This is a genomic window from Candidatus Niyogibacteria bacterium CG10_big_fil_rev_8_21_14_0_10_46_36, assembly GCA_002772995.1.
Classification (GTDB): domain Bacteria; phylum Patescibacteriota; class Minisyncoccia; order 1-14-0-10-42-19; family 1-14-0-10-42-19; genus 1-14-0-10-46-36.
Window position 1 is genome coordinate 1 of the sequence record PFCO01000005.1, and the last position, 99833, is coordinate 99833.

Sequence of the window (99833 nt, forward strand, 5' to 3'; positions counted from 1 at the left end):
AAGCTGCCTTCCGTAGGAGCGGGGTCAACCTGAAATGAATCATACGGATAATTATAAATATCAACTTCAAAGTTTGCTACCGTGCCGGGAGCGCCATTCGGTATAGAATACGTTGATGTGTTTATGAATATAAGATCCGGGAGGTCATACGATGAAATTCCTCCTCCGCCGCCACCTCCGCCGTCGCCACTACACCCTCCGGGGCACTGGCCTGAAGGAAAGCCCGCCGAACACCCCGAGCTCAACCACACACATCCTAAGTCTTCGGTATCTGACGAATTCTGCCACGAACCGTTCACGCACACCGCAGAATGAGTCGTCTTCGTTACGCATCCCCATTGATCATACCCGTTGCCACCGCACGTATTTGAGTTTTGTGTTTGGCTCTGGTTGGTCACTGTTTGATGGTAATGCGTTGCTGTTTGGCCCTCGAACTCACAACTCCCTGAGTATGCGGTTGCGTCCGCAACGCGAACACCTACCACTCCAAAAAAGATAATGGCAACGACCAAAATCAGGATATACGCCGGTATGTTATTCCGATTCATATGGATTTTGAACGATATGAATAAAAAAAGGAAGCACTGTTTCCCCCGCTAAAGACAAATTGCGCTGCCAAAAATACAGCTGAACAAAATCTCCTTTGTGGATGCTGGTAAAAGGAACAAGCGCATAAAATACTTTTGGGTTTGTTTCCTCTTGCAAGTCTACTGTTACCCGTTTTACTTCGGTATTGGGTGTTACGGGGTCGTCATCATACCGTGGCGTAACGGTCCATATCGGAACCTCCACCTCTCTCTCAGTTGGCATAGTAGAATCTCCGTCTTCGTCAGGATACAGTCCTCTGTTTGTATCCAATACAAAAGTGAATGTTTTAAATTCATAATCAATGTCCTCTACCGTTCCTACAAACATCCGGCTTACTTCTTCGTCAACAAATTCTTCTTTTTCTCGTAAAAGACCGGGGAGATACACCGCGCCCAAAATAAGAACACCCGCGATTACTAAAGCGCCCGCCACGCGCAACACGCGTTTATTGGTCTCTTGCTCTTCTTTTTTTGTGGTAACTCGTGCTGTCATATGCTCTTTTATCTAAAGATATTTGCCAGAGATGCGAACAACAAACCAATGCGGGAAGACGCAAAACGATTCATGCCAGACCCAAGAGCGACTGTTGGATTACTAACAACCACCTCTCCGACTGTTGATGCATTGTGGCTTGTTACCGGAAATCCTACATACACCGTACTGTTCATTGATATGGCAACCGAACCAATTTGCGTCCAGCTCGTTCCGTTTGATGATTTATACGCGGTAAAAGTATCCCCGCTTCGCGTTAAACGAAGCCAGTAGGGGGCTGTCTCTGAACTTCCCGAACCGACAGAACCGCTTGAGCCGTCGGTTGTGGCGCGGTATTGAAGACGAGTGCCGTTTGAGGGAGTGATGATCGTCATTGCGTGCCGAGAACCCGAGCCGAGCGTTTCGCGTATCATAACACCGGCCTTTGCCCATGAATCCGTATTTTGCTGGCTATCAACACGAGCAGTGATAGTGGCATCGCCCGCCCATAGCTGATATACAAAATGGAAATTATCTGATGACCCATAAATATCGCTGCCATCTCCGTTGATAGTAAAAGAGCTCCCCGCGTATGACGCACTGCCGGCCAAGGGATTCCCGATATCAATATTGCTCCATGGATCGGGCAATGTGGATGCGAGCTGAATCCGCAATGAAGATAACTTATCGTTCCAACTTCCCCCTCCTGGGAATGGATCCGCACTAAGACATGATGTGTCCTGTGTTTTTATGATAGCGGAACCTCCAAAGTTATCATTTTCGTACAAAATTGCCTCATACCCTGAAGGGATCTGTAATCCGGAAATGTCGTTATCCAAAACACCTTCTGCCTGAAGCTCAGCAAGCGTGTAATCTCCCACATCAAAACTTGCCGAATATCCGCCATACGAGCAATGCTGGAAAATAGTGACTGGATCTGCGGGTGGCGGGGGCGGAGGCGCAGGAGGAGAAAAATCAGCGATGGGGCTAACTTCAAGCGTAATATCATCAAGCGCCATGTCGCTCGTAGCGCTTGAGCCGGTAATACCCCGAAACCGAAGCCATCCGTTTCCGGTAAGTCCCGAGAGATCAATTGTTTCATTGTTCCACTGATTGCCCTGATTGCCCGATCTGCTCCATAGCGTTGCCCAGCCGCTTCCGGTGTTCACCTGAAACGCCAAACTTCCCATCGCCGAACCGTACATGTGATACCAAAATGTCAGCTTTTCTCCGCTATACGCATCAAAATTAATGCGGGGGCCTTCTAAATAGCTCGTCTTATTGTAATTTGAACTTGATTCGGTATAGGCATAATACCCGGAACCTGTTGTGTGGTCGCCGGCCGGTCCGGTGCTTGATGTCGGCGTACTCCCGGATAAGCGCGTCCATTCAAAGTCATCAGCAGGAAAATTTAACCAATTGCCAAATCCCGAACTAAAATTATCCGAATACACAAGCTGAAATACATCAGGGTCAGACAGGTCGCCGTCCCCCGACCAATCAAATACATACGGCTCCCCTCCATCTTCCACGCTCGCGGTATACGAAACCAAATCGCCATAAGTAAGCGACGCGTCATCAACTGTGCATTGCAGATTTGATAAAGGCAGTATAATGCCCGAGCCAAATTCATTAAAAAGAGTTCCGGCATCAGAACCGGTGAGTGCGACATTCTCATACACGCGCACATCATCAATACGGCCGTTAAAATAATTACCACCCCCGGTAACGCCGAATGAGTCGTCGTTACTTACCCGCCCGATTGCTGCCGGGTCAACATGTGATGAAACCGTTGAATATCCGGTGGATGTAGAATCAACAGGAGATGAGTCACCATTCACATACATATTAAGCGACCCGTTATCAAATGTGACCATGACAAAATACCACGTATTTGTAAAAATCCCTGCTTTTGAGACGGTTGCTTGCGAGCTGCTATTGCGAGTTGCCGCTTCAAGCGTTGAGCCATTCAGACGGATAGAAAATCCGTTTATAGCCCCTCCCTCCTCATAGAGCTCCTGCACGCCCGAGACGGCGGACGCACGAAACCACAAAGATATAGAGATTCTGGTAAATGAATCTTCAAGCTGAATATCATCGATGTTTACATAATCATCGCTTCCATCAAGCAGCAATGAGCCCGCTCCTGCAATTGCAGTGCTATTTCCGGCAGTGGCACCGTTTGTCAGCGCGCCTGTGATGTGGCCCCCCGAACCCGTGTCGCTCCCATCAGTATCAAATGTCCAGTGATGCGTAGGATTGTCCGGAGTGGGGGCTGCAAGCGGACAGTTAGACATGCTGTAGTAGAGCACATTTGAGTTACTGCTCGTGTAGGGCGCTTTATATGACCGCACCGCAAATCCTCTGGTTCCCGAGCCTTGGTAAGTGCTGCTCTGGATAATATTTGTAGTAGAATTTCCTAACCCCGCACTCGGAGTGCAACCACTTCCTGAACAACCAACCCCGCTATAGTCAGTAGCGCCAGAGACAAGAGTATATTCCAGCTCCATCATTTCGGTTGTTCCATTACAAAACTGCCGGGCCGCAAGAAGTACCGGCGGATCGGGCGCAAGAGATGTCGCGGTTATCGTGAGATCATCAACAAATCCGTCTTTCCCCCCGCAAGTGAAACTGCAATTCACAGTCCCCCGAAACCGTACCCGTACTTGGCTTACACTATTTATCTGAATACTAGCGGCTTTCCACACACCTTCTTCGCCGGATACATTGCCGCGGAGTATCCCCATTTGCGTCCAAGAAGAGCCGCCGTTCGTAGAAACATCAAACGCAAGATACTCCCCCGAATTGAAACCAGACTCAATAGCCCAATCAAATGTGATAGTAACATTAGAAACAGACGACAAAACGAAATTTTGGGATGTAAGCATGCTGTCTGATGACGGGTCATCAAAATTTGCGGCATAACTTCCTTCGGTTTTAGATTCGGTTGATGTTTGCCAGTCATTTTGGATGTCTTGGGTCCACGGGCTTAATCCCGACTCAAACCCGGTGTAGTGTACGGTAGTCGGCGTTTGCGCATACGCGCTTGCTGTCACAAAAAAGAAAAACGCTAAGATAACGCCGAGCGCCGTAAAGAAAAAATACTTACGAACTTGAACAAAGCTAGACATATGCATTAGAACTCTTCGTATTCGGGGACATTTACCTGAAGTTTGCATGTACGCGGCGGGTTTGTTCCGTCTTCGAGAATAATGTCGCGCGTACCGTTGTTGAAGCACCGTACAGAAAATGTAAGGCCATCATCGCTTTCAATGCCGGTACAGCGGTCCGGGCTACTTCCGCTGATGTCCCACGAATAATTCCCCTCGTCTCCTCCTGCGCCAGTGAACACCGCGCTATCAGTAGGATTATGGATAAACGCAAGCGTGGGGCTGCAAGAAAGATTTGCGGATACCGGTATTGGATCTACGATAATCGTTGTCCGGTCTTCTGCGGGCAAAGCGCTTCCGTGCTCAATGATAACTTTTGGCATAAATGTTGCCGGGTTTGTTTTGCTTGAGTTGGGATATAAATGTCCGACTGATTGCATGCTGCTCATAATAGCGTCGCATTTTGCGCCGTTCGTATTAGAAACACATGTGCCGGGCGCGGACGAAGGCAATGAACCGCAAGCGCCTGCAGCAGATGCAATGTCAGTCGTAGCGCTATCACAATCCCACCAAAAACTGTAATTGACTCCTTTTGAAGAATCGTATCCGGTGGTAAGCTGTGCGTTCAAATTCACGGACAATAATGGTCCCGGGCCGCGGGAAGGCACTGCGGTAAGGTCAGCATTAATAATCGGAAAGCTCGATATATTCACGCCCGAATCGCACTGCTGATCAACAGTTGCCCCGTTCGAGTCCCGTACCGTCAGAGACGCCGTTTTTGTGCCGACGGTATCATATGTCACCGTCACACTGCTGCCACTTGCTCCTTCAACTTTCTCTCCATGCCATGTATACGTATAGGGCGCAAATCCGCCAGCAACCGATGAGCTCCACAAAACCGAATCCCCAATGAAAGCATTCGCAACGCTCGGACTGCACACAACAGCAAGGTCCCGCACTACGCGGATTTGCATAACAGGAAGATCTTCGGCGTTCGGTTGTAATGTGCCGCTATCAATATATGAAATAGTAGAGAGATTCGTGTTTTTATTAATATCTTGCGGTTGGGATGTCTCGGGAAGCGCAGTGAGTGCACGAAGCGTCATATTGATAGTAACGCTATCCCCACTTCGCAACTCGCCAAGCGGCCAGGTTACCAGCGTATCATCTCCGCTTCTGTCAACAAAATCCGGCGCCGGCACTGCAGAAATAAATTCAAACTCGGGGCGAATTGTTACCTTCGCGCGTACGGATTGCAGTTCACGATCGCGGATCAGCTTTAAAATGTCAGTGTAGAGCGTCGTTAACTGCGAAGCGTCCGGCGCAAAAAAGTACTGGCCGTCTCCGCTCCCGGCATTCGCGGCAACCGCCTGAAGCGTTGCCTCCCCCGATTGGCAAGGAGCGCCCGGCACTTGCTGTTGAAGCGCAGCGCAATCGCTCTGTACTATGTCTTGAATTCCCTCACCAATACCGATAGTAAACACGGTTACATCAGACGGCGTACTTGCCATTATATTGAGAACTGAGGGCGCCATATTTTCTTGGCCGTCGCCCGCAAGAATAATATACTTGCCCACATTATTGCGCGCGCTTGCCATAACACCATTTGCGGCTTGAAGCCCCGAACCCATAGGCGTGTTCCCCCGCGCAGAAAGCGACTGGATTCGATTTGATAACAAATTCGTATCTGCAGTAAGCCCTGAATGCACTATCGCGCCATCAACACCGTTAAAAGTAACGAGGGATGCTCTATCTATGGATGTATCAAGGAGAGAAACAAATGTCGTGAGTGCTTCTTTTGCGCGCGTAAGGCGTGATGGGATATACGAGGGATATCCGTTCTGATCTGTGAGCCCCGTATCCGTCCATCCTGAAAGACACTGATTTTCATGCCATCCCTTGCGTACACTGTATTGCCATGGAGAGGCAATCCCTCCCGTAATACGAAGGAATTGATCTTGATCTCCGCCGCCACCAAATCCTCCTCTTCCGCTTGAGATTGTATTGCTGCATGTGCTTTCATCTTTTTCGTTAACATCATGGCTGGTTGTTCCGTTGCAATCCCTGACACTATCTTCTTCCGTAGCGACAGGGTCAGAAGAACCGACCCAGCTAATAGTGAGATCCGGCGCAGCACTTGCACGAAGATACAATTTCTGCGAGCTTGACGAAGGGCTGCACGAACTTGCATCCTGCAGCGTATGCGCACCTCCATTGCAATCAGTGAGTCCGGAGTTCTCCCATCCGCTCCCCGGAGACGATGCGGACCATTGCGCCTGAATCCCTCCCGGTAAAAATTCATACCAAGTTGCCGCATACGCGTTCAACGCGCCGAAGAATGACATCTTTTGATGTTCGTTTTCATGCTGTGCTGCAGGCGGAGGAGAAGACGGGGGTGGTGTAGTGCCTCCTGGAGGAATTTCGTCAAGGTTGATACGGTACAACTGCAAACAAAAACGGTCTGTGGTGTCGCCGCCCCCAGAGCTTGCGTCCTCTTGCAACCGATGAGTACGCTCCACAACAAGAGACGGATAATTCATTGAATTTGATGTATCCAGCAACAACACAATATCCAAGGGGATTCCCGCTCCGGTAAGAGACACGGGCGATGTCAGTGTCGCGTTAAATGTTTGCCCCTCTGACACAACGAGCGGGTCTACATCGTATGAAAAATTAAAGTATGTTGCCCCCTGCGCAAATCCGTAGTGCCAAAAAGCAAATACCGTGCCTGCTATGACTGCTATGCTAAAAAAGATAAGAACACGCGAACGCATATTATTCATTGTCATCTATATAAAAATTGCTACGCTCTATATCCTGAAAAATTTCTGCTTCTTCGCCCTCCGGCACCCCTCCGGCTTCTGTATCGGCGCGGTCAGGGTGCAATATGATAATATCCGGAGAAAAAGATATATCGTTCAAAAAATTACCAGAAGAAACATACACGGCGTCCCCCTCGTTCGCGTTTAGGAAAAATATATCATTCGTAATGGAGCCAAATTCATCAAAAAGTGATGCCCCCTCCCCCAAAACAACCGTTTTTTGCTGAGTGACATACGTCGTCTCTCCGCGCTGATATCGGAGCGGAATCTCTATCTCCAAAACAAACGAATCATCCTCAGGTGAAATAGAAACAATTCTTCCGGATGCGCTATATATGCCGACCGTCTCAAGCGGAGGCGACTGGGATATGCGCCCCGAAAAATAAAGCCCCGCAATAACGATTGCGGCAATTGCAAACACTATAAACACCCAAAACAGCGGAGACTTCTTTTCCGGTATTGGCGGCAATTGTGATTGTGCTTTTGAAGAAACAGCTGCCTGCTGTCTCTTGAGTGTCGGCTGTTTACCTGGAGGCATAAAAATAAAAAACGAATAAGTAACGGGATACTGTACTCTTTCTATTATATACAAACGCACACCCATTACACAGCGGATTATCCACACCTCTGGAACAAACGGCTCACACCCCGTGTGAGCCGTTTACACGAGGAAATTTATAGCGTTTTCCATATGTCACGAAGCTCCGCAGCTTTCTCGAATTGCAGACTATCTGCGGCTTCGAGCATCTGGCGCTCCAGTTCCTGCTTTACGGCATCTGCCGTTTTTAGCTCTTTGTACATCTCTTTAAGATACATATCAGGAGCTTTTTTCTTTTCTTCCGCCCAAAATGGCTTACGGATGGGCTTAGTGATGGCATGAGGGACAATGCCATGTTTTTTATTATATGCCTCCTGCGCTTCCCTTCTTCGCGCCGTTTCTTGTATTGTAGCTTCCATTGACCGCGTAATCGTATCGCCGTAGAGTATCGCGCGCCCCTTCGGATGGCGCGCCGCCCTTCCCACCGTTTGGATAAGCGATGTTCTGTTACGAAGAAACCCTTCTTTGTCTGCATCAAGCACCAACACAAGCGCCACTTCCGGAAGATCTAATCCTTCGCGTAATAAATTAATGCCAACGAGCACATCAAACTCTCCTTCCCGCAGCCGCTGCAATATTTTTGAGCGCTCAAGTGTTTTTACTTCCGAGTGCAGATATTCCGCGCGTATGTCATGGCTGAGCAAATATTCGGTAATATCTTCAGCTAAACGCTTTGTGAGCGTAACCAACAACACCCGCTCTTTCTGCAACACGCTTTTTTGTATCTCTTTTTTTGCATCTTCTATCTGCGCACGCACAGGACGCACAACAATGTCTGGCTCTAACAGTCCCGTGGGCCGGATAAGCTGTTCCGTTGTCTCTGTGCTTGTTTCTCTTTCGTATGTGCCGGGTGTTGCTGAAACAAAAATAACCTGTCCCACCCTTTCTTCAAATTCCTCAAACCGCAATGGACGGTTATCAAGAGCGGAGGGCAGCCGGAATCCATAATCAACAAGTGTTTGTTTTCTCGATCTATCTCCTTTATACATTCCTCCTATTTGCGGAACTGACATATGCGACTCATCAATAAAAATAACCGTATCATCCGACAGATAATCCAATAATGTATATGGCGGTTCGCCCGCGTTGCGGAAACTTAACTGCCGCGAATAATTTTCAATGCCGTTCACATATCCGGTCTTTTCAAGCATCTCAATATCAAAATTGGTGCGCTGACGCAACCGTTCCGCCTCCAACATCTTTCCTTCTTTTTTTAATTCCTTGAGACGCATTGCGAGCTCCGTCTGGATGTTTGTGATGGCCGTACCCAATGTTTCCTGCTCTGTCACAAAGTGTTTTGCCGGAAAGATTTTTTTCTTTTCTATTGAGACAAATGATTCGTGCCCTATGCCTGTTTTCCCTTCTTGTAGCCGCTCTATTGTATCCCCGAAAAATTCTATTCTCGTGATATGCTCCCCATCCGGAGACATAATATCAACCGTCTCTCCTTTTACTCGGAATGTGCCGTGCCTGCGCTCATAATCATTGCGCTCATACTGAAGAGACGCGAGCTGTCCAAAGAGCGCATCACGAGATATCTTGCCGCCCGCATGAATGTCTATCGAAAGTTTTTCATATGATTCCGGATCGCCAATACCGTATATGCATGAGACCGATGCAACAATAATGACATCACGGCGCGTCAGTGCTGACTGCGTGGAGGCATGCCGGAGCTGATCAATAAATTCATTTATTTTCGCATCCTTCTCTATATATGTATCGGTAACCGGCATATACGCTTCCGGCTGATAATAATCGTAATACGATACAAAATAATGAACGGCATTCCCCGGAAAAAATTCTTTGAATTCCTGATAAAGCTGGGACGCCAATGTCTTGTTGTGTGATATCACAAGCGTGGGACGATTTATACGCGCGATGGTCCACGCCATAGTCGCGGTTTTCCCAGAACCGGTGACTCCAATAAGAGTTTGCCGGTCTACGCCGGCTTCTATATTGCGCACCAGCGAATTAATTGCTTGTGGCTGGTCTCCTGTCGGTTCAAATTGTGAGTGTATCTGAAACATGCAAATAGACAAAACCCTATATATATAGTAAAGTGTCCCTGAATGTATAACCTTTATAATACGAAAGTGCGAGGTATGCAATGAATCCATCTGAACACAATACTGCATTACTTGCGTGGGATTTCTTTCCGCAGGCAACGCTCCGAGATATTAATTACTGGCAAGAAAAACTTCTTGCGAAAAAAATGAAGGATGCCGGCACATGCCAATTCATGCTCTGCACCGAACACATGCCATGCATCAGCTACCAAGACGAGAGCAACATAGACACACAGCTCCGCATAGACCATACGGAATTTTGGCAGTTTGTGCAGCGCAACAGGGTATCAATAGAAAAAAGAAAATTTTCTACAGGCGGCGGCATCACATATCACGGACCCGGCCAGCTTACGCTATATTTTATAGCATCACATAAAGAATTGGGACTTCCGCACCCAAAAGATTTTTCGAATCGCATTTTGCTGGCGCTTGATATGTTTTTCCGGAAATATTGCGGCATGTCTGCCTATACGATACGGGAGCTTTTCGCAAAACGCCACTCTCTTAAGTTTGTGCGTGATGCGCTTGAGGCATTAGGTGTGCGCACAGAGAACGACATCAATACATCGGGCGCCTCAGGATTATGGATTGTCGACAAAGAATACGAGACAATAAAAAAGATAGTATCGTATGGCGGGCGCTGGAAGCCAAAATCGGTCACTATTAGCGACTCTATCGTGCTTTCGGGATTCGGAATAAATATAAACACGGACCTCAGTTATTTTAACAACATCATACAGCCATGCGGGCTCGACATAGAAGTAACATCAATACGCGAAGAAACAGGCCATTGCCTTAGTGCATATGAAACGGCAAAAACACTTTCGCTCCTTATTGCAGACACGCTTGGTATGAAAAACACGCGCGAAGGCAATTTGGAAACATATATCACCTCATGAAACGCGTACAAAAAATAAAATGCCACACATATTTGTGTGGCATTATTTTTTTACGCTATAGAAGAAAGAATATCTTCTTCATCTTCTGCTTCGCACAGCTCCCGCATTGCTCCCATAAACTCAAGAGGCAATCTGCCGTCAACAATGCGGTGGTCAAATCGGAATGTAAGCTGCATGACCCGTTCTCCGTTAAAGGCTTCTATCATCCGGCCGAGCCCCATAATCATGCTGGTAGAACGGATACCGCTTTTTTCTTTCATGCGTGTTGCGGGAATAATCATTGCAGGCTCTTCTCCGCCAAGCGCTCCCGGATTATTGACGGTAAATGTCAGATCTAGAAAGTCCGCACGAGTAAGCCTGTTTTCCTTTGCGCGGATGATGCGGTTCTCAACTTGCCCGGCAAGTTCACGAAACGAATATGTTTCCGCTTTGTGTATCACAGGAACTACGAGCCCATACCCGACATCCACCGCAATGCCTAAGTTTACATGCGGCAGAATGTGTATCTCTTCTTTCTCGGGATCCCAGTAATTGTTAAGCATACTGAATGTCTCCGACGAAAGAAGCCGTGTCGCGTAGTACAGGAAGAAATGATCAAGCCTCAGCCTTAATCCGAAAAGCTTTTCTGAAAAACGGCTATGCCGTTCACGGAATCTCGCAAGGTGCTCAATATGTACGGTGAGAGTGTCTCCGGCATGCGGGACATGTTTCCAGCTGTATTCGAGCATCTTCGCGATAGCTTTCCGTATTTCAGGAGCGGGAATAGTGTATTCGTTTTTCTGCTCCGTATCCGTTTTCTGTTCCTGCTCATAACGCTTTACATCGGCAAGACAAACAGTTCCGTCCGGCCGAGTCCCTCGTACCTGCGAAATATCTATACTGCGTACACGCGCATATGACCGCGCACAAGGAACCGCAAGAACCTTTTCGGGATGCTTTTCATGTTCCGCTGGCTTCGTATCGTGTTCTTTGCCGACAATAACGCGCTCAATATCTTCTTTCATGATACGGCCGCTTGTTCCCGTTCCCTCTACCGCGCAGAGGTCAACATTATGCTCTTCTGCAATCCGTTTTGCAACAGGAGTAACGCGCTGCTTTCCGGCATGGGGCTCAGTTTCAATTTTTTGCGGCATGTCATCTTGCTTCTCACTCGCCATCTCCCCCTCTATCTCAACTTCCGCAAGATGAGGAATGAGAATTTCTCCGAACGGCGTGTCTTCTTTACCGCCGTATTCCCATGTATCACCTTTTTTGTACTCAATAGAGAGCACCGTGCCGTCCGCAGGCGCGACAAGAGGCATATTCTCTTTGTCAGATTCTATTTCGAAAAGAGTATCGCCCTTCTTGAATGCATCTCCTGCTTTTTTCGGTACATCGGATATTTTTACCGAACGGAAATCTTCAACATGGTAAATGCCGGCTCCTTTTAATTCTTTTATCAAAAACCCTACCTTTATGTTCATTGCATATCACCTCACGAAAACTCCATGAGCTCTACAATGCGCTCATGCAGTATCTTTGAACGATGGATGATGCGTTTTACGGTTCGGTTTTTTGCATCCTTTGCTTCGACTTCTTCTTTGTGATACGGGAGCCGCGCCCAGATAAGATTGCTCTCTGTCGGAATAAAGAGGTCGCCTTCCATGCCCGCACACACCAGTCGTGGCCGTGCAAGTAAGCTGTAAAATGTACGGTCGTCCTCTAATACCTGGGTGAGAATCTCTGATCCTATACCGGTCTCTTCGCTTGCTTCATGCATAACAATCAAGCGTCCCGTTTTTATCACTTCCCTGCGAAGTGTTTCCAGATCAAGCGGGCGAAGCGTTAACGGATTTACGACATGAACGCTTATGTTTTTCTTCGCAAGAAATTCTGCTTCATTATTTGCCGCAGATACGCATGCTGCGCCATACGCGATAACCGTAACATCGGTTCCTTCGCGGACTATCTGCGCTTTCCCTATCGGGATAGCATACGGCTCTGACGGAATATCTGAAGAAAATTCCTGAAGATTCGCCGCGGATATCTGCAACAACACCGCAACAGGACTTTCACATGCATACGCCGCACGCATGATACCTACTACCTCACGAGCATTTGCCGGCGCAACAATAATGGTGCCTTTAGTTTCCCATAAGTTCTTCTCAGGCCACTCTTCGTGGTATTGGGCACTCCCGCCGGAACGCACTATCCCGCACGGGTACACCATCACAAAATCCATTTTGAGCTTTTTTTGGTACCACTGCGTTGCCATACATTCAATCGCAGGATCTGCATCATGCCCAAACCACCCGAACTGAAATTCAAGAATCGGCTTAAGACCATACAATCCGAGACCCGCGGCATTCAGTACGCCATCCTCTTCTGAAATCGGCATATTCCATATGCGCTTCGGTCCAAATTTTTTTCCGATGCCTTTTGTAAGGCCGAGAACACCATTTGAGTATACATCTTCGCCAAAATAGACGACGCGATCATCCTCTTTCATGAGCTCTCCTGTAATCCACGCAAACGCCTGATTATATCCCATGTTCTCAGTAGGCATTTCTGCGCTTAGTGGGTACGCCGGAAGGGAGCCCCAATCAATTGCCGGATACCAGCTCCGGTCTTCCTTATCATGCTCAAGCGTAACATGCGGCTCCTCGAGAATACGAGCTGCGCGCGCATGCATATCTTCCTTCTCATGCCCATATATTTCATCGAGTTCATCCGCGCTAACGGATGCCGCCGTTTCGATATAATCACGAAGCATAACGAGCACCGGATCCTTCTCCCACGCCTCATGGAATCGGGCAAGATCCGAAAGCCCTGCAATGCTTTTTGCTCTGCCGAACTCCTCAGCATCAAATGCCCCGTCTTCATATGCTATCTGGTCTTCATTATGTGCGGTCCCCCGATAACTACGCACAACAACAATGGAAGGAATAGCCTGCTGAGCATCGCGTATTGCATGCTCAAATACATTAATCATGCCGGGTATGTCCCAATCATGAATACTATATCCTTTCATATTCCCATATCCGGAAGCGCGGAGATGCAATGCTGCATTGCCATGCTCCTCAATGGCATCCGTGAACAATGAAAACTCATTTGCATTGATAACCTGAATGTGCGGTGAAGGACGAACAACCAAAAGCTCTTTTGTTATGTCGTCCATCCAATGATCGCCATATCGCCCCACTATCTCATCAAGTGAAGCGTATGTATAATTATTTGCCGCAATACGGTTGCGCGTTTCGTGAATAACGCCCTGCTGTTCAGCGCCCTCCCCATGAAAGCTTATGCTAACAGGACGCTTTTTCGGATCAATACCCGCCCATTCGCGACTGGCAATAGCTTCGCCGTACCCGGCCGCAAGACCGACAAGCCTTCCCATATCAGATACCAAGAGGCCAATAATCCGGCATGTAGGACATCCTCTGCTATGCGTATTGCCGTCCCGACCACCGTTACTGTCCGGCTCGCCCGTCTTTTTAGATATATGCGGCATTCTCCCGAAATGGTTCCTAAAGACACCATCAACATGGTTAAGATCGCATACTTCTTTGTTTTTGGACTCGGTATTTACAAAATCTGCCATCACGAACATTTCCCAAAGCGTTCTATGATCGCCGTTCTTTATCGATCCCAAGAAAATGCCCATTTTATGAAGCACAAACATCGGAATAAGCGACACATTCTCCTGCAGAATTCCCAAGAGACACGCGCCATACACATGATCCCGGTTTTTCTTAAGCGTTCCGGAAAGTGCGCGTGAACGACAAGCAAGCGTCCAAAGATCTATCAGGTCCTTTTTCGATATTGTTTTTGATAGAGAGTATTTCGATCCCATTTCTGAAACCTCCTCGTTTGTACATCTTCTGTTGTCAAAAAACCACTCCAAAAGTAACATAAAAATAGTCTATTGACAATGCGCCGGTTTTTGCTATACTCTCCCTTAGGAAATTGCAATATAAGTCATCCTCCATCCTCCTTTAAGGCTGTCTGCGCAAAAACGCAAACAGCAAACCCCCGTCGTGACGAAGTCATGGCGGGGTGTTTTTATTTGTGCTGTTTTGGTGTATGATAACGCCCAGTACAAAAGCACGTTCACAAAGAGAACGAAAAAATGAAAAAATATACTATATCCTTTAAAATAGGCCAATCCCTCAAATTGGGCTTCATCGGTATAGGATTTGTAGGGATTATGCTGTATGCGGGGTATCTTATTTCGTGGTCAGTGGGAAAACTGATATTCAAGATGCTTAAAGTATTCGTATCAATCCACCCGGCACTGCAATCACCATTCGGGTACGCTCTCGGTATTTCTCTCATAATTGTATTTGCGTATGTTGCGGGAGTTATTCTGGAAATCCGGACGGGAAAGGAGGGGGAAGAGCCTCTTAACCAAAAGCTCTCGAACAAAATACCCGGATGCAACCTTCTGTTCGAATTTTTTAAAACTCTCATAAAAAGCATCCACAACATTAAGAATTGCAGGTTTGTACTCGTGAAGACTAAAAAAGAAGTCGGCTGGGAAGATGCTGAATTTATAATGCTTGGCATTTTATATGATGAAGGACAAGCAATTATGCTTCCCGAACGAAAAAAAATAGTACGGCCCGCAACAACTGTTTCCATTCCCCCCAATCCGGTGACAGGGTTTCTTGGATGGCCCCACAGAGATTGCATTCTGCTTTTAAAAACACCGCGCGACGCTATTATTAAAACGATTGTTTCATTCGGTACGATGTGCCCCAAGGATGGCTTCGAAGTAGAAGAGGACCAATCGCAGCTTGATAAATATTTTACGGACAATAATACAGACGAGAAATCAACATCGCATGCTCATACATGCGATTCATAACAAAAAACCGCACACTGTGCGGTTTTATTTTTGGAGTAACAGCTTGCGCGCAACTTCGCGTTCATCCCAGGGAATAAGCACATCTTTCCCGGCAATCCATTGCTCAGAACCCTTGCCGGTAAGAATAACAACATCTCCCGGCTCTGCGTCTTTTACCGCCTCCTGAATTGCCTGCTCGCGATCAAGTATATTCTTTGCCTCTGCTCTCCCTGGCTCCATGCCTTTCTGAATGTCGGCAATAATAGAAGACGGATCTTCATCATACGGATCTTCGTTCGTAAGAATAACTTCATCGCAAAAAGAAGATGCGATTTTCCCAAATTCCGCTCTCTTCCACTTATCCCGTCCGCCCCCCGCAGCTCCTAAAACACAAATAAGCCTCCCATGTTCCGGCTTTACTGTCCGGTATACTTTTTCCAATGCATCCGGAGTATGCGCATAATCAACAATGAGCGTGAACGGCTCCCGTTGTATGCACTCCAAGCGTCCGGGGATAACATTCATTGTTTCAATCCCTCTTTGGATAGCTTTCCACTCTATTCCATACGCACGGGCAAGTGTGATTGCCGCAAGAATATTGTATACATTAAAATCGCCGCGAAGCTGAGATGTTACCTCAATACCCTTGATGACCATGGATATGCCGTCTTTTGTCGCCTCATACGATGTCGGGGTAAGAAGCGCGGAATCTTCTGCGCCAAGATCATCAAGAGATTTTGTGTGCAGCAAAGATTGTATTCTGTTGCCAGGCGCCATGCTTGTTGCGTATGCCCATTTTTCATCCGCATCATATTTCAAAAAATCTTTTGCGTGGCTGTCATCCGCGTTTACAACGATGATTTTTTTCGTTCTCCCTTTCCGTTCCGTTTTTGAAAGATACGCAAACAGAGACTCTTTCGCCCGCTGATAGGCTTCAAGCGAGCCGTGGGACTCAACGTGCTCGGGAAAGAGATTCGTAAACACAAGCCCATCCCAATCAATGCCCCGATGCCGGAATTGACGCATGCCCTCGGAGGTTGCTTCAACAACTACATGCGACACACCATGCGAGCGGGCGGTCCGCAAAAAATGCTGGAGCGCAAAACGACCAGGCATAGTCATTTTTTTTATATTTATTTGCTCTTCACCATTAATAACAATCCGTATGGAAGAGAGCGACGCAGCATTGAGCCCCGCGCTTTCAAAAATGCTTCGTATAAGTTCCACGACAGTTGATTTGCCATTGGTGCCGGTAACGCCAACAATCACCATTTCTTTGGATGGCGAATTAAATGCGAGCGCGGCAACTACGGAAAGTCCGTAGTGGTACCATCGTAATACCTGCGCGGGTAATATGTTCCGCAAAAGAGAAATCATAGGATTAGTGTTTTCTGCCCATGCGCTTGAGCGCTTCTTTGATGCGCCCCTCTGCCCCCTGAATGTCAGAAGGAAGCGCATGAATCGCGTCGCGCGCTTCTTTTACCGAATATCCGAGCGCCTGAAGCGCATGCAAAACGTCCTCGTCCTCCCCCAACTCTTCACCCCCCGACCCTGCGCCAAGTTTATCCCTTAATTCTATGACAACGCGTTGTGCGGTCTTCTTTCCGATGCCCGACACTTTCGTTAAATAATCTATCTGACCTCCGGCGATAGCGCGCTTCAGAGTATCCAACGGCGCAATGCTCAAAATACCCAGTGCTGATTTCGGACCGATGCCCGAAATAGAATTTAATACTTCAAAAAATTCCATCTCTGCAATGGTAGAAAACCCATAAAGTTCAATATCATTTTCCCGCTGGTATAGCGACGTGTATATTTTCGTTTTTTGCCCCAAAGCAGGGGTGTGTTTAAGCGTTTCCGAGCCCACACGCACCCGATATCCGACACCGCCCGCCTCTACCACCACATAGGAAAGAGTTTTTAGCTGAAGAATGCCTTCAATAGAAAAAATCATGTTTTTATTATAGCACCTCCACATGCGCACGCTTCAAGATACGCAAAAGAAGAACTCTTGACTTATCTCTAATAAACGATTATAATAAAGCAAAATTTACATAGCTCCAGAGATCCCCAATAAGGCGATTTTTAGGATACTGTAAGAAAGGAAAGGGCAAGTTAGGCTGTCTAACCCATTCTATCCCTACGCAGATATGGCATTGTAAGCGACTTCCGCTTTTTTGCCGTATCGGGATACCGGTTGGAATCTAACTTGCCCTTTTTGCTAGGGCGTTGAACTTTGAAAAAAAAATATATACATGGAGGAATTATAATGAAAAACCGAGGCACGACATCTACTATGGCGGAACAGAAGCGAACGCGGTACAAAGACCTTCTGTCCAGAAATAAGAAGATAATTATCACGCCCGAAGAAATGAATCGGATAAAATCCGAGGAATGGTTGGGGCAAAAAAGCGCTCTGGGGCAGCTGGAAAGATATCTTTCCATAGAAAGTCCACGCCACAACATCGCAGCAATAGGAGGCCACGGCACCGGACGCATGAAAACAATCCGCGAAGCGCTGAAGAAATACACTCAAACGGAAGCAGCCCTTGAAGATCTCATAGCCCTGCATAACCCCAATGAACCGGAGTGCCCCATCTGTATATGGGTTCCCGCTGGGTTTGGGAAAAAGCTCAGAGAAGCTCTTGGAGAGGTAACGAAAAATCTAAAGGATGCCTTAGCACTCGTAGACATCAATCTTCACAAACACCCAGAAAAGAAGAAGGCAGAAGCGGAATCGCGAATGAAGATGGACAGCTTTGAAAAAAGCTACGAGGAAAGAGTGTACGGCTCCGGCCTTTGCCTGATTATGCGAATGCAGTCGGGCAGGGACGAAAAACGCTATACACCGGAAGCCGACGGAAAAAACGAATACAAAACCGTGCGGGCAACTGCAGGTCCGACTATAAATATCTTCGGGTTTAGTATAGCTAAGCTTGTTACCGCAACAGACCAGAAACAGTACTACATCTTCACCGACCAGCTCGACCAGTACAAGGGAGAGAAGCTGATTGATGCGGAAACTGCGGAAAACATTTACGCGGAGATTATGAACATTGCGGAATGGAGAGATGCTGAATCCGAAAACGAACACAAAGCAGTAGAGTCAAGGAAGGAGGACATACGGAAATCTCTCGAAAACGAGGCGATTAATACATCGTTTGCTCCTCTTGATGCGTTGATATCGGATGAAAAAAACATCTCCCCAGAAACAAAAGCCATTCTTGCTTCATACGAAACAGGCATAAAAAAAATGGCAGGGGAATATGCATCCCTCTTTAGTATACCGATAGCAAAGATAGACCCCATTTCGGGACAAAGCTTTGCTCCAACGATATCACAGCAAGACCCTGAGAAAAAAGAAGAGGTCATGCGGCGCATGCAGGTTAACACACTTGTTGATAACGGCGGAGTAAACACGCGGCCGGTCATCGTAGAAAAGGACATTGACCGGGGAAATATGTTCGGACGCATCCACAGAAAAGCAATGCGGGGCGTATACACATCCGACCATATGTCTCTAAAGGCAGGCTCAATCTTGCGGGCGCATAACGGATTTTTGATTCTCGACTTTGATGATATTATGTCTAACTTCATAAAGTCATATGACGGTGCGGCCACATTCATGCAGCTCTTAGAGTCTCTCAGCGAACAGAAGCTCGAAATAAAAAACTTTGACCCGTACGGACTCGGACCGACACAGGTTCAGACGCCGAAAATCAAGTTCAAGGTGAAGGTAATCCTGCTCCTCGGGTATTACACATACACGGGCCTTGCAGAGAGCGAAACATTCCGTAATGCGTTTAAGGCGCGCGTAGAGTTTGATGTTTCAGCAGAAAATACCAAAGAAACGATAGAACAGTTCATCGCTTTTACGCACAAAATTACGGAGGACGAGGGCCTGCGCCCCGTCTCAGAAGACGGGATGACGGAACTCCTCGGTTTCTCGAAAAGGCTGTGTCATGTCGGCGGGAAGTTTTCTCTCAACTATGGGACACTCGCTGATGTCATACGGGAAGCACATTATGTAAGCGACTCGGATGCAATCACCGGCACTCATATAGAGGAAGCCATTGCGCACAAGAAGAAAAGCTTGATTGCCGAAAAAGAACTTGAGGCAAGAAAGCGCTTGGACATCATCATTCGCACCGACGGAGAGCCGCGCATCGGAGAAATGACTGGGCTTGGGGTGATAAATTTCGGAGGCGTGCGCTTCGGTATTACGAGCCGCGCAACCGCAAATGTATCTCCGGGAACAGGGTCATTCAAGGTGAGCGACGTAGATACTGAAGTAAAACTAGCCGGTCAGATATATCAAAAAGCTATCGGCATAATTTCTTCATATCTAAAATCAAAATTCGGGGAAGGTGCAGAAAAAGTGGATGCGCAGTTCGTTATGGAGCAGTCGTATTCCGGAGTTGACGGCGACAGCGCATCAGCTCTTACCTTCTGCACGCTTATATCCGAACTCGGCCAGATCCCGATACCGCAATGCTTTGCCATCACTGGTTCAATGTCTATGAAAGGAGACATGGAACCTATAGGCGGGGTGAATGAGAAGGTGGAAGGATACTTTGACATCTGCAGAGAACACGGATATCCATGTTCGCATGGCATAATTATCCCCGAGCAGAATGTAAAAGATCTCAGCTTGCGCAAAGATGTTCTGAAAGCGATACAGGAAGATACATTCCACATATATCCAGTCACTAAAATCGAAGAAGCCGTAGAGATATTAATGGGCATTCCGGCAGGAGAAAAGAAAATCCAGAAAAAAATCGGCATTGACGGACCGAAGGTCATCGAATACTACGAAGACCACACCGCATACGGAAAAGTCCAGGAACGGCTCAAAAGCTGGAAAACAAAAAAATAAACATATTCTCATATAGTTTAAAAGGCTCACCTTACCGTGAGCCTTTTTTATTTTCCCCGTACGAACTTTTTGAATGCTTCTCCGCGCTCGCGCGCGTTTTGAAACTGATCAAAGCTTGCACATGCCGGCGAGAAAAGAACAATATCTCCCTCCTTTGCAAAAGTTATTGCTCTCTTAAACGCATCCTCCAGCGTTTTTGTTTTTATAATATTGTTTTTCTTTTTGAATGCACGTGCTATTTCATTTCTGCTCTTGCCAAAAAGGATAATGTTGTTTGTGCGCTTCCCCGCTTCGCGAGCAAATGCTGCAAAGGATGATTTCTTGCTCATGCCTCCTGCGATCAATATGATCTTTTGGTCAAAGCTTTTCAGTGCCGCAATCGTTGAATCGGGCGTTGTTGAATATGAATCGTCATAGAATGCAACTTCCTTTTTTCTTCCAACATATTCCAGACGATGCGGGAGCCCCCGGAAACCGTATATTGCTTTTTGTACATGCACGCGCTGTATGTGTATTTTTTTTGAAATAGCAAGCGCAAGCGCGATGTTCTTCTTGTTGTGTTCGCCGCGAATATGTATGCGCCCTTCATCTACCCAGCGCGGCAATACGCTTCGCATGTTCCTTCCATCAATTTTTGCATGCGCCCGATACCCGAAAAGAGAGAGCTTTGATTTCTTATACCGCAAAAAAGAATCATACCGGTCAAGATGGTCAGGATATATATTAGTGAGCGCAGAAACAAAGAATTGCGGCCTCATCTTTCCCAAACGAAGAAGGTCTAACTGAAAACTCGAAACCTCAAGCACAACAAATGTGCTTTTTTTGATGTGCGGGAGCTGATCCAAAAGTGACACACCAATATTTCCCCCCAAGAACACGTCCTTTTTTGCTTGTTTGAGCATTCGGTAGACAAGCGTCGCCGTAGTCCCCTTTCCTTTTGTGCCGGTGATTGCGATAATCTTCCCCTCACAATGCTTGAGAAAAAGCCCTATCTCACTTTCAACCGGAATGCGTGCCGTCGCTATCTTTTTTATCATGCGAGAACGCAAATCAATTGCAGGGTTTATAATTGCCATATCAAATTCCTGAAAACGAGAAGGATACCCCCCAAATATATAAGAAATGCGGGGGTATCTGTGGAGCTTACGGATTGATTGCTTAAGCTCTTTTTTTGTTTTCGCGTCGCTGATGGTTACTTCCGCGCCGCGGCTCGCAAGAAACCGCGCAGCTCCTATCCCCCCGCCCGATACGCCAAGCCCCAATACAAGAATGCGCTTCCCCTTGTATGTATTCATTACTATTACAGTACTCTCTTTCCAGGCATTGAAAAAGTACGAAAAAAATTGTACTTTATAAAGTATTGCCGCAAAGGAGAGGAAGCGTGCCGGAGTGGTTGAACGGGCCGCTCTCGAAAAGCGGTATGTCCGCAAGGGCATCGGAGGTTCGAATCCTCCCGCTTCCGTTTAATCACAATCATTAAAGAGGATTCGAAAGCCGGAAAAAATTGTCCGTTGGACAATGTTTGAGGCGGGGTCGCGACTTTCGCGAAGCGAAAAGTTGTGACCGCATCCTCCCGCTGCCGCAACCGTATACTCGTGCGCCCATTCTCAATATGCAAATTGACCAGACAACAATATTTATCGCAATAGCAGGTATCACCGTACTTGTTGCCATATGGATTATTTGGATAGAGGTCCGGCTCAAACGGATTTTCCGCGGGCGCAGGACGAAGGATCTAGAGTCTCTCCTTACTGACATAGCAGAAGACATCTCCGCTATCCAAAAACAGCTCCGGGAAGACGGCACCCATATAGCAACGCTTGAGAAAGAACTGGAACAAAGCGCACGCCACGTAGGCATGGTTCGTTTTAACGCATTCAATGAAGCGGGGGGCGACCAAAGCTTTGCAGTTACATTATTAAACGACAAAAAAGACGGTATTGTCATCTCAAGCCTGCACAACAGAGAAACAAACCGGGTGTACGCAAAACCAATAGAGCAAGCGGCATCAGCCTACCATCTTTCCGAAGAAGAGAAAGAAGCAATTAGACGCGCGGTAACGCGCGGATCATGATACAGGAACCAAGAATTATGACCGTATACCGCAGGTAATACGCCGACGCAATATAGTGTGTAATTCTTGGTTCCTGAAACATGATTCAGGATTTTTATTTATATGGAGAACAATACCAACAAACAACATACACGACCCCCCATTATAGTAGTCATGGGGCATATTGATCATGGGAAAACAAAGCTGCTTGATACTATACGCAAGGAAAATGTGATTGATAAAGAATCAGGCGGCATCACCCAGCACATCGGTGCATATGAAGCGGAGGTAGAAACTGCCGCAGGAGAGAAAAAGCATATTACCTTTTTAGACACTCCAGGCCATGGCGCTTTTTCAAACATGCGCCGGCGGGGAGCGCATGTCGCGGACATAGCAATACTCGTTGTTGCAGCAGATGACGGAGTAAAACCGCAAACCCTTGAGGCTCTCGAAGCAATTAAAACAGCCGGCATCCCGTTTGTCGTCGCGATAAACAAAATAGACAAAGCAGGAGCTGACCCAGACCGCGTAAAAAAAGAACTCTCCGAAAAAGAAGTCTTTGTAGAAGACTGGGGAGGGAAAGTACCGGCCATTCCCATATCAGCAAAAGAAGGGACCGGCATCCAGGATCTTCTTGAAATGTTGCTGCTTGTAGCAGAGATTGAAAACCTCACAGCAGATGCAAACGCGCCCGCGGAGGGGGTTATCATAGAATCTCATCTTGAACCGAAGCGTGGAAATACTGCAACGCTTCTCGTAACGAAAGGGATTCTGAAGCACGGGGACTTTGTGATTGCGGGCAACGCATACTCCCCGGTACGCATATTCGAGAATTTTCGGGGGCAACCCATACAGAAAGCGCCTCCCTCAACGCCCGTACGCATTACCGGATTCAATACAATCCCGGAAGTAGGAGTTGAGTTTAAAACCGCCCATACAAAAAAAGAGGCGGAATCAATAATATCAAAACAACCGGAGCAAAAACGATCATCTTCCCCTGCTGTGGCGCCCACCACAGAAACAACCGAGGAGGCGGGACCTCATACTGCCTACCTTGTTGTTAAGGCTGATGCTACCGGCTCACTTGAAGCAATAGAAGGAGAACTAAAAAAATTAGAAAATGAGAATCTCATTATAAAAATAATGAAAAAAGGCGTAGGATCCATCAATGAAGATGATGCAAAAGTTGCCGGGGCAACCATGGGGAGCGCGATCGTCGGGTTTCATGTGCGAGTGGAAAAAGAAGCCATTCCGACTGCAGAACGCTTTGGGGTTGCTATCAAAACATTCACGATTATCTACGAACTGCTTGAGTGGGTGCAAGCGCACATAGAAGAAGCCGCGCCCCAAGAAACAAAAGAAGAGGTGGTGGGAGAAGCGCAAATCCTGAAAATCTTCTCCAACAAAGGCTCAAAGCAGATTGTCGGAGGGAAGGTCATTTCGGGAGTTATCAAAAATAAAAGCAAAATACATATTGTGCGGCGAGATAATGTTATTGCGCAGGGGCGCATAGTTGAATTGCAACATGGAAAGACAGAGGCACAGGAGGTGTCCGAAGGAAATGAATTTGGTATACGCATAGACAGCCCTACCGAAATTGTCCCGAGAGATGTCATTCAATCGCTTGAGGAGCGTACGGGGAAGCGTTCCGTATCCGCATCATAATCCATGAGCTTTCGAAAAGAAAAGCTGGCATCCCTTCTTTCCCGCATCATACCGGAATTTATATTTTCGCATCTTCGTTATGAAGACGCGCGAGTTACTGTCACCCGGATAGACCTTTCTTCGAACTTCCAAAAGGCGGTGATTTTTGTTACGATTGACCCAAAAGACAAATCGGAAGAAGCGCTCAATGAGCTCAAAAAAATCCTCTCTTCATTAAGAAAAGAGGTTGGCAAGAATCTCTCTATGAAGTTTTTGCCGATGTTTGAATTTGAGATTGACGCGGAAGAAGAACACAGGATGCATATTGAAGCGCTTATTGAAAAAATAAAAAAAGAAAAATAACGGCGCAGTGGCGAAGTGGAAACGCTGGAGTCTGTCCCGACGCACTATTATAAATATATAATAATAATGAAGCCGGGGTTCTCAATAATCAAAATTTGTAGTGGCCCGATAGCCAAGTGGTAAGGCATGGGTCTGCAAAACCCTTATACGCGGGTTCGATTCCCGCTCGGGCCTTCAAAAATTTTGATTACCGGAACAAAACTCCCATGCGGGGGTTCGATTCCCCCCTGCGCCCCAGCCGGGCATTATAACGACACGACACATGCCCAGGTGGCGGAACCGGTATACGCAGCGGACTTAAAATCCGTGGCCGAAAGGCCTGTGGGTTCGACTCCCACCCTGGGCATAATTGCTGGTGCGTACATTTTTTGATAAGGTAATATAACTGCCTGGGCAGGTGGCGGAATTGGCAGACGCGCTAGCCTTAGGAGCTGGTGGGAGAAATCCCGTGGGAGTTCAACTCTCCCCCTGCCCACCAAAAATATGCGTTGTTTTGCGGATATCGTTTAGTGGCAGGACACCTCGTTGCCAACGAGGAAGTGCGAGTTCGATTCTCGCTATCCGCACATATTCTATTAATTTTTCTCATCTATTGATACAATAAAAAGATATGAGCGACGAACAAAACGCCGTACCAGTGCCCTCTCCCGAGCAAAACCAGAACATAAAACTAGTTTTGGTGGTGGAAGACGACAAGTTTATGCGGAATCTCCTCGTGAATAAACTGCAAAAAGAGGGCTTTCAAACAGAAGGAGTATCTTCAGGAGAAGAAGCTCTTGAATTCACAAAAACAAAAGCGCCAAGCCTTTTGCTCCTTGATCTTATCCTTCCGAACATAGACGGCTTTGAAGTTGTACAACAATTAAAACAGGACCCCCGTCTTGTAAATATCCCCGTGCTCATCCTTTCGAACCTTGGAGAAAAAAAGGACATTGAAAAAGCGCAAGAATTAGGCGTGTCCGGTTTTCTTATCAAAGCAAACTTTACGCCTTCGGAAATAGTAAAAAAAGTGCAAGAACTCCTCAGCAAAAAATACATATGATACATCTCATATGCGGGCAGAATGCGTTCACCGCGCAGGAGCGCGTCCGTGAACTACAAAAACAATACGCGGCATCCCGCCCCAACTCCTCTATCTCTTCTTTCACAGAAGAGAATTTTTCTGCCGACGCGTTTGAGCACGCACTGAGAAGCACCGGTCTTTTCGGAGAACAGCGTATCGTAATCGCAAAAAACATTCTCTCTTCAGCTGAGGGAAGGCGGGTTTTTTGGGCACTTGCCCCCCTACTGCAAAAAAGTGATGCTGTACTTATTGTGCAAGAGTCCTCGCTCACCACTGATGTAAAAAAGAAGGCAGAAAAACTCCTCACAAAAACCGAGCTGGAAGAATATCCGGATTTCACAAAACAGAAGCTCGTGTCATGGACGCAAACGCAAGCGAAAGAACGGCGCCTCACCCTTACGAAGGAGGAGGCGGGCGCACTCATACGCGCCTGCGGAGAGAATCCCTGGGCTATTATCCATGCGCTCGAGCTCCGCACGCTCGGCATGCAACACGCGTCCACTCTTAAAAAAAATGAAAAAAGTATATTTAAGCTCCTTGATGCCGTAACCGAGAAAAGGCCGCACGAAGCATTTATGCTCTACCACGAAATCCTTGCGGAAGGTGCTTCGATAGGAGACATATTCTGGAAATTATATTGGCAATATAAAAATATCCTTGTTGTATCAGCTTACAAGCATCTTTCTCCGTCAGCTATCGCAGAAAAAACAAAACTGCATCCCTTCGTTATAAAAAAAGCGGGCTGGGCGCTCGAGCGATTCACAAAACAGGAAATCGAATCAACATTTGAGTGGCTCATCACACTCTGGCAAGATGACAAAATAAAAACCCGGGACCTCCCGGGCGAGCTCGAGCTTTTTATGCTGACACTCCGTCCGCATATCTTACGCTCTCGTTTTCTGTAAACGCTTCGTAATACGGGATTTTTTGCGCGATGCAGTGTTTTTTGTAATGATACCCCGCTTTGCCGCTTTATCAAGCGCTTTATATGCTTCCGGCAGAAGCTTGACCGCATCGTCTATCTTTCCCCCGTCAGCTAACACGCGCATTTTTTTGAACACATCCTGAACAACCCGTTTGCGTTTCAGGTTGCGCACATACCGCTTTTTTGACTGTTTTAGGTCTTTTTTTGCTGCTTTTAGTATTGGCATATAGCCTCTAGCCTATATAATTTTACTATATGAGTCAACAGAGAAGCGTTCGCAGACGATTCGGACGGCAATTTTTTACCAAGGACGCAGTAACCGTATCGCAAAGCATACTTGGAGCGTATTTGGTACGGCGCCTTCCGAGCGGTGTCCTGAAAAAAGGCAAAATTGTGGAAGTGGAGGCCTATATCGGTCCCGAAGACCTCGCGTCCCACGCAAAACGAAACAAAAAAACAGAACGCAATAAAGCTGAATTTTATGCAGGGGGACATGTCTATATTTATCTTGTTTATGGCATATATTGGCAGTTTAATATCAGTACAGGGCCAAAAGACCACCCGCAGTGCTTCCTGATACGCGCCATTGAACCGGAAAATAGCGATGACTATAAACACACAAACGGACCGGGAAAGTTATGCGGATATTTTCATCTTGATAAATCACTCTACGGAGAAGATGTAACAACATCAAAACGCATTTGGATTGAAGCAGGAAAAAAAACACCGGCAAAAAATATCGTCGCGTCTGCCCGCATCGGCATTGATTATGCGGGCTCATATTGGGCGAAAAGAAAATTACGATTTTATATAAAGGGAAATAAGGCGATTTCTAAATTATGATATACTATTCCATATGTATACGCTTGTAGGCCTTGGTAATCCGGGCGAACAATACGAGTGCACGCGCCACAACGCAGGGCGCATGGCGGTTATTGCTTTTGCAAAGAAAATGGAACTGGAAGATTGGAAGATAGATAAAAAACGCCAATCGCTTAAAACAGAGGGGGCTCTCAAAAAGGAAAAATTTACCTGTCTCCTGCCCGAAACATTCATGAATAAATCAGGCATTGCGGTAAAAGGAATGTCGGTCAAAATGGCCCGCACCCTTGTCGTGCTCTATGACGACATAGATATTGAACTTGGGCGTTTTAAGATATCGTTCGACAGAGGTTCGGGCGGACACAAGGGGCTTGAATCCATTATGCGGATGATAAAAACGAAAGACTTTGTGCGCGTCCGCATCGGCATTGCTCCGCGCAGAAAACCGGGGCAAAAGCAGATGCCTGCCTTTCTTCTGAAAAAATTCAACGCAAAAGAGCTCGGTAAACTCAAGACAGTGTTTAAAAAAACGAACGAAGCGCTCACAACCATTATTACAGAGGGTCACCAAAAAGCGATGAATACGCATAATTAATATGCGCACTAAAGAATTCCAATATATAATCTGGGAGCATCACAAGAACAACAAGCGCAAAAATAATTTTCCCTGGAGAAAAACGCGGAACCCGTATCACATTCTCATCTCGGAGATAATGCTCCAGCAAACACAAATCCCGCGCGTAATCCCCAAATACAATGAATGGCTCAAAGCATTTCCTACTCTCAAAGCGCTCTCTCGAGCGCCTTTTTCAAAGGTGCTTAGCACTTGGCAAGGACTAGGATACAATCGCCGTGCACGGTTCTTGAAAGATACCGCAACGATTATCCACAAAAAATACAATGAACGCGTTCCTCGCTCTCCCGAAGAACTTGAAACGCTCCCTGGCATCGGTCACTACACAGCGCGTGCAGTCGCCTGTTTTTCATATGGTATATGCGAGCCGTTTTTAGATACAAACATACGACGTGTGTATATTCATTTTTTCGGGGGGAAAAAGAGAAATATCCCGGATGCGTGGGTTATGCGCTATGTACAAAAAACGCAACCAAGCCAACATAAACGCGAATGGTACGGCGCCCTTATGGATTACGGACGCGATGTGCTCGGCGGCACAAAAAATAATCCAAACACAAAGAGTGCGTCATACACAAAACAATCCCCGTTCCGTGGCTCTACGCGCTACATCCGTGCAAAAATAATAGACCATGCGCTTTTACGAAAGAATGGCACAACGCCTGCCTCCATACGAAACGCTCTCTTGAAAGACCCGTATATTAAAAAAGGGGATGTGCTCACACACGCCTCCGCTCTTATCGCATCGCTCAAAAAAGAACGGCTACTCCGTGAAAAAAATAGCCGCTTATACATATACGCTCGTTAGTATCAGACACGCACGGTTCTTGTAGAAAGCTTATTCGCAAACGCAAATAATAATGGAAGCGCGCCTGCCGCAAAAAAGCTTGCGGCAAAAAACACATCCAAAGAAAAGAGATACGCAACAAGCACGCTTATAAATTATTGAGTTCGTTATCAATGTCCTGGAATTCCGAATCAATATCTCCCAAGTCGGTTGCATTGATGTCTGCTTCAATGCTTGTTGTGGTGTCATCTGTGATATCTATAACATCCCCCGCTTCATTTTCTTCTACCATCAATTCGTCCTCCATCATATTATCACCTCCGGGATATGTCAGACCGCCCCTGAAATAAAACCAGGCACCTGCTGCAATCAGGACAAGAGCGAGAATAATGACAATACTAAGAAAGGGTGAAGACTTTTTCTCGCTGCCTCCGCCGGTTCCGCCTGCCATGGGAGGTGTTGGCATGTGTTGCTGTGGTTGCTGTGGTTGCTGTGCTGGCATCTGGTTACCCTGCGGCTGCATATTTGACTGTTGTGATGTATCCATATGTTATCAAATTAATGAATAAATATTACTCTCCATCGTCATTATCATCCGAAGAAGAATCATCGTTGCCGACATTATCAACATTCGGAATAGATGTAAGCGCCTCCCAGGCCTTGCGCACTGCCTCGTGCGCCTCTCTGATGACTTCCTTAAGCGCCTCAAGATCATCCCGAAGCTCCTGCTTTGCGGCCTCTACCGCTTCGCGTAATGTTTCCTCATCGGTAATGTCTACTTCGTATGTCTGAGATGCTTGTTCAAGCACTGCCTCACGGGCGATACGAATTGATTCTTGAGCTGCTGCTATTGCATTATCTACCGCGCCAACATCGTGCCCTGCTTCTTCTGCCCTGTCCGCACGCGAACCTATCTTAACAAGAATATTTTCGAGCCGTTCGAGCACTTTGAGCATGTGATTAGTAATCCGCTCATTAATGGCATTCAAATGCTCATTGATTCGTTCAAGCGACTGTTTCTTGCGCTCATCTTTTATCTCTTCAAGCCGCTCTTTCATCTCTTCACGCTTTTCCTCCATGCGCTGTTTTGCTTCCTCCCGCGCATGCTCAAGCCGATCTTTAAATTCTTCGCGAATCATCTCATTCTTTTCAAGAAACTCCGCCCGTTTTTGAGCAATCGTGTCGCGCGCGTTCATGTTTGCTTCGCGCATTGCGTCTCCCATTTCTTTGCGGTTTTCTTCTGTCTCCTTGCGTATATCTTCCCGCGTTTGCTGAGCGTTTGTTCTTACTTCCTCCTTTCCTTCGTTAAAATCATCCCGAGCATCCTCCCGTTTTTGCTGGAGTTCCTGGAGCACATCAGTGGGCAGCGGCTTTGGCTTTGTCCCATCAACCTGCGTAGGAGATGAGGTGTTGCCGTCAGTGGTTCCCGTCTGCGCAAACGCCCCCCATGAAAAAACAAGAGAGAGAGCGACTACGCCCATAAACGGACCGAGTATTTTTTTTAGTGTCATAAAAATAAGAATTTTGATTATCTTATAATACTTATAGGATACCTGATTTTTCTCTCCTGGAAAAGTGGGGGTGTGAGTTTCTTGAACAGTACGCGGGATTGAGTTACGCTATATCTACCTTGGACAGTCAAGGCAACACAAAAAAACAACGCGTTATTATTGCAGGACTTACCCCCGAATTTTTGGGAAAGCCCGTTTTGTGGTGGAAAAAATCAGAAGAAAAAATCATCCGCAAAAGAAGCGTTAATCCCTACTTCTCGAGAAACACTATTCTTATTGAAAAATATACCGCATGTAAGCAAAGCGAATTGCTACGCGAGCTTGCCGATAGAGGATACCACAAAACAGTAAACACGCTTGCGAAAGGAACATTTCTGCATAAGGGCGCGTCTATCGTTATCTACCCCATTAATCACGAAAAGCCAATCGCAATAGAGTTCGACGGAAATAGAATAGAAGATATCCGAATATATGATGCTATTGATACTGATGAAGAGATCGTATCTCCTACCGCGCAGCATAAAGAATATGATTTTCGGCCTGGAGATTATGTCGTCCACATTGACCACGGAATCGGCACATACAAAAAAACAGAGGATGGATTTTTTGTTGTTGAATATGCGCCCGCACGCAAAGGCGGTGAGCCTGACCGCTTATTTGTTCCACAAGAAGAATCAAAACGGATTTCGCTTTATTTAGGACTCCGCACACCCGCCATCCACCGGCTTGGAACGCCGCTCTGGCGCACCACGAAGAAAAAAGCGAAGGAAGACATTATCGCGTTTGCGCGCTCGCTTGCCGCCCTCTATAAAAAACGCTCCGAAGTGACGCGCGCACCCTATGTACCCGACCCCGCAGAAAAAGAAATATGGGACGCGTTCCCATTTGAAGAGACCCGGGACCAGATAATTGCATTTGAAGAAATTTTTGAAGATCTTGCGCGCGCCCAGCCTATGGAGCGCCTATTAACAGGTGATGTGGGGTTCGGAAAAACAGAAGTCGCTCTTCGTGCGCTCTTGCGCGTACTTGTAAATGGAAAGCAGGCAGCAATCATTGCGCCCACCACCGTTCTTGCCGACCAGCATACCGAACTATTCAAAGAACGGCTTGCCCCTCTCCCTTTCCGCATAGAACGCTTCACACGGCTTGAGCCGGCAAAAAAAATAAAAGAAATTCAAGAAGGAATGAAAAGCGGAACAATAGACCTCGTCATAGGAACGCACAAGCTCTTACAAAAAAATGTATCATTTAAAAACTTGGGGATGCTTTTTATAGATGAGGAGCAGCGCTTTGGCGTACGCCATAAAGAATTTTTAAAAGAAACATACCCCGCAGTAGACACACTAACGCTTTCGGCAACACCCATACCGCGCACGCTCGCCTTTTCGCTTGCGGGCATCCGTCCTTTGTCCCAATTAAAAGAGGCGCCGCGCGGTCGCATGGCACCTCTTAGCCATGTTTTACCGTATTCAAAAGAAATCATCAAGGCGGCGCTCATACAAGAACACAAACGCGGTGGGCAGGTCTATTATCTTGCGAACCGCATCCACCAGATACCAAAAATATTGGAGGTCCTTAAAACACTTGCCCCGCACATGCGACTGGGCGTTATCCATGGGCGCCTCAAAGAATCAGAAATCATACGCGTCATGCGGGACTTTCGCGATAAAAAAACGGACGTGCTCGTATCAACCACCATTATTGAGAACGGTATTGATATAAGCACAGTAAACACGCTTATTGTAGAAGACGCGTCTCTTTTGGGACTTTCCCAAGCCCACCAGCTCCGCGGACGCATCGGCCGGAGCGATATTCAAAGCTATGCGTACTTTTTTTATCCCATCAGAGCTTTGGCGCGCGCTCCGCGTGCTACCTCTACTGGGATAAAACAAGCAGAACGGCGTCTTGCTATATTAGAAGAGCTTTCCTACTTAGGCGCAGGAATGGAAATAGCAAAGCGCGACTTAGAAATGCGCGGCTCGGGCAATATCTTGGGCAAGGAACAATCGGGTGTCGCAAATAAAATAGGATGGAATTTATATTTTGAAATGCTTGGACAAGCCCTTGAGGAAATAAAAAAATAACCCCGCATACACGGGATTATTTTTCTTCTTCTTTTGTGTCTTGTTTCTTGTCTTCCGTTTTCGGTTGGTCGGTTGCTTCATCTCGTGGCTTCGCTCCCTCCCCCAGATACACAAGCGTCATTTTACGCTCATCGGGTTCAAATAATGTTATCTGGAAGGGATAGGTTTTTCCAAGCTCTATTTTTTCTTTCATCGCTTTTTCGTTTTCAAATTCAGAAATATGCACAAGCCCCGAAACGCCTTCTTCTACCGATATGAGCGCCCCGTACTTGTTAAAGCGTATCACAACGCCTTCTACAATATCTCCCTTCTTATATTTATCTTTTACCTCTTGCCACGGATCGGGCAACAGCGCTTTTACAGAAAGTGAGAATTTGCCATCCTTAATACTGATTATTTTCGCTTTTGCCTTGTCTCCTACATGGAACAGCGTATTAGGGTCGTCAACCAATCCCCAATCAAGCTCCGAAATGTGAGCAAGGCCCTCAAGGCCCTCTTCTATCTTTATGAATACGCCGAAGTCAACGATACCGGTCACCTCTCCCTCAACAACATCTCCTATAGTATATTTAGAGATCATTTCTTTTATTTCTTCGGACTCTACCCCCTTTTCAGAAAATATCAGCTTTCCTTCTTTCGGATTTGCGGAAATGACGGTTACCGAAAGGGTTTGACCGATAAGTTTTTTTAATTCATCAAGAATCTTGTCTTTATCTCCCCCCTCAACACGCGGATAGTGCCCCACGCGAAGCTGGGAAGCCGGAAGGAATCCCTGCATGCCCTTCCACTCAAGCACAAGTCCGCCGCTGTTCGCGTCTACCACCTTGAGTGCTAATTGTTTTTTCTCACGCATCAATACCTCCGCATCGCGCCAGACAATTTCCTGTCCGGCTGCCGCAAGAGATAATTCTACAAAGCCTTCATCATTTTCAAGCGCAATAACCTTCGTTGTCACCTTGTCGCCCGGACGGAGATTGCGCACCGTGTCGCGCATATCTACGAATTCACTATAATATACAACCCCTGAGCCAAAGGGACCCAGATCAATAAATAAACGCGCTCCCTCCTTGCCGATAACCGTGCCCTCAACAAGGTCGCCCACTCGAGGCGCCGGGATGGTCACCGTTTTAAAAAGATATTCCATTGGATGCTCCCGTTTGGGGCGTTTCTCGGTTGTCGGTGTATTTGATTGCATGAAAAATATTGTAATGGATATGCCCCGCAATTGCAAGGCGCGCCACACAAAAAGCCGGCGTTATGCCTGCCATTATCCTTCTATTATATATAAGCAATACTAAAGGTTTTCTATATCCTGTTCGCTAAATCGAACGACATCTCCCCGTTTAAGCTCGCCGGCAAGCATTTTCTTTGCAACATATGCCTCAATCCTGTCCGCGATTGCGCGGCGCATGGGACGCGCACCGAATGCCGGATTGTATCCTATTTCAACAACTTTTTTTACCAGAGCATCAGAAATCTCAAGTGAAATGTCTTTTTCCTTTAGCCGCGCCTTAAACTCGCCAAGTAACAAGCGGGCAACTTGCCCTAATTGTTCTCCGCTCAATGGATGGAAAACAACAATGCCGTCAAAGCGGTTTAAGAGCTCCGGGGAAATGATACCTTCACGCTGTATCGTATCCACTACTTCCTTTTTTACTTCCGCAGGGTCTTTGCCTTTCTTGACCAGATCCCAAATGCTTGATGCCCCCGCATTTGATGTAAGTATCATTATTGTTTCACGCATAGAAATGCGGTCGCCTCGCGAATCAGTGAAAAAGCCTTCTTCAAGAATCTGCAAAAAAAGATTCAGCACTTCATGCGATGCTTTTTCTATCTCATCGAATAAATATAATGCAAATGGATTGTCGCGGGCTTCGCGTGAAAGCATGCCTTGCCCGGATGTCTCAAATGATCCAATGAGCTTTTTTATTCCTTCTTCTCCCTGGAATTCCGACATATCAAACCGGATCATCCGGTCTTCGCCCCGGAAATAGACCGATGCGAGGGCTTTCGCGCTTTCTGTTTTTCCCACTCCGGTTGGACCCAAAAAGAGAAATGACCCTATCGGGCGTTTTTGATTCCGGATACCTGCCCGCGCACGGCGCATAGTGTCGGCAATTGTGCGGATCGCTTCTTGTTGGTTGATAATGCGCTCATGCAGCAGGTCTTCAAGATGCAGCAAGATGTCTTTTTCTTTATCTTCGGCGTCTCCAAGAGGAATTTTGAGTTTACGCGAAGCAAACGTGTCTACATCGGCAGACAAAATAATTCCGCTGCCCCTTGTTGCATATGCAGTAAATACCTCATCGGCAAGATTGATTGCTTTTTCGGGCATTGCCCCTGTTTGAATATACCGCCCGGCAATCTTGCTGATACGCGCAAGCGCCTGATACGAAAAAATAATATGCGAATTCCGCTCAATAGCAGGGACTACTTCTTGTAAAATGATTTGGGTTTCTAATTCGTTCGGTTCTTCTATGTCTATTTTGCTGAAGAGCGCCTGCACCTTCCCGTGCGGCTCAAGCACGGCGTGGTACCCGCGAGGATCTGCGAGCGCAATCACCTGAAGCGCTTTTCCGGAAAATGCATGTTCAGTGATACTTACAAGGTCAGAACCGATACGCTCCGCGCTTTCTATCGCGTGCGGAAAATCCTCAAGCACGAGAATGATATTTCCGGCACCTACTGCTTCAGATAATATCCGTATCATACGCTCCTCAAAAGCGCCTTTTGTTTTTGTTCCGGCAATAATGCTGTCTATATCCAAACGGACAATACGCTTATACTCCAGAAACGGCGATACAATTCCCCGGAATATCCGCGTAGCAAGCCCCTCAAGAACTGTTTCCTTCCCGACACCATCTTTACCCACCAGAAGCACATTCGCCTCTCCGCTCTTTGAAAGAATATTCTCAACCGCATCAATAATATGTACGCGCCCCGCACGAACAAGCATATTGCCGTCCGCAGGTATGTCGCGGGAATGCGCATCAAGCGTATAGGTGTACCCGAACCCAAAATCCTTTGCAACGCCCGGAGTGCGCCCGAGCTCTGCTTTCTCCCAAAACGCACGCTTTTGGACACGCATTTTATGGAGCTCTTCAATCCAGGCAAGGGCGCCTGCAAACTCCTCGCGCCCGATTCTCCGTTCAAAAAGAAACGAGCGGAGCCGTTCATCAATATCATAGAGCCCAAGCGCGCAAGACAAGACCCCGAATTGCACCACCTCTCCATCCCCCGTATCTAAGCCCGCCATGCGCCTTACAAATTCGCGCCGCGGGATATACACCTGCCTGAGACTCTCTTTTTGTGAATGGAAAAATGAAGAAAAATCCACAGGCGATACGCCGAGCCTCGCACACGAAGCACCATACACAGCATTCCGATGGAGCATCGTATACGCATCAAACAACGAAAAATCTCCTTTTTCTTTTAATATGCCGAGTTCCGCATAGAGCGCCGCCCCCGAAAGAAGAAGAGCGATGTCGCTATCCTCCTTTTTGCCCACAATGACTGCCCGCGATGATGCAATATAAAAAAACTCAATAAATAAAAAGAAGTAAAAGAACGCCGCTGCAATAAAAAAGAAACCCCACAAGAAGAAGGGATCAAATGAAGAAAAAAACGAGAACAACCCGCCAAGAAATGTATGAGAAAGCGCGCGCAATAAAAACGCTATGCACAAAACAGTTATGGAGCATACATGCAGAAAGAGCCCGAGCCGCAACAAAAACAAGCGGATTGGCGCGCGGACAAATGCATCAACGCGGAGTGTCCGGTATAGCGCTGGAGAATGTGTTTTTATCGTGACCGAATCCATAAAGCGTTACAACAAAAGCAATACGCCGGTAATGAATGTCGCCGGGACCGAAACAGGCGATGTTATAAAATACAAAAATAAAATACACCCGACCACAAAAAGCGCGCACTCGCTCGCTATCGCGGTAAGTAAAAAAACAAACCGGATAACAAATCCCGTAATACGCAAAACGCTGTTAATAATGATGCGCTCGGCAATTTTTTCAGGATCAAACCCGCGCGCACCTGCTTCCTGCATCCTGCGCCATGGCGCAAACATGGTACGGGCAAGTACCGGAACGGAAAAAAAGTGATATACAAACCAGTGATAATTCATCCACGCACGAAAAAACGCTCCCACCCCCTCCCGATACAGCCAATACACATAGGAAAATGTTGCCGGAAGAATATGCATATATATAAATCATATCATTTTAGTGAAATGTTTGGGAAAAGCACGCTTCCACCCCGCCAGAAATCTCATATAGAAAAATTTGAATTAAATTTTTCTATATCTTGCGGAGAGGTTTTTTGCCAATTTTTAAAAGCTAATATCGTTCTCATTGCCAACTTCCAGACTTCTAACGGGGTTCACAAACGCCCCAAAATCGCGTACTATAGATAAATAAAAACATATGATTATTACCTCATACGGCTTATCGTGCTTCAAAATAACCTCGGGCGAGCGCGCTGTCGCGTTTGACCCGCCATCTAAGAAATCGAGCCTCAAAAGCCCTTATTTCCAGACGGATATGGTACTGGTAAGCCACGACCACGATGACCATAACGGCAAAGAGGTGCTCCACGGAAAAAATGACGAAGCGCCTTTTGTTATAGACGGCCCGGGAGAATATGAATATAAAGACATCTCAGTACTCGGCGTTTCCTCTTTCCACGATGACGCTGAAGGAAAAAAGGAAGGAAAAAACACCATGTACCGCATGCGGTTTGAGGACGTCATCTTATTGCACATGGGAGATTTCGGAGAAAAAACACTTCGGAACCAAACAAAAGAAAAACTTGGTGAAATAGATGTCTTATTTCTCCCCATCGGAGGGAAAACGGTTCTAGATGCAGAGAGTGCCGCAAAAATAGCAAACGCAATTGAGCCGCGCATCATTATCCCGATGCATTATGACAATGAGGGACCAAAAAAGAAAAAAGATGCACTCAAAGCGTTCTTTGATGAGATGGGCATAAAAGAAGTCAAACCGGAAACAAAGTTCACATTCAAGAAAAAAGATCTGCCGGTAGACGAGACGAAAATAATAGTATTGGAGCCTGCCTCATCATAATATGCCTTCACGCTCCTTTTTCAGCGCTTTAGAGGCATTGCAGAAAAAGTCTGACAAGGAAAAAGATAAGATAATTTTTATAACGGTATGCGTTGTCATGATTGGAGTGATCGCTATATGGATATCACTCCCCCAAAAAGAAGCCACAGAACAGCAAATGCAAGAGCAACAGGCAGGGCCGTTTCGCGTTCTCTGGCAGGAGATAAAAAACAATACGCCTGAGTTTTAATATATGAAAGAAGAACAAAAACAACCGCAACAAGAACGAGGTATTGCTGACCGCAATATCGTTCAAGAAATGAAGGAATCGTACCTCGACTATGCAATGAGTGTTATTGTCGCGCGCGCGCTTCCTGATGTGCGCGATGGACTCAAGCCCGTTCATCGCCGGATTCTTTACACTATGCACGAGATGGGCTTGTCTGCTTCTTCAAAACACCGTAAATCCGCGGCAATCGTCGGAGATGCGCTCGGAAAATACCACCCACATGGAGACAGCGCGGTGTATGATAGCTTGGCACGCATGGCACAAGACTTTTCTTTGCGGTATCCCCTTGTCGACGGCCAGGGGAACTTTGGTTCTATCGACGGCGATGCGCCGGCAGCCATGCGTTACACCGAAGCGCGCATGACAAAAATAACCGCGGAAATGCTCCGGGATATTGAAAAAGATACGGTTGATTTTACCGACAACTATGACGGAACCCGCAAAGAACCAAAGGTGCTCCCGGCATCAATCCCCCAGCTATTATTGAATGGCTCGCTCGGTATTGCAGTGGGTATGGCGACAAACATCCCTCCTCATAACCTGAGGGAAGTCATCGACGCAACCATTCATCTTATCGAAAAGCCCAAAGCAACCATTGAAGACCTGGGTAATCTGGTCAAAGGCCCTGACTTTCCTACAGGAGGACTTATATTCAATGAACAGGATATTCTCCAGGCGTACGCGACAGGACGCGGCGGCATTGTTACCCGCGGAGAAGCAGAAATTGTAGAAAAAAAGCAGGGACAATTCCAGATTATCGTCACATCAATTCCCTACCAAGTATCAAAAGCTGACCTTATTACAAAGATTGCTGACTTGGTTCGTGACAAAAAAATAGACGGCATCAAAGATGTCCGGGATGAGTCGGACAAAGACGGACTCACGATAGCGATAGACCTCGGACGCGACGCATTCCCGCAAAAAGTATTGAACGCGCTCTATAAGCACACTGATCTCGAAAAAGCATTCCACTTTAATATGGTAGGGCTTGTCGATGGTATTCAGCCCCAGCTCTTATCCCTGAAGTCACTCTTAGAATACTTTATCGCGCACCGGAAAGATGTCGTTGAACGGCGCACGAAATTCGAACTTGCACGCGCGGAAGAACGCGCGCATATCCTTGAAGGGCTCAAAAAAGCGCTTGATCATATTGATGCGATTATACAAACCATCAAAAAATCCCCCGATAAGGATGTGGCGCACGAGCGGCTGATGAAAAAATTCAAACTATCCGACCGCCAAGCAACGGCAATTCTTGAGATGCGCCTCCAAACGCTTGCGGGACTTGAACGCCAGAAAATAGAAGATGAACTCAAAGAAAAACAAAAACTCATCAAGCACTTGCGCGCGCTTTTGAAAGATCCGCAAAAAATGCTCAGCGTCATCAAGGAAGAACTCATCGCTATCAAGGAAAAATATGGCGACGAACGAAAAACAAAGATAGTTACGCACGCGGTAAAGTCATTCTCTGCCGAAGATCTTATTCCAAACAAGGCATCATTCACCATCCTTACCAAGGGCGGCTATATCAAGCGCGTAGACCCGCAAGAGTACCGCGGGCAGAAACGGGGCGGCAAAGGCATATCGGCGATGTCCATGAAAGAAGAGGATATTATTGATACCGTGCTCTCCGGAAATACGCATGATGACCTCTTTTTCTTCACAAACACAGGAAAGGTATATAAGACAAAAGCGTATGAGATTCCGGAAGGAAAGCGTACCACAAAAGGAAAATCTGCGGTGAATTTCCTCGCGCTCACTCCCACTGAATATATAACCTCAATGATCTCCGTTGCCAAAGATGAGAAGCATAAGAACTTTTCCTTACTTATGGTTACGGAAAACGGTATAATAAAGAAAGTAGAGTCTGCGCACTTTGACGATGTACGCCGTTCAGGGATTATCGCTCTTAAACTCCAAAAGAACGACACGCTCCGGTGGGTACGGCTTGCCCAGAAAAATGACCATATCATTCTTGCAACAAGAAAGGGCATCTCGGTCCGCTTCAAAGAGAGCGACGTCCGCCCGATGGGGCGCACCGCAGCAGGAGTGCGCGCAATCCGATTGCACCAGTCCGATGCTTTAGTAGGCGCCGATATTCTGAGTTCGGGAGAAAAAAGCGCATCTCTCTTTGTCATCAGCGAAAAGGGGTACGGCAAAAAAACTCCCGTGCAGGACTACCGGATCCAAAAACGAGGCGGCAGCGGCATCAAAACAATGAACATCACCCCCAAAACAGGTCCCCTCATGGATGCAAAAATTATCACTGAACAAACAGAGCTTGTGGCCATTTCAAAAAAGGGCCAGATCATCCGCACAGAAGTAAAACAAGTTCCTGAACTTGGTCGCTCAACGCAGGGCGTGCGCCTTATGAAACTCGACGCAAACGACTCTATCGCGTCTATAACGTTGTTATAAAAACGCAAAAAGCATGTCCGGGAACGGACTGCCGATATTACCATTCATTCGCATCAGCATTGTGGCCTTTCTTGACCCGAAAGACATTACCAAGCAAGCGAATATCAAAGAAGGAATGATTGTTGCTGACTTCGGAAGCGGCAGCGGATTTCGCACTATCCCGATTGCGCACGCCGTAGGGCGCTCGGGACGGGTATATGCTCTCGACATACAAAAAGAGATGCTTGAAGTCGTGCGAGGGAAGGCAAAAGCGGATCATCTCCTCAATGTATATACGATATGGGCTGATCTTGAGTCCCCCAATGGAAGCACGCTCAAAGATGACTACACGGACCATGTTGTCGTTGCAAATATTCTTTTCCAGGCGGACGATAAGGACGCGGTCGCAAAAGAAGCGTTCCGCATACTCAAATCAAAAGGAACCGCTTCGGTTGTCGAGTGGGACATCAGCGCAGGCGTTCTCGGTCCTCCAAAAGAACAACTGATAGACAAAGCAAAAACAAAGGAGGTATTTACCGCTGCAGGCTTTATCTGGGACAAGGAGTTTTATACAGGAGAGCATCATTACGGGCTTTTATTTAAAAAATCATAGCGCATGAAAAACATTTCCTTTCTGCAACTTGCCGTATTTTTTGTATTCATCACAGCAATTATTATTGCGTTTCTTATTTTTGCAGGCGCCCTTCCTGGCCTGCGCGATACGCGGTTCAAAGACCTCAACTCCCCCATTGAGTTTTGGGGCACACTCCCCCGGCAAGTGATTCTCCCCCTAATCGAAGAATTTAATGACAAGGAAGAAAAAAATGTCGCTATCACCTACACGCAATTCAGCGAAGAAGAATACCTCCCGAAAGTTGTGGGCGCGCTTGCGGCAGGCACGGGGCCCGATATCTGGATACTCCCACAACAAAACTTTATTGAAAATCTTCCGAAAGCGCTCCAGCTAGGGCCGAAGTCATACCCGGAACGGGATTTTCGCGAAACATTTTTTGACGGAGCAGATATATTGCTATGGCCTCCGGGACGGGTTGCCGCCATCCCCTTTGTGTCCGACCAGCTCGTATTGTTCTGGAACAGGGAACTTTTCCGTTCGGCAGGTGTTGCAGATGCACCCAAAAATTGGGCGGGATTTCTAGCCGCATCAGAAACGCTCACGCAAAAAAATTCTTCGGGAACAATTACGCAGGCGGGTGCTGCTCTCGGTCTTTTTGAAAATATCACACACGCAAAAGACATTCTTTCCCTCTTTTTCCTCCAGGTAAAAAACCCTATTACTTTCCTCGCAACGCATGGCTCACAAGACAACTTGCAAGTGGACCTAAAAAGCGCAATAAACGATTCATCTTTTGATACACTCCCGGCAGTTGCAGAGAGCATCCGATTTTTTAACCAATTTGCAGACCCCCGCAAACAGTCATACAGCTGGACGCGCAACATGCCCGAAGCCCAAGACGCATTCGCACAAGGACGCTTGGCAATGTATATTGGGTACGGCTCCGAAATAGAAAAGATACGGAACAAAAATCCGCACTTGGATTTTGACATAGCGGAGATTCCCCAAATATCAACCGGGAGCGCGCATGTCACCTACGGGAAGCTTCAAACGCTCGTTCTTTCCCGGCAAGCCGAATCGCTCCGCCAATCCGCAGGCCTCCTCTTTATCAATTTCCTTGCCCGTCCAGAAAACCAATCTTCTATTGCGGAACGGTTCATGCTTGCACCAACCTCACGCGCAGCACTTTTGGCAGGCAACGATAACCCGCTCCTTGCGACAATCTACCGCTCTGCCGTCAAGAACACATTCTGGCTTGACCCTGACCCCGAAGGAACCTACACGATTATCCGCGACATGGCGGAACAGGCAAAACTCGAAATAAAAAGCATTGAAGACATTATCAATGAAGCACACCTCAAAATGCAGCGGCTTTTAGAAGCCATTGTGTTACCGTAATATAAAAAGATGAAGCGTTTTTTTGTAATTTTTCTTTTCGTTCTCGTCTGCGCCGCCGCATACGGCATTATATTTACAGAACACGCTTTTGCAAAAAGCGTGTATCTTTGCCAAGCCCTTGCTTCCGGCGAATCAAATGTTGCATACACAAATCCACAGACATGCGACGCAAGCTGTTCAATAAGTGCCTGCATTACACACACTGTCTCAGACAGCACGCAATCTGTGTATGTCTGCGATAGCAATCGTTCTATCATTGCCGAAGACGCAGGCGCCTGCGCTCTTCTTTGTAGCGGAAGTGTCACGAACCAATCAAGCTGCACGCGGGCGAATATTTCAACCGCTTCACCTCCGCCATCCTTACCGGAGGGACAACAACCCGGTGATGGAGGGACAGGAGGATCAGCTCCTCAGCCGGGCGGAGCCCCTCCAGCTCCGGTAACTACTGACGGCGGCGGATTTGCCCCGTTTGTGCAATGTGCACTAGGGGATGCGGATCCGACCCAATGCAACCTATGCGAGGCGTTTCGTACAGGATGGCGCGTCGTCCAGTTCCTTTTCTACGCAATCATGCTTCCCCTTGTTGCGATTGCGTTTATTATCGGTGGCATTATTCTCTTGACCGCCGCAGGAAACGAGACGCGCATTACCCGTGGAAAGTCCATTGTATCAAATACATTTATCGGATTTATTATTGCGTTTGCCGCATGGCTCATCATAAGTACTGTTATTGTTAATCTTGCACTAGGTGTAGGCGACATCCAATATTCAGATACGGGAACTACAATTAAATGGTACCAATTCCCTGATTGCACCTCCGGAACTGAAGTCCCGCTGGATCTTTCTTCTTCGGGCGGTGGAGGAAGCACCTCTAATCCTCCCGACAATGATAACGGAAACGGACAGCAGCCACCACCAGGGGGATCAACATGTTCTCCGGTCTCACAAGGTGTTTGCTCAGTAAACAGCCTCCAAAATACCTGCTTTGGAAATAACGCTCAAAATGCTTCTATTATCTGCCAGGCTGAGAGCGCTGGCGTGGCCGCAAAACCGAGCGGGAGTGATGTATGCGAAGGAGACGGAAGCGTTGTATCTTGGGGCTTATTTCAAATTAATATTTCCGCTAATACGATTGGGGGGCTGGATTGCCCCTCTGCATTTGATAGTGCGTACACTGGAAGTAATCACAACTGCAGAGTTGTGAATCGAGATCTCTACAACCAATGTGTGGCGGCGGCTCAAAATGCTTCAAGCAATATTAATAAGGCATGTGAAATTTCAAGAGGCGGCACGAGCTTCAATAGATCCGATGCCTGGCAAAACACGGCGACCGCCTGTAATATCCCGTAATATAATACTATTTATAAAAAGAAGGTCTTAGCGTACAATACGAATACTACATGAAAAAACTCATCATCGCTTTTATTATCATACTCTTGCTCATACTCGGATTTTTTGCGTACCGCACCCTTTTCTCAACACCTCCGGTAGACATTCCGAACCCGCCGGACGGAGACATAGATACTCTATTCCCTATTTCACCTGCAACCCCCACCCCCCCGCTCCCGACCGGAGACAAAATTACAATCACCACACACAAGGGAACCGTAACGACAAATAATTTTTTCAAAATAGCAAGAGACATCGGGTCTGATGTATACTCACTGGCCGAAACGACTTCATACTACATTACATATTACCGTCCGGACAACAGCTTCCAAATAGCTATAGGCTCGCGTCCGGCACAAGCAAGCCGCGCACAGGCAGAAAGCGCATTGGTGAACCTCCTTGGCATAACCGAACAAGAGGCCTGTGGACTGCTTATAAATCTCGCTGTCCCCTTTGATGTGGACCCCGCACTAGCAGGCCACAATTACAATCTCAGCTTCTGTCCGGACGGTATTTCATTTTGACCATGAAAAAAGCCTTCATAACAATAGCAGTTATCAGTATAGTGTGTTTAAGCGCATATTCACTTGCGCATGCGCAAGAAAGCTTCCAGCTCAATCTATATAATCCGCTCGGAAGCATTGATTCGTTCGCCGCCTTGGCGGCATCAATCTTCCGGGCGATTGTTATTATAGCCATCCCGCTTACCGTTATTTTTCTCATCTGGGCAGGCATTCTCTTCGTTACCGCACGCGGGAACGAAACCCAGCTCGCAAAAGCAAAAAAGGTGTTTGTCTGGTCGGTTATCGGCGCTATGGTAATTGTTGCCGCTTGGGTTATCGCAGTCGCCCTTAATAATTCCGTTCAAAATCTATAGATATGCGCATCTCGCTTTTCCACAATAAAAAATCCCTCTCATTGCTCAAATATGCTGCATTTTTTATACTGAATATAGCGCTATTTCACAGAGCATCCGCCCAAAGCGAGATAGATAACCCCGTAGATTCGGGCACTTTTGGAGAGCTCATAACCAAAATTGCTGCCATTATTACCCAGGTGACTCTTCCCTTGGTTATCCTTTTTTTGATACTGGCGGGCGCCATGTTTGTATTCGGACGAGGCAACCCCCAGCAGCTCGCACGGGCAAAAACGATATTTTGGTGGACTGTCATTGGTGCTGCAATTATTGTCGGCGCATGGTTTATAGCAATCGCAATAGATAACTTTGGAAGAGCGCTTTCGGAATAATACACTGCCTTCAGTTCCGCTCATAACGGAATTGAAATCATTGTATTAACAATAAACCGCGGAAGGCGCGTCCCGCCTTCTTTATGAAAAGGTCATTTACATCCATTTAATTTATTTATTACACCATGATACAGACACTCAAAGACACACGCCCGCTTCTTTGGTTTGCGGCACTCGCGGTGCTCATGCTTCCATTCTTAGCGGAAGCACAAACCATTAACACATTGCTTCAGGATATAAGCGACATCTTGAACACGGTTATTCCGATCTTGATGATTTTGGCAACTCTCATCTTCTTGTGGGGTATTATCACCTACATCACTGCAGCAGGAGACGAAGAGAAGCTGAAGAGCGCACGCACATACATCATTTGGGGACTCATCGGACTCTTTGTAATGGTTGCGGTATGGGGACTCGTACAAGTATTGCTGAACACGTTCGGCGTAGGAACACCGGGAACGCCTCTTGGACCTCAACAATAATTCCAACTTTTAAAAACAAAAACCGTCCTCGGGAACGCCGGGGCGGTTTTTGTTTTTGTCCTCTTAAGACAATAGACAACTAATTTTCTAACAGGGTATACTAGAGATATGAAACATCTGGTAAAAATATATACGATTACTTATGCATTTTTCGGTGCTCACACCGCGCTTGCCCAGCAAGGCGACTACACCATAGAAGGACTAGTGAATAAGATAATACAGCTGGTTATCAACCCCCTCATCACCCTTCTCATGGTGGTGGGAACGGTGGTGTTTTTGTGGGGACTCGTCGAATTTCTTATGAGCCCTGATAACGAAGAAAAGCGAAGCACCGGAAAGCGCCACATGATGTGGGGTATCATCGGGCTGTTTTTAATGGCAAGTGCATGGGGCATCGTTTATGTCCTCTGCGACTTTTTTGAGACTTGCAGCCTGATACTTTAACTTTTTTTAGTGTTTTTTACCGTCTGCAGATCGGCCCATGTAAGGCCGATTTTTGTTTCTACGGGAAAATCTATGTCTGTATGTGGATGTATGTTCTCAAGAACGGCGGGAATGAACGCGCTTGCTTCTTCGCTCACCCGCTCGTCAACCTCAAAAAGAAGTTCGTCATGTATCTGCAAAATAAGCTTCGCTTTTCCTTTAAGCGTTTTGTTTTTTTCTATCTCTCGAGACGCTTCGCTCATTGCTTTTTTAATCATGTCAGCCTCGCTCCCCTGTATGGGCGCGTTTATTGCCATACGCTCCGCCTCCCGCTGGATATGAATGACCCGCGAACGGATATCGGGCAAAAAGCGCTTTCGTCCGAACATTGTCTCAACATATCCGTTTTTTCGCGCCTGCTCCTTTACCGTCTCAAAATAGGCAAATAATTTCGGATATTGGCGGAAATAATTATCCAAGAATAACCCCGCTTCGTTCCGCGACACCTCCAGGTTTTGGGAAAGCGCCTGCACCCCCATGCCATACAATATCCCGAAGTTTATCACTTTTGCGCGCCTCCGCATTTCTGCAGTGATGTCTTTTTCGGGAACGGAAAACATTTGTGCGGCTGTTGCGCTATGGATATCCTCGCCCCTGCGAAATACCGCGAGCATTTTTTCTTCTCCCGATAACAATGCAGCTATACGCAGCTGGATCTGGGAATAATCACACGCGAGAAGAACTTTTTGAGGCCCTGCAACAAATGCCCGCCGTATGTGGTCTCCCAAAAGTGAACGCGTAGGAATATTTTGCATATTCGGATCGGATGACGAAAGCCTGCCGGTTACCGTTCCTGTCTGATGAAATACAGAGTGAATCCTCCCGTCGCTTCCGGCAAGCTTCGGCAGAACACTTATGTATGTTGAATGAATCTTTCCTATTTCGCGATACGCCATTATCTTTTCAATAATGGGATGCGCTCCCTTTAATTTTGTGAGTTCAGAAAACCGTGTGGAACGCTGTCCCGTTCCTGTTTTTTTTACGCCCTTTGCCGATATCCCCAGCACATCAAAAAGTATGCGCCCCAGCTCTTTCGGGGAATTGATTAAAAATTTTTCTCCCGCATACGCATGGATTTCCTTTTCTAAAGCAACGAGCTCTGCGCCCGTCTTTTTTTCAAGCTGCTCAAGCGCTGTTTTGTTAATGCATATACCCTCTTTCTCCATGGAAAAGAGCACCGGAACTACGGGCATTTCTATCTCGCGGTATACGCGCAGTAAATCTTTTTCTTCTAATTCAGACACAAGCTCCTCATACAACTCGGGGAGAAGGCCGAGATAGCCTTCTGTGGTCTTTTTTTTGCCCGGACGGAGCGTCTGCGCCACATCTTCTAAAGACGGGTCGGTTTTACGCGGATCTTTCAGCCAAAACAATATCTGGATATCATCGGTAAATGAAAGTGATACGCCACAGCGGTCAAAAACATGCATGAGCGACTTTGCGTCAAACGCTTTTTGGCCTTTTTTCTCTTGCAGCGCAATATATTGTTTTTTGTATTTTGGTATATCTTGCTCCGGCAAGGCAAATATGCGCTTTGCATCAGTAACAACAAACGCCGTTCCGTCATAAAATGCCCAGAAGAGAGACTCCGCGCGCAAAATCTCCTTCCATGATTGAGCGGTGAGGCTGCTTGCCGCAGAAGAGTCTTTGTCTGCTTTTTCCTGAGCGCCGCTCCTCTGAACACGTTCAATGATGCTTGTAAAACCAAGCTTCGAAAGAAACAAAACCCCCTCTTCTGAAATGCCATCCCTGTGTGCGGCTTCTTCCAAAGAAAAAGATACGGGAACATCGCGCTTAATGGTCGCGAGCTCTTTTGAGAATGCAGCACCTTCTGCTTGATCGCACAACAGCCCAATGATGCGGTCTTTAATGCCCGCGGACTTGAGTTTTTCAGGGTTTTTCTTCGCAAGTGACAGTATGTTTTCAAGCGTTCCAAAATGAGAAATCAGAGTTGATGCTGTTTTTTCTCCTATGCCTTTCACACCCGGAATATTGTCTGACGGATCGCCGCGAAGACCCTTAAAATCAACGAGCAATTCGGGAGAAAACCCAAATCGCTCCTCCACCGCTTTTTCGTCATACAGCACGGTATCTTGTATACCCTTTCGCAGCGTGTATACCTGCACGCGCGCGCCATCAACAAGCTGAAGCGCATCAAGATCCCCCGAGGCAATAATAATAGAAAGGTTTTTTGTTTTTTTAACTTTTTGTACGATTGTCCCGATAACATCATCGGCCTCAAATCCGTCTTTGGAGTACGCGGGTATGTGGAACGCGCGCAAAAGATCGCGCGAAATATCAAATTGCGAAACAAGCTCATCGTCTGTTTCCGCGCGGGTCCCCTTGTACGCCTCATACGCTGCGTGCCGGAATGTCGGCGCCTTTACATCATACGCTGCGGCAATATAATCAGGTTTTAATTCCCTGATTATTTTTAATATCATGGTCGCAAAGCCATACAAAGCGCCCGTCGGCTGGCCGTCGGGGGATGTAAACGAAGGAAGCGCATGATACGCCCGGTGCAGTATTGCGTGCGCATCAAGCAAAACGAGTGTTTTTGTTTTATGCATAGTCATGATACTAATGAGACGGAGATGCCGCGCATAGTGCCTTTTTTATGGCGGAACCGTATTTCAAATCTTTGTTTCGGCAAGAATGAGACTATCCGTTCTGGCCACTCAATAAAAATGATGTTTTTGGGATCCGAAAAAATGTTGCCCCACCCCAGAGAAGTGATATCCTTTGCTGACCGCAACCGGTATGCGTCAATATGATGGAGCTGCGTGTGTTTTCTACTCTTCTTTATTGTATACGATTTCAATAAAACAAATGTCGGGCTTTGGATGCCCACACGTATACCAAACCCCAATGCTACTCCCTTCATACATGTAGTTTTTCCGCTTCCCAGATCGCCGGACAAGCCAACTACAAGAGCGCCCTTTGAGGAAAGCGCCTGTATCGCGCGGGCAAATGCTGCTCCAAACCGCTTTGTTTCTTTTTCGCTCTCTGATGTGTAATGAAATAATTGCATAGCGTCTCTTGATACTATACTAGGATGAATAAAAAAAGCTAACGCGGAAAGCGTTAGCGGAATATATCTTAACGATGACGGTTATGGTGGTTGTTCTGGTGGCGATTATTATAATTGCGGTCGTTGTGGCGACGGTCGTGATGACGGTTATGGTGGCGGTTGTGCGAATGAGGCCTTTGAATCTGATAGATGTAGCCAGGCGGATATCCGTGGTGGTAATAACCGCGATAATAGCCGCCGGTCACCACACATGAAGAAAGAAAAAGAGCTATTGCAATCAGAAAAAATACTGTCTTATACATGCCACACCTCCTTTGGTTTTGATTTTGCTTTTCTTACCGTATCACGCCAGAACAAAAAAAGAAAGGCTGGAAGTTTTATAAAAAACTCCAGCCTTTGATTTATCGCCAAATATCGTATATTTCCTGAGCAGTTGCCGCTCCGCCGGAGATCATCTGTCCGCCAACGAATATGGTTTCTAAAATTTTATCCGTTTTAGATCTTCCGTAATTTCCGCCGTAACTTCCATATCCGTTTCTGTATATGTTCCCACTATATGTATTGCGCGTATGGGGATAGATGGCTCGCTCATAGCAATGGCCTCTTATTTCTCCGTACATGCCCTCTATCGGCTGGCAACCCGCAGAAACAACTACCTTTTCCTTCGGTCTGTATGCGATAACGCCAAAGTCATCACCTGCCTGTCCCACTACCGGGAACACGGCAACGGCAATAAATAAAACCATGAGTAACGCTATCAATCTTTTCATTTTTGCCTCCTTGCCCAAACATCCCAGCATACAAAAGGATAGGGCTTTTTGATTTTTTAAAAGAGTTCTCCTAGTTTCAATTTGGATTATATCAAATTTTTATAAAAAAGTCAATAACTAAAACACCTTATTTTAAGCCAAAATAAACGGCTCACACGCCGTGTGAGCCGTTTAACTCCCTATCGCTAGAGAGATGGCGGGGTTACTAAAAACCGGTCTATCACCCGCTCCATTGCAGCAAGCGAAGTGGTAATAATGAGAATCTTCCGGTTAAAAAATCCATATACAAGTATCGTCTGCCCTTGGTCGTTTTGAAGGAACCGGACGTCTTGGTTTTTAATTATCGTATCTTGAAACCGTTCAAATTTGCGCTCAGGCGACCCTTGCGGAAGGAGATTCCGAATCGCTAACGGCTGCTCTTGCTCCCACGCAAGCATGCCTGCAAACGCTTGCTCAAACGATGTCACCGGAATAATAAATACTGGCTTTGCGCCTTCCGGTGTTCCAAATATACCAAGCGTCCACGGCGCGGTCATGCTCACACGGAGCGAAGGAGGCAGCTGAATCCCCAAAAAATCAAACCATTCCCCCGGAGAAAGATACCGTTGCCGGAGCTCATTGAATACGAATACGCCAAGCATCTGCTGTTCGGGTATGCTTCGCAATAATAAATTTTGCCACTCTGGAACAAAGTCAGAAGGCGAATTCCGCACGGTTATCGTCCGTTCATCAAATAACGGATAGACTGGCGCCGGCTTCTCGATGCGCGGCGCTATCTGCATGCCGCCGTTCTGTAAAAAAAGAAATCCGGCAACGCCAATGCCGCCGAGCATCACAATAATGACTAAAATAAAAATAATTTTTTTGTAGTTTGTGCGGGCCTCCGGCGCTTGAACTATCTTTTTCTTGCTCTGCTGTGCTGCCAACGATGTCATAGACACCCCTTTTTCTTTCACAAACCGTTCGGCGTCCGCGCGGAATGTCCGAAGACGCGAAAGCCCTCCCTGATCTTTTTCGGGTTGCTGGGGCAGAGCAGTTTGCTGCTCCGGAGCGGCCCCTTGTTGCCGCGCCCGCCCTTTTAATTGTTGGTTGTCTTGCGAAGAGTCGCGTGGTTCTTGTGGTGAGCCGTTCATGTCATAAAGACAACTTAGCGACGGCGCTTTCTTTGCTCATAGTGCTTGTGATCGTCGGGGTCGTTATTCTCAGGAAAATCAGATTGTTTCATGTCCGGGCGTGCCGCCTTGTGCGACAAGTTAATGCGCCCCTGGTCATCAATATCCTTTACCTTGACCGGGATCATATCCCCAGGCTTTACGATATCGGTTACTTTGCGCACATGCCATGGAGCAAGTTCTGAAATATGCACAAGCCCTTCTTGGCCGGGCGCAATTTCAACCATCGCCCCAAACTCAAAAATGCGCGTCACTTTTCCAACAACTTCCTCGCCGGACTGAAATTCCTTTGTGAGCAGTAAAATCATTTCTTCCGCCTTCTTCCCTCCTTCTTGCGTTGTAGAAGTGATGAATATGCTCCCGTCTTGTTCAATATCAATAGCGGCTCCGGTCTGGTCAATTATCTTATTGATAACCTTCCCCCCCGGACCGATAACATCCTTTATTTTTTCGGGATTAATGGAAAGAATAATGATGCGCGGAGCGTGTTTAGACAGTTCCGCGCGCGGTTCTTTAATCGCGCCCGCAATAACACCAAGGATTTGTGTACGCGCTTTTTTAGCAGCAGCCATCGCGTCTTTTAATATGTCAACCGTTACTCCTTCTACTTTAACATCCATCTGAATGGCCGTTAAGCCGTCTGCGGTTCCCGCGGCTTTAAAATCCATATCACCATGATGATCCTCGGGTCCCTGGATATCGGTAAGCACCTTGTATTCTTTTTCATTTTTCATCATGAGGCCCATGGCAATGCCGGCGACCGGTTTTTTAATAGGGATGCCCGCATCCATCATGGCCAAGGTAGATGCACACACAGACGCCATCGAAGTAGAGCCGTTTGAAGACATAGCCTCCGAAACTATTCGTATCGTATAAGGAAACTCGTTTTGCGGAGGAATAACCGGAATGAGCGCGCGTTCTGCAAGAGCGCCGTGCCCTATTTCGCGCCTCCCGGGAGAGCCCATGCGGCCCACCTCTCCGGTTGAGAACGGCGGAAAGTTATAGTGGTGCATAAACCGCTTTTTTGTTTTTATCTCCATCCCCTCGATGAGCTGCACATCGCTTGGCGCACCAAGCGTTACAAGGGATAAAATATGCGTCTCGCCCCGGTAAAAAATACCCGAACCATGCGTGCGCGGCAACACTCCCACCATTGCTTTCAATTCTCGCACCTCATCAAGCGCACGCTTATCAGGACGCTTGTCTTCCTTGAAAATGTTTTCGTGCACTATTTCGTCAATAAATTCTTCGAATATATCGTCCGCCGCATTCAGCGCATCAGGGTTGTGCTCTTCAACAAAACTCATCCATTCTTTTTTCAGCTCTCCGATCCGGAAATTGCGTGTCGGCTTATCAAAAATATAAACAATGTCGTTTAAGCGTTCCATGAAGTGCTTACGAAACATATCGGATACTTCAGGAACATCGCCGAATAGCGGCACCTCCTTCTTCTCTTTGCCGGTTTTTTCTATAATGTCCCGCTGGAATGCTTCAATCTTTTTCATCTCTGCAAGCGCGTGCGTAAAGGCTTCGGCCATCCGGTCTTCGCTTACTTCATTCGTGCCCGCCTCAATCATGTTTATTTTGCCATCCTTGCCGGACACAATGACATCCATGCTGCCCGCCTCACGTTCCTTGTATGTCGGGTTGGTAATGAATGAGGACACGTTTCCTCCTATGCGCACTGCGGAGACGGGACCCGCCCAAGGAATATCGGATGTTGCGAGCGCGAGAGAAGCTGCGATAACCGCCGGAATATCCGGGTCATTTTCACCGTCAACGGAAAGCGTAGTAACTACAACCTGAATCGCATTTCGTATTTTTTTATTAAAAAGGGGCCGCAGTGTGCGATCTATCAAACGGCCGACAAGTACCGCTTCTTCCGACGGTCTGCCTTCCCGGCGCATAAAGCGCGAGCCCAAAATTGCGCCTGCCGCGTAGAATTTTTCTTCGTAATCAACGGTGAGCGGAAAATACCCGACTGATTCGCGGGGTTCTTCAGACATGGTTGCCGTCGCAAAAACGACCGTTTCGCCGAAGTGGACGGTAACCGACCCGTTAGCGTGCATCGCTAGGTCTGAAAATTCAACAATAAGCTTTCGACCGCCTATTTCGGTCTCAAAAGTTTGTGTAGACATAGAGCAGAAACACCGCTCTCCAGATTTTAGATTAGCTAGACGCCTAGATAATCTACCTATCCAAAGACCGATGCTTTGTTTTATAAATAATAATTATGTGCGCACTTTATAGGCACACTATCATCTTTTTCCTGAGGGCGCAAGAAGAAACTTCTTTGACGAATCAAGATCTATAAAATCGTCAGCAACCTCAATCAGCTGCGCAGAAGTAGAACGCCCGAACGCGATAACTTCGACTTGCCGTCCTTTGTTCTTTAGATACTCAACAAGCGAAACAAAATCTCCGTCACCCGAAACGATGATGATTACATCAACCACCTCAGAAAATCGTATGGCATCCACCACGATACCGACATCCCAGTTTCCCTTTTTCGCGCCACCATAAAACTCCTGCAACTGCCGCTCGCGCATCTCAATACCCATCTTCTCAAGCGCCCCCAAGAATGCCTTTTCCGTTCCCATCTTCGTGGTCACAACATAGGCAACCGCACGCACGAGCTGACGGCCAGCACGCGCGGCTTTTACTACCTCATTAAAATTGACGCGCTTATTATAAAGAGAGCGCGCAGAATGATACAAGTTCTGAACATCAATAAGGATCGCTACCCGCTGATCCTTATGCTTAAATATTTTTTTCCCTGGCATTATTTTTTGAGTCCTACTTTCTTAATAATACTATTATATCGCTTTTGGTCGGTGCGCGATAAATAGTCAATGAGAGCCTTGCGTTTCGCGACCATTTTTAAAAGGCCGCGCCGCGAATGGTTGTCTTTTGCGTGGTTTTTGAGATGGGAAGTAAGCCGCTTAATTTCTTCCGAAAGAATGGCTATCTGCACCTCCGATGAGCCGGTATCCGATTCATGGAGCCTATATTTATCGATTATTCGCTGTTTTTGCTTTACATTAAGCATTATTCGCCCATAATAGCATATTTATCCCCAAAAGGCAATATTTCAGGGGCCTGTTACGGAAAGGGTAAATATTGTGCGACATAAATATGTCGTATAATACAAGCATGGCAAACAATCACTCGTTGCAGGAATTACACAAGCGATTCCTTGAATACATAGAAATAGAACGAGGCCGGTCTCTCAAAACGGTAAGGAATTATGACGCGTACCTCGCGCAATTTTTTCTATTTTCAAAAGCAAAGTTGCCGTCCGACATAACTGATGACCTTGTGCGCCAGTACCGCCTGTTCTTGAACCGCAAAACTGATGCGCGCGGAGGCACGCTCAAGAAAAAAACTCAAAACTATTATCTCATAGCGCTTCGCGGATTTTTAAAGTACCTTGCCCGTCAAAATATAAAATCTCTTCCCGCAGAACGGATAGAACTTGCCAAAACCGGCGACCGGGAGCTCGACCTTATATCAGAAAACGAATTAGGACGCCTGCTTGATGCCATCCCCAAAGACACGGCATTCAAATCCCTCCGTGACCGAGCACTCTTGGAGCTTTTGTTCTCAAGCGGGCTCCGGGTATCCGAGCTCTGCTCTCTCAATCGCGACTCCATTAACACCCAGCGAAATGAATTTTCTATACGGGGGAAAGGAGAACGAGTACGGCTCGCGTTCGTATCCGATGAAGCAAAAACATATCTGGAACGCTACCTCGAATCCCGCAACGATATGAGCGATGCGCTCTTCGTAGGCGGACGGCCAAAAAAAGCGGGGTCGCTTATGGAGGCAACGCGTCTCACTTCCCGCTCTGTAGAACGCATCGTAAAACACTACGCCATTAAGGCGGGCATTTCTAAAAAAGTAACCCCGCATGTACTCCGCCACATGTTTGCAACAAATCTCCTGCAAAACGGAGCGGATCTCCGGTCGGTTCAGCAGATGCTGGGGCACGCGAATGTAACCACAACGCAAATCTACACGCACATCACCAACAAACAACTCCGCGAAGTATATAAAAACTTCCACAAAAGAAAAAAATAACACCTTGGGGCAATGCCCCAAGGTGTTTTTATTTTTGTGTGAACGCTTTTCTTCTTAAAAGCTCGTGTCGCATTTCGCGCTCATCCGGCCACCGCTTTCTAAATTCCGGATCCCAGGAAAAAGACCAGGGACTGTTTAAAAAATAGCTCCCGGAATGCTCAATGATAATCACCCGAAATGTAACGCTCTTTATCAGTATGTCCTCGCCGTTCTTTTCTGTAACAATAAACGCATCCTCAATCCGTTCAAATTCGGCATGAATAAAAACAAGATATGCGTTTTCTTCTGCCGGCACATTGAATATCGGCTTTGCGTCTTCCGCCATATGCTTAGACTCTACTAATGATAGCTTTGCGCTACGCAAAAGATTATAAACACCCACATACCCCTTTGCCTCTTTCGTTGCTGTTATGAAAGCATCGCGATATTGTTTCTTGAATTTTTTAAATTCTGCCTTGGGGTATATGATTTCTTTTTTGTGAAGCTCCCGACGAACCCGCTCGCTATGGTCAAAAAGAAAATCAAAATCATTCTTTTTGATAGCAAAACAAACACGTAAAGCGGCGTCCCCAGCCTCAAGCGATTGAGACATTGGGGGCGATTGTGCATTTTCAGCACCACTGGAACACGAAACAAAAAAGAGAGTGGAAAGCATTATCGCCATTCCAAGAAGTTTCATTGATTTCCTCCTTTTTCTGTGTTTTTAAAAAACTATTTTTTATTATTATTTAGTAGCCATTATACACCAAAAATAATAAAAAATCAACCCCTCTCAGAGTTTAGCGCAAATCCCGAAAAGTCCTTTATTTAGAAGGGGTTTGCAGCCCCCCGCACTTCAAAGTGTACATGACACCCGGTCGAAAGCCCAGTAGAGCCGACATATCCAATAACCTGCCCCTGAACGACGCGCCACCCCGCTCCTACAATAATAGAGCTCAAATGGGAATAAAGCGTCTGCGTTCCATTATTGTGGGCAATGACAATATATTCTCCATACCCCCCATTCCAGCCATACGAGCGCGCAACCATAACATTGCCTGAAGCAGACGCAACAACGGGCTCTCCGCACGATGTCGCAAGGTCAACTGCGTTGTACCCATGAAGACCCTGTGACTTTCTTCCGCCCGAGACAGGGCGCAAATAATACCCCACATATGTCGGGCCCCCTCCCCGCACAATTGATCCTGACGAAGACACCGTCGGGGCATCAATTTCACCATTCGGAATAATAAGCGTCCCGCCCACCTTAAGGTCTACGCCGGAAGCTAAGTCGTTATATGCAAGAATTTCATCAGCGTCTCCTTTGTATTGCTTTGCAATAGAGCTGATAGTGTCTCCCTTCTTAATAGTATATTGCACGCCGGATACCGGAAGGATTAAAAGCGTCTGGCCCCGCTGGATGCTGGTAGCTCTCTTTATGTCATTTGCCCAAATGATAGTATTCACGCTTACATCAAACATTTTTGCAATCTGAGAAAGCGTGTCCCCGTCTCTTACAACATAAATGGATATCGTTGTAGATCTATTCAATTCGTTTGCTATGTCCGCCAAGCTCCCTAAGGGGCCAGAAACAGACAAAAGCGCATTACCGCCTACAACGGCGATTTCCCCTCCCCCTTGTCCCGCTTTCAAATCGGCAACATAGTTATTTGCGAGAAGCGGAATGTTTTGTGCACCGAATTCCGGAGCAATATCAAGCCTCTCATCTGCGACAAAGAGCTTTCCAATAAAAGAGAAAAGGCCCGCATGCACCAACAAAGGAGCAGAAATGAACAGCACGACAAACAGCCCCCCAAAAAATCTTTTGCGCAGCAAAAAAGAAACAATGGTCCGTATAGAGCCTCGACCCGAATGAGTACTTGGAGGGTCTTGGTGTTCTGAGATGGTAGAAATAAGCCAGTTCCTTTTTTATAGCCCCAGCGCATCTCCGTCCTTCATCTTTCGTGTTCCAAACCTGCCTTCCCTAAGATGCCTGTTGCCCCTTATACGGCAAGAAAACCATGAAACCAACTCGCCTGTATAAGAAATTTAAAAGTGACAGAATTATATGTTGTAGAGACACAAAACTACAGAATTATGCCCAAAAACAAAGAAAAAGTAACCATTCGGCCACTCCCAGACAGTATATCATTTCTTCCTCAAAATTCAATTTTGTTATGCACAGCTTTTCCACCCCGCTAGAAGCTCAATGGGAGCATTCCTTTTCACGGCCGAAGCGCTTTAAGCATGACAAACACAGACCCCCTTTTTACACAAAAGAAAAATAGGCATGATTTTTGCTTTACAAAACCTCTCACAGGACACGCCCTCCTTAATACGCATACACTATGACAAAAAATGGTCTATAATAGCCTACAATGAACAACACGCACCACGCAGAGCCGGCTTCTTTCAACCCCGCTCAAAAAGAAGCGGTTCAGCACACAAAAGGGCCTCTATTAATATTGGCGGGAGCCGGTTCGGGTAAAACGCGCGTTCTCACTCATCGGATAGCCCACATCATTCAAAAAGGAACGCCGCCGCACCATGTTCTCGCGGTTACATTTACAAACAAAGCTGCGCAGGAAATGAAAAAGCGGATTCATGCGCTGCTCGGGGCGCCTCCCTCTCCCGCGGGGACGCCATGGATAGGGACATTCCATTCGCTTGGCGGATATATTCTCCGTAACGAATTTCAAAGAACGCGGCTTCCAAAACATTTTTCCATTTTTGACGAAGAAGACTCCCTTTCGCTTATAAAAGAATCCATCAAAGAACTGGCGCTTGACCCGAAACAATTTCAGCCCACGCGCATCCGCGGATTTATTTCCCAAAAAAAGGGGGAGCTGGTAACACATGACATTTTTCGTGAAGAGAGCGGAGAGCATTACTACACGCGGATTATAAGCACCGTCTGGGATCTTTACGAAGAAAAACTTCGGGCACAGAAAGGAGCAGATTTTGACGATCTCCTGCTGCTTCCTGTGGTGCTGTTCCGGGAACACCCGGACATACGAGATGCATACCAAAAAAAATGGTCCTACATCCATATTGACGAGTACCAGGACACGAACCACGCACAATATATTCTTGCCGGCATCCTCGCAAAAAAGCATGGCAATATCTGCGTTGTCGGAGACATAGACCAATGCATTTATTCTTGGCGGGGCGCAGACTTTAGAAACATCCTCGCATTTGAGAATGACTGGCCGGATGGGCGCGTCATTACTTTGGAAGAAAATTACCGCTCCACCCAGATTATTCTGGATGCGGCAAACACGGTGATTGAAAAAAATAAGCACCGAAGACCGAAAAATCTTTTCACCCAAAAACAAGGAGGAGAAAAAATAGTACTTATACCCACGCCATCCGAAAAGGACGAAGCGCGCTACGTCGTTGAATCCATACGCGCCGTACGCGAAAAAGGCCTTCAATTAAGGGAAATTGCGGTTCTCATGCGTACGAATTTCCAATCGCGCATCCTTGAAGAAGCCTTTCTGGAGTCGCGCATCCCCTACCGCCTTACCGGAGTTAAATTCTTTAACCGGAAAGAAATAAAAGACATCCTTGCATATGTCAAAGCATCGCTTAACCGGGATGACCTCGTAAGCGTAAAAAGAATAATAAACGCGCCAACACGGGGTATTGGACCAACTCTCACGCTCAAAATCCTCGGAGGAGTGCCGCTAAAACCGCGCGAAGAAGAAAAAAGAAACGCCTTCGTTGCGCTTCTTGATGAAGTCAAGAAAACAACAACAACGCTCCCCCCGTCAAAGGCATTCAAAACAATATTGAAAAAGACCGGATATATGAATATGTGGGACGAAGAAACTGAAGAGGGCGCCATGCGCATAGCAAACCTCAAAGAACTCGTGAGCCTTGCTACACGATACGATACGCACAACCCAGAAACAGGCATGCATGCGCTCCTTGAGGATGCGGCACTCATGTCAGAACAAGACGCCATACAAGAAGATGAGGACGCGGTACATATTATGACTGTGCATGCCGCAAAGGGCCTCGAATTTGACCAGGTGTTTTTGGTTGGACTTGAAGATGGCTTATTCCCTCACATAGCGCTCGCCGGCGAGAACGAAGAGGAGCGCGGAGAAGAAGAGCGCCGTTTATTTTATGTAGCGCTTACCCGCGCGCGCAAAAAAATTGTTATTTCGTTTTCTCTTGTCCGCACCATATTCGGGGAAAAGCGAGTCAATGCGCCGTCAAGATTTTTATCTGACATTCCGGGGCATCTCGTAGAAAACATTATGGATACGGAGGGCATTATTCATTACGACCTATAATCACACATGAAAAAACTTGGCCAACATTTTCTTACATCAAAAAATATTGCGGAACGCATTGCAGGCGCCGCGGATATATCTTCGCGCGACACCATCCTCGAAATAGGGCCGGGGAAGGGCGCGTTAACGCGCGCGCTCCTGGAAAAAAATCCGAAAAAAATCATTGCTGTAGAAAAAGACACGAGACTTATTCCTGTGCTACAGGCCTTGTTCGGTGACAAAAAAAAATTTTCTGTAATCGAGGGCGATATCCGCGAACTAGTGCAAAAAAATCAGCTCAAAAAACAGCTCGGGACTTCCTATAAAGTGGTGGCGAATATCCCCTACTACCTAACCTCATACCTTATCCGCATATTGCTGGAAAACGGCTTAACAAAGCCAAAATCAATTGTTTTCATGGTACAAAAAGAAGTCGCGTTTCGTATCGCGCAAAAACCCCCTCATATGAATCTTTTGGCGCTTTCCGCGCAAAGCGCAGGAGATGTCCGTGTTGCGTTCACTGTTCCAAAAAAATATTTTTCTCCAAAGCCAAAAGTGGATTCCGCGGTGATAGTGATAGACAACATATCACAAAAGTTTTTTACGCGCGTCGACAAAAAAAAATTTTTTGCCCTTTTGCATGTAGGCTTTTCAAGCAAACGAAAAATGCTTGCGAGCAATCTCATAAAAAAATATTCCATCCCGCGATCCGAGATAGAACATGTGTTCCGCGCATGCGCCATTGACACAAAAGCTCGCGCCGAAAATCTTTCACTCAAAGATTGGAAGTGCATATGTGCAGAGATATAACAATACTGTTTACCCGCACCCGCAAATGCCAGTGTCTTCGTCCCAAATGGCATTCGGCCAAGCAGCACACACTCCATTCAAACACCCGATAGGAACTCCGCCGGCACTGCAATTACAGCATGGTGCGAATGTATTAAAACCGCACACAAGATTGAACGGTGCAAAATCTTTATAACACCCTCCCGTAATTTCCCCAACGCCAAGCCCTCCCGCAATTCCAGCAACAGTCGCTGCCCCTCCGGTAAGATCAAAAATGAGTCCGCACCCCTGAAATATATCACCGCCTGGAGTTTGCGCATGCGCCTCTTGCGCTGAGCTCATAAAACGGAGGTACTCTATAAAACGCATAAGAGAAGCATATGTCTCTTTCTTTTCAAAAAGAGCGCTGCCGTTTTCCAAAGCTTCATATTCAAGAAACGCACGCTCAAGAATGCTTCGTTCCTGCCCAATAAGAAGCGGGAGCTCTCCCTGCAGCGTAGAACGAAACTGTTCCGCTTGAAATAAAGAAATGTGCTGCTTTGATTCCATGTAATCCACCATATGAAGCAACAAAGAAAATATCTCTTGGTCGGTAGAGAAATTTGATCTTTCCGACTCAGACAAAAACCCCTCGCGGATCAGAATATCTTGGAGGGTTGCCAGATATTCTTTGTATTCTGTAGGCCATACAAACGAAAATACCTCCTCATCAGTAAGCGGCCGGAGGTTCTTTTTTTTGCCCTCTTTCTCTAAAACCGGATCTTTTGAAGATTCAGGCTCCTGAAATATGCCCCCCGCATAAGAAGAAAAGCGCACCAACGGGTCAACAAAAGTGGCTCTGAAATCATTGCTATATAAGGAAAATCCGCCCCCTTCCATTCTTTTCTCGGTATCGGACAAGAATCTTTGTGCTTGTTCTCCATCTTGGGGAGTGGGTGTGTTTGGATGCCACAAAAAAAGCAGTGAAAAGGAAATAATAAGAAATAATGCGCCTGTAACAATGCTTTTGATGAATTTTTTATCCATTATGTTCATCATATCTTTCTTTTAAGCCGCCGCCAATCCGCATTCCTGCCGTACACAAGTGGAGGTTTTCCACATAAACCCATTTCCTAAGGGAAATAAGCGTTTTTCGGGTGCTATAATAAAGTAAAGAATAACATAATACATTAAACGGTTTTGGAACCACAATCACATAAAAACGCAATCATTATATTTCTTGCGCTCCTGCTCATTGTGGGAGGGTGGTTTTCTATATTTGAATTAAAAAATACCCAGGAAAAAGTTGCGTACTCTTCTCCGAAAGAAAAAACCGCTGAGAATGATTCCTACATTGGGCAGGATAAGGACGGCGACGGACTTTTAGACTGGGCAGAAGAACTTTTAGGGACGGATCCGGCAAATCCGGATACTGATAATGATGGCACACCGGACGGAGAAGAAATAACGCTCAAGAGAAACCCTCTAAAAGCAGATAACGATGCGCTCTCTCTCCCTGAGAATGATGGAAAAAGTCTTTCCGGCCTAAGTGCTCAAATCGCAGGCGGGATTGCGGGTGAATATTTGCTGCTCAAAGAAAAGGGGGGCGCAAACCAAGAAGAAATTATTAATACGCTCACCGCGCAGATCGTATCGCGCATCAACGCAGCGGGCGCCATTGCCGATGCGTACACAGTAAAAGATATCCGGACTATTGCTTCCAGCCCCGCTGTAACGCACGCATATATAAACGAGGTGGGCAGCATATTGAATGCGCGCTTTGCAAACATAAACACCGGTGAAATTGAATTATTAAATGCCATTATCGAGACTCAGTCATTTGATCGCTTGCAGGAATTTGATACATATGTCCGAGCTTACGAAAATGCAATGCGTGATCTCTTGGCGCTTTCCGCACCCGACTCATTTTCTTCAATGCATATCGCACTTATAAATAATTTTTCCAATCTTTCGCGCATCAACACATCATTTGTGCAGTTTGAAACGGACCCCGCGTCCGCCCTTGTTAATCTCCGTTATTATCAAAGTGAAACAGAACGCTTCAAAATAGTTATAAAAAATATCAATGTTGTACTTGAGCAAGCCGGCGTCTTTTTTGCCGACACAGAAAACGGTTCTGTGGTGGTGGAATATTATAACGAACTTAAAAACAACGGGGCAATTTAATACTATGTCTGCATCTGTTAAAAAAATTATATTAAGCGCACTCATTCTCGGCATAGCCGCTCCTTTGTTCTTTTTTGCGTTACCGCAAAAGACAGAAGCAAGTGTTCCGGTACATGAAACAGCGCTCCTGAAAGAGGGACCATATGACATTGCAGCATACACCATAGCAAAACAGCTTTGGCGTCAGCTTATCCGTGATATTGTCGGATGGATACAAACAGGAAATATTTATGGAGGACCTCTTTTTGTCCAAAACTTTGATGTTTTTTTTCACCAGCTTACACGTGATGGCGTCGCTATATTTATCGATAGCCTTCTTGATCCTATAACCCAAAAAAACATACCGAGCCCCTTTCGTGACATAATCACCGAATCCGCAGTAATTACTCTCAATACATCTTCGGCAAACCTTAAATCAAGTCTAACGGGCATAGTCCCCGATGAAACTGTTTTTTATAAAGACCTTTCCGAGGGAGGAATGATTGGTTTGCGAGAAATTCTCACAACCCCGCAAAGCAGCCTTACAGGCCGCCTTCTTGTAGCGCTTGATGATGCTGACAGGCAAGCAGCCCTGGAAACACAATCAGGCAGCACCGAAATATCTTCATCCGAAGGATTTTGGGGATATGCTGACTGCATAGGATGGATAGAAGACTTCGGCAGCGGAAGGAATGTCTGTCTCGGCCGCAGTGTTAAAACGCCGGGCTCAAACGCTCAGGATCTTTTAGCGTCAGCTCTTGAGTCAGACATAGACACGCTTGAAGTAGCAGACGAACTCCAAGAAATAATTGCGGCAATCCTTGACCGGCTCATGTTCAGCATACTTGACTTCGACCTGTCAGACGCAAGCCTTGATCCGTTTAGCGGCATAGACAGAACGCCTCCAAGTGGAGGTGGAGGAAGTGGCGGAGGCAGCGGGGGCATTACTCCCCCAGCAGGAGGACAGGTGGTTGCAAATCCCGTTTGTCTCACCAACGGAACTCCTGCAATAAACATCACTTGGAGCATAGACACCGCAAATGTGGTAAACACGATTGCTGTTGTTCGTTACTGCACCGGGCAAGCATGCGTCCCCACAACATCAAGCCCTGTTGCGTGTATAAGCCCGACCTCTGCATCTTCATGCGTCCAAGACGGAATTACCTCCGGAGGCACATATACATACAAGGTATTTGTTTATCAAACCCTGCAAGACACAAATAGCCCTCCCCTTACAACAAGTTCAAATGTATTTGCTGCTACAGCATTAACCTGTAATTAATTATGCAATTCCGTCTCTCCAACATTCATTTTTTAAAATCAGCGCTGTTCGCCCTCGTGCTCTGCGGAGTCGCAATCACAGGACTTTTCTTGAGTTACTCGTATGCACACGCACAAGGTCCCATAGGGGGGACTGATCCCGGCCTTGGGATAGAACAAAAGGAATCTACCGATAAAGTAAACGATCTGGGGAAGACGCCTGATTGCGGGATAAGTAATTTTTATAAAGGGAAGTGTATCGCCCGCGGCCTTGCATGGGTAGCTCAAATATTTCTTAATGTTGTAGGATATGTTCTCATTTTTTCCGCGTTCATTTTTGACAAAGTAAAAGACATAGCGCTCAATCCGGATACATATAAAAACATAGATGTTGTTAAAAGAGGCTGGACAATGGTTCGGGATGTTACGAACATATTTTTTATTTTTATACTTCTTGTCATTGCTATCGCCACGATTCTCCGGCGCGAATCGTATGGAGCAAAACAACTCCTCCCCCGCCTCATTCTTGTTGCCCTTTTCATCAACTTTTCTTTTACCATAACGCTATACGCCATTCTTCCCGCAAACTCCCTTGCTAATTATTTCACCACAATTATCAGAACAAACAATAAAGGAAACTCCATAGACTACTATGCCGATTCTACTGAAGAAGTAGCCCAACACTTCATTGATGGCCTTAAGCCCGGCGAACTCGCTACACGATTTGCGAATAGCGACCAAAAAGAAAGATATGAGCTCTTAAATTCGTCCCAAAACCAAATATTGGAAAACAGCGAAAAAGACGACCAGGCAGAACTCAATACAGCGATTTATCTTATCATTACAATAGTTTTTGGTATTGCATTAATTCTTATGGCGGCCTTTGTGCTTTTGGTAGCAGCGCTCCTTTTCCTCATACGCATAGCGATTCTATGGGTCTTAATGATATTTGCTCCATTGGCATTTCTGTTTATGATACTCCCCCGAACACAAAGCATTGCCCGGGAATGGTGGAGCAGACTTATTGACCAAGCACTCTTTCCTGCAGTATTTCTCTTTTTCTTCTTCATTGTTGTATCACTTGGCGCAAGCACATATGTCAAGGACTCTATATTTAAGATTAGCGACGGAGATCAGACCAATTTTGTTGCGTTTGTGGCGTATTATCTTATTCAGGTTATCCTTCTGTACATAAGCTTAATCGTAGCGAGGCGTATGGGCGGGTACGCGGGCAGCACCGCTATCTCTTGGGCGGGATCAGTGCGCAAATTCGCTACGGGTGCAGCTGGAGGTATTGTTGGAGGCGCGGCGGGGTATGCTGCAAGCAGAGTTGCTGAGCGTGAGGTGGCCAGACGTGGAGATGAAGGCATGGCAGAGCTTAAGACGGGCGGTGCATTCTCGCGTCTCCAAGCGCGCACCATAGAAAAATTAGCAGCGCCTCGCGCAAAAGATACCGGGGAGTACGCAAAAAGCATGATGTCTCTTGCCCCGCGTGAATTTATGTCACGCTTCAAGGGCAGTTCTCTCGCACAGCAAAATGAAATGCTGAAGAACGAAGAAGCAATCAAACGCCTTGCAAAAGCGCGCGACGCAGACAGCACAAGCGCCCAAGACAAGGCTCATATAGACTCAATACTTAAACGGCAAAGCTACCAAACGCAAACGAAGTTCTTTAAAGAAGCACCGAAGGCATTTGCTGAAAAACTTGTAAATAACGAGATACGGAAAGATACAAGAGAAGAGGTTCTTAAGACCGCAGACAAGGAAACAATGCAAAAGATAGGAAAAGCAATGGTTGGCATTGATGCCGAAGAAACAAGCGCTTTGTTTGAATCAATGCAAAAAGAAGGGCTGAAGAAACAATCAAAGGACATGGCAAGCGTCTTACCACAATTCTATCAGGAGGCCGGGATGGAAATTGGACAAGCGATACGAAATATTGATTTTGAAAAGGTGGATAAAAAAGTTCTTGAAAGTCTTCACGACACACAAACAAAGAATGGCCCCGTGCTCAACAACCCCTTGGCTCGTTACACAACCCCCGCCCAACGCCAAAAGCTATTAAGCGAATTTACAGAAGCAGGAGAAATCTACTCCAAGGAAATGAAAAGTCTTGGGGACACGAGTAAACAAGTCGCGGCACAAATCAGAAGTGCCGGCGATGCCGCATCCGCAAACAAATTTGAAAATGATAAAGTGTTTGCTGGAGCGCATGGATTACATTCGGAAGACAAAACGCCCTCATATAAATCAACGGACGTAAGCGGAGAAGCAAAATAAAAAATACACACATATGAACATAACGCCTGAAGAAATCCAAAAACGATTCAAAGCGCTCCCCGAAGCGTTGCGGGAAGCGATATTTTCTGCAGAAATTTCAGAAACGCTTCTTGCAATTGGGAAAAAATACAACCTCCCCCTCGACAAGGTGGGCGAGCTTTCAACGGAGACGAGTCTTGTCATGCTCGGCGTCACTCACCCGAATCAGTACATATCAAACTTACAAAAAGTGCTCGGCGTAGAGCGCGATATCGCGCGCAATATCGCCCAAGAAGTAAACGCGCAAATATTTGCAAAAATACGGAGCGAATTAAAAACACTCCACAAGATCACAGAAAACGAAGACGCTCCCGAAAAAGCCGCCGCTTCTAAGCCCCCTGCAATGGAACCAGCCAGAGCTCCGGAGCCGGAAAAAACATCTCCGCCATCCTCCATAAAGCCATTTGGTCACTGGGATCTTCCCCCTGTTCCGCCACCTGCAAAAAAAACATACACCTTCTCTGAACTCCAGAAAAAACAGGAAGAACAAAAACAAACACCGCCGCCCTCAACAACACTTTCAGAGAAACAACCGGCAGTCCCTTCTGTCTTGAAAAAACCATCAGAACAAAGCCTATCTAAGCCTCCTATGCCCTCGCAGATGCCAAAAACGCATATAGAAGAGCCCCGAGACGAGCCGGCTATTCTTCAAAAGCCGGAAGAACACACACCCAAAGCGCCTTCTCCGTTTGAGGCAAAGATACAAGATCCGGTGTTTCATCAACAACCGTCCGAAGTAACAAAAGACGGAAAGAAAGACGCTTCTCCAAATACGACAACGAAGCCATCCGCTCATGATCCATATCGAGAGCCCATACTTCCTGAGGAAGCGTCGTTTAATATCAATCCTCATATCAAGAAAGATGAGTAATGTAACCTTTCATATGTATGCGACGATTCCAAGTGCCACAATTTATTGAGGTAGAAGACAAGCTTTTCGGACCTCTCACGCTAAAACAATTTATCTATATCCTTGGAGGGGTGGCGATTACTTTTATTCTTTGGGTGTCTCTTCCGCTGTTTGTAACAATAATTCTCGGGGTGCCCATTATGGCATTCTCTCTCGGTCTTGCGTTCTATAAAGTGAATGGCGAATCGCTTATTACCATTCTCTCACACGGCATCCAGTATCTTTCCCGCTCCCGCCTGTACATCTGGCGTAAAGAGGAAAAAAAGAGGAAAAAACCAAAAGAAGAAATCCTCCGCAAATCAAAACAAGGACTGGTAACGGTTCCGCGCGGACAAAAAGAAAGCGGACTCTCTAATCTTTCGTGGAGTCTCGATGTGCAAAAGAACTTAAAAGCAGAGCGCAATATCCCGCAGCCGTTTGAGCTGCGCAATAAAAAATAACATGGAAACACCAGCAGTAAAAAAAAGCAGAGCGGCGCAAAACTTTGTCCCACTTCAGGAAATACGGGACGGTATTGCGATTACCAAAGACAAGTCCATGCATGTGGTGCTGATGGCTTCTTCGCTTAACTTTGCGCTCAAGTCCGTGGACGAACAAGATGCGATTATCTCTCAATATCAAAACCTTTTAAATTCGCTTGATTTTTCTATCCAATTTTTTATTCAGTCCCGAAAACTGGATATTGAGCCGTACTTGGACACGCTTCGCGAAGCACTACAGGGCCAATCAAACGAGCTTATAAAAATACAAACCCGGGAATATATTGAATTCGTAAAAAACTTTGTGCAAGCGGCAAACATCGTTTCAAAGACATTCTATGTTGTCGCTTCATATGTCCCCCCTCTCATTAAGACGAAACGGGGCGGAATGTTGGGGCAGTTTGCTGATATATTCAAAAGAAACAAAGAAGACAAAGAGCACTACATTCCGGACGAAGAGTTTGAAGAATACAAAATCCAGCTCTGGCAACGGGTCAATTCTGTAGCAACGGGACTCGGGCGCACTGGTGTGCGCGTCGTCCCGCTAAACACCGAGGAGCTCATTGAGCTTTATTATAGCTTGTTTAATCCGGGAGAGATTGAGCGCGGAGGAACGCCTCACATAGAAACATCATTAGGAGACGGAGAAGTATAGCCTGTCCCGCTAGAAATCTCTCGCAAAGAGCCCCACGAGGACAAAACAAATTACAATATTATTTTATGAGACATTATTATTTTCAAAGAATAAATTTCTAACGGGATATGGTGTTCGGATTTGGAAAAAAGAAAAAAGAAGAAAAGGATGATATCCTTGCAATATTCCCGGAACAAATCTACGAAACGGGCCTTTTGGAATTACGCGACGTTATCGCTCCCTCCGCTCTTGAGATAAGTTCAAATTTCGTTAAATTGGGGGAGAAATTTACACGCACAATCTACGTGTTTTCATACCCGCGCTTTTTATCGGTGAATTGGTTCTCCCCTGTTATCAACCTTGACCGTGTTTTTGATGTAGCGCTTTTCGTTCACCCCATAGATACCGCGGAGGTTTTACGCCAGCTCCAAAAGAAAGTTGCCGAGGTTCAGTCTCAGATTCATATCAGAGAAGAAAAAGGATTTGTGCGCGACCCTGTACTTGATACCGCATACGGCGACCTTGAAACGCTCCGGGATAAATTACAACAAGCGCAAGAACACTTATTCTCTTTCGGTTTATATATAACGCTTTACGCAGATTCCATTGAAGAGCTGAATAAAACGGAATCAGAAGTCCGTTCTCTTTTAGAATCAAAGCTTGTGTATACAAAACCTGCGCTCTTCCGCCAGGAACAGGGGCTTGTTGCGGTTTTCCCATTCGGCTCCGACCAGCTCGAAGTAAACTCGCGCCTGAACTCCTCTCCCCTTTCAAGCATCTTCCCATTCGTGTCTTTTGATCTTACCTCAAATCGCGGCGTACTATATGGTGTAAACCGGCACAACAACAGCTTGGTGCTATTCGACCGATACAGCCTTGAAAACTACAATTCCGTTATCTTTGGAAAGGCTGGCGGAGGAAAAAGTTATGCAACCAAGCTTGAGGTGCTCCGAGCGCTCATGTTTGAGGGGGAGGTTATTGTAATCGACCCTGAACGCGAGTATGAATACCTTGCCGAAACAACCGACGGAAGATATTTTAATATTTCTCTCTCCTCAAACCACCACATTAACCCGTTTGACCTTCCTGTCCCGCAGGAAGACGAATCTACCGCTGAGATATTGCGAGAGCACATCATTAATCTTATCGGGCTTTTTCGTATTATGATGGGGGGATTAAGTCCGCAAGAAGACGCTATTTTAGACCAGGCAATCACCGAAACATACGCCTCGCGCGACATCACCGCAGAATCAGATCTTGCGGGCGTCATTCCTCCGACACTCTCCGACCTTGAGCTCATTCTGGCAAACATGGAAGGAGGCGAATCCCTTGCGATGCGCCTGCGCAAATATACTCAAGGAACATGGGCGGACTTCATCAACAAACCGACAAATGTGGATATCAACAAAAAAATGGTGGTATTTTCCGTCCGAGACATGTCTGACGAACTCCGGCCGGTTGCCATCTATCTTATCGTGCACCATATATGGAATGTCATCCGAAGAAACCTCAAAAAACGCCTTCTCGTAGTGGATGAGGCGTGGTGGATTATGAAAGAAGAAGATGGCGCATCATTCTTATTCGGTATCGCAAAACGGGCGCGTAAGTATTACCTGGGAGTAGCAACTGTAACCCAAGATGTGGGCGATTTTTTGCGCTCTCCTTATGGCATACCCATCATCACCAACTCTTCCATGCAGCTTTTATTGAAACAGTCTCCCGCAACAATAGACCTTGTGCAGGAAACCTTTAACCTTACCGAGGAAGAGAAGTTCCTCCTCTTAGAAGCGGAGGTGGGAGAGGGTATCTTTTTTGCGGGTCTCAAGCATGTCGCAATCAAAATTATTGCGTCTTACACCGAAGACCAAATCATTACATCAGACCCCGCTCAGCTCCTCGCAATCAAAAAAGCGAAGCAAGAATTTAAAAGCACCCAAGGGGAAAGTAACTCATAATCCCTATGGCAGAAGAGAACACCATTGAACAGGCGCGGTCACTTGCTCTTCAAGAAAGGCGCGCAGAACAAAAAAAGGAACAAGAAAAAAAAAGAGAGGTTCAAAAGATAATGCGCCAAATCAACGCTATTAAAGATTCTTTGCCTCCGAAAATAAACCTCACAGAATCAATATCAATGGTCGGATTTGCCTTAATTTCCGATATTGTTGATTGGCTAGTCATTGGCTCAATACCTATCCTGGGTGATATACTAGACATAGTGACATGGATGATCGTAGGTTTCTGGATGTGGTGGCGTAAACTAAAGCGTGCACCTGGAAGCATTGAGGCGGGCATTATAGAATTGATACCGGTTGCTGATATTCTGCCGACATGGACCGCAATAGTTGTTCTTTCTATACTATATAACAATCACAAGCGCGCCCAGGCAGCAGGCGAGATTAAAAAACTGCACGCTCTCCAAAAACAAGCACAAGCCATAGCCGCGTCTTGATACATCTTATCAATGAGCATAAAAAAAACATTTCCTATACTATGTGCGGCACTTTTTCTTTTGTACACAGCCGCAGCCGCCCAGACCACAAAAGAAGGTACCGCCACAATAATACTGAACCCGCTTTCCCCCGGTCCAGATGAAGAGGTCACCGCAGAACTCCGCGGTTTTAGTTTTGATATCAATGCGTCCTTTATTACATGGACAAGAAACGGCAGCATATCGCTTTCAGGGACAGGCTCAAAATCATTCAAGTTCCGCACTGGAGCAATAGGAAAAAAAGAGGTTATAAGTGCAACCGCCCGCACCATTGACGGGAAAGAGATAACCGCAACCACAGAATTTCTTTTGGGTGATGTTGACCTCTTATGGAAAGCAGACACGACAATCCCCCCGGAATATAAAGGGAAAGCGCTTCCAAGCCCATTTTCTTCAATAGCCGTTGTCGCTATTCCTCATTTTTCTTCGGGAGGATTTACGAGCTCCGTGAGCGACCTGGAATTTGAGTGGCTCCTTGACGGAAAACGGGACGAATCCGCGTCTGGCACCGGAAAAAACACTTATCGCTTTACCGCAGGCGCGTCCCCCACAAATCAGGAAATAACGGCCAAAGTAAAAAATAACGAAAAGGATATCTCATTTGAAAAAAGCGTATTCATTCCCGTGCACCAACCAGAAGTATTTTTATACGAGGAGCGCCCCTTAGAAGGACCGTTTATGAATGTCGCCCTATCCCAAAAAACGCTCCACTCAAGTGAAATAAAGGCGTTTCGGGCGGTTCCCTATTTTTTTCCTGAAGAAGATACGCAGTCTCTCTCCTATACGTGGTCCCAAAATGGAGAAGAAAAAAAGACTTCACCTGTTCATATATTCCAATTTTCATCTGAAAAATCGGGACGCCAAACAATAACGCTCGAGGTGCTTATCCAAAATACAAAGCACACCATTCAAAAAGCATTAGCAAAAATTGCCATCAATGTTCAATAAGTGTTTTTATATATTTTTCATAGTGACGTTAATTGTTTTTGCTCAGCCAGCATTTGCTAGAGAGGTGTGGGTTTGCACGACTCCAATTGGGGGAACAACCGTATTTCTTCAACAAGACTTATGCGCAACGCAATGTAACGGTTCATGTGCGCAGTCGACTGTTCCCGACAACAATACAACCATTGAAATTTGTCCTATAGACGGGTCGGCATACCCACCCAACCCTACGAACCCGCTCGAGAGCTGTGCGGCGGCCTGTGGGGCATCGTGCACACAGGCGTCTGTCCCGGGGAGCGCTGGGGGAGCGGACACGCCTACTATTGGGGGGTCTTCTTCATCAAACGATGGCGGCGCGCTTTTTATACAATTTTTAAACTGGCTTTTCCCCGCACTTCTTTCTATCGCAGCGCTCCTCGCGTTTGTGATGATCGTGTTTGCGGGATTTAAGTGGATTGCCGCTGCAGGAAACCCCGCAGCAATAGAGGATGCGAAAGACATGATAATCAAAGCTGTTTTGGGACTTATCCTCGCCTTCATGTCCTGGCTTGTTTTAAACACCATCAATCCTAATCTCGTCGGGGGAGGGCTCCCTGGAGGCGGAGGCTTAAACCCCCCGGAGAACGAACAGCCAAACCCTCCCGGCAACAACCAAGACAACCCCCCTACACCAGGGACGCTTACTGACGAAGAGGCACGAAGCCAGCTTAACGCTGCCGGGATACAGGTAACATCAAGCGGAGGCTGCAGTGACCAACAAAACCCATCCTGCACATCACTTGAAGGCATACCGGCCTCTACCGTACAAAGCCTTATTTCAATTAAACAGCAATGCGGATGCTCCATTACGATAACCGGAGGCACGGAGGTGGGACACCAAACACACGGACCGGGAAAGCCCATAGTTGACCTTTCTTTTAACGAGCCGCTTGCAAGCTATCTGCACGATAATGCGTCATCCCTCGGCATAAGCACCATATGTACTGCGCCACAAGATGCCCAATATCGGCATAATTGCAATTTTAACGAGAGCTCACGCCATCTTCATGTTTCATTTTAATTATGTCTAAACCGCTCGCCATCGGACTCATCATACTTTTTATAGGCATTATTGCTATCGGTATTGTTTTGCTAGCGTCCCAAAACGGCCCGGGAAATGTGCAGGCTCCAGAACCAAACAATCAAGGCTCATCCTTCCCGCAATCACAAACACAAAACCCTCCCCCAACATCAAGCGGCATTCTGCCGTCTGAACGAGATCTGATTAAAATAACAAACGGAGCAATAAGCGGATTTACGCCTGCTACTGCGGGGGTGCGTTTCATAGAAAAAACAACCGGCCATGTATTTGATTCCTCCGCTGACGGACAAACGCAAATAAAAATATCCAACACAACCATCCCTCAAAGTATTGATGCGCTCTGGTCAGAAAATGAAAATTACGCCATTTTGCGCTACCGGGAAAACGAAGAAATAAAAACGGTTTTATCGCAGTTCGGAAACTCAAAAACTGACGGGGTTATTCTTCCCACAGACATCCTTTCTTTTTCATACGCACCGGAGCGTCTTCGTGTGTTTTACACCGTTCCGGGAGACAATGACATCATCGGCATAGCGGCAAGCACCGACAACACCGCTCAAACTCAAGTTGTCCGCCTCCCTGACACAAATTTTGTCGTTGAGTGGTACAGCCCCCGGGAAATCTCTTTTCTTACTCCCCCATCCGCATTCGCCGCAGGTTTTTTATACCGATACAATATTGATGTCGGCTCATTTGAGAAACTATTAGGCAATATACCGGGACTTGATATTGCGTGGTCCAAGAATAAGCGACGAATATTGTTTTCGCAATCAAACGCGGGAACAGGAAAATCAAATCTCTTCGTGTTTAATCTGCAAACAGGGACGGTTGAGGATCTGGGGACAGAGGGACTCGCGCAAAAATGCGTATGGGAAGACGACATCGTTGTGTATTGCGGTATACCAACAACAATGTCCCGCGGCTCATACCCGGATGATTGGTTCTCGGGCTCCGTTACATTGAACGATCGTATTTGGTGGATAAATACAAGCTCATTCGAAAAAACGATAGTAAAAACACTTCCCGATATTGATGTGGCAGAAATACGCATAAGCGACGCGGCGGATCATCTGTTCCTCACAAACAAAAAAGACGGCACACTGTGGAGCGTGCACCTTAACGAATAACTGGCACAATCAAAAAACCCGCGCGAGCACGCGCGGGTTTTTAATAGTTATCAAATTGGCTTTATAACAACATACCGATATTCTCCTTCCCCCCTGCTTTCCGTTGCGATATCCGGATACTCCATAAGTGCCGTATGAATAATACGCCTCTCAAAAGGAGACATGGGCTTCATCTCAAGCTCCTTTTTAAAATAGCGAACTCGTTGCGCAGACATCCGCGCAAGCTCATACAACTGGTCTGCTTTTTGTTTGTTATAGTCATTTACATCAACAACAAACTGCATCCGTTCTTTTTGTTCTTCCGGACTAAATCCAGTCTCTCTATCAACAATGCGGCGCATAACATGATTTATAGCACGCAGATGCGCTCCATTTTCCCCGATAAGAATAGCGGCATCAGAACTTTTTACATTAAATTTGAGCCCATCCAAATATTCCACGGCATCCAAAGACGCCGTAACGCCCATCTTTTCGATAAGCGTATGTAATAAAAAAGAAATTTTTTCTTGTGCTTCTTTATCCATTGTGCTCCGGTGCTGGAGAGGATTATTGGTTCTCGGGAGCCAGAGCAAACGATTTTTTTCTCACAACACCTTCGTGTAGGATAGCAAAAACATTGGACGTTGTCCAATAGAGTGCGAGCGCTGCAGGAAAACGTAATGATATCAGAATAATAAATATAGGAAAGATATACTTCGCCTGGCTCATGAATCGCTTTGTCATGTCTTCAGGAGAGCTCGCCCCCGCTTTTTCTGTGTTGGGAGGGATGGCAAGCTTCATTTGTATAAACTGTGAAAGCCCCGCAAGGATAGCAACAATAAGGCTGGCCTCTGTAAGATTTACGAGGGAAAGGAATTGAACATTTATCTTTTCGGGGAGAGCAATAAAAGAATATAGTAAATGTGCCGAATCAGAAATAGATTTAATGAATACCTGGTACAGAGCAATGAGCACGGGGAACTGAATAATAAGCATGAGACATCCGGAAAACGGCGAAACACCATGCTGTTTGTATAATTCCATTGTTTTCTGAGCAATCTCCTGTTGATTATTCTTATGTTTTTCTCGTATTTTTTTAATTTCTGGCTCAATCTCTCTTATTTTTATTTGGGTAACAATAGAACGATGAGTAAAAGGAAAAATAACAAACCGAACCAACACAGTAAGAACAATTACCGCAAGCCCCAGATCATGAAGAGGCATCAGGCCGGTAAGAAATACAAGCGCATTGAAGAGCGGCTGAAAAAAGAAATCGTTATAGATAGAAAGAAGAAATCCCATGGTATGTATTATGGAAGAGGGTCATGCCCTCCTTTTGAAAACGGATGGCAGCGAAACACTCTTCTTGTGGTATAAAAAAAAGCCTTAAAAAAACCGAAACGCTGAAACGCCTCAAGGCCATACTCAGAACAAGACGGAAAAAAGCGGCATGACGGCGTCCGCTTTATAAATATATTTTTGTCAGGAGAAAGGATTTTTTGATAGAGAGCAATGCTCTGCCGAACAACACTATTCATATAACAGGGATTGTTTTTTCAAAACATATAATACTGCGTCTTCTATATCCTGTCTTTTACGAAACTGCTTTTGAAAAACAATAATAATATCATACCCCTTTTTGATGGAAGAGACAAAACGAAACAGGATATCTTTTGTTTTTCTGCGCATGGTGTTGCGGGTAACGCTTTTTTTTGCAACCTTAGAAGATATCACCACAGCAAAGCGCGGGCGGGGTTTGTTATTCTTCTTATAATATAAAGTAATGCCACTTCCTTTTTCTCTTTTCCCGCGCACGAAAACAAGCTTCACCTCATACGAGGAAAGACGATATTCATGAGGGAGAGCGCTCATATGTCCTTTAGACAACTACTCTTTTCCGCCCTTTCTGCCTTCTTCTGCGAACAACATTCCTTCCTGCCGTCGTGCTTTTTCTCTTTAAAAATCCGTGAGACCTCTTTCTCTTCCTTTTTTTGGGTTGATAGGTTCGTTTTGGCATGTGTTTCTTACTTTACCACAGAATTTTATATTTACAATATTAACAGCTCATCCACAGATTGTTAACATAAGTAGTAACCTTATCGGGGTTTCTTTATAAAAAACTGCGGGTGCTATAATACCATTATATCTATTCTTTTTTTTATTCTAAACAGACCTGCTTATGTTTATGACAAACGAGGAGTTGTGGCAAAAGACGCTTGAGGAAATACGGTTCGAAGTTTCAACAGCTAATTTTATTACCTGGTTTCAGCATACCATTATTACTGAACAAAAAGACCAAGCAATTACCGTCGGCGTGCCGAATGCTTTTGTAAAAGAATGGATAGAATCAAAATACCAAAAACCTATTCTTAAAATAATACGAAATTTTGTCCCCGATGTTCGGTCTGTGGAGTTTTCTATACTTCCAAAACTTTCTCAGAAACAACAACCGGCATCTTTGGTTAAAAAACAACAACCCCAGGAACAACAAGAAATATCCGAGCTCTCTATAGACAAAGAAACAAACCTCAACCCACGCTATTCTTTTGATAACTTTATTGTGGGTTCTTTTAATGAGCTCGCATATGCTGCCTCTCAGGCTATTGTAAATAACCTCGGTGCGGTTTATAACCCGTTTTTCATCTACGGTGGTGTTGGGTTGGGAAAAACACACCTCTTACAAGCTGTAGGAAACGAAATACGCAGAAAAAACCCGCACACAAAGATAAAATACATATCATCGGAAAAGTTTACAAATGAATTTATAACAGCTGTTCAAAATAAAGAAACAAATTATTTCAAAGAACGGTATCGGATGATAGATTTGCTTATTATTGACGACATTCAATTTATATCAAAAAAAGTTCAGACCCAAGAAGAAATATTTCACACATTCAACACGCTATACGAGAACAATAAGCAGATTATTTTATCATCAGACAGACCCCCAAAACTAATAGAAAACCTTGAGGAACGCCTCCGGTCGCGCTTTGAGGGAGGTATGATAGCCGACATATCAGAGCCGGAGTACGAGGCCCGTCTCGCAATACTTCACACAAAAAGGAAGGAGAAAGACCTCACAATAGCGGATGATGTCTTGGAATATATAGCGGCATCTATAAAATCAAATATTCGCGAACTAGAAGGCGCTCTTAACCTTATCGCTGTCCGATTAAAACTCCAAAAAAGCCCTCTCTCTATAAACGAGGTGAAAGAAATACTCTCAAAACACATCCAACCAAGAAAGGTGGTTACCGCAAAACAAATAATCCGCGCTGTAAGTAAATTTTATAATACACAAGAAAAATTCCTTATAGAAAAAACAAGGAGGAAAGATATTGTAAAACCTCGCCAAATAGCAATGTACCTTCTTCGAGAAGATTTTAATGGATCATACCCCTACATCGGACAAAAACTTGGCGGAAGAGATCACACAACAGCGATACACTCATATGAAAAAATATCGCGCGATATCAAAAAAGACAAACAACTCCAGGAGGAAATAAAACAAATTCGACTAAATTTTTACTATAATCAAGAATAACTCCGCCCTGAATAAAGATGTGTACTGTATGTGAATATAAAAAAGAATAAAAAAAATAAACCACAGCAAGAACACACAATACACACACCGCACACAAAAAACTACACACAATATTAACACCAAGAAGACAAAATAAACCTTACACAATAACAATCATTCACCTTATACACATTATTCACACCCCCTATTGTTACTACTAATTAAGTATAAAGAATATATAGTTATCATATGAACACATCTTGTGTAAAAGAAGATCTGCAAAAAGCACTCACGGTAGCTGAGCGGCACACAAGCGCAGAGGAGAACCTTCCATTACTGAAAGGCGTCCTTTTAGAAAGCAGTGAGAATAAGTTGTATGTGCGATCGACAAATCTTGATACCGGTATTGAGGTGTTTGTGCCCACGAAAACAAAAAGAAAAGGGTCTGTTGTTGTTCCTGCGAAGACATTCTCATCTTTTTTAACCACCTTACCTGATGAGCGGATAACGCTTGATGTGAAGAATGGAAATCTAGTTGTAACGACGCCGTCAACTTCAACAACCATTAAGGGGTATTCTGCTGATGACTTTCCTCCATTTCCTAAGTTAAAAAAAACAACATCTATACAGATTTCTAATGATGATTTATCTAGAGATTTATTAAGTGTTGTTATTGCTGCGTCGTCATCCGAAATAAAGCCAGAGATATCAAGTGTTCTTTTTAGTGTCCAAAAAAAAGGTATTAAATTTGTAGCAACAGATTCATTTCGGTTAGCAGAAAAGACGATACCTTTTTCTTCAGATCAATATTATTCTCTTCTTTTCCCGTTTCGTCATGTGCTTGAGTTGATTAAGGTGGTGGAGATTTTTCCGTCTTCGCTTGAGATATTGTTTGATTCAAATCAAGCAATTCTGCGTGGTAATAATTTTTTATATTTCGCTCGTTTGCGTGATGCGTCATTTCCTCAATATGAGCAGATCATACCAACTTCGTTTGCTACAGAGGTTACGCTTAAAAAATCAAACTTTCTAAAAGCGATACGTGGAGCAAGTATTTTTTCGGGGCGTCTTCGGGAGGTGTGTTTTAATGTGTATCCTGAGGATAATTTATTTGAGGTTGTTACAAAAAATAGTGATATTGGGGAGTATGTGAGCCAAATACCCGCCAAGGTAACCGGAGAGCGCTTAAGTGTTAATTTTAATTATGGTTATATTATTGATGGCATTAATCAAATATCCTCAGATGATATTATTCTCCGTTTTAATGGCGAGTCAAAGCCGGTATTAATACAGAATCCATATAATGCGAGTTATATTTATCTCGCTATGCCGATGAAGAATATATAAAACTTTCATACACAATAAAAAACACCCACAATTATGGGTGTTTTTTATTGTGTACACTCACCCGAAGGGTCTCCGGGGTTACATATAGTGATTGGTTTTTCTGTAAAGTTTGAGTTTCCTACGGAATCATATACACGCACCAGTAGGGTTGTTTTTCCATTTATATCTATAAATGGAATTTCTTTTGTTATTGTGTGTGTATTTTTTTGTTGGTTTACTATGACGCTTCCTAAAAAGAAGTTCCCAATAAATACATCAATTTGTTTTATGGGAAAATTTCCATTTGCTTGTATTGAGAAAGATAGCGTTTCTCCAGGGTGTGTAGTGAGTGGTGTAGGTGATGTAAAAGAAACTGATGGTTTGTGTTCTGGTCTGTGTATAGTGTCGAATTCCTTTGGGATGTCATTTGTTGTTTGTTCTTGGATGTGTTGCGATTCTGCCCACCTACGAACCGCATACTCCCATAAAGAAAATTGGGGGTCTTTTGATGGGTTTTCAGGTATGTCTCCCTGTGGATTATTTTTATCAACCCAGTACAATATTGAGTGGATTTGTGTTAAGACTTTTTGTTGTTGGAGTTCTGTGGGGGTATATTCTGTAGCGAGTTTTCCTGATATAGAGTCTATAGTGTATGCGTATGATCCCCTCCACTCACCGCTTAATACCGGCTTTTGTGTTTTTTGGGGTGGTGGGGGTGTAAAGTTCTCAATGGGAAGCGTGTTAAGCGCTTCGGTGAAAAAAGAGTTCCATAGCGGTGCTGCGATAAAGCCTGCCACCTGTTTCTCCATAGGTGTGTTGTCGCTGTTCCCAAACCATACACCAAGTGTGAAGTTTGGTGTGTACCCCACAACCCATGCGTCTCGATAATCGTTTGTTGTTCCTGTTTTTGCTGCGACATCTCGTCCGGGGAAATAAAGATATGAACGCTCCCCAAATGCAGGTGTGCGTGCTGTATTATCGGAAAGCATACTATTTATTTGATGCGCTATTTCAGGGTCAAGTACTTGTGTTTGTGGTGGTGTATATTCTTCAAGTGTTTTTCCTTCGTTTGTTTCCACTTTTAATATTGCTGTGGGGGTGTTTTTTGCGCCATTATTAGCAAACACTGAGTATGCGCCTGCCATCTCTAGTAATTTTACCTCCCCTCCTCCGAGAACGAGTGTGAGACCATATCGATTCGGATCGTTGAGGGTTGATATACCGAGCGTGCGCGCAGTCGATAAGGAGTTGGTAAGGCCTGCAAGATATAACACCTTTACCGCGGGAATGTTTACTGATTGAGCGAGCGCTTCCCGGAATGTCATTGGACCCCGGAAAATATTATCGTAATTACCTGGTGCGTAACAGACTGAACCCTCCCCGTATGTGTTTAGTTGGGTGTTTGCGTTACAAGAAGGATTGAATTCCGTAGGAAGATCAAAAACGACCGTTTCTGGTGTATATCCTTCTTTGAGTGCTGTGGTGTATACAATAGGCTTAAAGGATGAGCCTGGCTGGCGCAGACTGATTGTGGTGTTTACCTGGGGATCAAATAAGCAATTTACTCCGGATGTGCATCCGTCAGGTTTCGGTTCTCCCCAAAAGTCCTTAGAGCCAACCATAACTTGTATACCCCCGGTCTTTGGGTCTATACCAATCATACCCGCATTAAACACGCCGAATTTTTCTTCCTCGTCTGTTACAAATTGATTGGTGAGGTCCTCCGCTTTTTGTTGCAACTCCCAGTTTAATGACGTTGTAACCTTGAGACCTCCTGTGTCCACGGTATCTCTCCCGTATTTTTCTCCCAGCAGATCGAGCACATACATTACAAAATGGGGTGCTTTGAGGCTTTCATCGGCGCGCCCGATGAATTGAACGTCTTTCTGCATCGCCACCTCCGCTTCTTCTTTTGAAATAAAACCGAGCTCATTCATGCGAGACAATACAATGTTTTTTCGTTTCTCGAGCGCGTCTTTATGTAGGCCATACGGCGAATAATATGTCGGCGATTGCGGGAGGGATGCGAGATACGCCGATTCCGCGAGGGTGAGTTCTTTTGCGGGTTTCCCAAAGAATGTTTGGCTAGCAGCTTCTATTCCATATGTTTGTCCTCCATATGGTATTTCATTGAGATAGAGATTAAGGATTTCTTCCTTAGAAAGAATCTGTTCGATTTTTATTGCGAGAATTACTTCTTTTAATTTTCTTGTGTATTCCTTTTTGCTTGAAAAGAGAGCGTTTTTTATAAGTTGTTGGGTAATCGTGGAGCCTCCCTGCCCGGTGAGGTCTCCTGAGAGGATGTTGGTGAAAAATGCGCGCACGATACCCTCAATACTGATGCCGTGATGGTTGTAAAAATCAGAATCCTCGATTGCCACGGTTGCGTTTTTAACATTACGGGGAATGTCTTCAAAAGGAATAATCGTTCGTTTTACAGAGCCGTGCACATCATACAAGAGTACCGTGCCGGTGTTGTCGTATATCTTTGTTGATTGTTCTATTTTTCGGTCTGTGAATAGAGAAACATCGGGTATATCAAGAGTGATTACCCAAACAGAAAACCCCGCGATGCATAAAAACAACACACCAATACTTATGGACAGGAATTGGTGCGAAAACAGCACCTTTTTTATCTTCCTGATAGTTCTCTTTTTTATTATTCTGGGAAGCATTTTTTTCTGCTATACTTTTAAGTATATATAACTCTATAAGGAATGAGTAGTATTATGAAAGAAAAAAAGAAAAAATCAAGAGACGCAATTATCCAGGAAATTATAGGGTCTGCGGTAGAGATAATTGATAGGAAAAGCTTTGTAAAGAAGATTGAAAGAAAAAAAACAAGGGTGAAGTTCGGTATTGACCCCACCGCACCTGATTTGCATCTCGGCCACATCATTCCGCTCCGCATGCTCCGAAAATTCCAAGACATCGGATGTATCATTGTGTTAATTATAGGGGATTTCACGGGTATTATTGGAGATCCGTCTGATAGGAGTGCTGCCCGCCCCATGATTACAGAGAAAGACGTGCGCCGCAATATGAAAAAATACACTGATCAGGCGTCGCGAATACTTGATATAAAGAAATGCGAAATTCGTTATAATAGCGAATGGTTTTCTAAGAGGCGCTTTTCTTTTTTTGTGGATATGTTTTCCCGGTTTACCGTCCAGCGCGTATTAGAGCGGGATGATTTTCAAAAACGGATACGGTCCGGCTCCGACGTTAGTATACTTGAAATGTTGTATCCCCTTTTCCAGGGGTATGATTCTGTCGCGGTTTCATCAGATATTGAAATAGGTGGGACAGATCAAAAATTCAATTTACTTATGGGGAGGAAGATGCAACGCCGGTTTCATGTGCCGGAACAGGATGTCATTACACTCCCGCTTCTTGTGGGAACAGACGGAGCAAAAAAAATGTCAAAAAGTTTTGGTAATAGCATAAATTTTTCAGACACTCCGGATGAGATATTTGGGAAAGTGATGTCTGTTTCGGATGATGTGTTGCCTGTATATTATGGATTGGTTGACGAGCGGCCTGACAAGCAGGCAAATCCCATGGAATCGAAAAAGCGTCTTGCGTTTTTGTTGGTTGAAATGCTGCATGATTCTGGCAAAGCGAAAAAAGCACAAAAGAATTTCGAAGATACATTTCAAAAAGGCAGGCCTCAAAATCCCACACGAATTATCGCCAGCTCATTGGGAGATACTGCCCGCGCAATGCATATGTCTCAATCGGAGCTTCGGCGGCTTGTGAAGCAGGGAGCGGTGGAATTCGAAGGGAAGAAGGTTGATTCTGTGTCGTTTCAGTATCCCGCGGACGGAGTGTTACGTATAGGAAAAAAGATGTTTTTTCAGATAAAGAAAAAATAATAAAAAACAACCCCGTTTCTTGCGGGATTGTTTTTTATTATTTATTCTTCGTCTTCTAAAGAGTCTTCGTCGTCTCCAAGATCTTCCGAATCACCGTCTTCTATGTCCATGTTTTCTTCCTCTTCCACGTCGTCGTCTTGTAAGAGAATGTCCTCGTAAGCCATATATACGATAACTAATAGTGATAATTAGCGACCCTCTGGGGGTGATTTCTGCAAATCTTCCCCCTAGAACTTTTATATACCAAGTGGAGATTATTTTGTAAACCCCCAAAAATAAAACTGTGAATAGCGCATATATGATGATATGATATGCGGTATGAAAACAGAATCTTTGAAAGACATAACCCGCTTTGGGATAGGCGGGAAATCAGAGATAGTATACGCAAAAAATGAAAAAGATCTGGTTGGTTGTGCGAAAAAAATGAGCACTGAGGGCAGACAATTTTTTGTGCTGGGGGGAGGAACAAACGTTATTGCGCATGACGGAGGGTATGCAGGAACGGTTATCGCTGTGCGTACAAACTCAATTGCTCAAAAACGGAACAGGGTGCGTGTTGATGCGGGTGTTTTGCTTGAAGCGCTTATTAATAAGGCAAACAAAGAAGGGCTTTCCGGACTGGAAGCGCTCGCGGGCATCCCGGGAACAGTAGGAGGAGCACTGTATGGAAATGCTGGCGCATACGGCCACGAAATACAAGAGGTTGTGGAGCGCGTTCGGGTGTTTGATGGGGTGCGCATCCGTGCGCTTTCTCGGAAGGAGTGCGGGTTTGGCTATCGGGAGAGCATATTCAAGAAAAAAAAATGGATTATACTTTCCGCAACTCTTATATTCAAGAAAGACAGCGCGGATGATCTAAAAAAAATATCACGGCGCATACGCACCATTCGAAATAAAAAATATCCGCAACAGTTGCGCTGTGCAGGAAGTATTTTTAAGAATATAATAGCGAAAAGCAAAAACGGCAGGATAGCTTCGCGGCAGATACCGAAAGAAAAGATAGCGCATGGGAAAATTCCTGCGGGAGTGCTGCTGGAAGCGGTTGGCGCGAAGGGTATGAAAAGGGGCAAGATTCAGGTAGCCGATTACCACGCAAATTTGATTATTAATACCGGCGGAGGAAGCGCGAACGATGTGCGGTATATCATCAATACGCTAAAAAAACGGGTATATCGGGTATACGGCGTTATGCTTGAAGAAGAAATACGATACCTTGGATTCTAAAAACTCGGCATATGCCGAGTTTTATAATACATGGTGCATTCCGGTGAGCGCCGCCGCTATGGCATCTGCCTTATCATCGGGCTGGGGAGGTTTCGCTAATCCCAAAAGAAGAGCGGTCATGCTCTGCATTTGTTTTTTGTCCGCCTTGCCGTATCCGCATACCGCTTGTTTTATCTGTGCGGGGGTGAATTCTTTTGTGGGGGTTGCGCCTGCTATGTGCAGTATCATGCCCCGTATCTCGGCAACATTCATAGCGGTCTTTTGGTTGCTATAAAAAAAGAGCTTTTCCATCGCGAGAAGGTCGGGCTTGTGTGTAAGAAACAGATCTGTCACATGGCTTCCTACCGACTGCAGGCGCTCTTGGTAGGGGGTGCGCGGCGATGTCTCAAAGCAACCGGCATCAACCAGTACATCCTTCCCATTTTTTTGTTCTATGATAGCCCAGCCTAGCCGTCCGTAGCCGGGGTCTATGCCAAGGACTTTTTTGGGTTTTGGGTTCATGGAAATGCCTGGTTATTCTTCAGAAAACTCTGCGTTCGTGTAAAAATCCTGAACATCATCGTGTTCGTCAAGTTCATCAAACAGGCGAAGAAGCTGCGTCTCCGCGTCTTTGTTTATTTGCAGTGGCGTATTTGATTCCCACCCTTTGTCTGTTTTTGTGAATAAAAATTGAGCCGCACCCCGCTCGGCAAGCTTTGAGCCGTTCTTTGAAAGTATGTGTTTTACTTCTCCTGTTGTTCGGTTTGTGTTGTCGGTTATCGCAGTAATAAGAAGAGCCGCACCTCCTGGGCCATATGCTTCAAACAAAAGTTCCTCAAGCTGCTCCTTATCCCCTCCCGAAGCTTTTTTTATTGCGCGCTCGATATTATCAGACGGCATATTCGCCTCTTTTGCCTTGCCTATAGCTACCCGAAGTGCGGGGTTTGTGTTGGGGTCGGCTCCGTTTTGGCGTACTGCAACCGCTATCATGCGGGTTATTTTCCCATATGTCTTACTTTTCTTTGCGTCTGTTGCTGCTTTTTTGTGTTTTATTTGTGACCACTTTGAATGACCGCTCATGCTCTTTTCATTCGTGTTTCAATAATAATGTCTTTGATCTCTTTTACATTGGGGAGATCATGTCCGACAAATGTTTTTTCTCCCGCGGTGTGCACTTCAATTGTGCCGTATCCGAGGAGAAGTGATAAGAAGTTCGGATTATGTGTAGTAACGTCTTGTACGCGCTCCATCATAAATTCTGACACTTCCCGGTTAAAAACGCCCTTGTGCTCGATATCAATGATACGTTCCGAAGTAATTATCCAGATATCAAGATAATAATCCATCCACATGCCGAATGCGATTACTGCTATGAAAAGAGTATACAAAGAGAAAAGATACACGGCAAGCGCAGCAAGCGCTTCCGGAATCACAAAAAGCGGAAGAAGAAACAGGCCGACAATCGGTACAAGTATGAGAAATGCAACCATGGTCATCTTTTGCGCGACCACTATCCAGTGCCGGTGGACGACGCGTATTATTTTTTCTCCGGGATGAATTATTGTCATATGGCCTATGAAAGAAATGCTGACCAGGGCACTTGGAAGAGCGCTATGGTAGAAAGAACCATGAGAATAGTAATAATAATGCCGAACGCAAGCACGGTGGATTGTTTGCGCCTCTTTTCAAATGAATATTCTTGTTTGTAATGAAGCAAAAGACCGATGAAGCCGAACATGCCTATCAATATAATGCTGTGTGCGATGATAGCTATGTTCATAAGAGAGTTTTTTGCGGCGGGTTTTTCTTGAGATGATTCCAGGCGGCTTCTGTTGCGAGTCGTCCTCGTGGTGTCCGCTCAATAAACCCAAGCCGCAAAAGATACGGTTCGTATACTTCTTCTATGGTAGCTGCTTCCTCGGAAGATGCTGCGGCGAGTGTTTGCACTCCTACCGGTCCTCCGCCGAATTTTTCTATAAGTACCGCAAGTACGCGACGGTCCGCATCTTCCAGGCCTTTTTCGTCTACTCCGAGCATGCGGAGCGTGTTGTCCGCGACTTCTTTGCTGATGCTTGGAAATCCGTGAACCTGGGCATAGTCCCTGCAACGTTTAAGTAGGCGGTTTGCGACACGGGGCGTTGCGCGTGCGCGCCCGGCGATAATACGTGAGGCATCGTCGTCGAGCGTTACGCTTAAAATACGTGCTGAGCGGTGTATAATTTTTTGTATTTCCTCTTCAGTATAATACTGCAAACGGAATGTTCCTCCTGAGAACCGTGAACGGAGCGGAGAAGAAAGGAGAGAAACGCGGGTGGTTGCTGCAATGAGTGTAAACGGCGGGAGTTCAAGCTGAATGGAGCGCGCGCCGGGTCCTTTGCCAATAATAATGTCTATTGTCCTATTCTCAAGCGCGGGGTAAAGCACTTCTTCTACTGTTTTATTTAAACGGTGTATCTCGTCTATAAAAAGAATATCGTGCGAGGAAAGATTGGTAAGCAAAGAAGCAAGATCCCCCACCCGTTCTATTGCCGGGCCGGATGTTGTTTTGATCTGTGCATTCATTTCGTGTGCAATGAGGTGCGCGAGCGTAGTTTTTCCAAGGCCAGGCGGCCCGTGGAAGAACACATGTTCTACGGGCTCCTTCCGCTCTTGTGCGGCCCGGATTAATAGTGCGATATTTTCCTTTATTGCATCTTGTCCTATGTACTCTTTCCAGAGATTGGGGCGTAATGCGGAATCTATAGACCGGTCTTCTTGTTGTTGGCTTGGTTTGCTTATGGTCATGGTATTTCTTGACAAAATGTATTTTTTTTGCTACAATGCAAGCGGTTTATTGAAGAACCCCATATCCTCTAGGCAATCTATATAACTTTGCTTTTTGGGTGTTGCACGAAGGGTATTCTGGCTCCGGCTGGGGTATTCCTCTGTGTTATATCCGTTACTCGCCTCGCGCGGGTATTGCCTAGAGACTATGGGGTTTTTTATTTTTCTCCCGCCATGCGCTCAACCTCTTCTATTGAGGTAAGCCCCTCCAATACCTTTAAGATACCATCTTGGAAAAGATTTGGAATACGCTGGCGTTTCATTTCGTTGCGAAGCTGTGCGTGAGAAGGGTTTTCGAGAATAAGGCGCTCTACGGCATCATCAATAAGGAGTATCTCAAAGATGCCGACACGCCCTTTATACCCTGTAAAGTTGCATTCACCGCATTTACCCGGATGGTATAAAGAAAATGGCTTGGATATGTCGGGGTGCCCGACGCCCTCAGGAAACGACGCGATGGTTTCCTCAATGCGCTTTTTCTCTTCAGGAGAAGGGGCGCTTTTTTTCTTGCATGCGTCGCAGAGTTTTCGGATAAGACGCTGAGCCATAGACATATTGATTGCAGGCGCAATGATGGACGGGCGCACTCCGAGATCTATCAATCGTGGAATGGTGCCTGCGGCGTCGTTTGTGTGGAGTGTTGAGAATACTAAATGGCCGGTGAGCGCAGCGTGCATTGCTGTGTTTGCGGTTTCGAGGTCGCGGATTTCCCCAACAAGGATGATGTCGGGGTCCTGGCGCAAGATGGAGCGAAGACCGGTCGCGAAACTATATCCTTTTGCTGCATCTACCTGCGTTTGGTTGATGCCGACAATATGATACTCAATTGGGTCTTCAATGGTCACTATTTTTACTTCGGGCGTATATTTTCTTTTAATAAATGCGTAGAGTGTTGTTGTTTTTCCTGAACCGGTCGGCCCAGTGGTCAGTATCATGCCATTTGGTTTTTTGAGATTTTCTTCTACAAGCGATTGGAGTTGTGGGGACATGCCAAGGTTTGCGACCTCAATGGAGATTGTTTCCGGATCGAGGATACGCATAACAATAGATTCGCCGTATGCGCCGGGAAGGATTGATGTGCGCACTTCAATTGCCCGCCCCTCTTCCGGGCGGATGGTAAACCGACCATCTTGCGGCTTTTCATGAATATTCAATTTCAGCTCCGAGACGAGTTTTACCCGCGAAAGGATGAGTTTGTAGACGGGGAATGGCAGCATAACAATATCCTGCAGTATGCCGTCCAAACGCAGACGCATGCGCACCTCTTTTTCTTGAGGTTCCACATGAACATCTGACGCCCCAAGTTTAAGGGCGGACGCAAGAACCACTTCTAATATTTCGGACACCTTCCGTTGTTGCGTTGTATGTATCATTGGGTCGAGTGTAGTGCGGAGCGTCTCCACATTGTCTATTTTTTCTGAAAATTCCTGGAGCCGTTCTACTGAAATATCTATGAATCCGCGTTTTGTTTCTATAAATTCAGGGACCTCCTTGTACCGCGACCATGCGCGCTCCAGGCTGTGTTCGGACGCCAAAAAAAGCTCGTAAGAGTACCCGAGATTTTGCAACGACGAAAGCACCTCTTTCGTCTCATCGAGATTCGGACTTTTAATTGCGATACGGAGTTTTTTTCCTATCTTTTGGAAAATAGCCACTTGTCCCCGACGCGCGTCTTTTTCTTTCAATATCTGAAGCCCGTCGAGGTCTATAGTGATTCCGGAGAGATCGATGTAAGAGAGATCGTATTTTCGTGCGAGTATTCGCGTAAGATCCTCGGCTTCTTTCTTGCGAAACTCTGCTAATCGCTTCTCCTGTTCTTCGCGCAAGTCCGCCATTACATAATTGTATCGTATTTTGTCTCTTTCAACAATTCACGGATTTTTAGTTCTGCGTGGGTAAACGAAGAAAAATCCTCCCCTCGGCACACTGTGCGCGCGCATGAAAATGAGTCGGTTGCCGCACAGCGTGAAATAAACGCGTTGTTTTTGCTTTTGATGATGCATGAGACATGCGGGTTCCCCTCCCAGAGCAGAAACGATGTTTCTACGCGCGGGACAATTCGCTCTATATACTCAAGGACATCTTTTACTGCAACCTCCTTTTTGTCACTTTGTATACCGCTTTTCTGGAAGTCTTTCTGGGTAAGGAATGTCCAGGATGAGTGCGTTGCTTCATCTACCTGGGTGCGCGCAAGCGCTCGTCCCAAAATTTGGGCATACGAAAGATTTCGGCCGCCATCTCCCTCCTTCTGCTCTTCAAGGGCTGCAAGTGCGTCGGTATTTGCTCCCCGCTTTACCAGCTGTTCTGCGAGGTGAAATGAGTCTGCATTTGTTTTTATGCGAAAATTATCTGTTTCAAGAACCAGGGAGCAATACAAAAGAGTTGCCCACACAATCTCTTCTTCCGGACGGAATGTTGTTGATTCTGAGATTGTATAAATTTTTTCTGCCATTGTTTTTTCATTCTCAAGCAAAAACACCATTTTTTCTTTTGATGGAAGCGACACATGTTTTATAACCTCGTTTCGGAATGAATCTTCGTACGGAAAAAAGAAGAATGCCACGTCCACCTCAGGAAGTTCTTCGCGGACGGTAATATCTTTGGCGTCCATTTTTTCTTTTGGGGTGATGACGAATGTTGTTGTGTCATCGTGTTCTTTGTATTGCACTTCTTTTGTTTTGTTTTTCGGGAGAGAAATAATTATTTTCGCGGGTATTGATGCGGGTGTTTTCGGAGGAAGAATGCCCGCCCATTCGCTTGTGTGCGACGGAGAAAGCTCCGGAAGAGCAATTGCTTTTGCTCCCCGTGTTGCAAGCGCAAAACGAAGCGCCTCGCGCGCGAAAATAACATTACGCTGTGCTTGGGGGCGGGTTGCTATCAAGAACCGTTCATGCGTTTCTATGAGGGTGTGTATGGCGGAGGCAAGTTCGTTCATAGATGATATGCCTTATATATAAATGAATGTGCGCCTTTTTTCAAGCAGGCGCGCTCTTCCATGTTTGCTTTTATTGGTGTATGATAGGGGGCATATGAAAGAGTTTGAGCATTTTCACCAAAAACTGGAAGAAGAAAAAACGCGCTTAGAGGGCGAGCTGAAAAAAATGGCGCGGCCGAATCCTGATGTAAAGGGTGACTGGGAGCCGACATCTCCGGATATGAACCCCATGGTATCTGACGCAAACGAAATGGCCGACACATTTGAGGAAATGGACAACATGGTCGGCATAGAATACCAGCTCGAAGAACGGTTAAAAGAAGTCGCCGCAGCGCTTGAGAGAATAGAGAAAGGAATATACGGGACATGCGAAAAAGGCGGAGAAAAGATGGACATGAAGCGCCTAGAAGCAAATCCTGCGGCGCGGACATGCGTTGAGCACTCAGAATAACACCTCGCAACGCGAGGTGTTATTGTTTATGCGAGAAGTTCGTTGCGTCTCTCAAAAAGGGCGATGTCTTTTTTCTTAAGAGCAGCAAGGCTTGTTTTTGTTATCCCCTGCTTCACCGCCTTTCCAATGTATTTTCCGGTGGTGAAGTGCGGAAGAATAACGTAATGGGCGCCCGCGCGATACAGGGCGTCTGCATCAAAATCTGTACGCGCCCGCACAATGATGGACGGGCGTTTTTTTGTCCGCCGCAGATGCTGTAAAAGTACCAAATTGTCTTCTAGGTCGGGATTGGTGGAAATAACAACGCTTGCCTGGCGTACGCCCGCCTCATCCAGCACAAGCGAGTCGCGCATATCGCCGAATACGCATGCGATATTCTTTTTTCGGAGTCTCTGGATGACCTCGGGGTCAAAATCTATTACCAAGAATTCATCTTTTGGAAGCTCTGTTGCAACGCTTTTCCCGGTGCGGTGAAACCCAAAAAGAATAATCCGTTTTTGTGCAATGCCGGGGAGAGCTTCTTGGGCGGGGTGCGCGCGTTCAAATATCCGGAGATGCCGTTCAAGCAATTTAAAGATGCGTTCCGAGTGTATCATGAGGTATGAAGAAAGCGTGATTGTGACAATGCCCACTGCGGTAATGATTGCAACCGTTTCTTCCGCGATGTGCCCGGTCTTTAGGCCGAGGGCCGCAAGGATAAGGCTGAACTCCGAGATTTGCGCGACAGTGACACCCGCAAAAAAACTGGTTCGCGCACGATACCCCATAAGACCCATAAGCACCATAACGATAAGGGGGTTTCCAATCAGCACGAACGCTGAAAGCAGTATGATAGGAAGAGCAAGGCCGTCAAAATGAGTAAGCGCAAGCGAAGAACCAAGAATGACAAAGAAAATAAGAATGAAAAAATCACGGAGTGATTTTATGCGGTTTGCTATCTGAAAGTGCTCCGATGAGTTTGCAAGGGCGAGTCCTGCAAGAAAGCCGCCTATCTCTATCGAAAACCCGATACGCGATACGGTTGCCGCTATCAAGAACACCCACGCCAGGCTTGCGATAAAAAGAAGTTCTTGTGAGTGCGCAATAATATCAAAAACCTTTGGCATAATTTTTCTTCCCAGCCAGAGCATCAGCAGGAAAAGACCGATGCCTTCAGCAAGCGTTATCAGCAAGGGCTTGAGCAAAAACGATCCGTCAGCCTGAATCCCGGCAAGCGATATCAAAATAAGAATGGCGACAAAGTCCTGTACTAACAAAAATCCGATGCTTATCTTTCCGTAAAGGCTGTTCAGGTCCTTTTTGTCTGAAAGTATCTTGATAACGATAATGGTACTTGAAAATGTGAGTGCGATCGCAATATAAAGAGACGGCAGCATGCCAAATCCGAGAAGCGTTGATATGCCGAATCCAATAAGAGAAGTAAACAGTATCTGTCCCATGCCGATGATGAGAGAGGTTTTTCCTACCAGGCGGAGCGATGTGTAATTTATCTCAAGTCCTATTAAAAAAAGAAGGAACATGATTCCAAGATCCGAAAACACCCGGAAAAATTCCCGGTCGGTTACATGGAAGAAACCAAAATACCCAATGATTGCGCCGGTTGCCAGATACGCGAGCACCAAAGGTTGCCGCAAGAGCGTTGCAAGTATGCCGAGTGCCGCGACAATCACAATGACGATTGCAAGTTCTATCATTAATTTAAGAATACCATATATGCGTGCGCATTTGGTGCGGGTAATGCACAGTTTTATTTTTTTAAAAACATTGCAGACGGTATAATAACAATATGCCGGCAAAGAAAACAAAAGCCCACGAAGACGTGCGCAATGATGTTATCATCTGGCTTTCTATCGCGGGGTTTGTGCTCACCGTGTTCGGATTTATTTGGTTTGAATATCGTCCCATTGTTATTCGCAAGCAGTGTTATGTGCAAGCGCATGTCCCGCATTCGTCTTCATTTCTTGAATCGCAATATCGGACGTGTCTTGCACAAAATGGGCTTGAAATATAATTATTAGTAATCCGTTTTTTATATGAAATTAGAAGGAGTAAACGCAATAACCATCGGTATTTGGGCAGTAGTATTGGCGGGCCTCTTTTTCCTTTTTGGATTTGGGCCGTTCTTTTTCGGCGGCATGCTTGTCGTCGGCCTTATCTGGCGGTTTGTAGATAAGAAGAAAAAAGGAGGGGCGGCAATACCGTCATCTCCCATGTCCCCGCCAAATCCCGGCATGTAAAACTTTGTTTTTCTTATCCCCTTCTTCGCGAGGGGGATTTTTTGTTGCTTTGTGCGGGGAAAAGTTGATACACTAGAGCCAATATGTCGGTAAAAGTTCATGCGGCTCAAGTGACCGGGCTTGAGGGAAATATTATAGATGTAGAGCTCGATGTGTCTCAGGGGCTTCGCTCATTTACCATTGTGGGGCTTGCCGACAAGGCGGTTGATGAAGCGCGTCACCGCATCTCCTATGCTATTGCAAATGTGGGCTTTTATCCGCCCCATAAGAAAAACCAAAAAGTTATTGCTTCTCTCGCGCCGGCGGATATCAAAAAGGAGGGTCCGTATTTTGATCTTGCGATAGCGGTTGCGTATCTTTTGGCTTCAAAACAGATTCATTCCACACCGGAGCGCACTTTATTTCTTGGCGAGCTTGCGCTTAACGGAGAGCTCCGCCCGGTAAAAGGCATTTTACCGCTCATTAAAAAAGCAAAAGAGAAAGGATTCACATCAGTTGTGCTCCCGAAAGGAAATGGCAAAGAGGCATCTTTTATACAGGATATAGCGGTGCACGAGGCGCACACGCTTGCTGATGTCGCCGATCATCTTTCTGGGAATGTGGAGATAGTGCCGTTTGAGCGAAAACCGTTTCACGCGGATGGCGCGGCATACGAATTTGATATGAATGATATCCGGGGACAGGAATCTGCAAAACGAGCGCTTGTTATAGCGGCAGCAGGAGGTCACAATGTGGGCATGTCGGGCCCGCCAGGTACCGGAAAAACACTCCTTGCCCGTGCTTTGCCTGGGATTCTTCCCCCGCTTTCTTTGGAAGAGGCATTTGAGGTTACCGCAATTCATAGTGTTGCAGGAATGCTTCCCGACGCGCCTTTTATGAGTACGCGTCCGTTCAGAAGCCCACACCATACATCATCGTATGTTTCTTTGGTCGGCGGCGGTGCGTTCCCAAAGCCGGGAGAAATAACGCTTGCGCATCGTGGCATTCTTTTTGTGGATGAGTTTCCCGAATTTGATAGGCGCATCATTGAAGCCTTGCGCCAGCCGCTTGAGGATGGGTTTATTACTGTCGCGCGCGCACGAAGCGTTGTGCAATTCCCCGCGCGCTTTATGCTGGTTGCGGCAATGAATCCGTGTCCGTGCGGATATTTTGGATCAAAGACAAAAGAATGCTCCTGTTCGCCGTCATCATTATTTCGTTATCAGCGGAAATTGTCTGGTCCCATTGTGGACCGCATTGATGTATGGGTGGATGTTGGCGAAATTCCTCACGAAAAATTGGATGAAAAAGACCCGCATGCTGTGTCTTCTGCAGACATGCGTGCACACATTATGCGTGCGCGCGGCATACAGCGTGAGCGTTTTCGGCGCAGCAAGAGGCACATATTTACGAACAGTGAAATGAATGTGCGGGATATTGAAGCGCATGCGCTTCTTTCAAAAGAGGCGCGCGCCGCCCTTTTGCAGGCCGCAGAGCGGTTGAAGCTTTCTGCGCGCGCATATCATCGGGTCATTAAGGTTGCACGCACCGTCGCGGATCTAAAAGAAAGCAGAAGCGTTGAAAAGAACCACATTATGGAAGCGCTTCAATACCGGCCGAAAGAAAAATCCCTTTGACCTCCCCCCTCCTTTATATATGTATAAGAATAAACGGCTCACACGGGGTGTGAGCCGTTTATTTTGGCTTAAAACAAAGGTTTTTTGATGTTTTGGGAAAAGGCTTGATTTTTATATTTTTTAGTGGTATAATTAGCACCGTAAAAATCCTTGAAAATTGAACAAAAATTCACAAAAGGAGGTTAGTCACATGAGCCTTAAAAAAGGCATTCAGGATACATTACAGCGCATGGGGATATCGCCTTCGTCTCAAAATCAGACGAAGGCTTCCGGAGAGTCTCTTCCATGGAACTTGCGCGTTATGCATATCACCGCAAATATTCTTTTATTGGGTGTTGTGCTCGGAAGTATATACGCGTTTTCACTTTCCTGGAGAGGAGTGCTTTCGTGGGAATTTACGCTGACATTCATAGGGGTGTCGGCGCTCTATATTTCGCAGGCGTTCTCAGCGCATGCATATCCGGATAAACTGGTTCTTACCAGGAAAGGCGACCCGGTCTGGGTATATGATACTGCAAACTGGCGCGGAGTGCTGTGGCCGTTCTTTACTTGGAGGATCATGGACGGAAAGATTATAGATATCAATCTTCCGGACCAGGAAATTATCGTTCGGTACAATGGAAAAACTATCAGGCTGAAACTTGACCTCTTTGGTTCGTTCCAGCTGAACGACGGCAAGGCGATACGGGGACAAAAGCCCGCTATTCTTGCCTATAAGCTCCGTGATGATCAGCAGCGATGGGATTATTTTGCAACGGAAATGATGGATATCGTTTCATCGGTTGCCGGCAAATACGAAAATCCCATGGATATCGTCGAACACCAGGACGAAATCGAAAAGAAAACAAAGCGCTTGCTTTCCGTGCAGTGTAAAAAGGTCGGCTACAAAGTCATCGATCACAACATAAAGATCGATCCGGAGTATGTGGGCCTTGATGCCGATGCAATCCGCATCAAAGGCAGCGCGCGCGCGGAGGTTACGAAGGAATACGCCGAAGCAGTGAAGGGCAATTGGAACGCTACGGCGCTTTCTCTCGGAGGCTCGTTTGTAGAGCTTTTACGGGAGCTATTGACCGAAAAAAAGCACGGCGCTGAAAAAACGGCAAAAGATGTACAGGACAAAGTAGACAGCGTTGTTGCTAAGATAGATGAAACAATAGCTAAGATTTCATAACAAGGAGGCGTATCATGGCGGATACAAACACGCCGAAAAAAGATTTGCGTGCGCGCGTTCAGGAGTGTGGAAAGATAGCGCTTGGCGCAGGTCTTCTGCTTGTAGTATTAAACCGTTTGAGTGACACGGTCGTCCAAATAGGATGGCCCGCGTATGTCGCGATAGCCGTGTTTGCTCTCGTTATGTTATGGAAGGCATTTTTCTCTTCCAAAGAAAAGATGAGCAATGCGGCCCAAGCAATGGGAAGCACAATGATGCGTGCGCTTTGGCCCCCGATATACCGGTTTAGCGGAGTTGCCGCGTCATTCGCACTCGTGTTCTTCTTTATTCGTTTTTTTGCAGAGAAGAACGGAACACACTTCTCTTTCACTGTGACGATGATTATTACATCACTGATTGTCGGCGCGGTATTAACGCTCGTTATTCGCGTTATGGAAGGGAAAGGAGCTAAAACGGATAGTCAGAAGGATCAGAAAGAAAGCAAAAGCGATGATGGCATCGGTGGCTTCATCAGGGCAACGAAAGGATTTGCGTATGCAATGGCGTTGCTTGCCGTTTTGACATCGGGGTACCACTATTACCAACCGAGGTATTTTGACCCCTACAGCACAGACATTATTGCGGAATACAAGATAGATCCCGTAACATATGAACTTTTTGATAAGGACAAAATGCGAAATGACAAAACGGGACAGCTCTTGCGGGATATGATTCCTGAGGATGTTCCAAAGATAGACGAAAAACGGAAAAAGGAGTTGGGTATTATATCCGGCACAGCTCAAAAGCTTGGATATGAGCTACAAAACATGCCCAAGCAGCAGACGCGGAATACCGTTGATAGTCGTCCGAAAAAGTCGGACTATGCCTATCTTGAGATTCTTTCTCCGGAGAGCGGAACGCAGGTATCCCCCGGCGATGTGGTTACCATCACCTGGAGAGCAGCTATAGTCGATTCACAGTCGCCATGGCATTTCCAGATTGCTTTCTGGGATCAGGGGGGCTGGAGAGAGGAGATAGTGCTCGCAAGCTCAACTGACCAGTCCTTGATACCGAACCATTTTGTATGGAGGGTGCCGGAAGATATCCAAGGGAACACCGCGGTGATCCATCTTGGATTTAAGGCAGGAGCTGATTGGGTGAGAACCGATCGCATACCAGTATTTGTGAATTAACTCATAAAGCCCTGTCGAGGAATGTTCTTGACAGGGCTTCTTTTTTTGTGTGAAGCATGGTATTTTAAGGTGAGTTTAACTTTTTTTATTTGTTTGTGCGCCCGTAGCTCAACTGGATAGAGTGTCTGGCTTCGAACCAGGAGGTTGGGGGTTCGAGTCCCTCCGGGCGCGCTTATGTTTTGTCCCCGTAGCTCAGCGGATTAGAGTGCTTCCCTCCGAAGGAAGAGGCCAGAGGTTCAAATCCTCTCGGGGACGCCATTGTCTATGTCATTTTCTATTCCGAAAGAAATTCAGACCGTCTCTCAGTCGCTTGAGCAGGCGGGGTTTGAGAGTTATCTTGTGGGCGGATGCGTCCGCGATCTTTTGCGCGGAGAAAAACCGAAGGACTGGGATATTACAACAAACGCAACCCCCGAAGATATCCAACAGGTGTTTCCCGAAAGCGTATACGAAAATAACTTCGGTACCGTTGGCGTAAAAACGGGAGCCGAGGACGCAATGCTTTCTATTGTAGAAGTAACGCCGTACCGCGTAGAAGCAAAATATTCAGATAAACGTCATCCCGACGAAGTAACCTTTGCGAAGACGCTTGATGATGATCTGGGACGGCGTGATTTTACGGTAAACGCGCTTGCGTATCGTGTTGCGGATGGAAAGATTGTTGACTTGTTCGGCGGACAAAAGGATTTAAAAGACAAAATACTCCGTGCGGTAGGAAACCCTGAAGACCGTTTTGAGGAAGACGCGCTCCGTATGCTTCGGGCGGTGCGGTTTGCTTCAGAGCTTAAGTATACGATTGAGGAGCAGACAGAGCGGGCTCTTCAAACAAAAGGCGGCCTGTTACAGTATATTTCACAGGAGCGCATCCGTGATGAATTTTCAAAACTGCTCATGTCCCCTTCTCCTGACCGCGGGCTTGAGCGCTTGCGCGAGTCGGGCATGCTTCGCTATGTCTTGCCTGAAATTGAAGAAGGTTGGGATATTGGGCAGAATAAGCATCACATCTACACAGTATGGGAACACAACATCCGTGCGCTTATGCATGCGGTGGAGAATGACTGGACGCTGAAGGTCCGGCTTGCCGCACTCTTGCATGACGCCGGCAAGCCGCGCACAAAGCGGGGCGAAGGGAAAGATTCTACATTTTACGGACATGAGGTGGTGGGTGCCAAGATGGCAAAAGAAGCGCTTACGCGGCTTCGGTACGGAAAGAAGATGATTGACGATGTGTATCTCCTGGTCCGGTGGCATTTGTTTTTTTCGGATACTGAAGTGGTGACACTTTCGGCGGTGCGCCGTATTGTGCGCAATGTCGGTATGGATAATATAGAAGATTTGCTTAAGGTGCGGTATTGCGACAGAATTGGAATGGGCAGGCCAAAAGAGCGGCCGTACCGGCTCCGGAAATATGAATCCATGATAGAAGAAGCGCTCCGTTCTCCCCTCTCCGTATCCCAGCTTGCTGTGAACGGTGAAGATGTAATGAATATATGCGGCATGGAAGGCGGACCGCGGGTAGGGTTCATTCTTCATGTGCTTTTAGAAGAGGTGCTTGATGACCCGTCTAAAAACGAGCGGACATACGAAGAAGGGCGGGTGCGTGAATTATGTGCGCTTTCTGATAATAAATTGCAGAAAATAGGCGCTGAGGCAAAGAAGCGCAAAGAAGAAGAAGAAGAAAAAGAAGTGCAAGAGATACGGAAAAAATATTTTGTAGAATAGAAAAACTGCGGAGTGTAGTATAGTGGTAGTACGCGGGCTTCGGGAGTCCGTAGCGAGAGTTCGATTCTCTCCACTCCGACAAACAAAACAAAAAGCACCTGCTGTCAGGTGCTTTTTGTGTGGTGATGCGCAACCTATTCGGAAATGACCCCGTTTCTGTTAAAGATAACTGCGTCTCCGACAGAAAAGGCATAATCTTCTGAAAACCCTTTGTGTACCTCAAGGACATATTGGGCGGGCTTCTCGGACACATATTGATTCGGGAATGTGTCAGGCGAAACCCCGTGTTCTATATGCGTTATTGTAAAATCATCTCCTATCCAGATGATGTCTAAGGGAAATTCCATGTTTTTCATCCAGAATGGATAATATCCCGGCTTCTCAAAGATAAAAAACATTCCCTCGTTTTCTTTCATGTGATTGCGTCCGCCAAGTCCAAGCGCGCGTTCTTCGCTTGTGTCCGCAATTTCTACCGCAACAACCGCATCTCGTATAGAAACAGTTGCCGTTTCTGTGGCTGTTGTTTCATTACCCTTCCGGAGAAGCACCAAAAAAGCGAACGCAAGACCTATGATAAGGAGAAAGGCAAAAAACCGTTCTTTCAGCGGGCTTTTGTTTTCCATGACACAAGAGTGATTGCGATAAGACCTCCCAGAAGACCGATATCACGAACCGTTACTGCTGTGATGCCTGATGTAATAAGGACTGTTGCAAGGTGCAAGGCGCCCAAGAATCCGAATATCCAGACATATACATCCACAAGAAGAAAGAATCCGATAACAACATCAACGGCTGCTGTGGCGAGCATGATATCTTTGAGTGGAAGCGGTAAAAGGTTTTCTACCCAGGGCTCGACAAATCCTCCCCACGCTTCCGGGCTCTGGAATATTAAAATGCCTATCCAGACAAATGTTATGCCGACTGCAATGCGTAAGATATGATATGATGCGTCTTTTTTCATACGAAATTTATACAATAAGATTTTTGATAAGAATAATAAGCGCCATGGCGAAGATGGTGAATGATGACATGAGGCACCAAAAGCACCAAGCGCGGACCACTTTCCATTGAAGGAAGATAAAAAAGCACGAAAGAGCCACTCCTGCAAAAATACCAATTTTGGCGAGCAAAAGCCAGAATGAAGCAGGAGGCACGCCGATAACCAGAAAAGCGGTAATAATAGAAATACCTACATAAAACAAAAATCCCGCGACATCATTATGCATAAGCACGAAGGTTTTGTTGTGTCTGCTTGAGAGAACGGCAGCACAGTTTTCTCCGATAAAACAGAGGGGTTTTTGGGACGCTTTCCGTTTTCGTATGAGGTATGCCGTCTCGCTGAGCCCTATGGCGGCGAGCGTAAAAAGAAGTGCATGCGCTGTCATACTCTATATTTTTGCTGCTGTGGTGCGTGACTTTTGCTGGCGTCGTACTACGCGGAAGGTATGCGCCTGTTTGATGATGTGTTTTTCCGAAGACTCGTGAGTCATCTCAAGCACCTCGCGGTAATAGGTGAGAAATCGAGCAAAGAATAGCACGCGCAGTCCCTCAAGTTCCTTCTTCGTAAAATGCTTTTTTCTGTGAAGAACGGTGTAAACAATCTCCGCCCAGTCTCGTGCGGATACCGTGAATATCTTTTCAGGAACTAAATGCCGCGAAAGGTAGTTGATGAGCGCTTTGTTGCAAATAGAAGGAAGCACTTTTTTGTGCCTGCGGAAATCATCAATAAGCAATTCTTTTTTATGCTTGTAGTTAAATGCTACTTCGGGAGTGTGAAGATTATTCTTGCCTGTCATCGTCACGGTCGGAATGTTTTGCTTTTCTATGCGGGGCTTGTCCCAGGCTTTTCGGTAGTAGCGAAGCTGGCCTAAAAGAGAATTCGCAACCTGTAAAAACATGCTGTCTAACTTTGGCGCAGACGGCTTGTGCTCCTTGATGCCGAGCGAGACTTGCGCGATTTTCAGCCGGTGAATGATGCCTTGTATGACAAAATAAATATCTACACCGTATAGGTGCGCGGTATCGTTCCATTTTCGCAGCAGCATAACATTAATGGCATCCCGTGAAAGCGCGGTTTCTCCGCCGATGGGCTGACGGATGTTGGTATTGAGAAATCCCTGCATAACGGGAAAAACAAGCATGTTTGTAATGGAGCCGTCATATTCGTTGCGCAGAAATATCGGCAATACTTGATCATACCCTTTCAGTATCGGGGAGATGAGTTTTTTTACCCATTCGGGGTTAGCGCTTCGGATATCGCCGTCAACAAATCCTATCGCGAGAGCGTTTTGTTTTTGGGCATATTCAAGCGCCATTTGCATATTATAGCCCTTTCCTTTTACCTTTCTTTTGTAGTGTTTTCTTGAAGAGAGATATTTTTTTCTGCTTTTTGTGCGCGTGCGCAAAAACGCGTTTTTTGTTCCGTCCGGGGAGTCATTATCTGCGTTTATAATGAGTGCGTCGTATGCTTTAAAATATTTTTGGAGACCCGTATCTATGACTGAAACAATATTAGAAATATTATCTGCTTCATTGTATGTAGGGATCGCAAACACGATAAGGCCTTTTTTCTTTTTATGTGTTTGTTGCTTGCGAGACGGTGTTTTTTGTTTCATAGAAATGCGCTCTGGTTTTATGAGAAAGTATAATGTATATTTTTACTATATAACAGTAGGTATGGAGGGGCAATTTTGGGCCTGTAGTTCAGTGGTAAAATGCCGCATTCGCATTGCGGAGGCGGGGGTTCGATTCCCCCCAGGTCCACCAAATTTGATTTGACGAAGAAACAGAACCCCGCGCGGCTCCGCCGCGCGCATGGGCGGGCATTTCCGCAAG

At 46.0% G+C, this 99833-nt stretch carries 95 protein-coding genes and 9 tRNA genes; 59 read left to right on the forward strand and 45 right to left on the reverse strand.

The window, feature by feature from the left end:
• The 6 genes from COU47_02085 to COU47_02110 all read right to left on the reverse strand — a co-directional run.
• On the reverse strand, nt 1-548 hold a 548-nt coding region (locus tag COU47_02085; GenBank protein PIR69527.1), incomplete at its 3' end, for a hypothetical protein.
• Nucleotides 535-1080, reverse strand: a complete 546-nt coding sequence (locus tag COU47_02090) for a hypothetical protein (protein PIR69528.1) — start codon at nt 1078-1080, stop codon at nt 535-537. The genes COU47_02085 and COU47_02090, both read right to left, overlap by 14 nt.
• Nucleotides 1081-1088: 8 nt before the next feature.
• Nucleotides 1089-4238, reverse strand: coding sequence for a hypothetical protein (locus COU47_02095; protein PIR69529.1), 3150 nt, complete (start codon nt 4236-4238; stop codon nt 1089-1091).
• Nucleotides 4196-6958: a hypothetical protein gene (locus COU47_02100; protein PIR69530.1), complete on the reverse strand. Its 2763-nt coding sequence runs from the start codon at nt 6956-6958 to the stop codon at nt 4196-4198. Before COU47_02100 ends, COU47_02095 begins: the two co-directional genes overlap by 43 nt.
• Nucleotides 6945-7595, reverse strand: coding sequence for a hypothetical protein (locus COU47_02105; protein PIR69531.1), 651 nt, complete (start codon nt 7593-7595; stop codon nt 6945-6947). The genes COU47_02100 and COU47_02105 overlap by 14 nt, the downstream gene beginning before the upstream one ends.
• Nucleotides 7596-7666: 71 nt before the next feature.
• A complete protein-coding gene (locus COU47_02110) occupies nt 7667-9616 on the reverse strand; it encodes an excinuclease ABC subunit B (protein ID PIR69620.1) in 1950 nt (649 codons plus the stop codon).
• An 80-nt stretch (nt 9617-9696) separates the two neighbouring features.
• On the opposite strand from COU47_02110, the gene COU47_02115 reads away from it, so the two are divergent.
• Nucleotides 9697-10554: a hypothetical protein gene (locus COU47_02115; GenBank protein PIR69532.1), complete on the forward strand. Its 858-nt coding sequence runs from the start codon at nt 9697-9699 to the stop codon at nt 10552-10554.
• Between the two features lie 50 nt (nt 10555-10604).
• On the opposite strand, the gene COU47_02120 is transcribed toward COU47_02115, so the two are convergent.
• Complete coding sequence (locus COU47_02120) at nt 10605-12017, reverse strand: hypothetical protein (protein ID PIR69533.1); 1413 nt, start codon at nt 12015-12017, stop codon at nt 10605-10607.
• Between the two features lie 11 nt (nt 12018-12028).
• Nucleotides 12029-14446 carry a hypothetical protein gene (locus COU47_02125; protein PIR69534.1) on the reverse strand — a complete coding sequence of 806 codons (2418 nt, stop codon included), beginning with the start codon at nt 14444-14446 and terminating at the stop codon, nt 12029-12031.
• A 216-nt stretch (nt 14447-14662) separates the two neighbouring features.
• Here COU47_02125 and COU47_02130 point away from each other — a divergent pair, with 216 nt between their 5' ends.
• On the forward strand, nt 14663-15400 hold the full coding sequence (locus COU47_02130) for a hypothetical protein (protein PIR69535.1): 738 nt from the start codon (nt 14663-14665) through the stop codon (nt 15398-15400).
• 24 nt (nt 15401-15424) lie between these two features.
• Here the strand turns inward: COU47_02130 and COU47_02135 are convergent, their stop codons facing one another.
• Entirely contained in the window at nt 15425-16837 is a 1413-nt protein-coding gene (locus COU47_02135; GenBank protein PIR69536.1) for a hypothetical protein, read from the reverse strand.
• Nucleotides 16761-17357, reverse strand: coding sequence for a Holliday junction branch migration protein RuvA (gene ruvA / locus COU47_02140; protein ID PIR69537.1), 597 nt, complete (start codon nt 17355-17357; stop codon nt 16761-16763). The genes COU47_02135 and ruvA overlap by 77 nt, the downstream gene beginning before the upstream one ends.
• 258 nt (nt 17358-17615) lie before the next feature.
• Between ruvA and COU47_02145 the strand changes: the two genes are divergently transcribed.
• A complete protein-coding gene (locus COU47_02145; GenBank protein PIR69538.1) occupies nt 17616-20255 on the forward strand; it encodes a hypothetical protein in 2640 nt (879 codons plus the stop codon).
• Nucleotides 20256-20302: 47 nt separating this feature from the next.
• Here COU47_02145 and COU47_02150 read toward each other — a convergent pair whose 3' ends face one another.
• The gene (locus tag COU47_02150) at nt 20303-21550 is read right to left on the reverse strand and encodes a hypothetical protein (GenBank protein ID PIR69539.1); all 1248 of its coding nucleotides are present in this window, start codon (nt 21548-21550) and stop codon (nt 20303-20305) included.
• Nucleotides 21551-21630: 80 nt separating this feature from the next.
• On the opposite strand from COU47_02150, the gene COU47_02155 reads away from it, so the two are divergent.
• From COU47_02155 to COU47_02200, 10 genes are all read left to right on the forward strand, one after another.
• A tRNA-Ser gene (locus COU47_02155) sits at nt 21631-21717 on the forward strand.
• 42 nt (nt 21718-21759) lie between these two features.
• Entirely contained in the window at nt 21760-22329 is a 570-nt protein-coding gene (locus COU47_02160; protein PIR69540.1) for a hypothetical protein, read from the forward strand.
• A 102-nt stretch (nt 22330-22431) separates the two neighbouring features.
• Entirely contained in the window at nt 22432-23973 is a 1542-nt protein-coding gene (gene infB / locus COU47_02165; protein PIR69541.1) for a translation initiation factor IF-2, read from the forward strand.
• Nucleotides 23974-23976: 3 nt separating this feature from the next.
• Nucleotides 23977-24315: a ribosome-binding factor A gene (gene rbfA / locus COU47_02170; protein ID PIR69542.1), complete on the forward strand. Its 339-nt coding sequence runs from the start codon at nt 23977-23979 to the stop codon at nt 24313-24315.
• Nucleotides 24316-24417: 102 nt separating this feature from the next.
• Nucleotides 24418-24492: transfer RNA gene (locus COU47_02175), tRNA-Cys, on the forward strand.
• Nucleotides 24493-24579: 87 nt separating this feature from the next.
• Nucleotides 24580-24661 (forward strand) — tRNA-Leu (locus COU47_02180).
• Between the two features lie 45 nt (nt 24662-24706).
• A tRNA-Leu gene (locus COU47_02185) sits at nt 24707-24793 on the forward strand.
• A 17-nt stretch (nt 24794-24810) separates the two neighbouring features.
• Nucleotides 24811-24881: transfer RNA gene (locus tag COU47_02190), tRNA-Gly, on the forward strand.
• Between the two features lie 98 nt (nt 24882-24979).
• Nucleotides 24980-25357: a response regulator gene (locus COU47_02195; GenBank protein PIR69621.1), complete on the forward strand. Its 378-nt coding sequence runs from the start codon at nt 24980-24982 to the stop codon at nt 25355-25357.
• Nucleotides 25354-26283 carry a hypothetical protein gene (locus COU47_02200; GenBank protein ID PIR69543.1) on the forward strand — a complete coding sequence of 310 codons (930 nt, stop codon included), beginning with the start codon at nt 25354-25356 and terminating at the stop codon, nt 26281-26283. Before COU47_02195 ends, COU47_02200 begins: the two co-directional genes overlap by 4 nt.
• Here COU47_02200 and rpsT read toward each other — a convergent pair.
• Complete coding sequence (rpsT, locus tag COU47_02205; GenBank protein ID PIR69544.1) at nt 26263-26529, reverse strand: 30S ribosomal protein S20; 267 nt, start codon at nt 26527-26529, stop codon at nt 26263-26265. The genes COU47_02200 and rpsT overlap by 21 nt on opposite strands.
• Before the next feature lie 29 nt (nt 26530-26558).
• Here rpsT and COU47_02210 point away from each other — a divergent pair, with 29 nt between their 5' ends.
• Genes COU47_02210 through COU47_02220 form a run of 3 tightly spaced genes read left to right on the forward strand, consistent with a single transcriptional unit; the run spans nt 26559 to nt 28567 of the window.
• A complete protein-coding gene (locus COU47_02210) occupies nt 26559-27146 on the forward strand; it encodes a DNA-3-methyladenine glycosylase (GenBank protein PIR69545.1) in 588 nt (195 codons plus the stop codon).
• 13 nt (nt 27147-27159) lie between these two features.
• Nucleotides 27160-27720 carry an aminoacyl-tRNA hydrolase gene (locus COU47_02215; GenBank protein ID PIR69546.1) on the forward strand — a complete coding sequence of 187 codons (561 nt, stop codon included), beginning with the start codon at nt 27160-27162 and terminating at the stop codon, nt 27718-27720.
• A 1-nt stretch (nt 27721) separates the two neighbouring features.
• Nucleotides 27722-28567, forward strand: coding sequence for an endonuclease III (locus COU47_02220; protein ID PIR69547.1), 846 nt, complete (start codon nt 27722-27724; stop codon nt 28565-28567).
• Between the two features lie 127 nt (nt 28568-28694).
• On the opposite strand, the gene COU47_02225 is transcribed toward COU47_02220, so the two are convergent.
• The gene (locus COU47_02225; GenBank protein PIR69548.1) at nt 28695-29093 is read right to left on the reverse strand and encodes a hypothetical protein; all 399 of its coding nucleotides are present in this window, start codon (nt 29091-29093) and stop codon (nt 28695-28697) included.
• A 25-nt stretch (nt 29094-29118) separates the two neighbouring features.
• Complete coding sequence (locus COU47_02230; GenBank protein ID PIR69549.1) at nt 29119-30057, reverse strand: hypothetical protein; 939 nt, start codon at nt 30055-30057, stop codon at nt 29119-29121.
• A gap of 98 nt (nt 30058-30155) precedes the next feature.
• On the opposite strand from COU47_02230, the gene COU47_02235 reads away from it, so the two are divergent.
• Entirely contained in the window at nt 30156-32141 is a 1986-nt protein-coding gene (locus COU47_02235) for a hypothetical protein (GenBank protein PIR69550.1), read from the forward strand.
• 16 nt (nt 32142-32157) lie between these two features.
• On the opposite strand, the gene COU47_02240 is transcribed toward COU47_02235, so the two are convergent.
• The 3 genes from COU47_02240 to COU47_02250 are packed head-to-tail and all read right to left on the reverse strand — an operon-like array spanning nt 32158 to nt 36354.
• On the reverse strand, nt 32158-33384 hold the full coding sequence (locus COU47_02240; protein ID PIR69551.1) for a 30S ribosomal protein S1: 1227 nt from the start codon (nt 33382-33384) through the stop codon (nt 32158-32160).
• Between the two features lie 51 nt (nt 33385-33435).
• A complete protein-coding gene (locus tag COU47_02245) occupies nt 33436-35961 on the reverse strand; it encodes a hypothetical protein (GenBank protein PIR69552.1) in 2526 nt (841 codons plus the stop codon).
• A gap of 6 nt (nt 35962-35967) precedes the next feature.
• Nucleotides 35968-36354 (reverse strand): hypothetical protein, encoded by a 387-nt coding sequence (locus COU47_02250; protein ID PIR69553.1) that lies wholly within the window; start codon nt 36352-36354, stop codon nt 35968-35970.
• On the opposite strand from COU47_02250, the gene COU47_02255 reads away from it, so the two are divergent.
• The 12 genes from COU47_02255 (at nt 36349) to COU47_02310 (ending at nt 45434) form a co-directional block, all read left to right on the forward strand.
• Nucleotides 36349-36564, forward strand: coding sequence for a hypothetical protein (locus COU47_02255; protein ID PIR69554.1), 216 nt, complete (start codon nt 36349-36351; stop codon nt 36562-36564). The genes COU47_02250 and COU47_02255 overlap by 6 nt on opposite strands.
• Before the next feature lie 10 nt (nt 36565-36574).
• The gene (locus tag COU47_02260; protein ID PIR69555.1) at nt 36575-37234 is read left to right on the forward strand and encodes a hypothetical protein; all 660 of its coding nucleotides are present in this window, start codon (nt 36575-36577) and stop codon (nt 37232-37234) included.
• Between the two features lies 1 nt (nt 37235).
• Nucleotides 37236-37463 (forward strand): hypothetical protein, encoded by a 228-nt coding sequence (locus tag COU47_02265; protein PIR69556.1) that lies wholly within the window; start codon nt 37236-37238, stop codon nt 37461-37463.
• Between the two features lie 3 nt (nt 37464-37466).
• The gene (locus tag COU47_02270) at nt 37467-39920 is read left to right on the forward strand and encodes a DNA gyrase subunit A (GenBank protein PIR69557.1); all 2454 of its coding nucleotides are present in this window, start codon (nt 37467-37469) and stop codon (nt 39918-39920) included.
• Between the two features lie 13 nt (nt 39921-39933).
• Nucleotides 39934-40512 carry a hypothetical protein gene (locus COU47_02275; protein ID PIR69558.1) on the forward strand — a complete coding sequence of 193 codons (579 nt, stop codon included), beginning with the start codon at nt 39934-39936 and terminating at the stop codon, nt 40510-40512.
• 3 nt (nt 40513-40515) lie between these two features.
• Nucleotides 40516-41871: a hypothetical protein gene (locus COU47_02280; protein PIR69559.1), complete on the forward strand. Its 1356-nt coding sequence runs from the start codon at nt 40516-40518 to the stop codon at nt 41869-41871.
• Between the two features lie 9 nt (nt 41872-41880).
• Entirely contained in the window at nt 41881-43221 is a 1341-nt protein-coding gene (locus COU47_02285; GenBank protein PIR69560.1) for a hypothetical protein, read from the forward strand.
• Nucleotides 43222-43271: 50 nt separating this feature from the next.
• Nucleotides 43272-43784 (forward strand): hypothetical protein, encoded by a 513-nt coding sequence (locus COU47_02290; protein PIR69561.1) that lies wholly within the window; start codon nt 43272-43274, stop codon nt 43782-43784.
• Nucleotides 43785-43786: 2 nt separating this feature from the next.
• The gene (locus tag COU47_02295; GenBank protein PIR69562.1) at nt 43787-44137 is read left to right on the forward strand and encodes a hypothetical protein; all 351 of its coding nucleotides are present in this window, start codon (nt 43787-43789) and stop codon (nt 44135-44137) included.
• A 2-nt stretch (nt 44138-44139) separates the two neighbouring features.
• On the forward strand, nt 44140-44508 hold the full coding sequence (locus COU47_02300; GenBank protein ID PIR69563.1) for a hypothetical protein: 369 nt from the start codon (nt 44140-44142) through the stop codon (nt 44506-44508).
• A gap of 125 nt (nt 44509-44633) precedes the next feature.
• Entirely contained in the window at nt 44634-44990 is a 357-nt protein-coding gene (locus COU47_02305; protein PIR69564.1) for a hypothetical protein, read from the forward strand.
• Nucleotides 44991-45098: 108 nt separating this feature from the next.
• The gene (locus COU47_02310; GenBank protein ID PIR69565.1) at nt 45099-45434 is read left to right on the forward strand and encodes a hypothetical protein; all 336 of its coding nucleotides are present in this window, start codon (nt 45099-45101) and stop codon (nt 45432-45434) included.
• Here COU47_02310 and COU47_02315 read toward each other — a convergent pair.
• Both COU47_02315 and COU47_02320 read right to left on the reverse strand, forming a co-directional pair.
• On the reverse strand, nt 45431-48049 hold the full coding sequence (locus COU47_02315) for a DNA polymerase I (GenBank protein PIR69566.1): 2619 nt from the start codon (nt 48047-48049) through the stop codon (nt 45431-45433). The two genes, COU47_02310 and COU47_02315, sit on opposite strands and share 4 nt — an antisense overlap.
• On the reverse strand, nt 48046-48504 hold the full coding sequence (locus COU47_02320) for a tRNA (adenosine(37)-N6)-threonylcarbamoyltransferase complex ATPase subunit type 1 TsaE (GenBank protein PIR69567.1): 459 nt from the start codon (nt 48502-48504) through the stop codon (nt 48046-48048). The genes COU47_02315 and COU47_02320 overlap by 4 nt, the downstream gene beginning before the upstream one ends.
• 74 nt (nt 48505-48578) lie before the next feature.
• Between COU47_02320 and COU47_02325 the strand changes: the two genes are divergently transcribed.
• A complete protein-coding gene (locus COU47_02325; protein PIR69568.1) occupies nt 48579-48758 on the forward strand; it encodes a hypothetical protein in 180 nt (59 codons plus the stop codon).
• 147 nt (nt 48759-48905) lie between these two features.
• Here the strand turns inward: COU47_02325 and COU47_02330 are convergent, their stop codons facing one another.
• The 5 genes from COU47_02330 to COU47_02350 form a co-directional block, all read right to left on the reverse strand.
• Nucleotides 48906-49274, reverse strand: coding sequence for a hypothetical protein (locus COU47_02330; protein PIR69569.1), 369 nt, complete (start codon nt 49272-49274; stop codon nt 48906-48908).
• A 185-nt stretch (nt 49275-49459) separates the two neighbouring features.
• Entirely contained in the window at nt 49460-50407 is a 948-nt protein-coding gene (locus COU47_02335; GenBank protein ID PIR69570.1) for a hypothetical protein, read from the reverse strand.
• Nucleotides 50408-50421: 14 nt separating this feature from the next.
• The gene (locus tag COU47_02340; GenBank protein PIR69571.1) at nt 50422-52584 is read right to left on the reverse strand and encodes a polyribonucleotide nucleotidyltransferase; all 2163 of its coding nucleotides are present in this window, start codon (nt 52582-52584) and stop codon (nt 50422-50424) included.
• A 120-nt stretch (nt 52585-52704) separates the two neighbouring features.
• Nucleotides 52705-53229, reverse strand: coding sequence for a hypothetical protein (locus tag COU47_02345; GenBank protein PIR69572.1), 525 nt, complete (start codon nt 53227-53229; stop codon nt 52705-52707).
• Nucleotides 53229-53495: a 30S ribosomal protein S15 gene (locus COU47_02350; protein PIR69573.1), complete on the reverse strand. Its 267-nt coding sequence runs from the start codon at nt 53493-53495 to the stop codon at nt 53229-53231. The genes COU47_02345 and COU47_02350 overlap by 1 nt, the downstream gene beginning before the upstream one ends.
• An 86-nt stretch (nt 53496-53581) precedes the next feature.
• Between COU47_02350 and COU47_02355 the strand changes: the two genes are divergently transcribed.
• Nucleotides 53582-54526, forward strand: a complete 945-nt coding sequence (locus COU47_02355; GenBank protein PIR69574.1) for a hypothetical protein — start codon at nt 53582-53584, stop codon at nt 54524-54526.
• Between the two features lie 28 nt (nt 54527-54554).
• Here the strand turns inward: COU47_02355 and COU47_02360 are convergent, their stop codons facing one another.
• A complete protein-coding gene (locus COU47_02360; GenBank protein PIR69575.1) occupies nt 54555-55205 on the reverse strand; it encodes a hypothetical protein in 651 nt (216 codons plus the stop codon).
• Nucleotides 55206-55333: 128 nt separating this feature from the next.
• On the reverse strand, nt 55334-56341 hold the full coding sequence (locus tag COU47_02365) for a hypothetical protein (GenBank protein PIR69576.1): 1008 nt from the start codon (nt 56339-56341) through the stop codon (nt 55334-55336).
• 542 nt (nt 56342-56883) lie between these two features.
• Between COU47_02365 and COU47_02370 the strand changes: the two genes are divergently transcribed.
• Both COU47_02370 and rsmA read left to right on the forward strand, forming a co-directional pair.
• Nucleotides 56884-58806: an ATP-dependent DNA helicase PcrA gene (locus COU47_02370; protein ID PIR69577.1), complete on the forward strand. Its 1923-nt coding sequence runs from the start codon at nt 56884-56886 to the stop codon at nt 58804-58806.
• A gap of 6 nt (nt 58807-58812) precedes the next feature.
• Nucleotides 58813-59595, forward strand: a complete 783-nt coding sequence (rsmA, locus tag COU47_02375; GenBank protein ID PIR69578.1) for a ribosomal RNA small subunit methyltransferase A — start codon at nt 58813-58815, stop codon at nt 59593-59595.
• A gap of 9 nt (nt 59596-59604) precedes the next feature.
• Here the strand turns inward: rsmA and COU47_02380 are convergent, their stop codons facing one another.
• Nucleotides 59605-60600, reverse strand: coding sequence for a hypothetical protein (locus tag COU47_02380; GenBank protein PIR69579.1), 996 nt, complete (start codon nt 60598-60600; stop codon nt 59605-59607).
• Between the two features lie 153 nt (nt 60601-60753).
• Here COU47_02380 and COU47_02385 point away from each other — a divergent pair, with 153 nt between their 5' ends.
• The 11 genes from COU47_02385 to COU47_02435 all read left to right on the forward strand — a co-directional run bounded on the left by COU47_02385 (nt 60754) and on the right by COU47_02435 (nt 72962).
• Nucleotides 60754-61740: a hypothetical protein gene (locus tag COU47_02385; protein PIR69580.1), complete on the forward strand. Its 987-nt coding sequence runs from the start codon at nt 60754-60756 to the stop codon at nt 61738-61740.
• Between the two features lie 4 nt (nt 61741-61744).
• Nucleotides 61745-63001, forward strand: a complete 1257-nt coding sequence (locus tag COU47_02390) for a hypothetical protein (protein PIR69581.1) — start codon at nt 61745-61747, stop codon at nt 62999-63001.
• Nucleotides 63002-63003: 2 nt separating this feature from the next.
• A complete protein-coding gene (locus COU47_02395) occupies nt 63004-65259 on the forward strand; it encodes a hypothetical protein (protein PIR69582.1) in 2256 nt (751 codons plus the stop codon).
• A gap of 13 nt (nt 65260-65272) precedes the next feature.
• Nucleotides 65273-66169, forward strand: coding sequence for a hypothetical protein (locus COU47_02400; GenBank protein ID PIR69583.1), 897 nt, complete (start codon nt 65273-65275; stop codon nt 66167-66169).
• Between the two features lie 17 nt (nt 66170-66186).
• Nucleotides 66187-66648: a hypothetical protein gene (locus COU47_02405; protein PIR69584.1), complete on the forward strand. Its 462-nt coding sequence runs from the start codon at nt 66187-66189 to the stop codon at nt 66646-66648.
• A gap of 1 nt (nt 66649) precedes the next feature.
• Complete coding sequence (locus COU47_02410) at nt 66650-67342, forward strand: hypothetical protein (protein PIR69585.1); 693 nt, start codon at nt 66650-66652, stop codon at nt 67340-67342.
• Nucleotides 67343-67449: 107 nt separating this feature from the next.
• Nucleotides 67450-69276, forward strand: coding sequence for a conjugal transfer protein TraC (locus COU47_02415; protein ID PIR69586.1), 1827 nt, complete (start codon nt 67450-67452; stop codon nt 69274-69276).
• 5 nt (nt 69277-69281) lie between these two features.
• Nucleotides 69282-69770: a hypothetical protein gene (locus COU47_02420; protein PIR69587.1), complete on the forward strand. Its 489-nt coding sequence runs from the start codon at nt 69282-69284 to the stop codon at nt 69768-69770.
• A 12-nt stretch (nt 69771-69782) separates the two neighbouring features.
• Nucleotides 69783-70757 (forward strand): hypothetical protein, encoded by a 975-nt coding sequence (locus COU47_02425; protein PIR69588.1) that lies wholly within the window; start codon nt 69783-69785, stop codon nt 70755-70757.
• The gene (locus COU47_02430) at nt 70747-71814 is read left to right on the forward strand and encodes a hypothetical protein (protein ID PIR69589.1); all 1068 of its coding nucleotides are present in this window, start codon (nt 70747-70749) and stop codon (nt 71812-71814) included. The genes COU47_02425 and COU47_02430 overlap by 11 nt, the downstream gene beginning before the upstream one ends.
• A gap of 2 nt (nt 71815-71816) precedes the next feature.
• Nucleotides 71817-72962, forward strand: a complete 1146-nt coding sequence (locus COU47_02435) for a hypothetical protein (GenBank protein ID PIR69590.1) — start codon at nt 71817-71819, stop codon at nt 72960-72962.
• Between the two features lie 50 nt (nt 72963-73012).
• Here the strand turns inward: COU47_02435 and COU47_02440 are convergent, their stop codons facing one another.
• From COU47_02440 to COU47_02460, 5 genes are read right to left on the reverse strand one after another with little or no spacing between them, the layout of a single operon-like run.
• The gene (locus COU47_02440) at nt 73013-73486 is read right to left on the reverse strand and encodes a hypothetical protein (GenBank protein PIR69591.1); all 474 of its coding nucleotides are present in this window, start codon (nt 73484-73486) and stop codon (nt 73013-73015) included.
• A gap of 22 nt (nt 73487-73508) precedes the next feature.
• Entirely contained in the window at nt 73509-74243 is a 735-nt protein-coding gene (locus COU47_02445; GenBank protein ID PIR69592.1) for a hypothetical protein, read from the reverse strand.
• Nucleotides 74244-74251: 8 nt separating this feature from the next.
• A complete protein-coding gene (gene yidD, locus COU47_02450; GenBank protein ID PIR69593.1) occupies nt 74252-74479 on the reverse strand; it encodes a membrane protein insertion efficiency factor YidD in 228 nt (75 codons plus the stop codon).
• Complete coding sequence (rnpA, locus tag COU47_02455; protein PIR69594.1) at nt 74472-74813, reverse strand: ribonuclease P protein component; 342 nt, start codon at nt 74811-74813, stop codon at nt 74472-74474. Before rnpA ends, yidD begins: the two co-directional genes overlap by 8 nt.
• 7 nt (nt 74814-74820) lie before the next feature.
• A complete protein-coding gene (locus COU47_02460; GenBank protein ID PIR69595.1) occupies nt 74821-74958 on the reverse strand; it encodes a 50S ribosomal protein L34 in 138 nt (45 codons plus the stop codon).
• A 162-nt stretch (nt 74959-75120) separates the two neighbouring features.
• Here COU47_02460 and dnaA point away from each other — a divergent pair, with 162 nt between their 5' ends.
• Nucleotides 75121-76485, forward strand: a complete 1365-nt coding sequence (gene dnaA, locus COU47_02465; protein ID PIR69596.1) for a chromosomal replication initiator protein DnaA — start codon at nt 75121-75123, stop codon at nt 76483-76485.
• A 228-nt stretch (nt 76486-76713) separates the two neighbouring features.
• Entirely contained in the window at nt 76714-77811 is a 1098-nt protein-coding gene (gene dnaN / locus COU47_02470; GenBank protein ID PIR69597.1) for a DNA polymerase III subunit beta, read from the forward strand.
• Between the two features lie 44 nt (nt 77812-77855).
• Here the strand turns inward: dnaN and COU47_02475 are convergent, their stop codons facing one another.
• Nucleotides 77856-80465: a hypothetical protein gene (locus COU47_02475; GenBank protein PIR69598.1), complete on the reverse strand. Its 2610-nt coding sequence runs from the start codon at nt 80463-80465 to the stop codon at nt 77856-77858.
• A gap of 42 nt (nt 80466-80507) precedes the next feature.
• On the opposite strand from COU47_02475, the gene COU47_02480 reads away from it, so the two are divergent.
• Together COU47_02480 and murB are read left to right on the forward strand one after the other, a co-directional pair.
• The gene (locus COU47_02480; protein PIR69599.1) at nt 80508-81665 is read left to right on the forward strand and encodes a tyrosine--tRNA ligase; all 1158 of its coding nucleotides are present in this window, start codon (nt 80508-80510) and stop codon (nt 81663-81665) included.
• Between the two features lie 306 nt (nt 81666-81971).
• Nucleotides 81972-82889, forward strand: a complete 918-nt coding sequence (gene murB, locus COU47_02485; protein PIR69600.1) for a UDP-N-acetylenolpyruvoylglucosamine reductase — start codon at nt 81972-81974, stop codon at nt 82887-82889.
• Nucleotides 82890-82910: 21 nt separating this feature from the next.
• On the opposite strand, the gene COU47_02490 is transcribed toward murB, so the two are convergent.
• The 7 genes from COU47_02490 to COU47_02520 all read right to left on the reverse strand — a co-directional run bounded on the left by COU47_02490 (nt 82911) and on the right by COU47_02520 (nt 88626).
• Nucleotides 82911-83390: a crossover junction endodeoxyribonuclease RuvC gene (locus COU47_02490; GenBank protein ID PIR69601.1), complete on the reverse strand. Its 480-nt coding sequence runs from the start codon at nt 83388-83390 to the stop codon at nt 82911-82913.
• Nucleotides 83391-83402: 12 nt separating this feature from the next.
• A complete protein-coding gene (locus tag COU47_02495) occupies nt 83403-83948 on the reverse strand; it encodes a YebC/PmpR family DNA-binding transcriptional regulator (GenBank protein ID PIR69602.1) in 546 nt (181 codons plus the stop codon).
• The gene (locus COU47_02500; GenBank protein ID PIR69603.1) at nt 83945-84436 is read right to left on the reverse strand and encodes a hypothetical protein; all 492 of its coding nucleotides are present in this window, start codon (nt 84434-84436) and stop codon (nt 83945-83947) included. The genes COU47_02495 and COU47_02500 overlap by 4 nt, the downstream gene beginning before the upstream one ends.
• Nucleotides 84437-84441: 5 nt before the next feature.
• Entirely contained in the window at nt 84442-84648 is a 207-nt protein-coding gene (locus COU47_02505; GenBank protein PIR69604.1) for a hypothetical protein, read from the reverse strand.
• Entirely contained in the window at nt 84645-85652 is a 1008-nt protein-coding gene (locus COU47_02510; protein PIR69605.1) for a Holliday junction branch migration DNA helicase RuvB, read from the reverse strand. Before COU47_02510 ends, COU47_02505 begins: the two co-directional genes overlap by 4 nt.
• Nucleotides 85653-85849: 197 nt before the next feature.
• Nucleotides 85850-87526 (reverse strand): hypothetical protein, encoded by a 1677-nt coding sequence (locus tag COU47_02515; protein PIR69606.1) that lies wholly within the window; start codon nt 87524-87526, stop codon nt 85850-85852.
• Complete coding sequence (locus tag COU47_02520; GenBank protein PIR69607.1) at nt 87526-88626, reverse strand: hypothetical protein; 1101 nt, start codon at nt 88624-88626, stop codon at nt 87526-87528. Before COU47_02520 ends, COU47_02515 begins: the two co-directional genes overlap by 1 nt.
• Before the next feature lie 22 nt (nt 88627-88648).
• On the opposite strand from COU47_02520, the gene COU47_02525 reads away from it, so the two are divergent.
• Entirely contained in the window at nt 88649-89077 is a 429-nt protein-coding gene (locus COU47_02525; protein PIR69608.1) for a hypothetical protein, read from the forward strand.
• Nucleotides 89078-89103: 26 nt separating this feature from the next.
• Here COU47_02525 and COU47_02530 read toward each other — a convergent pair whose 3' ends face one another.
• A complete protein-coding gene (locus COU47_02530; protein ID PIR69609.1) occupies nt 89104-90771 on the reverse strand; it encodes a sodium:proton exchanger in 1668 nt (555 codons plus the stop codon).
• A 92-nt stretch (nt 90772-90863) separates the two neighbouring features.
• Here COU47_02530 and COU47_02535 point away from each other — a divergent pair, with 92 nt between their 5' ends.
• The 9 genes from COU47_02535 (at nt 90864) to COU47_02575 (ending at nt 97080) form a co-directional block, all read left to right on the forward strand.
• Nucleotides 90864-91088: a hypothetical protein gene (locus COU47_02535; GenBank protein PIR69610.1), complete on the forward strand. Its 225-nt coding sequence runs from the start codon at nt 90864-90866 to the stop codon at nt 91086-91088.
• 22 nt (nt 91089-91110) lie between these two features.
• A complete protein-coding gene (locus COU47_02540) occupies nt 91111-91314 on the forward strand; it encodes a hypothetical protein (GenBank protein PIR69611.1) in 204 nt (67 codons plus the stop codon).
• Nucleotides 91315-91397: 83 nt separating this feature from the next.
• Nucleotides 91398-92930, forward strand: a complete 1533-nt coding sequence (locus tag COU47_02545; GenBank protein PIR69612.1) for a magnesium chelatase — start codon at nt 91398-91400, stop codon at nt 92928-92930.
• A gap of 190 nt (nt 92931-93120) precedes the next feature.
• Complete coding sequence (locus COU47_02550) at nt 93121-94104, forward strand: hypothetical protein (protein PIR69613.1); 984 nt, start codon at nt 93121-93123, stop codon at nt 94102-94104.
• A gap of 14 nt (nt 94105-94118) precedes the next feature.
• Nucleotides 94119-95276, forward strand: a complete 1158-nt coding sequence (locus COU47_02555; GenBank protein ID PIR69614.1) for a hypothetical protein — start codon at nt 94119-94121, stop codon at nt 95274-95276.
• A gap of 97 nt (nt 95277-95373) precedes the next feature.
• A tRNA-Arg gene (locus tag COU47_02560) sits at nt 95374-95447 on the forward strand.
• Between the two features lie 10 nt (nt 95448-95457).
• Nucleotides 95458-95534 (forward strand) — tRNA-Arg (locus tag COU47_02565).
• Between the two features lie 6 nt (nt 95535-95540).
• Nucleotides 95541-96998, forward strand: a complete 1458-nt coding sequence (locus COU47_02570; protein ID PIR69615.1) for a hypothetical protein — start codon at nt 95541-95543, stop codon at nt 96996-96998.
• Between the two features lie 8 nt (nt 96999-97006).
• A tRNA-Pro gene (locus tag COU47_02575) sits at nt 97007-97080 on the forward strand.
• A gap of 52 nt (nt 97081-97132) precedes the next feature.
• On the opposite strand, the gene COU47_02580 is transcribed toward COU47_02575, so the two are convergent.
• Genes COU47_02580 through COU47_02595 form a run of 4 tightly spaced genes read right to left on the reverse strand, consistent with a single transcriptional unit; the run spans nt 97133 to nt 99613 of the window.
• Nucleotides 97133-97621, reverse strand: a complete 489-nt coding sequence (locus COU47_02580; protein ID PIR69616.1) for a hypothetical protein — start codon at nt 97619-97621, stop codon at nt 97133-97135.
• Nucleotides 97600-97959, reverse strand: a complete 360-nt coding sequence (locus COU47_02585) for a hypothetical protein (protein PIR69617.1) — start codon at nt 97957-97959, stop codon at nt 97600-97602. The genes COU47_02580 and COU47_02585 overlap by 22 nt, the downstream gene beginning before the upstream one ends.
• Before the next feature lie 7 nt (nt 97960-97966).
• Nucleotides 97967-98383, reverse strand: a complete 417-nt coding sequence (locus tag COU47_02590; GenBank protein PIR69618.1) for a hypothetical protein — start codon at nt 98381-98383, stop codon at nt 97967-97969.
• Nucleotides 98384-98386: 3 nt separating this feature from the next.
• The gene (locus tag COU47_02595; GenBank protein ID PIR69619.1) at nt 98387-99613 is read right to left on the reverse strand and encodes a hypothetical protein; all 1227 of its coding nucleotides are present in this window, start codon (nt 99611-99613) and stop codon (nt 98387-98389) included.
• Between the two features lie 77 nt (nt 99614-99690).
• Here COU47_02595 and COU47_02600 point away from each other — a divergent pair.
• Nucleotides 99691-99764 (forward strand) — tRNA-Ala (locus COU47_02600).
• The last annotated feature ends 69 nt before the right edge of the window (nt 99765-99833 follow it).

Excerpts from the sequence above, each read along its gene's own strand:
- COU47_02305 (PIR69564.1), top strand. The coding sequence starts at position 44,634 with ATGATACAGACACTCAAAGACACACGCCCGCTTCTTTGGTTTGCGGCA.
- COU47_02425 (PIR69588.1), top strand. The coding sequence starts at position 69,783 with ATGAGCATAAAAAAAACATTTCCTATACTATGTGCGGCACTTTTTCTT.
- COU47_02135 (PIR69536.1), bottom strand. The coding sequence starts at position 16,837 with ATGCGCTTCCTTCTGACATTCAGGGGGCAGAGGGGCGCATCAAAGAAG.
- COU47_02360 (PIR69575.1), bottom strand. The coding sequence starts at position 55,205 with ATGAAACTTCTTGGAATGGCGATAATGCTTTCCACTCTCTTTTTTGTT.
- COU47_02275 (PIR69558.1), top strand. The coding sequence starts at position 39,934 with ATGTCCGGGAACGGACTGCCGATATTACCATTCATTCGCATCAGCATT.
- COU47_02460 (PIR69595.1), bottom strand. The coding sequence starts at position 74,958 with ATGCCAAAACGAACCTATCAACCCAAAAAAAGGAAGAGAAAGAGGTCT.
- COU47_02495 (PIR69602.1), bottom strand. The coding sequence starts at position 83,948 with ATGAGCGGTCATTCAAAGTGGTCACAAATAAAACACAAAAAAGCAGCA.
- COU47_02330 (PIR69569.1), bottom strand. The coding sequence starts at position 49,274 with ATGAAAAGATTGATAGCGTTACTCATGGTTTTATTTATTGCCGTTGCC.
- COU47_02340 (PIR69571.1), bottom strand. The coding sequence starts at position 52,584 with ATGTCTACACAAACTTTTGAGACCGAAATAGGCGGTCGAAAGCTTATT.
- yidD (PIR69593.1), bottom strand. The coding sequence starts at position 74,479 with ATGAATAGTGTTGTTCGGCAGAGCATTGCTCTCTATCAAAAAATCCTT.
- COU47_02395 (PIR69582.1), top strand. The coding sequence starts at position 63,004 with ATGCAATTCCGTCTCTCCAACATTCATTTTTTAAAATCAGCGCTGTTC.
- rpsT (PIR69544.1), bottom strand. The coding sequence starts at position 26,529 with ATGCCAATACTAAAAGCAGCAAAAAAAGACCTAAAACAGTCAAAAAAG.
- COU47_02290 (PIR69561.1), top strand. The coding sequence starts at position 43,272 with ATGAAAAAACTCATCATCGCTTTTATTATCATACTCTTGCTCATACTC.
- COU47_02510 (PIR69605.1), bottom strand. The coding sequence starts at position 85,652 with ATGACCATAAGCAAACCAAGCCAACAACAAGAAGACCGGTCTATAGAT.
- infB (PIR69541.1), top strand. The coding sequence starts at position 22,432 with ATGGAGAACAATACCAACAAACAACATACACGACCCCCCATTATAGTA.
- COU47_02320 (PIR69567.1), bottom strand. The coding sequence starts at position 48,504 with ATGCAATTATTTCATTACACATCAGAGAGCGAAAAAGAAACAAAGCGG.
- COU47_02440 (PIR69591.1), bottom strand. The coding sequence starts at position 73,486 with ATGGATAAAGAAGCACAAGAAAAAATTTCTTTTTTATTACATACGCTT.
- COU47_02350 (PIR69573.1), bottom strand. The coding sequence starts at position 53,495 with ATGCTTAATGTAAAGCAAAAACAGCGAATAATCGATAAATATAGGCTC.
- COU47_02415 (PIR69586.1), top strand. The coding sequence starts at position 67,450 with ATGGTGTTCGGATTTGGAAAAAAGAAAAAAGAAGAAAAGGATGATATC.
- murB (PIR69600.1), top strand. The coding sequence starts at position 81,972 with ATGATATGCGGTATGAAAACAGAATCTTTGAAAGACATAACCCGCTTT.
- COU47_02220 (PIR69547.1), top strand. The coding sequence starts at position 27,722 with ATGCGCACTAAAGAATTCCAATATATAATCTGGGAGCATCACAAGAAC.
- COU47_02475 (PIR69598.1), bottom strand. The coding sequence starts at position 80,465 with ATGCTTCCCAGAATAATAAAAAAGAGAACTATCAGGAAGATAAAAAAG.
- COU47_02315 (PIR69566.1), bottom strand. The coding sequence starts at position 48,049 with ATGACTATGCATAAAACAAAAACACTCGTTTTGCTTGATGCGCACGCA.
- COU47_02250 (PIR69553.1), bottom strand. The coding sequence starts at position 36,354 with ATGCATATTCTTCCGGCAACATTTTCCTATGTGTATTGGCTGTATCGG.
- rnpA (PIR69594.1), bottom strand. The coding sequence starts at position 74,813 with ATGAGCGCTCTCCCTCATGAATATCGTCTTTCCTCGTATGAGGTGAAG.
- COU47_02435 (PIR69590.1), top strand. The coding sequence starts at position 71,817 with ATGTCTAAACCGCTCGCCATCGGACTCATCATACTTTTTATAGGCATT.
- COU47_02095 (PIR69529.1), bottom strand. The coding sequence starts at position 4,238 with ATGCAAACTTCAGGTAAATGTCCCCGAATACGAAGAGTTCTAATGCAT.
- COU47_02535 (PIR69610.1), top strand. The coding sequence starts at position 90,864 with ATGCCGGCAAAGAAAACAAAAGCCCACGAAGACGTGCGCAATGATGTT.
- COU47_02595 (PIR69619.1), bottom strand. The coding sequence starts at position 99,613 with ATGAAACAAAAAACACCGTCTCGCAAGCAACAAACACATAAAAAGAAA.
- COU47_02500 (PIR69603.1), bottom strand. The coding sequence starts at position 84,436 with ATGACAATAATTCATCCCGGAGAAAAAATAATACGCGTCGTCCACCGG.
- COU47_02105 (PIR69531.1), bottom strand. The coding sequence starts at position 7,595 with ATGGGTGTGCGTTTGTATATAATAGAAAGAGTACAGTATCCCGTTACT.
- COU47_02430 (PIR69589.1), top strand. The coding sequence starts at position 70,747 with ATGTTCAATAAGTGTTTTTATATATTTTTCATAGTGACGTTAATTGTT.
- ruvA (PIR69537.1), bottom strand. The coding sequence starts at position 17,357 with ATGTGGAGGTGCTATAATAAAAACATGATTTTTTCTATTGAAGGCATT.
- COU47_02355 (PIR69574.1), top strand. The coding sequence starts at position 53,582 with ATGTCGTATAATACAAGCATGGCAAACAATCACTCGTTGCAGGAATTA.
- COU47_02545 (PIR69612.1), top strand. The coding sequence starts at position 91,398 with ATGTCGGTAAAAGTTCATGCGGCTCAAGTGACCGGGCTTGAGGGAAAT.
- COU47_02110 (PIR69620.1), bottom strand. The coding sequence starts at position 9,616 with ATGTTTCAGATACACTCACAATTTGAACCGACAGGAGACCAGCCACAA.
- COU47_02115 (PIR69532.1), top strand. The coding sequence starts at position 9,697 with ATGAATCCATCTGAACACAATACTGCATTACTTGCGTGGGATTTCTTT.
- COU47_02390 (PIR69581.1), top strand. The coding sequence starts at position 61,745 with ATGTCTGCATCTGTTAAAAAAATTATATTAAGCGCACTCATTCTCGGC.
- COU47_02540 (PIR69611.1), top strand. The coding sequence starts at position 91,111 with ATGAAATTAGAAGGAGTAAACGCAATAACCATCGGTATTTGGGCAGTA.
- COU47_02380 (PIR69579.1), bottom strand. The coding sequence starts at position 60,600 with ATGGATAAAAAATTCATCAAAAGCATTGTTACAGGCGCATTATTTCTT.
- COU47_02570 (PIR69615.1), top strand. The coding sequence starts at position 95,541 with ATGTCATTTTCTATTCCGAAAGAAATTCAGACCGTCTCTCAGTCGCTT.
- COU47_02260 (PIR69555.1), top strand. The coding sequence starts at position 36,575 with ATGATTATTACCTCATACGGCTTATCGTGCTTCAAAATAACCTCGGGC.
- COU47_02580 (PIR69616.1), bottom strand. The coding sequence starts at position 97,621 with ATGGAAAACAAAAGCCCGCTGAAAGAACGGTTTTTTGCCTTTCTCCTT.
- COU47_02310 (PIR69565.1), top strand. The coding sequence starts at position 45,099 with ATGAAACATCTGGTAAAAATATATACGATTACTTATGCATTTTTCGGT.
- rbfA (PIR69542.1), top strand. The coding sequence starts at position 23,977 with ATGAGCTTTCGAAAAGAAAAGCTGGCATCCCTTCTTTCCCGCATCATA.
- COU47_02100 (PIR69530.1), bottom strand. The coding sequence starts at position 6,958 with ATGACAATGAATAATATGCGTTCGCGTGTTCTTATCTTTTTTAGCATA.
- COU47_02325 (PIR69568.1), top strand. The coding sequence starts at position 48,579 with ATGACGGTTATGGTGGTTGTTCTGGTGGCGATTATTATAATTGCGGTC.
- COU47_02300 (PIR69563.1), top strand. The coding sequence starts at position 44,140 with ATGCGCATCTCGCTTTTCCACAATAAAAAATCCCTCTCATTGCTCAAA.
- COU47_02555 (PIR69614.1), top strand. The coding sequence starts at position 94,119 with ATGGCGGATACAAACACGCCGAAAAAAGATTTGCGTGCGCGCGTTCAG.
- COU47_02345 (PIR69572.1), bottom strand. The coding sequence starts at position 53,229 with ATGCCAGGGAAAAAAATATTTAAGCATAAGGATCAGCGGGTAGCGATC.
- COU47_02370 (PIR69577.1), top strand. The coding sequence starts at position 56,884 with ATGAACAACACGCACCACGCAGAGCCGGCTTCTTTCAACCCCGCTCAA.
- COU47_02445 (PIR69592.1), bottom strand. The coding sequence starts at position 74,243 with ATGGGATTTCTTCTTTCTATCTATAACGATTTCTTTTTTCAGCCGCTC.
- dnaN (PIR69597.1), top strand. The coding sequence starts at position 76,714 with ATGAACACATCTTGTGTAAAAGAAGATCTGCAAAAAGCACTCACGGTA.
- COU47_02230 (PIR69549.1), bottom strand. The coding sequence starts at position 30,057 with ATGACACTAAAAAAAATACTCGGTCCGTTTATGGGCGTAGTCGCTCTC.
- COU47_02490 (PIR69601.1), bottom strand. The coding sequence starts at position 83,390 with ATGAACCCAAAACCCAAAAAAGTCCTTGGCATAGACCCCGGCTACGGA.
- COU47_02295 (PIR69562.1), top strand. The coding sequence starts at position 43,787 with ATGAAAAAAGCCTTCATAACAATAGCAGTTATCAGTATAGTGTGTTTA.
- COU47_02585 (PIR69617.1), bottom strand. The coding sequence starts at position 97,959 with ATGAAAAAAGACGCATCATATCATATCTTACGCATTGCAGTCGGCATA.
- COU47_02550 (PIR69613.1), top strand. The coding sequence starts at position 93,121 with ATGAGCCTTAAAAAAGGCATTCAGGATACATTACAGCGCATGGGGATA.
- COU47_02590 (PIR69618.1), bottom strand. The coding sequence starts at position 98,383 with ATGACAGCGCATGCACTTCTTTTTACGCTCGCCGCCATAGGGCTCAGC.
- dnaA (PIR69596.1), top strand. The coding sequence starts at position 75,121 with ATGTTTATGACAAACGAGGAGTTGTGGCAAAAGACGCTTGAGGAAATA.
- COU47_02150 (PIR69539.1), bottom strand. The coding sequence starts at position 21,550 with ATGAATACATACAAGGGGAAGCGCATTCTTGTATTGGGGCTTGGCGTA.
- COU47_02255 (PIR69554.1), top strand. The coding sequence starts at position 36,349 with ATGCATATATATAAATCATATCATTTTAGTGAAATGTTTGGGAAAAGC.
- COU47_02420 (PIR69587.1), top strand. The coding sequence starts at position 69,282 with ATGGCAGAAGAGAACACCATTGAACAGGCGCGGTCACTTGCTCTTCAA.
- COU47_02270 (PIR69557.1), top strand. The coding sequence starts at position 37,467 with ATGAAAGAAGAACAAAAACAACCGCAACAAGAACGAGGTATTGCTGAC.
- COU47_02405 (PIR69584.1), top strand. The coding sequence starts at position 66,187 with ATGCGACGATTCCAAGTGCCACAATTTATTGAGGTAGAAGACAAGCTT.
- COU47_02200 (PIR69543.1), top strand. The coding sequence starts at position 25,354 with ATGATACATCTCATATGCGGGCAGAATGCGTTCACCGCGCAGGAGCGC.
- COU47_02335 (PIR69570.1), bottom strand. The coding sequence starts at position 50,407 with ATGAACGGCTCACCACAAGAACCACGCGACTCTTCGCAAGACAACCAA.
- COU47_02245 (PIR69552.1), bottom strand. The coding sequence starts at position 35,961 with ATGGATTCGGTCACGATAAAAACACATTCTCCAGCGCTATACCGGACA.
- COU47_02090 (PIR69528.1), bottom strand. The coding sequence starts at position 1,080 with ATGACAGCACGAGTTACCACAAAAAAAGAAGAGCAAGAGACCAATAAA.
- COU47_02410 (PIR69585.1), top strand. The coding sequence starts at position 66,650 with ATGGAAACACCAGCAGTAAAAAAAAGCAGAGCGGCGCAAAACTTTGTC.
- COU47_02525 (PIR69608.1), top strand. The coding sequence starts at position 88,649 with ATGAATGTGCGCCTTTTTTCAAGCAGGCGCGCTCTTCCATGTTTGCTT.
- COU47_02215 (PIR69546.1), top strand. The coding sequence starts at position 27,160 with ATGTATACGCTTGTAGGCCTTGGTAATCCGGGCGAACAATACGAGTGC.
- COU47_02280 (PIR69559.1), top strand. The coding sequence starts at position 40,516 with ATGAAAAACATTTCCTTTCTGCAACTTGCCGTATTTTTTGTATTCATC.
- COU47_02120 (PIR69533.1), bottom strand. The coding sequence starts at position 12,017 with ATGAACATAAAGGTAGGGTTTTTGATAAAAGAATTAAAAGGAGCCGGC.
- COU47_02125 (PIR69534.1), bottom strand. The coding sequence starts at position 14,446 with ATGTTACTTTTGGAGTGGTTTTTTGACAACAGAAGATGTACAAACGAG.
- COU47_02480 (PIR69599.1), top strand. The coding sequence starts at position 80,508 with ATGAGTAGTATTATGAAAGAAAAAAAGAAAAAATCAAGAGACGCAATT.
- COU47_02225 (PIR69548.1), bottom strand. The coding sequence starts at position 29,093 with ATGGATACATCACAACAGTCAAATATGCAGCCGCAGGGTAACCAGATG.
- COU47_02130 (PIR69535.1), top strand. The coding sequence starts at position 14,663 with ATGAAAAAATATACTATATCCTTTAAAATAGGCCAATCCCTCAAATTG.
- COU47_02210 (PIR69545.1), top strand. The coding sequence starts at position 26,559 with ATGAGTCAACAGAGAAGCGTTCGCAGACGATTCGGACGGCAATTTTTT.
- COU47_02265 (PIR69556.1), top strand. The coding sequence starts at position 37,236 with ATGCCTTCACGCTCCTTTTTCAGCGCTTTAGAGGCATTGCAGAAAAAG.
- COU47_02530 (PIR69609.1), bottom strand. The coding sequence starts at position 90,771 with ATGATAGAACTTGCAATCGTCATTGTGATTGTCGCGGCACTCGGCATA.
- COU47_02505 (PIR69604.1), bottom strand. The coding sequence starts at position 84,648 with ATGAACATAGCTATCATCGCACACAGCATTATATTGATAGGCATGTTC.
- COU47_02400 (PIR69583.1), top strand. The coding sequence starts at position 65,273 with ATGAACATAACGCCTGAAGAAATCCAAAAACGATTCAAAGCGCTCCCC.
- COU47_02515 (PIR69606.1), bottom strand. The coding sequence starts at position 87,526 with ATGGCGGACTTGCGCGAAGAACAGGAGAAGCGATTAGCAGAGTTTCGC.
- COU47_02520 (PIR69607.1), bottom strand. The coding sequence starts at position 88,626 with ATGAACGAACTTGCCTCCGCCATACACACCCTCATAGAAACGCATGAA.
- rsmA (PIR69578.1), top strand. The coding sequence starts at position 58,813 with ATGAAAAAACTTGGCCAACATTTTCTTACATCAAAAAATATTGCGGAA.
- COU47_02285 (PIR69560.1), top strand. The coding sequence starts at position 41,881 with ATGAAGCGTTTTTTTGTAATTTTTCTTTTCGTTCTCGTCTGCGCCGCC.